The following is a 109,029-nucleotide window of genomic DNA, read 5'->3' on the forward strand; positions in this document are numbered from 1 at the left end:
GGCCGACTGCGAGCCCTCCAAGCCAGCCGCTGAAGACCGCCCACCAAACCAGCACCCCAAACAATCGGCCTCAGCCGCGTTTCGCAGAGGAATCCCCGAGGGGAGAAGGAAGCTCAGGCCGCCAGCCCCCGCTTCTCCAGCAGCGCATCCGGCGTCGGCAGGCGGCCGCGGAACAGCGTATAGGCCTCGGCCGGATCGCGCGTGTCGCCGGCCGAATAGATGTAGCGCTTGAGCTTGCCGGCGACCTCCGGGGCGAAGACGTCGCCCGCCTCGATGAAGGCGTTGAAGGCGTCGGCGTCCATCACCTCCGACCAGAGATAGCTGTAATAGCCGGCCGAATAGCCGTCGCCCGAGAAGACATGCGAGAAATGCGGCGTGCGATGGCGCATGGTTATCTCGCTGGGCATGCCGATCCGCGCCAGCTCCTTCGCCTCGAAGGCGAGCGGATCGACCTCAGCCGGCGCCTCCAGCGAGTGGAAGGCGAGATCGACCAGCGCCGATGAGGTATATTCCACCGTGGCGAAGCCCTGGTTGAAGGTCTGCGCCCGCTTGATCTTCTCGATCAGCGCATCGGGGATCGGCTCGCCGGTCTCGGCATGCAGGCAGAAGCGCTGCATAACCTCCTTCGTCAGGAACCAGTGCTCGTAGAGCTGCGAAGGCAGTTCGACGAAGTCGCGCGAGACCGAGGTGCCGGCGAGCGAGCCGTAATGCACGTCCGAGAGCAGGCCGTGCAGGGCGTGGCCGAACTCATGGAAGAGCGTGCGGGCGTCGTCGATCGAGAGCAGCGCCGGCTTGCTCTCGGCCGGCTTGGCGAAGTTGCAGACGTTGACGATGATCGGCCGGACCTCGCCGTCGAAATTGCGCTGGCCGCGATAGGCGCTCATCCAGGCGCCCGAGCGCTTCGAGGCGCGGGCGAAATAATCGCCGAGGAAGAGGCCGATGTGCCGGCCGGTGGCGGTCTCGCTCACCTCGAAGACACGCACGTCGGGATGGTAGCCCAGAAGCTCCGGCCGCTCGGTGAAGCTCAGCCCGAAGAGCTTGCCCGCCGTATCGAAGGCGGCGGCGATGATCCTGTCGAGCTGGAGATAGGGCTTCAGCACGGCCTCATCGAGCGCATAGGTCTTCTGCCGCACCTTCTCGGCATAGAAGCGCCAGTCGGACGGGCGGATCGGGGCGTTCTCGCCCTCGCTCTGGGCGAGCGCAGCGAGGTCCGCCGCTTCCTGCCCGGCGCGGGCGCGGGCCGGCTTCCAGACCAGTTCGAGCAGGTTGCGGACATTCTCCGGCGTCTTCGCCATCGAATCGTCGAGCTTGAAATGGGCGAAGGTGGCAAAGCCCAGCAGCTTGGCCTTCTCGGCGCGCAGGCTCACCATCTCGGCGACGATGGCGCGGTTGTCGGTCTCGCCGCCATTCTCGCCGCGCTTGCTCCAGGCGGTGAAGGCCTGCTCGCGCAGCTCGCGCCTTGTCGAGAAGGTCAGGAAGGGCTCGATGATCGAGCGCGCCAGCGTCACCGCGTGCTTGCCCTCCTGGCCGCGATCGGCCGCAGCGCGCGCCATCGCCGCGACGACGAAGGGTGGCAGGCCGTCGAGATCGGCCTCGTCCTCGATGATCAGCGCATAGCTCGCCTCGTCCTTGAGCAGGTTCTGGCCGAAGCTGGTGCCGAGGCCCGCCAGCCGCTCGTTGATCGCGGCGAGCCTCACCTTGGCCTCGCCCTCGAGCCTGGCGCCCGAGCGGATGAAGCCGCGATGCGTCCGCTCCAGCAAGCGAAGCTGCTCCTCGCTCAGCCCGAGGCTCTCGCGCGCCTCGAACACCGCATCGACGCGGGCGAAGAGCTCGTGATCCATCATGATCGCCGACCAGTGCCGCGACATTGCCGGCGACATCTCGCGCTCGATCGCCTGCAGCGCCTCGTTGGTGTCGGCCCCGGCGAGATTGTAGAACACGCCGCCGAGCCGGCTCATGCCGCGCGCCGAGCGCTCCAGCGCCTCGATCGTGTTGGCGAAGCTCGGAGCTGCTTTCTCGGCCTTGATCGCCTCGACCTCGGCCCGGTGCTGCTCCAGCGCCGCCGGATAAGCCTGCTTGATGTGCTCTGGCGTGATCTCAGCGAACGGCGGCAGGCCGAACGGCGTCTCCCAGGCGCGCCCGAACGGGTTGCCTTCAGGCAGGGGAAGGACTTCGGACGCGATCATGGGCTGGCCTTTCAGCATTGCTGCATCGATCAAATAGAGTGGTCGTCCCGGGCGGAGCGAAGCGAAGACCCGGGACCCATTCCTGAACCTCTCTTGGAAAGGCTCAGGAATGGGTCCCGGATCGGCGCGGCTTCGCCGCTTGTCCGGGACGACCGAGATCCAGGAGACGGATTACTCACCACCGAAGATATGGGTGAGATAGGGCATCATGAAGGGCGGCATGTCATAAGCCGCGCAATCGGCGAGATTGCGGACGATCACGATGTCGGACAACTCCGGCTCGTCCTGCTGCGCGATCCGCGCCAGCATCAATGCGCGGGCCTCTTCAGCCGGCAGGCCGACCCCGACCGGGCGCATGAAGGCGACGCGGCCGGGCACGATCACCGCCGTCCAGCGCTCCTCGACGGCAATCTCGTTCAGCGTCAGCCCGGTCTCCTCGCAGAGCTCGCGAGTGACGCTGCCGGCGAGGTCGAGCGTACCGTCCGGGCGCGCATCCTCCCGGTCGGGCGTGCCGGCGGCGAAATAGACCTTGCCGGGATTGGCGGTGTGGTCGCCCATGCGGCCGAGCAGGAAGGCGCCGTCAGCAGCCCGCAGCGCCGCCATGGCGAAGCCGTTGCGGATCGCCGGCTGCGGCAAGGAACTCTGAACGCCGAAATCGCGCCAGGCCAGAAAGGCGGCGTAATCGGCCTCGAAATAGCCGGCATGGAACACGCCGTCCTCGATCGCAGCGCGGTGCTGCAGCATGACGCGGCCGTTGAACATCGCCGGCTTGCCGGCGCTGATCGCAGCCCAATGCGCCGCGATCTCGTCAGCACGCTCGCGGGCGAAACCCCAGTCGAAAGTCTCGACCCGCGCCTCGACGCGATCGAGCGCGACGATCTCGCCATCGACGACGCCAGTCACAGCAGCACGCCCTCGCTCATCACCACCGCGGCGCCGCCGATCGTCGCAGAGGCGAGCGCGCCGCCCGCCACCGTCAGCGTCAGCTCGATCTGCGAGGGCCGGCCCATCTCGTAGCCCTGCTCGATGACGAAGCGATGCGTGCCATCGCCCGGCCGGTCGAACGCCATGATCGCGCCGGCGAAGGCGGCGACAGCCGAGCCGGTCGCCGGATCCTCGGTCACGCCGGCCTCCGGCCAGAACATCCGGGCATGATAGTGATGCCCTGCTTCCTCGGTTTCGCGGCAATAGACGAAGGCGTTACCGTTCGGTGCAGCCGCCATGACCTGCGCAAAGGTCCCGGCGACGCGCGCCTTTGCGATCGCCTCGCGGCCGGAAGCCGGCACCATCGTATAGGCGACACCGGCCGAAAAGGCGCTGGGGCGATGATCCTCGAAACCGAGATCGGCGGCCTCCAGCCCTAGCGCCTCCGCCAGCGCGACATCAGCGATAGGCTGCGCGATCTGCTCCGGCAGTTTCGGCAAGGTGAAGGTGGCACGGGCGCTGCGCGCATTGCCGAGCGCGATCACGCAGGGCACCAGCCCGACCTTCTCCTCCAGAACGAGCCGGTCCGCCGCCTGTCCCTCGGCGGCATCACGCAGCGCCAGCAGCACAGCGGTCCCGACCGTGGGATGGCCGGCGAAAGGCAGTTCCTGCCCGGGCGTGAAGATGCGGATCGCGGCGCGATGGGCCGGATTGGCCGGCGGCGCGACGAAGACGGTCTCGGACAGGTTGAACTCGCGCGCGATCGCCTGCATCGCCGCGCTGTCGAGCCCGTCGCTGTCGAGCACGATGGCGAGCGGATTGCCGGCATGCGGCCTGGTCGTGAACACGTCGAGCGTGACGAAGCGGCGGCTCATGCGGTCTCCTTCGGGATCGTCAGCTCGATCGTCAGCGGGCAATGGTCGGAGGCTTTCGGCCGGTCCCAGCCGACGCGCGGATAGCGGTCGCAGGTCAAAGCGAGCTTGGCCATCGACCGGTCGGCCTCGCGCGGGTCGAGCGGCACGCGATAGGGCAGCCCGCGCCGGATCATCTGCATCGCCGGGTTCGGATTGGCCGCGGCCAGCGCCGGCGAGAGCAGGATATGGTCGAGCGGCATATGGCTGTCGACCAGGCTCTGGCGCTCCTCCGACCAGTAGCGCCGAAAGTGAGTCCAGCGCTCATGCGGCGGCAGGCTCTCCATCGGATCGACGGCGAAATCATCCAGCAGCGGCTCGATGCCGCTGTCGCCCTCGTCGACAGGCGCGGCCAGCGGGCCGAGCCCGATGCGGTAGCCGTTGAGATCGCCGAGGATCGCCCAGTTCGCCTCGCGCCAGCCCGGCCCGAACCAGTCCTTGATGATCGTCTTCACCGCCAGCGCCTCGGCCCGGCGGATCGGCAAGGTCGCCTGCCTGCCATCATCGCGGCCATTGTTCATCGACTTGAAATGGCAGCCGAACAGGGCAAGCCGCCGGTCGCCGAAATCGAGCTCGACCGCCAGGCAATCGCGGGCGAAGACCTTGTCGCGCGGATTGATGCCGAAGGCGGCGATCTCGGGCGAGAACGTCTGCGCATCGGCAAAGCTCATGCCCTTATGGGAGCGCACCGTGACCTGCGGCGGCTTCACCAGATCGCGCCGCGCGGCGAAGCCGATGTCGATATTGCGCCGGTCATTGCCGTCGAGCAGCGTGAAATGGCCGTAGCGATGGTCGGCGATGCGGTGGACGTAATTGGCGAAGAAGGCCTGCAGGCTCGCCAGCGAGTCGACCTCCTGCAGCATCCAGAGATCGGCATTGGCCTCGGCGATAGCGAGCGCCGTCATCTGGCGCTTGTCGTCCTCGAGCGCGACGGCGAGCGAGCGCTCGACCGCGTCGCGCTCGTCGGCGCGCGGGAAATGGAACAGCGACATCGCCGCCGCCGTCTCGGTCCGCCCGCCGGGCTCGAAACGATGACGCGTCAGCAGGTTCTCGACATTGAAGGTGCCGAGGCGCAGCTTCATGCGCGTCAGACCGCTTCGGCTGCGAAGAGCTGCGAGGGCGTCACGAACTCGTCCTGCGCCGCCACGGTCAGGATCTCGCGCGAGCCCGCTTCCTTGGTCCGCTTCAGCAGCCCGTAGATCGAGGACGCCGCCTTGCCGAGCGCGCTCGCGGCTGAACCGTCGCGCAGGTAATGCACGAAGAACAGCGCCGCGATCGCATCGCCGGCACCATTGATGTTTATGTCGATCTTAGGCGTGCGCACGCGATAGGTGCCCTGCCCGTCCGCCGCCATCAGGTCGATCGAATCGCCAGGGGTCTCGTTGGTGATCAGCGAGGTCACCAGCACGACCCTCGGCCCGGCATCGCGCAGCGCCTCGACGGCGCGGTGTGCGTCGGCCAGCGTCCTGACCTCGACATCGGTGAGCAATTCCAGCTCGAACTGGTTCGGCGTGACGATGTCGGCCGCCGGCACCGCCTGCTCGCGCATGAATTCGGGGATGCCCGGCCGCACGAAGACGCCGCGGCCGACATCGCCGATCACCGGATCGCAGCAATACATCGCCTTGGGATTGGCCTCGCGCACCTTGGCCACCGCCGAGAGGATGGCGTGGCCGATATCGGCCGAGCCCATATAGCCGGAGAGCACGCCGTCGCATCTGGGAAGCACGCCGCGCTCGCCGATGCCCGCCATCAGCTCGTCGATGGTGGCGCCGTCGAAGACCTGCCCCTTCCAGGCGCCGTAGCCGGTATGGTTCGAGAACTGCACCGTGTGGATCGGCCAGACCTCGACGCCGAGGCGCTGCATCGGGAACACGGCCGAGGCATTGCCGACATGGCCATAGGCGACATGGGACTGGATCGAGAGGATGTTCATGAGCGGTAGGCCAGCCTTCGACGATATGAGGCGGCGAACCTAGCGGCTACGGCGTCGCAGGCAAATCGAAAGCGGTGATGACTGCGATGAAGAATCAGCTCAGTTCGCCGCCGCGGCGGTGATGCGCGCCACCCCCGCAGTGTCCGTGAACTGCGCCAGGCTGCGTACCTTGCCGTCCTCGAAGCTGAGCAAGTCGAGCGTCTGGAAGGTTTCGGTGCGGCCGGTCGGCACGAAGGTGACATCGGCGCGCCAGTGATAGGCGGCCCGATCGCCCTCGACCACGATATCGAGCGTCTCGAAATTCGAGAAGGTGAAGGCGCTGATGAACTCGGCCATCTGACCGCGCACCGCCACACAACCTTCCAGCGGCCGGCAAATCGCCTCGCGCTCCGCGGCTCCCATCAGCTGGAACCGGCAATCGGGATGGAAATAGTCTATCAACGCGTCGAGATCGCCTTTGACGCGCGCTGCATAGGCCTTCTCGATCAAGTCCTTGATGTCGGAGCGCTCAGCCATCTGACCTCTCCTAGCGTCAACCGGCGCAGCTTCGCGCCATAGCGGCTGCGAGTCCAGCAGGCAGTTCGGTTACGCTCGCATGGCAAGGGCGCCACTTTGCAGCGGCGCCCTTTTCCTTCGCAGCCTCCAGCCTGAGCCGGATTACGACCCCGCCGCCGCCTTCTTCGCAAACGAGTCGATGAAGGTCTTGCTCAGGTCGACATTCGAGTTGGTCAGCTCGGGGTCGAGCAGCTTGAGCGAGTCGTACATGCTCTTCATCGCGTCGGCGGTCGGGATGCCGGTGCGCGAATAGCTCTCCTGCGAGTTCTTCACCGCGGTCAGGTAGAGCGGCTTGTCGCCGAGATGGTATTCCGGCGGCACGAGGTCGGCGACATCCTGCGGCTTGGCCGTCTCCAGCCATTTCAGCGACTTCATCAGCGCGTTGACGAGCTTCTGCGTCGTCACCGGATTCTTCTCGGCGAAGTCGTTCTTGAGATAGAGCACCGCCGCCGGGTTCGAGCCGCCGAACAGCGCCTTGGTGCCGGCCTCCGTGCGGGTGTCGATCAGCGAGACGACATCGCCGTCCGATTCCAGCTTCGAGGTGACGGGGTCGAGGTGCGAGATCAGGTCGACCTGCTTCTGCTTGATCGCAGCGACCGCGCTGGCGCCAGCGCCGACGCCGATGATCGGGGCGTCGGTCGCCTTGAGGCCCGCCTTGACCATGGCGTATTGCGCCGTCAGCGCCGTCGAGGAACCGGGCGCGGTGACGCCGATCTTCAGGCCCTTGAAGTCGGCCGCCGACTTCACCTTGTCGGCGAGGTCCTTGCGCACCGCGATGGTGATCGCCGGGAAGCGCCCGAGCTCGATCACGGCGCGGATGTCCTGGCCCTTGGCCTGCATGCGGATGGTGTGCTCATAGGCGCCGGTGACGACGTCGACCGAGCCGCCGACGAGCGCCTGCAGCGACTTGGCGCCACCGCCGAAATCGTTGATCTCGACGTCGAGCCCCTGATCCTTGAAGAAGCCCTTCTTCTCCGCGACGGTCAGCGGGAGATAATAGAGCAGCTGCTTGCCACCGACGCCGAGCGTCAGCTTGGGCTTCTCGGCATTCTGGGCAATGGCCGGCGAAAGGCCCAAGGCCGTGGTGACAGCGAGCGCGGCAAGCGCTGCGCGGCGGGTGAGAAACATCGATTTTCCTCCGGTTGAACGATGACGCGCTTCGAAAAGGGCGCGATTTCGCAACGAAGATAGGCGCATTGCCGCGAGCGGGGCAAGCGCGGGCATGTCGCGGCGCAGCCCACCAGGCCCCGCCCGATCGCCACGGAAGCGACGGAAAAGATTCAGCGCTTGTTAAAGGCGGCCTTTCACACTGACTGGATGCGGTGACTTCCGACGACGGCTTTCGACCAGAACGGACGAAACAGGAGACGGTCATGGTGGACGCAGTAGCGGCCCGGACTGCGCCTTTCCCCCTTGACCTCCCACACGGCGCGCACTCGGCAAGCGTGCCCGCTCCGGACAGGACGAGCTCTTCGCCTGCCGCTGCGACGTCGCCAACGCCTGATCGCGACGACGCCGTCATCCTCGACCTCTCCGACCAGGCCCGCGCCGCCCTAGCCCAGGGCAGCGCGACTTCGCAGACGCCCGGGGCCGGCGTCGATGACGCGGCCGAGCCGAGCTGGGTCGAAAAGCGCGTCAAGCTGATGACGGAGTACACCGCGCTTCAGCAGGAGCTCGTCTGGCTCAGCGACCGCACGATGGCCCATGCGCTCGACGAGATGTTTCAGGGAGCCGCCGCCCCGCAGGGCGAGAGCAGCGCCGCGGATCAGCGGGAGCAGTTCGATCGCGACATGCAGCGGCGCGAGGAGCTGATGCCGCGCTATGCCGAGCTGATACGGATGCTCGGCGCCGCGCCGGGCCAGGATAGCGCGGACGGATCGCGCTAGAGCATTTTCGAGCGAAGTGGACACCGGTTCGTGCGAAGAAAATGCAATAAAACAAGGACCTAGAGCAATCGAAGAATTGCTGGAGTGCTCTAGCGGAAGATTCGGCTCGCATAGAGCGCGATGGCGAAGCAGGCGAGCGCGACGCCGAGCAGGATCCAGTTCGTTCCCGTCGGGTTTTCCAGAGCCGCGTTGGATGGGTCCTGCGGATCGTAATGCACCTCGACCGCCGCGCCGGCCGGATAGCGATCGACGATGCCCTGCGCGAGGCTCTCCGAGCCCGAGACTTCGAGGCCGAGCTTGACCTGCCGGCTGTGCAGGCGGTTGCCTTCGACCGTGTAGGCGAATTCGACGACGGGAAGATAGGTCGTGCGCGCCTTGCCGTTCTCGGTCGAGCGGCGTTGCTCGACGGTGCTGGAGACGACCTCCCCCGGTGTGATCGGCCAGGCATTGGCGCGGGCGAGATAACGCTTGTGCCCGACGAAGAACAGCAGCGCCGCGGCGCCGAACAGGCCGGCGAACAGCATCACCGGGACATCGGCATCCGGCATCCGCAGCTTGAGAGCGTCGGCCCCTTCGGTACCCACCCAATAGAGCCCCCAGACGAGCAGGACGACCACGAGCAGCGCGAGGCCGCAGCCCTTGAGGGCGCCCTTGGGCGCCTCGCGCTCCAGCACGCAGTCGCTGGGATCGGCCGGATCGTAGTAGACGGTCACGCTCGCACCGGCCGGATAGCGCGCCAATGCCACCTGCGCATGTTTGCCGCTGATGTCGCCGAGGCTGACGCGCGTGCCCTGATGCGTCACTCCGCCGACCGAGAAGGAATAGGTCACGGCGGGAACATTGACGACGGTGCCGATCTCGTTGCCTTCAGGCGGGCGCCGCACCCCCATCTGCGAGCGGATGATGCGCCCCGGCGCCTGCGCCCAGCTGCTGGCGCGGCGGACCTTGAGGCCGGCATTGAGGATCATCGCGGCGACCATCACCACCATCGGCAGTGCGATCAGCGCGATACTGCCCATGGTCGTTCCGGCCAAAGGCAATTTCTCCACCCAGCTCTCAGGCAACACCTCCGCGATCACGAAGATCAGCGCAAGCGAGGCGACGACGGCGATCACAGCCCAGGTCGGCGGCTCGCCTCTCGCCTCGGCCGCCTTCGCCGGAGAGACCTTGGGCTGCCAGGCCAGCCTGCCGCGCCAGCTCCTGTCGCCGCCGAGATAGGCGAGGAGTATCCGCTTCAGCGTCGCGGCATCGACCGTCTCGGCAGCGTCGAAGCGGGCCTTGCCCGAATGATAGGCCAGCCGGAACCGGCCCTTTTGCTCCAGCTCTGCTTCGACATAGCCATCGTCATCGGAGAGGGTGATGAACCAACCCGGATCATCGCCGCGCTGATCGATGGCGCGGGTGATGTCATCCCGCGTCGGATCGGCCGTGATGCGATCGCAGACATCGAGCTCCATGATCGCCCCCCGATGATGGACGGGCGAGCATGGCGCTGATCTGCGCACGGAATCAAGCGCAGCTTACGTTAGGTCGCCAAGACGCCCTGCCCACGCCGTCAGGGCATCGCCTGGCTCAGGAACGAGGCGACGCCCTGACGCTGCCGGTTGACGACGAGGTGGGTCACATCCGGGCGGGCATAGTGCCCGGCCTGGTCGAAATTCTGCCTTTCGCGCCGGATCTCGCGATGGTCGAGCGCCGCGACCAGAAGCTCCTCGCGTCCGGTCACAGGCTCGATCAGCCAGTTGCCGTCCGGCCCGGCGATGCCGGAACCGCCATCCGCCAGCATGTCGGGGCAGCTCGCCAGCATGGCTGCGGCAGGGCTGCCGGCCGGCACATCCTGCCGGCGCATCAGCCCCGATACCGCCAGCACATAGCTGCGCCCCTCGCGCGCCAGGAAGCGGGTGGTGCCTTCCGTGTTGCGAAGGTTCCCCGGCCAGAGCGCCACATGCAGGTTCTCGCCTTGCGCGTACAGAGCCGCCCGTGAGAGCGGCATCCAGTTTTCGAAGCAGTTCAGCCCACCGACGGTGAAGGAGCCGACGCGGTGCACCTGCAGGCCGTGCCCGTCTCCTGGCGCCCAGCTCAGCCGCTCTTCATAGGTCGGCATCAGCTTGCGGTGGACCGAGGCGATCTTTCCGTCCGCGCCGATGTGCACGCGGGAGCAGTAGACGCTGTGCCCGCCGCGATCGGCCGGGCGCTCGATGATCCCGAGCATCACGGCGATGCCACCTCGCGCCGCTGCGGCGCAAACCGCATCGAGATGGCCCGCCTCCACTTGCACCGCCTGGTCGAGATAATGAGCGTGGATCTCCTTCTGGAGCGGCGATTCGAAGCGCGCACCGTCGGTATGCTCGATCCAGAAGGGATAGCCCGGCACCAGCGCCTCCCCGAAGGCGACGAAGCCACAGCCGGCCTGCGCGGCGCGCTCGATCCAGGCAACGACCTTCGCGAGCGTGGCGTCGCGCTCGAGCCATATCGGGGCGATCTGGGCGAGGCCCACGGTCAGGCTGTCTGCAGCGTTGGTCATCGTCTCCCGATCCCGGTCTTGAGTGAGTTGCGGGGGCCGGGGTAAGGCTGGGCAACCAATCAGTCCAATTAATCGTCACGATGGCAGTAGATCATGCCAGCTAATGTCACTCTCGTGCAGTTGCGCTGCTTTGCCGGCGTCGTCGAGCATGGCGGCTTCACCATGGCGGCGGACCGCCTCTGTCTCACCCAATCGGCGGTGAGCCAGGCAGTCGCCGCGCTGGAAAGAGCCCTGAACACGCCCCTGCTTCTGCGCGGGCGCGACGGGCTGACGCTGACGGTTGCCGGCGAAGCCGCTTTGGTCGAGGCGCGGGCTGCGCTCGCTGCCGTCGCGCGCCTGAGCATCTGCGGTGGGCTTGCCGGCAGGTTGAGCGGCACCTTGCGGATCGGCGTGGTGCAGAGCGCGGGCGTCCGGCTGCTTCCGGGCTGGTTGCGCCGCCTGCGCGCCGAGCACCCCGGCATCGCGGTGACCTTGTACGAGGGGACCGATCCGGAGGTGACCGCCTGGATACAGGCCGGCGTCGTCGAGATCGGCATCACCAGCCGCACCCATCCGGAGCTGGCGGCGCGGCCGGTCTTCTCCGACGACTATCTCGTTGTCGTCCCTTGCGACCACGCCTTCGCGTCGCGTGCTTCGGTGTCGCTGAAGGCCCTGGACGGACAGCGCATGCTGGTCTCGGGCGGCGGCTGCGAGACCCTGATCCAGGAGTTGCTGGCCGCAGCGTCCAGCCATCCCGAGATCGCCTGTCTCGTTCGCGACAACACGACCCTGCTCAGCATGGTGCGCGAAGGGCTCGGCCTGACGATCATGCCAGAGCTCGCGCTCGACGACGGCAGCGGCATCGCCGCGCTCCGTCTCAGCCCAAATCTGCGCCGCACCCTGTACGCGGTCAGCCTGCCGGCCGAGACGCTACGCCCCGTCGTCACCGCTTTCCTGGCGTTGATCGAAAGCCATCCGGTCCCATGGCGGGCGGCCGAAGGCCGAAAGGCAGCGCTTGTCGGCTGAAGGCATCCTGCTCAGGTCGTGGTGGTCGAGCTCTGGCCCGGCCGCCAGACCAGAAGCCGGTTCTCGACCAGCGTCACGATCGAATCGATCAGGATCACGAAGATCGCCAGGATGAGCATGCCCGAGAACACGCCGGTGACGTCGAAGACGCTCTCGGCCTCGTGGATCTTGTAGCCGAGCCCGGCCGAGGACCCGAGATATTCGCCGACCACCGCGCCGACCAGCGCGAAACCGACCGAGGTGTGCAGGGACGAGAACATCCAGGTCAGCGCCGACGGCCAGTAGACATGGCGGAAGAGCTGGCGCTCGTTCATCCCCAGCATGCGGGCATTGGCGAGCACAGTCGGCGAGACCTCGCGCACGCCCTGGTAGACGTTGAAGAAGACGATGAAGAACACCAGGGTGAAGCCGAGCGCCACCTTAGACCAGATGCCGAGGCCGAACCAGAGCGCGAAGATCGGCGCCAGCACGACGCGCGGCAGGGCGTTCGCCGCCTTGATATAGGGATCGAACACCGCCGCCAGCAGTTCGTTCCGGGCGAAGGCGAAGCCGAAGAAGATGCCGGCGGCCGAGCCGATGACGAAGGCGAGCACGGTCTCGGTCAGGGTGATGCCGAGATGGTAATAGATATCGGTGCCGGTGAGCTGCTTCCAGGTCCGCGCCAGCACGTCGGCCGGCGTCGAGAAGAAGAACTGCGTCGTCTTGATGTCTCCGAACAGGCTGGTCGTCGTGACGACGTGCCAGATCGCCAGGAAGACGATCATGACGAGAATCTGGAGCGAGAGGAGCTTGATGCGGCTCATGACGCGGCTCCCTCGACCAGTTCCTTGCCCTCGCCCATGGCATAGGCCTTCTGCACCTCGATCCGGAGCGAGGCCCAGATGTCGCGATGGATCTCATGGAAGGCCTTCTCCAGCCTGATCTCGGCGATGTCGCGCGGCCGTGCCAGCGGCACATGATAGTCGGCGACGATGCCGGCAGCCGGGCCCGCCGTCATCACCACCACCCGGTCGGAGAGCGCGATCGCCTCCTCGAGATCGTGCGTGACGAAGATCAGGGCCTTGCGGTCCCGGCTCCAGAGGTCGAGCAGGAGATTGCCCATGATCTGCCGGGTCTGCGCGTCGAGCGGCCCAAAGGGCTCGTCCATCAAGAGGATCTCGGGATCGCGGATCAGCATCTGCGCGAGGGCCACGCGTTTGCGCTGGCCGCCAGAGAGCATGTGCGGATAGCGCTCGACGAAGGCGCGCAGGCCGACGCGCCCGAGCCAGTCGCGCGCCCGCTTGTCGGCCTCGGCATCGGAGACGCCCATCGGCTCCAGCGCGACCTTGACGTTGTCGAGCGCCGTCTTCCACGGCATCAGCGCGTCCTGCTGGAAGAGATAGCCGGCGCGGCGGTTCAGCCCCGAGAGCGGCTGGCCGAAGATCGCGACCTTGCCGGCCGACGGCGTCAGCAAACCGGCCGCAGCGTTGAGCAGGGTCGACTTGCCGCAGCCGGTCGGCCCGACCACCGAGACGAACTCGCCCGGCGCGACCGCAAGGTCGATGCCCTTCACCGCCTGGTAGCGGCTTCCGCCCTTGAGATGGAAGGTGATGTCGATGCCGGCGAGCCTGACCGCCGGCTGTTCTGCTGCCGCGCCCTTATCGCCGGGCGGGCTGACCTTGGACTCCATGGATATCCCGTCCCCTGCCGTCGCTAGTCTTCCGACGCGCGCGGCTTATTTCCGTTCGCCGCGACACTAGGCGATCGGATCGCGAAGGCAACCCGCCCGCAGCATCCCGTCCCGGCAGACTGCTGACTGCTAGCGAAAAGTCGACGCTTCTGCTCTATCGCTCCCGCTAGCGTTCGCTCGCGATCAGGAGAATCACCGGCCCATGCCCCCGCTTGAGCAATGGATGCACGAGCTCGTCGCGTTCATGCGCGTCAACCAGTACTGGGCCGCGCCGATCGTCTTCCTCATTGCCTTCGCCGAATGCGTCGCGATCCTGTCCTGGCTGGTGCCGGCGACGGTATTCTTCACGGCCTTCGGTGCGATCGCCGGCGCCTCAGGCCTCAACCTCGTGCCGCTCTCGCTCGCCGCGGCGCTCGGCGCCGCCTCCGGCTTCTGGATCTCGTATTGGGCCGGCCTGATTCTCGGCCCGCGCGTCGGCGATCACTGGCCATTGCGCAATAACCCGGCCCTGCTCCAGCGTGGCCATGACTTCTTCGAAAAATGGGGCGTGCTCGGCATTGCCATCGGCCACTTCTTCGGGCCGATCCGGGCGGTGATCGCGCTCGTCGCCGGCATCGTGAAGATGCCGTTCTGGCCCTTCCAGGTCGCGAACTTCGCGGCGTCCTTCGCCTGGGGCTTCGGCCTGATCTACGGCGCCGGGCGCTTCTCGGAATACATGATGCAGTTCACCGGCAAATAAGGCCCCGCCAATCGCGGCGAAAACCCGGCGAAGAGCATAACGCCAGCTGAACGCTCACCTCAGATCGCGTTCAGCCGCGCAGGCCGAAAGTCCGGTCATCGCGTCGAGACCGGGTGTCCCGGTTCGCAACCGGCGCGGCGGCACGGACGGCCCGGCATCCGCGCAGCTCAGCTTCCCCCCGGGCAGGACTTAAACAGGAGTCCACGCCATGACGATGTCCCGTTTCGCTATCGGCCTCGCCGCGCTCGCTCTCGCGGCCGGCCCGGCCCTCGCACAGACCGCGACCCAGCCGACGACACCGGCCAAGCCGGCCGCACCCGTGACCACCCCTGCTGCGCCCGCTGCCAAGCCCGCAGCACCCGCCGCGACCCAGGCCCAGGCCAAGAAGGTCAACATCAACACCGCCAGCGCCGCCGAGCTCGAGCAGCTCAAGGGCATCGGCGAAGCGCGCTCCAAGAAGATCATCGAGGAGCGCGCCAAGGCGAAGTTCAAGAATTTTGACGATCTGGTGAAGCGCAGCGTGCTGCCCTCCAATGTCGAGGCCGAGATCAAGGATCACGTCACCTTCTGATCCCGCTCCCAACAGACGAGCCGGCCGCTTCCGCGGCCGGCGCTTTTTGTGTCAGCTGTGTCAGCAGTTGAGCCTGCTCGCAGGCCAGTCATTCGGCCGCCCGCAGGAATATCACCCGGCCGCTTGTGGCGCTGTCGGCCCCTTGAGCGTTCCGTTCCGGTGGGGTCGATGCCCCTGCGCCAAAACCGCGTAGGACCTCGTCGACGCTTTCGCCGCCCGCCAGACCCCGCCGTTCCTCGGCGCGCAGCGAGATGATGCCGGTCGGGTCGCCGAAGAAGGGCGCGGCCGTCGCATCGCGCAGATCGCTGTCGCGCAAGCCGAGATCGCGCAGATCGCGCTCGCTCATCTCAGACAAGGTGCGATAATCGCGGCGCGACTGCAGCCAGTGGTCGATCGCGCCGAGAAGCCGGCCGAGCGTGTCGAACACTGCGAGCACAGGCTTGGCCGATCCGATGATGAAGCTGATCATGACCTGTCTCCGTCGTTGTGAGACGGAACAGGACACCCTTCGCCTGACAGCTGCTGTCAGAAGCTCCGGGGCTCGGTGACAGCTTCTGTCAGTGGCGAGCGAGCAGCCAGACGCAGTGGCCGATTTCCAAGCGAAAGCCGGTTCCGATCGGAGTTCGACCGGAACCGGCTCTCGAAACTGCGCGCTACAGCAGGCCGAGAACGACCATGATCAGCAGCGCGAACGAGGCGCCCAGCGCCAGATGCGCGACCTTGAACTGAAACCACTGGGACGCAGGCATCGATCGGATCGGTGTCATCATCGCCTCCATCTGTTCAGCTTGAATCAGCTTCGTCGGAAAATGTCTGTCGTCGGGATATGCCCGGCCGTGCTCAGCTCAGTAGGCCAACATTTCGGCAAGCCCCCAGCCGACAATCGCCAGCGCCAGTCCGGCGACTAGGACGATCAGCACAGGCCGGTCAAGAAAGCCCTGCCTTGCCTCCACCGGGGTCTCGACCGCCGGGTCGGCATCGGAATGGACATCCGCCCGCATCGGCGGGATCGGCTCGCCACCCTTCTCCGGAATGCGCGCCTCGCGCGTCCTGACGTCGTCTTGAACGCTCTGCATGACGGCCTCCATTCGGCTTCGGACCATCAGCCCCCGACGGCGCGCAGGAGCGCGCTCGCCAGCAGCGTGACGGCGAGAAATCCACCCAGCAACAAGACGGAGAGCTGGTCGTTCCATGATGCCGGCTTGGCGACATCGGCCAGCCCGTGACGGGCATGGCGCTGATGCAGCCGCTCGATCGCCCTGCGTTTCAGTTCCTCCTGGCCGGTCATCGCACGCTCCTGCATGTATTGACTGGAGCATCAACGCCTGCCGCCGAGTGCGGTTCCAGAGGCGGGTCTTTTCAACGCAAAACGGGCGCCCCTGCGAACGCCCGTTCCATTTATTCTCAAGCGGTTGCGCGCGTTTCCGGAATCAACCTCGCACGCCGTTGAATCGGCGTGCGACGTCCGGCACCCGCCTCAGTTCTTGGTCTTGTCGACCAGGGCCTTCGCCTTGATCCCAAAGGCCCGGCGGCAGCCGAGCCGTCGCAAAACAAGGAGCCGTGGATCAACCCTCAGTTCTTGCTCTTGTCGACCAGGGCCTTCGCCTTGATCCACGGCATCATGTCGCGCAGCTTGGCGCCGACTTCCTCGATCGGATGGGCGGCGTAGCGGGCGCGGGTCGCCTTGAACGAGGTTTGGTTGACCTTGTTCTCCAGCATCCAGTCGCGGGTGAACTTGCCCGACTGGATGTCGCTGAGCACGCGCTTCATCTCGGCCTTGGTCTCGGAGGTGATGATGCGCGGGCCGGTGACATACTCGCCATACTCGGCCGTATTCGAGATCGAGTAGTTCATGTTGGCGATGCCGCCCTCATAGATGAGGTCGACGATCAGCTTCACCTCGTGCAGGCACTCGAAATAGGCCATCTCGGGGGCGTAGCCGGCCTCGGTCAGCGTCTCGTAGCCAGCCTTGATCAGCTCGACCAGGCCGCCGCAGAGCACGACCTGCTCGCCGAACAGGTCGGTCTCGCACTCTTCCTTGAAGGTGGTCTCGATGATGCCGGCGCGGCCGCCGCCATTGGCCGAGGCGTAGGAGAGGCCGAGGTCATGGGCGTTGCCGGTCGCGTCCTGATGGATCGCGATCAGGGTCGGCACGCCGCCGCCGCGCTGATACTCGGAGCGGACGGTGTGGCCCGGGCCCTTCGGCGCGACCATCAGCACGTCGAGGTCCTTGCGCGGCTCGATCAGGTTGAAATGGACGTTGAGGCCGTGCGCGAACAGAAGGGCGGCGCCCTCCTTCATGTTGGCGTGCAGCTCGTCGCGATAGATGTCGCCCTGCAGCTCGTCGGGGGTCAGCATCATCATGATGTCGGAGACCTTGGCGGCCTCGGACGGGGTCATGACCTTGAAGCCGGCCTCTTCGGCCTTCTTGCGGGTGGCCGAGCCGGCCTTCAGCGCGATGATGACGTCCTTGACGCCGGAATCGCGCAGGTTGAGCGCATGGGCATGGCCCTGGCTGCCGTAGCCGACGATGCAGACCTTCTTGCCCTTGATCAGGTTGATGTCGGCGTCGCGATCGTAATAAACGCGCATTGGATGCGTCCTTCCTTGGGTTGATCTCTTGGCTTCAGGCTTTCGGTGCGGTGTTCGGCCGCCCGTGAAGATTGAGGAACTGGTCGGTGGCCCGGGCTGCGTCGCGCTGGATCTCGGCCTTGCCGGCGACGAGCGCGTCGCCCAGCAGCAGCCTGATCTGGACGTCGCGGCCGACCAGACCGAAAAAGGTCCGGAACGCCGTCTCGGCATCGTCGAAATCGAGCAGCCCCGCGGCGCGACCGGCTTCCAGAACCGGCTTCAAGCGCTCGCCAATGGCGAAACGCCCGTTAGCCAGCACGATGCCGCCGAGATTGCTCTTTCCCGAGGCAGCATGGCCGATCGCGGCGCGATTGAGCGCGATCGAGGTCTGGCTCGTGATCACGCTCAGCCAGTTCTCGGCGAAATCCCGCAGGCTCTTGCGCAGCGTCGCCGCATCGAGCGCCTGACGATCATAGTTGTCGGCTCGGACCTTCGAGGCCTGCCACTGCACGGTCGCGGTCAACAGGCCGTCGCGGTCGCCGAACCATTTGTACAGCGTCTCCTTCGAGCAGCTCGCCCGCCGCGCCACTGCGGTCATGGTGAGCTGGTCGCCCTGCTCCACCATCAGCGCGAGCACAGCGTCGAGCACGGCCTGCTGCCGCTCGCTCAGCGCTTCGCCTTGGCTATGGGTCGCAATGTCGCTCATCGATCCGGAGAGTACCGTACGTTACGGTTCTGGCATCTACCGCACGGCTTGCCGGGGCGCAAGGGTGTGCTGGAGAAATTTCATCGCATCTATGGCGCCGCCAGGGCACCTATATCTGGCGGTCTGGATTTTCGCGCGGACTTTGCACGCCTCGACCGTTGGCGGGCTGCGATAGACGGCAAGCCGGAATTTGGCTACGGTAGCGTGAGGTAATACCTCTTATTGGAGTGCAGGCACATGGCGGCAGTCACTTCGATCAAACTCGACGATGAGCTGAAAGGCCGCGTGCAGAACTTGGCCGCAGCGCGTCGCCGTACCTCGCATTGGATCATGCGCGAGGCGATCGCGCAGTATGTCGAGCGCGAGGAGAAGCGAGAAGCCCTGCGCCAGGACACCCTCAAGGCTTGGGAGGACTTCCAGGCGACCGGACTACATGCAACCGCCGAAGAGGTCGAGACATGGCTGTCGAGCTGGGGAACTGACAACGAGTTGCCTGCGCCCGAATGCCACGAGTAATTTTCGCCCCGGCCGCGATCCGCGACCTCGAACGGCTCCGAGCATTCTTGCGGCCCAAGAATCCGTCGGCTGCAAAACGAGCGGCCGAGGCGATCGTCCGGGGCGTCCAGGCGCTCGGCACGCATCCCCATATGGGCCGGCTCCTCGAAGACCTGTCCGAGGAACACCGGGAATGGATCATAGATTTCGGTGATAGCGGATATCTGGTCCGTTATCGTATCGACGAGCACGCCGTGACGATCCTTGCCGTGCGGCACCAAAAAGAAGCGGGATGTTGAAGGCCTTTTCCACGCGGAAATCCGGACAGCCCTCTATCTGCCCCGCGAGTGCCACCGAGCCGGAGCGACGAATGACCCAGCCTACCCCGCCAGCCGCCGCCGACGTCCTCGCCTTCTGGCGGCAGGCCGGTCCGGACAAATGGTTCGCCAAGGACGATGCCTTCGACGCCGAGATCGCCAGGCGCTTCCGGCCACTGTTCGATGCGGCCGCGCGCGGCGCGCTGTCGGATTGGGAGGAGACTCCGGAGGGCGTCTATGCGTTGCTGGTCCTGCTCGATCAGTTCCCGCGCAATCTCAATCGCGGCTCGGCCCATGCCTTCGCCGCCGACCCGCTGGCGCGCGAGGTCGCCGGGCACGCGATCGCGCGCGGCTTCGACGAGGTCTTCGAGAACCCGGAACGCCGCTTCCTCTATATGCCGTTCATGCACTCCGAGGATCTTGCGGACCAGGAACGCTGCGTCGCCTTGAGCAAGGCTTCGGGCGATGACGACTCGACCAAATACGCCATCATCCACCGCGACATCATCCGCGATTTCGGCCGCTTCCCGCATCGCAACGCCGTCCTCGGCCGAGAGAGCTCGGCCGAGGAGCAGCGCTTCCTCGAAGACGGCGGCTTCAGCGGTTGATCAGCCTTTGACCGCTTTCCGGTGAGCCTCGGCCAGCTCGGCCATGCTCTTGAAATGTAAGTCGACCTTCGGCTGGTTGGCGGGCACCTGCGTCGCTCCGCTGCCGGCCATGCCGAAGCGCCGGTCGATCCAGGCGCGCGCCAGCCCGGCCCGCTCGGCCGGGACATGGTCATGGAACAGGCTCTGCGCCGTGTGCAGCACTTGGCTCGCCTTGAGGCCGAGATCGGCGTCCAGATGCGCCAGCAGATGCGCGAAGTTGCGCGGGTCGGGCTTGTAGGAGCCGATATCCTCGGCGGTATGGATCGCATCGAAGGTCACGCCGAGCTTGCGGTTGCTGGCCGCGAAGCTCGTCCGATCGACATTGGAGAGGATGACGAGCCTGTAGTGCCGCTTGAGATAGGCGAGCGCCTCGGCGGAATCCGGGAAGGCCGGCCAATCCGGCACCGAGCCGCCGAAGCGCTCGTTGAGGTCAGCGTGGATATTGACGCCAAGCTCCTTGGCGAGGCGGGCATGGACGGCAGCGAGCAGCGTCGAATAGCGCAGCGACGGCCCGGCCTCCTCCAGTTCGCTCTCGATTTTGCCGAAGCGCGCCAGCGCCTCCTCGCGCTCGATCTGGAGTCGGCCGGCGCTGATCAGCGGCTGCAGCGCGTTCCAGATGCCGGTCTCCCAGTCGATCAGCGTGCCGTAGCAATCGAAGGTCAGAACCTTGAAATCGGTGAGTTTCATCGCAGGTGGTCCTCATGATGCGGAGTTGCATCGACCTTAGCGACCGCACCCACCGCCGTGATGAGGCGAAACTCCGAACGGTTTGACCGAAGCTGCGCTTATCGGCTCCGGCTCGCGGCGCGGAACTCCGACGGCGTCAGGCCGAAGCGCCGCCTGAACTGCCGGTTGAAGGACGAGGCGTTCTGGTAGCCGAGACCGTAGGCGATCTCCGAGACCGGCAGCGCCGTCTTGACCAGCAGCTCGGCGGCCTCGTCGAACAGCCGGGTCAGTTGCGCTTGCTTCGGCGACTGCCCCGTGGTTGCTCGGAACAACGCGTGGAACCGGCTCTGGCCGAGACCGGCCGTCCGCGCCATCTCCGCGACGCTCCCCGCCCCGCCATGGCTGGCGACGTCGACGACCCGGCCTTCCGCGCGCGACAATGGCCGGGGCGCGGCGGTCGGCTGGATCAGTTGCAGCCCCGCCATGGCCATCCGCGCAGCATCGCTCGGCCGGCAGGCCCCGGCTTCGACCTCGGCGCCGACCTGGCGGAACATCCGCCACAGCCAGGGCTCGACCCGCGTCAGCGATGGCACGAGGTCGCGCAGCAGCGCCGGCTCGGCCTCGCCGGCGAAAGCTCCCGCCTCGACATCGAGGATGAGCATGCTGCAATCGCTCGTCGGCTCGAAATCATGCTCGTGCTCGCGCGGGATGATCGCGACGCAGTTGCTCGACACGACGCTGCGATGCCCCTCGACATCGAGCCGCATCGCACCCTGCATCGGCAGCAGGACCTGGCTGTAGCCGTGGCGGTGGCGGTCGCGACCGCGATAGCTGCGGAGTTCGAGATGGATCGACATCATCCACTCATGCGCAAGAGGTCATGCCGCGCATTTGCCGCCGATCGGCGCAGGCGATCAAGAGCCCTCAGCCGCCGGCCGCCTGCTGCGCCACGAACCGTTGCAGGAAAATCGCCGCCACCGTCAGTACGAAACCGGCCCACCAGAGCGGCGAGCGCAGGCTCTTGCCCGATCCGAGCGGCTCGGCTTCGGCCTTGCCGGTCAGGCGCTGATAGATCGGCCAGGCGAAGCAGGCGAAGCCGATGGCGCCGAGGCCGAGCGAGATTTCATTCAGTCCGATCGTCACCGCTCCGCCCCCTCGCCGGCGAGCGCCGGTCGATCGCTTTCAGCAGCAATCGCCGGTTCCTTCAACCCCAGCCTTCGCAAGGGATCGCCGATCAGTCCCGACACCAGCAACGCCAGCATCCGGTCGATGCCCGGCAGCCGCGCCAATGGCGGCACCACGCGGTCGCGGATCAACGGCAACATGGCGCTGTCCGACTGGTAGAACGGCGTGAACATCCGGCTCGCCGCCTGATAGAGCCGCACATGCCAGCGGCGGAGCTGGGCATAGCGGCGCAGCGCGGCGTCGAGATCGACGGTATCATCGAGCGCCACCGCCAGCGCATAGGCGTCGAGCAGGGCCATGTTCGCCCCCTGCCCCAGTTGCGGGCTGGTCGAATGCGCGGCGTCGCCGATGAAGGCGATCCGCCGGCCACGAGGCAGCGGCAGCGTCTGGTGGCGATAGCTCGCGAAGGTCAGCTGCTCCGGCGCGACGATATGCGCGAGCAGCGGCGCGGCCGCCGGCCAGATCCGCTCGACCTCGGCTTTCCAGGCCGCTAGCCCGGCCTTGCACCAGGCATCGAGCGCATCCGCCTTCAGGCTCCAGAATAGCGCCGCCTGCGGCTCCGGCTCCTCGCCATGACGTCCGATTGGCAACACGCCGACCATCACGCTGGCGCGGCGATAGCGCTGTTCGAGCACGTGACGATCGAAGTCGGTCCCGGCGAGCGGGACATTGGCCCAGAGTGCGCCATAGCTGAGGGGCGTATGGGTCACCGGGCGAGCGGCATGGCCAAGCAGAGCTGAGCGGGTTCCTGACGCATCGACGACGAGATCGAACGGCCGCAGGCGGCGACCGCCCGCGGCGATCAACGAGACCTTGCCGCCAGCAGAGGCATCGACGTCGCTGACCTCGACCCCGGTCTCGATCGCGACAGTTCGCTTCTGCACGGAAGCGAACAGCGCCTCGAACAGCGCCGCGCGATGGATGCCGACGCCGAAGCGCTCGCGCTTCAGTGCGGCGTAGCGCACATCGAGCACCACCGAGTGTGTGGTGGCATTCAGACCGAACAACCGATCGATCCGGCTGCCAGTGGCGATCAGCGTACCGGCCAGGCCGAGTTCGTTCAGAACGGCGAGCCCGCTCGGCTGGAGGATCAGGCCGGAGCCGAGCGGCTGTGGCTCGTTGAAGCGCTCGACCAGCGTGACGGTGTGGCCAGCGCGTTCGAGCAGCAGCGCGGCCGCCAGCCCGGCGGTTCCGCACCCGATGATCGCGATCGAAAGGCTGCGACTCATGCCGCAACCAATCTAGCGAGCTACATCGCCTCCGGGCCGCGGCTCATCGCCGCGATGCCGGTGCGCGAGACTTCGGTCAGGCCGACCACGGTCATCAGCTTGATGAAGCGTTCGATCTCCTCGGTCGCGCCGGTGAGCTCGAAGACGAAGGAGGTCAGCGTCGCATCGAGCGTGCGCGCGCCGAAGGCCGCGGCGAGCCGCATCGCCTCGACGCGGTGGTCACCTTTGCCGACGACCTTGAGCAGGCAGAGCTCGCGCTCGATCGCCTCGCCCTGAAGGGTGAGATCGACGACGCGATGAACCGGCACCAGCCGGTCGAGATGCGCCTTGATCTGGTCGATCACGCTCGCCGTGCCGGAGGTGACGACGGTGATGCGCGAGAGATGCTTCTCGTGCTCGGTCTCCGAGACGGTGAGGCTCTCGATGTTGTAGCCGCGGCCGGAGAACAGGCCGGCGATGCGGGCGAGAACGCCCGGCTCGTTGTCGACGATCACCGCCAAAGTGTGGCGGGCGATCGGCTGCGCAGTCGGGGCGCTGGGATAGTGCGTCGTGTTCATGTCTGGGCTCGGCTTCGGCTGAGATTTGGACGGAAATCGGTGAGGACGGGCTCGTCGAGCTCGTCGACGGCTACGATCCAGGGCTCGGCCAGAGCGGCCTCGCGCCAGGCCTGGAAGCCAGCGGTGCCCTGTACCGCCTCGACATAGGCGGCGCTGACCGGATCGAGCGCGATCGAATAGGTGGTGAAGCGGGTCGCCACCGGCGCGAACATCGCATCGGCAGCGCTGAATTCCCCGAACAGGAAGTCGCCGCCCGCCCCGAAGCGCTGGCGCGCATCGCGCCAGATCTCGGTGATGCGGGCGATGTCGGCCGCGACCGCCTCGCCGCGATCGCGCGCCGGGTGGACCCAGGCGAGGTTCATCGGACAGGCGCCGCGCAAGGCGGTGAAGCTGGAGTGCATTTCGGCCGAGATCGAACGCGCCAGCGCCCGCGCCGGCTTGTCGCGCGGCCAGATCGGCAGCTCCGGATGGGCCTCGGCGATATATTCGATGATGGCGAGCGAATCCCAGACCGCGATCGCCCCGTCGACCAGCGAGGGCACCTTGCGGGCCGGCGTGTACTCGGCGACGGCGCGCTTCCAACCCGGATCGTCCATGGTCGGCCCGAACGGGATCAGCACTTCCTCGAACGGGATGCCGAACTGCTTGAGGACAAGCCAGGGCCGCAGCGACCAGGAGGAATGGGTCTTGTTGGCGATGATCAGCTTCATGGCGAGACGACCGTCAGCTCAGGAAAGGTATGCTTGGCATTGGTCAATAAGGCACGGTCGAAACTGGCAAACGCCGCAACCGGACAGGTAGCAAGATGGATGGCATCGCCGAAATCGAGGCCGTCTTCATAGGCGCCAAGGATGGCGTCCAGGCGCGCTCCATCCTCAAGTTCGATCGCGTCGGTTTCGCCGAGTACACGGAGCGCCTCGACAATCTGCGATTTCTTGAAACCGTAGACGGCGCGCAGCACCCACTCCGTTTCGAGCAGCACCGTGGATTGCACAAACCCCGATCGCTCCAGGATCAAGGCACGCGCACGCACGACCGCATCCGGATCGTCCTCCGTGATGAGACGCACGACGATGTTGGTATCGAGCGCGATCACCGGTCCAGGCCCGACTTCCGCTTCCAGCGCTCGGCCATGGCCTGGTCGATACCCCTCTGCATATCCTCAAGCGTCTTCGGCGGCCCGTCATAGGGCAGGCAGCCGATCAGATCGTCGATGGTGTAGCGCTTGCGCGGGCTCTTCGGCGCAAGGAAGACGCCGCCGTCGCGCGCCGTCACCTCGAACTCGGTGCCGGGCGCCCAGCGCCCCTGCTCGCGAATGCTCTTGGGCAAGATCACCTGCCCCTTGGTGGACAGACGCGTCGTCGCCATCACCACTCCCCAAAAGTAAGACGATGGTAAGATAACATCTCGCGCCGGCTTTCGCCACGGATCATCACGCCGCCTGCTCCATCGCCAGCGTGAAGTCGAGGGCAGCCTCGACATGCAGCGCCGTGGTGTCGAAGGCCGGGACATCGAAATCGGCCTGCGAGACGAGGAGCCCGATCTCGGTACAGCCGAGAATGACGCCATCGACGCCCTCCTCCCGCACTGCCCGCGCGACGATCTCGCGATAGCGCGCCTTCGAGGCCGGCAGGGCCACTCCGCGGCAGAGCTCCTCATAGATGATGCGGTGGACATCCGCCCGCTCCGCCTCGTCCGGCACCAGCGCCTCGACACCAAAGGCGGCGAGCCGGTCGCGGTAGAAGCGCTGCTCCATGGTGAAGCGCGTCGCCAGCAGCAGCGGGCGGCGCGCGCTCGTCTTGCGGATCGCCTTGGCGGTGACGTCGGCCAAGTGCAGGAAGGGCAGGTTCGTCGCCTGGGTGATGTGGTCGGCGAGCTTGTGCATGGTGTTGGTGGCGAGGACGATGCAGACCGCCCCGCCCTGCTCGAGCCGGCGCGCGCTCGACGCCATCGCCGCCCCGGCCCGGTCCCAGTCGCCCTTGGCCTGCATCTCGGCGATCGGCGAGAAGTCGACGGAGTGCAGCAGGACGTCGGCCGAGTGCAGCCCGCCCTGGCGCGACCGCACGCCCTCGTTCAGCAGCCGGTAATAGACCGCCGTCGATTCCCAGCTCATCCCGCCGATCAGGCCGATGGTCGCCATGTTGTCCCCCTGTTTCGAGGTCGTCATTCTCGGGCGAAGCGAAGCGCAGACCCGAGAATCTCCTGACGAAAAGGCGCCGGCCAGCGCCTCCTCCTGCTCGAGATGCTCGGGTCAAGCCCGAGCATGACGATGCCCGATCAAACGAGCTGCTTGCCCTTGGCGTCGATGATCTCGCCGGTATCGCCTTCGAAATCGGGCAGGATCATCTCGTTATGCGCCTTGCCCGACGGGATCATCGGGAAGCAGTTCTCTTCTTTCGCCACCAGGCAGTCGAAGATCACCGGACCGGGCGTCTCGATCATCTCCATGATGGCGCGGTCGAGATCGGCCGGGTCGGAGCAGCGGATGCCATGGCCGCCATAGGCCTCCGCCAGTTTGACGAAGTCCGGCAGCGAGGCCGAATAGCTCTCCGAATAGCGCCCGCCATGCAGCAGCTCCTGCCATTGGCGCACCATGCCCATGTACTCGTTGTTGAGGATGAAGATCTTGACCGGCAGCCGGTACTGAACCGCCGTCGACATCTCCTGCATGTTCATCAGGATCGAGGCCTCGCCGGCAACGTCGATGACGAGCGCCTTGGGGTGCTTCATCTGCACGCCGATCGCTGCTGGCAGGCCGTAGCCCATGGTGCCGAGGCCGCCCGAGGTCATCCAGCGGTTCGGCTCCTGGAAATGCAGATACTGCGCCGCCCACATCTGGTGCTGGCCGACCTCGGTCGTGATGTAGGTGTCGCGATCCTTGGTCAGCGCATAGAGCCGCTCCAGCGCATATTGCGGCTTGATGATCGTGTCCGAGCGCTTGTAGGCGAGGCTCTTGCGCGCCCGCCAGCCATCGATCTGCGTCCACCAGGCGGTGAGCGCGGTCTTGTCGATCTGCGGCGAGGTCTCGCGCCAGATCCGGACCATGTCCTCGAGCACATGCGCGCAATCGCCGACGATGCCGATATCGACCTTGACGTTCTTGTTGATCGAGGACGGGTCGATGTCGATGTGGATTTTCTTGGAGTGCGGCGAGAAGGCGTCGAGTCTCCCCGTGATCCGGTCGTCGAAGCGCGCGCCGATATTGATCATGACGTCGCAGTCATGCATGGCGAGGTTCGCCTCATAGGTGCCGTGCATGCCGAGCATGCCGAGCCACTGCCTGTCGGCGGCCGGGAAGGCGCCCAGCCCCATCAGCGTCGAGGTGACCGGATAGCCGGTCAGCCGCGCCAGCTCGCGCAGCAGCGACGAGGCATGCGGGCCGGCATTGATGACGCCGCCGCCGGTGTAGAACACCGGCTTCTTCGCCTTGGCGATCAGCTCGACCGCAGCCTTGATCTTGGTCAGGTCGCCCTTGACCGTGGGACGGTAGGTCTTGTGCTGGTTGTCGCGCGGGCGGCTATAGGCGCCGGTCGCGAACTGGACGTCCTTGGGGATGTCGACCACGACCGGGCCGGGCCGGCCATTGGCCGCGACGTAGAAGGCCTCGTGCAGGACACGCGGCAGGTCGGCGATGCTCTTCACCAGGTAGTTGTGCTTGGTGCAGGAGCGGGTGATGCCGACCGTGTCGCATTCCTGGAAGGCGTCCGAGCCGATCAGATGCGTCGGGACCTGGCCGGTGATGACGACCAGCGGGATCGAGTCGAGCAGCGCGTCGGTCAGGCCGGTGACGGCGTTTGTCGCGCCCGGCCCCGACGTGACGAGGACGCAGCCGACCTTGCCCGGCGCCGAGCGGGCATAGCCCTCGGCGGCATGGACGGCGCCCTGCTCGTGGCGGACGAGCACGTGCTTGACCCTGTCCTGCTGGAAGATCGCGTCGTAGATCGGCAGCACGGCGCCGCCGGGATAGCCGAAGAGATGCTCCACGCCCTGGTCCTGGAGGGCGCGAACGACCATCTCGGCGCCGGTCATCATCTCGCTCATAACGGTCTCCTGCGGAGGTCTGTCTGTCGGTGTCGGTCGGAAAAAGGCAATAAAAAAGGCCCTCGGAGGGGCCTGGGCGTGCGCTGGCGTCGGGGACGCCCGGTTGTTAAACCGGCCCCTACCAGCGCACCTCTACGATAATAAGCTTGCGCATGTCGCAGCCCTGTCGAAACGAAAGTTGCCGGACGCTAGACGAGCAGCGCCGCATGGTCAAGCGGGGATTGGAGCCGGCAAGCGAAGAGCGCCTGTCTGCCCTCCACCGTCATTCCGGACAAGCGCCGCAGGCGCGCAGCTCCGGAATCCATCGAAAGGCGCCAGAGCTCTGCGATGGATTCCGGCGCTCCGCTTCGCTACGGCCGGAATGACAGTGGAGTTTGAGCGGAAACGGTGGAGCTTCCTACCCGCCCCCGCAAGCCGCGAGGGCCGCATCGAGCGCAACCTCAGGCTCCACCGCCGTCCAACCTTCCATCTGATGGCGGAACCAGGTCATCTGCCGCTTGGCATAGGCGCGGGTATCGGCCTTGCCGCGCGCAACCGCCTCGTCCAGCGAGAGCCTGCCGTCGAGATAGGCGATCAGCCCCGGCACGCCATGGGCACGCATCACCGGCAGCAGCGGATCGAGCCGGCGCTCGCGCAGGGCCGCGACCTCGTCGAGCGCGCCTTGGCCCATCATCACATCGAAGCGGGCGTCGATCCTGGCCCGCACGAGCTCCCGCTCCGGCGCGAGGAAAAGCTTGAGTAGCTCCTGCCCCGCCAGTGGCCCCGGCCGCCGCGCCCCCTGGAACGTCGCCAGCGAACGTCCGGTCGCCTCGAGCACCTCCAGCGCCCGCATCACCCGCAGGCGGTCGCTCGGCCGCAGGCGCACCGCCATCTCCGGATCCCTGGCGGCGAGCTCGGCATGCAGCTCGCTTGTCTCGCACTGCTCCGCCCGAGCCCGGAAGGCGATGCGAACCTCATCCGGCACCGGCGGGATATCCGAGAGCCCCTCGGTCAGCGCCTTGAAATAGAGCCCCGTGCCGCCGACCAGCACCGGCAAGGCGCCCTGCCCCGCGAGCTCCTGCAGCAGCATTGTGACCTCGGTCGCATAGGCCGCAGCGGAATGGTTCACCGCGCCGTCGATATGCCCATAGAGCCGGTGCGGAACCTCGCCCATCTCCTCCGGCGTCGGCCGGGCGGTGATGACGTGGAGATCGCGATAGACCTGCATCGAGTCGGCATTGACCACGACGCCGCCGAACCGGCGGGCCAATTCGACCGCCAGCGCCGACTTGCCGCTAGCGGTCGGACCTGCGATGAGCACCGCGCTGTATCTCACCTGTTGCCCGGCTCCCTCATGATGCTCGTCGCCACCCTCGTCTCCGCCCATGGTCAGGCCCTGCTCGACGATGGCCTGCTCGCCCGCCTCAGCGCGGCCGCCTCCGCGGTGAAGGTCGAACACCTCGACGGCGAGATCGCGGCCGACCTCTTCGCGGAAGCCGGCGATGCGCGCAAGCTCGAAGCGGTCCTGCGTGAGGCGCTCGGCGGCGCTCCGGTCGACATCATCGTCCAGCCGGCCGCGACCCGCCGCAAGCGCCTGTTCCTCGCCGACATGGATTCGACCATGATCGGCCAGGAATGCATCGACGAGCTCGCCGCCTATGTCGGCCTGAAGGAGAAGGTCTCCGACATCACCGAGCGGGCCATGCGCGGCGAGCTCGAATTCGAGCCGGCGCTGCGCGAGCGCGTCGCCCTGCTGAAGGGGATCGCGCTCGGCGTCGTCGACGAGATCATCGCCAGGAGCATCACCCTGACGCCGGGCGGCAGCGCGCTGGTGCGGACCATGCGCGCCCATGGCGGCTATACCGCGCTGGTCTCCGGCGGCTTCACCGTCTTCACCGGCCCGATCAGCCAGACGATCGGCTTCGACGAACATCGCTCCAACATCCTGCTCAGCGAGGGCGCCCTGCTCTCCGGGCTCGTCGCCGAGCCGATCCTCGGCAAGCAGGCCAAGCTCGATGCGCTCGTAGAGTTGCGCGCCCGCTTCGGCTTGCCGGACGAGGCGACGCTCGCGGTCGGCGACGGCGCCAACGACCTCGCCATGCTGGGGCAAGCCGGGCTCGGCGTCGCCTATCGCGCCAAGCCGGCGGTCGCAGCCGCCGCCGACGCCCGCCTCGACCATGCCGATCTCACCGCTCTGCTCTATGCCCAGGGCTATCGCGGCGACGAGATCGTCAGGAACTGAGCCTCAGTCGACGATGAACAGCCGCGCTCCGTTCGGGGAGCGCGAGCGGTGCGGCTCGGCCTTGTCGGCAACCTGGTAGCTCATCCCGGCGCGCAGCCACATGACCCGGCCATCGGCCAGCGTGGTCTCCAGCTCGCCTTCGAGACAGAGCAGGATATGCCCCTTCTCGCACCAATGGTCCGAGACATAGCCGGGCGAGTAGTCGACCATCCTGACGCGGATCGGATTATCCGCCGGCCCGAAGCGGCGCGTGCGCCAGGTCGCCTGCCCTTGCTCTCCCGCGAAATATTCAGGCTCGACAGTCGACCAGTCGGTCGTGCCGAAGGGGATGTCGCTCATGCGCATGGACGGCCTCTCTGACGCGTATTCCGGAAACCTGCCGGAGCAGCCATCACGCGGCCAATGCAAAAAGCTGATGGCGACGATCAGCGGCAACAAAAAAGGCGGCCCGGAGGCCGCCTTTCCCTGATCCATCGTTGAAGAGGGTCAGCTCATCGTCACCGCGACGAAGCGGACTTCGCCCTGGGCGTTCGAGACCAGCAGCAGGGCCGACTTCTTGCCTTCCTTCTTCAGGGCATCGAGCCGCTTGGTGACATCCTCCGGCGAATTCACCGGCTCCTGGCCGACTTCGACCACGAGTTCGCCGACGAGGATGCGCTTGTCGGCGGCGTTGGAGTTGGCATCGACCTTGGTGATGACCACGCCCTTCAGCCCGTCCTTGATCGAGTACCGCTTGCGCAGGTCGTCGTTCTGGGCCGAAAACTCGAGGCCGAGCGCCGAGGCGGTCGCGGGCTTTGCGGCCTCGCCCGTGGGCTTGTTGGCCGAGGCCTGCTGAACTTTCTCGCCATCCTCGAGGCGGGCGAGCTTGACGGTCTTGCTCAGCTCCTTGCCCTTGCGCATGATCTGGATCGGCACGTCCTTGCCGACCTGGGTGCTGGCGACGATGCGCGGCAGCTCGCGCGAATCCTTGACGTCCTTGCCGTCGAACTTGACGATCACGTCGCCGATTTCGAGGCCGGCGGGCTTGGCCGGACCCTTCTCGTCGATGCCGGCGATCAGCGCGCCGCGCGCGGTGCCGAGGCCGAGCGCCTCCGCGGCGGCGTCATCGACATTCTGGATGCGCACGCCAAGCCAGCCGCGGCGGGTCTCGCCGAACTCGCGCAGCTGGTCGATGATGTTTGTCGCGAGCGAGGACGGCACGGCGAAGCCGATGCCGACCGAGCCACCGGTCGGTGACAGGATCGCGGTGTTGATGCCGATCACCTCGCCGCTCATGTTGAACAGCGGGCCGCCCGAATTGCCCTTGTTGATGGCCGCGTCGGTCTGGATGTAGGTGTCGTAGGGACCCTGGTTGATGTCGCGGTTGCGGGCCGAGACGATGCCCGACGAGACCGAGCCGCCGAGGCCGAACGGGTTGCCGATCGCCATCACGGGATCGCCGATCCGCATCTTGTCGGAATCGCCGAACTTGACGAAAGGCAGCGGCTTGTCGTGCTTCACGCGCAGCAGCGCGAGGTCGACCTTGGTGTCCTTGCCGACGACCTCGGCCTTGAGGCGCAGACCGTCGCTGAACACCACGGTGATCTCGTTGGCGTCGCCGATGACGTGGTTGTTGGTCACCACCAGGCCCGACGGATCGACCACGAAGCCGGAGCCTGCCGATTGCGACCGGCGCTGCTGCGGCGGCTGGTTCTGACCCTGCTCGCCGCCACGGCCGCGGCGGTTGAAGAATTCCTCGAACAGGTCGCCGAACGGCGTGTCGGGGCCGAGCTGCGGCAGCTGCGGCAGGTTGCGGCCGCGCGTCTCGCTGGTCGTCACCGCCGCGATGTTGACCACGGCCGGCATCACCCGCTCGGCGAGATCGGCCAGCGAGATCGTGGTGCCATGGGCCTGCGGCGTGGCCTGGACGTTGCCAGGCGCCGGCGTCGCCTGAGCGAAGGCGGGCACCGTCGCGAACGCCATGCCGGCAACTGTCGCGATGCGCGCCAGGCGGTAGGCGTGGGAATGTGTGAGTGCCATCGATGTCCTCATGATCATGAGATGTCGCGCCAAGTGGTCGGCCTTGACGGCATTGCAGCGCAGCCGGAATCCGAACGCAACTTAAGAACGCCAAAATGCGGCGGAAGGGCGACGCAAGATCGCGTCATAATGCCGTGATCGCCGCAGAGGACGCTTTCAGCTCCGGACCAGCCAGACCATGCCGACGCCGACGATCGCCGAGACGATACCGATCAGGCGCATCCGCTCGACCGGGGTCTCGGATGCGCTGCGCAGCGCCTCCTTGGCGATCTCCGGGATAGACGCGAAAAGCAGTCCCTCGATGGCGAAGACCAGGCCGAGCGCCGCGAGGAAATCTGTCATGCGCAGCGCTCGGTCATCATGTGGTCAGGGCTTCGGGGCCGCCGGCGTCGCCGGGGCCGCATCGGTCGCCGCTCCGGCACGCTTGCCGGACGGGTCGTTGAAGAAGCGGAAGAACGGCGAGTCGGGCGAGAGCAGCATGCGCGTATCGCCGGACTTCAGGCTCGCTTCATAGGCCTGCATCGAGCGGTAGAAGGCGAAGAACTCCGGATCCTTGCCGAAGCCCTCGGCGAAGATGCGGTTGCGCTCGCCTTCGCCTTGGCCGCGGATCTCGTCCGACTTCCGCTGCGCCTCGGCGACGATGATGATCGCCTCGCGATCGGCCCGCGCCCGGATCTCCTGCGACTGCTGACCGCCGAGCGCGCGCGCTTCCGCCGCCTCGCGCTGCCGTTCGGTCTGCATGCGCTGGAACACCGCCTGCGAGTTGGCCGCCGGCAGGTCGACACGACGCAGCCGAACGTCGACCACGGTCATGCCGAACCGGCCCGCCTCGCGGTTCACGTCGTCGCGGATGCGATTCATCAGCCGCGAGCGTTCGGTGCGGACCATCGCCGTGAAGGTCGCCTCGGCGAGGACCGAACGGACGTTGCCGTTGACGATCGAAGCCAGCTGCGAATTGGCGCGCGGGATGTTGTTGACCGCCTGGAAGAAGCGCAGCGGATCGGAAATCCGGTAGCGCGTGAAGGCGTCGACCACGAGCCGCTTCTGGTCGGACGCGATGATTTCCTGCGCCGGCAGATCAAGATCGAGGATGCGGTTGTCGAGGTAGGTGACCTGCTCGAACGGGGCCGGCAGCTTGAAATAGAGCCCCGGCTCGGTGACGACGCTGCGCACCGCGCCGAAGCGCAGCACGATCGCCGATTGGGTCTGCTGGACGACGAAGGTCGCGGCGTAGAAGACGATCGCGACAACGGCGATGACCGCCAGGACGGCGACGCGGAGGAAGCCGTTCATCGGGTCGCTCCCTGCTGCTGAGCCTGGCCCTGGGCCTGGTTCTGACCGGCCGGCCGGCGCTGCTGGTGCTGGCCGAGCTCACCGAGGGGCAGATAGGGCACGACGCCGCTGCCGTTGTTGTTCTGGTCGAGGATCACCTTGTCCATGCCGCCGAAGACGCGCTCCATGGTTTCGAGGAAGAGACGCTCGCGGGTTACGGCGGGCGCGTTCTTGTATTGCTCGTAGACCGAGTTGAAGCGGCTGATCTGGCCGAGCGCCTCGTTGACCGTCTGGTCCTTGAAGGCTTCGGCCGACTGGACGAGCTGGGCCGCCCGGCCGCGCGATTCCGGCACGACCTGGTTGGCATAGGTCTCGGCCTGGTTGCGCAGGCGCTCCTGGTCGGCGCGCGCCGCCTGGACGTCGCGGAAGGCGTCGATGACCTGCTGCGGCGGGTCGACCTTCTGCAGCTGCACCAGCCGAATCAGCACGCCGGCCCGATAGGTGTTCAGCGTGTCCTGCATCAGCTGGCGCACTTCGGTCTCGATCGCGGCGCGGTCGGTGGTCAGCACCGGCTGGATGTTGCGCCGGCCGATGACCTCGCGCACCGCGCTCTCGGCCACCGCCTTCACCGTGCCCGGCGGGTCCTGGATGTTGAAGACATAGGCCTCGGGCGCGCCCGGATCGATCTGCCACTGCACGATCACGTCGATGTCGACGATGTTCTCGTCGCCGGTCAGCATCAGGCTTTCCTCGCCGACATCGGTCTGGCGCGAGGTGCGCGCCGATTCGACGGTGCGGAAGCCGACCTCGGTGGTGATGACGTTGGTCACCTGCGGCTTGACCACGCTGCCGATCGGATAAGGCAGGTTGTAGTTCAGGCCCTGCGCGGTCTTGCCGACATATTTGCCGAAGATCAGGTTGAGACCGACCTCGTTGGGCCGCACCGTGTAGACGCCGGTGGCGAGCCAGACCAGCACCAGGCCGAGACCGACGAGCAGGAGCCCGCGCCCCCCGAGATTGCCGCCCGGCATGAAATTCTTGAGTCGGTCCTGTCCGCGCCGGATGATCTCCTCGAGATCGGGCGGAGTATTGCCGCCGGAAGGACCGCCGCCGCCCCAGGGACCGCCGCCATTGCCGCCGCCGCCGCGCTGGCCCCAGGGACCACCGCCTCCGCCGCCGCCACTGCCGCCGCTTCCACCGCTCTGGTTACTCCAAGGCATGCCTCAGCCGTTCCTCATTCTTTGCTTCGACCGTGCATAGCTGAACGGCAGAACGCTGTCAGCGCCATCCGGCGCAATGCGCGTTGAATTGGGCATCGGCCACGGATTCGTCAACGACGCAAGCTCCTTTGGTCGTAGACCCTTCGTCGCAGTTACCGATCCGATGGCTCAAGGAGCTTGCTCAGGTCGTATTTCGCAAAGGACGGGCGCGCTCGACCCACTCGCGCTGCTCGGGCGTGTCATTACCGCCCAAAGGTCGCTGCGGCGCTGCACGTTCAACCAGAAATCAGGGCTGGTGCCGCACATCCGCGCCAGAATCAGTGCCGTTGCCGCCGTCGCGGTCCTGCGGTCGCCGCACAGCTCGTTGACGTGCTTGCGCTGGACAGCCGTCGCTTCCGACGGTCGCCAGCTTGCGCCTAGTCGTCAGCATCGTCGTTTCCTCCGTCGATTCCCGGCGGCGACCGGTTGCGCCGATTGTGGCCGATCTTGCATTCGCAAGCCATCCGCCTTATGTAGGTACATACCTACATAGAGTTCAACCATGACGCGGATCACTCTTTCAAGCCGCGAGCTGAACCATGATGTCAGCAGCGCCAAGAAGGCTGCGCAGGAAGGCCCGGTCGTGATCACGGATCGGGGCAAGCCCTCGCATGTCCTGATGACCTATGGCGAATTCCAACGCTTGAGCGGCAAGCGCCGCAATCTTGTGGAAGCGCTCGCCATGCCCGGCCTGTCGGGTGTCGACTTCGATCCGCCGCGCGCCCAAATCGCGCCGCGCAAGATCGACCTGTCTTGAGCTATCTGCTCGATACCAACGTCGTCTCGGAACTCCGCAAGATCGGAGACGGCAAGGCGGACAGTCGCGTCCTGGCCTGGATCGCGGCCGAAGACGCAGCGCGCTTCTTCATCTCGGCCATCACGATCCTCGAATTGGAACGAGGCGTGCTCAGTGTCCAGCGCCGGGATGCCGCGCAAGGCGCACGCCTGCGGACCTGGCTCGACAATCATGTCCGTCCGGAATTCGCCGGGCGCATCCTACCCGTCACCGCCGAGATCGCCACGCGCTGCGCGCATCTCCATATTCCCGATCGGCGCAATGAGGTGGACGCGCTCATCGCCGCCACGGCGCTGGTCCATGATTTGACCGTGGTGACGCGTAATGTCCGGGATTTTGAGGGCGTTGGGGTCGTCGTTGTCGACCCTTGGCAAGGTTGACCGAGTCTCAGGACCGAATACTCAGTTCAGCCTGTCGAACGAAGCGAAACTGAACGCATGCTCGTCCTCCGGGCCCGCCGGATGCTCGCTGCGGGCGCTCTCGCGGAAAACCGAGCCATCGAAGGCCGGGAATACCGCATCGCCTTCCGGGGTGGCATGGACGAAGGTCAGCTCCAGCCGGTCGGCGAAGGGCATCGCCTGCGCATAGACCTCCCCGCCCCCCGCGACGATGACGGCGCGCGCGCCCATCGCCTGCCCCAGCCGCTGCGCCGTCTCAAGCGCCTGGTCGAGTGTCGGCACGACGTAGACGCCATCAGGCCCGAACTGCGGATCGCGCGACAGCACCACTGTCTGCCGTCCCGGCAGCGGCTTGCCGATCGACAGGAAGGTCTTGCGGCCCATGATGATCGGGCAGCCCATGGTCAGTTCGCGGAAGCGGCGCAGATCGGTCCGCAGCCGCCAGATCAGCTGGTTGTCGCGGCCGATCACGCCATTGTCGGCGATCGCAGCGATCAGGACGACGGGAAGCTTGCCCACCCGCTCAGCCCCCGACGGCGAGCTTGTGCAGCGCCGGCCCGTCGACCCGCTTCACCGTCCACTCGCTCTGCGCCACCGCGCCGATCGAGCGGTAGAACACCCGCGAGGGCTCGTTCCAGTTCAGCACCCACCAGGCGAAGCGCGACAGCCCTTCGTCGACGCAGCGCCTGGCGAGGCGCACCATCAGCGCCTTGCCGATGCCGCGGCCACGATGCTCGGGGCGGACATAGAGGTCTTCCAGCCAGATGCCGTGCCGGCCGGTGAAGGTCGAATAGGTGTAGAACCAGATCGCGAAGCCGGCGGGTTTCCCGTCCCATTCGGCGATGTCGCAGAACACCTTCGGCTCCGGGCCGAACAGGGCCGCCGCCATGTCGGCCTCATTGGCCTCGACCTCGTGCAGCAGCTTCTCGTATTCGGCGAGCTCGCGCACGAAGGAAAGCATTAGCCCGGCCTCGTCCGGCCGAGCGGGACGGATAGAGAGAGTCATACGGCGATCGGCGCCTTGATCGCCGGATGCGGGTCGTAGCCCTCGATCACGACATCCTCGAAGCGGAAATCCTCGAGCTTGCGCACCGCCTGATTGAGCCGAAGCGTCGGCAGCGCCCGCGGGGTCCGCGAGAGCTGCTCGCGCGTCTGGTCGAGATGGTTGAGGTAGAGATGCGTGTCGCCGAAGGAGTGGACGAAATCGCCGACGGCAAGGCCTGTCACCTGCGCGACCATATGGGTCAGCAGCGCGTAGCTCGCGATGTTGAAGGGCACGCCGAGGAAGACGTCGGCCGAGCGCTGGTAGAGCTGGCAGGACAGCCGCCCGTCGACGACGAAGAACTGGAACAGGCAATGGCACGGCGCCAGCGCCATCTTCGGGATATCGGCGGGATTCCAGGCCGAGACGATCAGCCGGCGCGAATCGGGATTGCGCCTGATCTCGTCGACCAGCCAGGCGATCTGGTCGATCGTTCCGCCGTCCGGAGCCGGCCAGGAGCGCCATTGCCTGCCATAGACCGGGCCGAGATCGCCGTTCGCATCGGCCCATTCGTCCCAGATGCTGACGCCGTTCTCCTGGAGATAGCGCACATTGGTGTCGCCGCGCAGGAACCAGATCAGCTCGTGGATGATCGATTTCAGATGCAGCTTCTTGGTCGTCACCAGCGGAAAGCCTTCCGACAGGTCGAAGCGCATCTGGTGGCCGAACAGGGCGAGCGTGCCGGTGCCGGTGCGGTCGTCCTTGCGGACGCCTTCGTCGAGGACGCGCTGCAGAAGAGCGTGATACTGGTGCATTGAATCCGAATTCGAATCTGAAAAGCCCGCGATATTAGCGCCATCCGCGCCGGCGCGCTCCCCGCCCGCCGCAGCTCTCAACCGCTTTTCACGCAGCCCTCGCGGCCGCGTCTCACGGCATCGAAATAAATCGTGATCGCCCGGCATATTGCAATGCCGAGGCGCCGCCCCAATGTGAATGCCCGATGAATAGAAGGGGCGCTTCGGGTCTGCGCTTGGAGCATCGGACGAAGGTGGCTTCCGGTTTGACGGAACGATCCGATGCTCCATCAAAAGCCCGGCTGATGAGGATCGTATCATGAGCAGACTATCCATGCTGGCCGCGTTGCTTCTGGCAGCGGGCCTGGCAGGGCATGCTTCGGCGTTGGCCTCGGCTGAAGCCAAGCCTCAGAACCCGGCGACCGCCACCGCGCCGAAGATCACGGAGTCCCAGGCGCGCTCGATCGCCTTCCGCCACGGCCTCGTCCATATCGAGGAGATCGCCCTCTCCGATTGGCGTTGGGAGATCGCCGGGCGCGCCCAGGGCGGCCTCGAGGTGACGCTCGATCTCAATGCCTATGACGGCACCGTGGTCGGCGGAGCGGCGGCGCCCTGATCGCATTTTCAGTGAAGACGGCACCAGGCCGCGGGATTTTTCCCGCGGCTTTTTTGCGCTTGCGCAGAAATTAGCCGGGGCGACCTCCTGCTCTCTTTCCCCGCGCGTTCGCAGCGCCTATATTCGGCTTGCCGCTCGCAAGGGCGGCTATGGTGATAAACGGACTTCGTAATAAGCCTTTCGGACCCGGGGGCGGTACCCGGCGCCTCCACCACAGCCCTGCGGCGCGAGCAGCGGGAACACTTGCAGCCTCGAGGCTGCAGGGCTGCGGCGGGGGCGAAATAGGATCGACGAGGGTGTAAAGGTTGTTCTTTTGCCCGGCATGGTTCCGCCGTTATCGGGCCGTTGCATAGTTGCCAACGACAACAATGCTCGGGTTGCTGTCGCCGCGTAAGCGGTGCTGGTTCCCAAACCAAAGCCCTTGCGCTTAGCCGCGTAAGGCGGGGCTCGGAGGCGCCTGGCAACAGAAGCCTCCACTTTTTTGCCCGGCTCAGGCGGCCGGCGCGGAGCAGCAGAGGAGGCCTTCCTTTGCATGAGAAGTGCTCTAAACTAATGGAATCGGTCACGTTTTTCGTTTCGGGGAGCTTCCCACCGGTCGCGGCGTGATCTAGAGGAGCGGAAACGGAACCCGGACCCGATGACCAAGGATATTCTCCGCTACGACCTGATGGTGCAGGACGCGCTCAAGGGCGTCGTCCGCAAGATCCTGTCCGAGGCGGGCCGCGACGGGCTCCCGGGCGAGCATCATTTCTACATCACCTTCCGGACCACCGCCCCGGGCGTGCGACTGTCGCAGCGTCTGCGCGAGAAGCATCCGGACGAGATGACTATCGTGCTCCAGCACCAGTTCTGGGACCTCAACGTCAGCGACCACGCCTTCGAGGTCGGCCTCTCCTTCTCCGGCGTGCCGGAGCGGCTGCTGATCCCCTATGACGCGATCACCACCTTCTTCGACCCGTCGGTCCAGTTCGGCCTGAAGTTCGAGACGCAGGACGCCGCCGGCGAAGCGCAGGCGAGCGAGCCCGCCGCCCCGGCGAAGACCCCGCGCGGCGCCGCCTCCGAGCCCAGCGTCGCCCCGGCCGCGCCGCTCGCCCTTCCGCCGAAGCCAGCGCAGAAGGCGCTGCCGGCGAAAGCGAAAGACGCTGCCGAGGCGGATGCCGAAGCCAAGCCGGCCGAAGCCGAGGAGGAAGGCGGCGCCCAGGTCGTCAGCCTCGACGCTTTCCGCAAGAAGACCTGAGACCTTAAGGACTCCCATCATGACCGGATTCCGCAGCGAGACCGATTCCTTCGGTCCGATCGACGTCGCCAACGACCGTTACTGGGCGGCGCAGACGCAACGCTCGCTGCAGAACTTCAAGATCGGCGGGCCGGCCGAGCGCATGCCGCTGCCGGTCGTGCATGCACTGGTCCTGGTCAAGAAGGCCGCCGCCACGGTCAATGCGCGGCTCGGCCTGCTCGACGGCAAGGTCGAGGCCGCGATCGTCCAGGCCGCCGACGAGGCGCTCGCCGGCAAGTTCGACGAGCATTTCCCGCTCGTCGTCTGGCAGACCGGCTCCGGCACCCAGTCGAACATGAACGTCAACGAGGTGCTGGCCAACCGCGCCAACGAGATCCTGGGCGCCGGACTCGGCAAGAAGAGCCCGGTCCACGCCAACGACCACGTCAACAAGGGCCAGTCCTCCAACGACAGCTTCCCGACCGCGATCCACATCGCCGCCGCGCTCGCCGTCGCGAATGAGCTCGTGCCTGCTCTGCGCCGGCTGAAGGACGCCTTCGACGCCAAGGCGAAGGCCTTCGCCGATCTCGTCAAGATCGGCCGCACCCATCTGCAGGACGCCACCCCGGTCACGCTCGGCCAGGAATTCTCCGGCTATGTCGCGCAGATCGAGCTCGGCATCGCCCGCATCGAGCAGACCCTGCCCGGCCTGCTGGCGCTCGCCCAGGGCGGCACCGCGGTCGGCACCGGCCTCAACGCCCATCTCGACTTCGCCAAGGCCTTCTCGGCCGAGGTCGCCAGGCTGACCGGCCTGCCCTTCCGCACCGCCGACAACCTGTTCGAGGCGCTCGCCAGCCATGGCGCCATCTCCTACAGCCATGGCGCGCTGACCGCGCTCGCCATGGATCTGTTCAAGATCGCCAACGACATCCGCTTGATGGGTTCGGGCCCGCGCTCCGGCCTCGGCGAGATCAGCCTGCCCGAGAACGAGCCGGGCTCCTCGATCATGCCGGGCAAGGTCAACCCGACCCAGGCCGAGGCGCTGACCATGGTCGCAACCCGCGTGCACGGCAACCAGGCGACCGTCGCCTTCGCCGCCAGCCAGGGCCATTTCGAGCTCAACGTCTTCAAGCCGGTGATCGCCCAGGCTTTTCTTCAGTCCGCGCGGCTCCTGGCGGACGCGGCCGACAGCTTCCGCACGAATTGCGTCGAGGGCATCGAGCCCAATCGCGAGCGTCTCACTGAGCTGCTCTCGCGCTCGCTGATGCTTGTGACCGCGCTTGCCCCGGCGATCGGCTATGACAAGGCCGCCGGCATCGCCAAGGCGGCCCATCACAACGGCACGACCCTGCGCGAGGAAGCGCTGAAGGCCGGCGTCGATGCCGAGCTGTTCGACAAGACCGTCGTCGCCGAAGAAATGCTCAGCCCGGGCTGATCATGGCCGAGATCGTCAATCTCCGCCGCGCCCGCAAGGCCCGTGACCGGGCGAGCGCCGAGGCGCAAGCCGAGCAGAACAGGATCGCGTTCGGCCGCACCAAGGCCGAGCGCAAGCTGAGCGAGGCGGAGAAAGCGCTGGCTGAGCGCCGCTTGGAAGGCCATCGCCTCTCCGACGATCCCGACGGCAAGGACAAGGCGTGAGCGGCGGACCATGAGCGGCCTGCGAAAACGCTCCCTCGCCATCGCCGGCCACCGCACCAGCGTCTCGCTCGAGGAACCCTTCTGGGAAGCGCTGAAGGAGATCGCGGCCGCCGAGAAGCGGCCGATCGCCAGCCTGGTGGTGGAGGTCGATTCCAGCCGCGGCGAGCTCAATCTCTCCTCGGCGCTGCGGCTGCGCGTGCTGGCGCATTATCGCGGGCGGACAGAGACCGCGAAGCTCATCCCTGCGGATTGACCAAAAGGCTGCGCGCCGTCTCGACCACGGCGCGCGTCAGATCCACCAGCCGCTCGGCCGCGACCCGGTTGACCTGCCAGAACAGGGGCGTGTCGAGCACCATCCCGGCCATGAGTTCGCAGAGCCGGCCGGCATCCAGATGCTCGCGCACCAGCAGCTCCGGATTGGCGCTCCAGCCGATGCCGAGCAGGCTCGCCTCGACGAAGCCCTGCGTCGACGGCACCCAGTGCACTGGGTGGGTGGGGCTCTCGCCGAAGGCAGCCTCCATCCACTGGCTCTGCAAGCGATCCTTCTGATTGAAGACCAGCGACGGCGCCTGTCCGAGCGCAGGCAATGTCACCCCATTGGTAAAATGGCGCGCCATGAAGCCCGGGCTTGCCGTCGCGAGATAGCGCAACGAGCCGAGCGGGATGACGCGGCAGCCCTGGATCGGCTTGTTCAGCGCGGTGACGGCAGCAAGCACCCGCCCCTGTCGCAACCAATCGGCCGTATGCTCCTGATCGTCGACGGCGATGTCGATGAGATGTGGGCTCCGCTCCGCGAACGCCGCCACGGCACGCAGGAACCAGGTTCCGAGGCTGTCGGCATTGGCGGCGACCCGCAAGGTGACGCGCTGTTGCGGCTGGTCCGGCTCGGCCAGCGCGGGCAGCCGCGTCATCAGCTCACCCTCCAGCAGGCCGACCTGCTCCATATGGCGACAGAGCCATTCTCCCCGCTCGGTCGCGGTGCAGGGTTGCCCCCGGATGATCAGCACGGTGCCAAGCCGCTCCTCGAGTTGCTTTACGCGCTGCGACACGGCCGACGGCGTGACGTTGAGCGCCTGCGCCGCCTTGTCGAAGCTGCCGGTCCTGACCACGAGCGAGACGGCCTGCAAGCCGGGATAATCGAGCATCGCATTAGCTCTGCTTAATCGGAGTAACGATATTTAACTACACTAAAGGAACCTCACCACCTAGGCAGAACGGCGAAACAGGATCGCCGCCAATGCCCCTCTCCGTCTATGTCACCGGCTTCACCATGGGCCTCAGCCTGATCGTAGCCATCGGCGCCCAGAACAGTTTCGTGCTGCGGCAGGGCCTCAGGAACGAGCATGTCTTCGCGGTCTGCCTCACCTGCGCGCTCTCGGATGCGGTGCTGATCCTGGCCGGCGTCGTCGGCCTGAGGCAGGCGACGGCGATGCTGCCAATGCTCGAGCCGGCCCTGCGCTATGGCGGCGCCGCCTTCCTGATCTGGTATGGCGCGCGCAGCCTGGTTTCGGCCCTGCGCTCCTCCGAGGCGCTGGCGGTCGGCACCGCCGGTGGCGCGACGCTCTCCGCCAGCCTCGTCACCTGCGCCGCGCTGACCTGGCTCAACCCGCATGTCTATCTCGACACGGTGCTGCTGATCGGCAGCATCGCCAGCCAGTTCCCCGGACAGGAACTGGTCTTCGCCGGTGGCGCGATGACGGCCTCGTTCCTGTTCTTCTTCGGGCTCGGCTATGGCGCCCGCTGGCTGCGCCCGCTCTTCGCCGATCCCAAATCCTGGCGGATTCTCGACGGCATCGTCGCCGCCACCATGTGGGCGATCGCGTTCAAATTGCTGCAAGGCGGCTGATCGGACAGAACAGAAAATCCTGCACAATCAGCAGTTTGCGAGAAAATATTGAATCAACGCCACACGTGTTTGATTCAGTTTCCCAGCATGTTGAATCAGTTCTGTAGCGGCGAGCGCGACAGCGGCCGCGGCACCGACTGGATGTCGAGCGGCGGCGGCAATGGCGGGGCCTCGCCACGCGGCCTGCCATATCCCGGCGGATCGCCCGGAATGTAGGAGGGTGGCGCGCCCTGCAGGATCATCGGCCCCGGCCGCCCCTCGATAGCGGCCCGGATCGCCGCCTGCCTGGCCCGCTCCTCGGCTTCGGCCCGGCGCCGCTCGTCCTCGGCCTTCCGCAATTCCTCCTGGCGCTTCGCGACTTCCGCCTTGCGCGCCTCCTCGGCGATGCGCGCTTCTTCCAGCCTGCGGGCGATCTCCGCCCTGCGCGCTTCCTCGGCCTGCCTTGCTTCCTCGGCGCGCCGTGCGATCTCGGCCTTGCGGGCTTCCTCGGCGAGCCTGGCCTCCTCGGCCTTGCGCGCTTCCTCCGCCCGTTTCTCCTCGGCGATGCGACGTTCCTCCTCCGCCTTCAGGAACTCGGCGAGCTTGCGCTCGTTTTCGCGGAGCTCGCGCTCGGCTCGCAGGCGGCGCACATGCATCGCCCGCTCGCGCTGATCGGCCTCGAAGGCCTCGACCCGCTCGATCTCGCGCGCCAGCGCCCGCGCCGCCACGACATTGGAGAGCGCCCCGACATCGGTCTCGCGACGCGGCGCCTCCAGCGGCCCGCGCCAGGCGACGCCGACCTGCGGCATCTGGTCCGGCCAGCCCTTCGGCGCGGCCCCGAGCGGACGCAGATTCAGGCGCAGATCGGTGGTCATCGCCCGCCAGTCGACCAGGCCGGTCGCATCGGCCCTGAGACCGGCACGCTCGACCGAGACGGGTGAAACCCGCAGCACGCCCGCCGCCTGGGTGAAGGGGATGGTGACGTCGCCGAGTGGCCAGCTCGCCTTCTCCAGTGCCTCGCCGATCCGGTCCTGCAGGCGCCCAGTCTCGCTTTCGGAGGCGTCATCACCCGTCGCGGCGATCACCTTGGAGATCGCCGCAGGGTCGAAGCGGGCCATGCCGGCGCCGGAGACGCTGATCGAGCCGGCGCCGCCGAGTGCCGCGATCAGCCGTGCCGGGCTCTCGCCCGAGCCGCCAGCCTCGAAGCTGCCCGACAGCTTGCCGGTCAGCGCTCCCTTGGTCAGTGTGGCAAGGTCGAGCCCGTTGAGGCCGAGCCTGCCGGTGATCTGCGCCAGCCCGCCCTCGCGGCGGGCGGTGAGCCGCCCGCTGACCTCGCCGCCGGCATGGTTGCCGCGCAGATTGTCGAGGACGAGCCCATCCGGCCCTGCTGTCAGGTCGAGCCGAGCCTTGGACAGGGCGATCTTGTCGGTCAGGTCAAGCCGCTCGGCGGCAAGGGCCAGCCTGATCTCCCCGAGCCCTGTCGCGCCCTGGAAGCGGCTCGGCGACCACTGGCTGCCAGCCACCGGCTGGGCCTGGCCGAGCACCGCCGTGAGCGCGGGCTGCAGGGCGAGATAGGGAAGATCGAGTCGCCCGCCGATCCCGTTTTCGGCCGAGAAGCTCAGCACGCCGCGCGCCGCCTTGCCGCCGGCATTGACGACGAGATCGTCGAGCCTGGCTTCTTCGCCGAAGCTGACACGCCCGGAGGCATCGAGAACGCCGTCCGGAACCAGCCGCGCCAGCCCGTCCGGCAGCACCTGGTCCGGCCCGTCGGCCTGCAGGCTGAGCCGCGCCCCGCCCCCGGCGCTCTCCAGAACCAGCATCAGCCCAGGACCGGCGAGCGAACCGACCGGACCGTTCGAGCCGAAGCCGAGCGACAGCTCGCCCGAGCCGCCGCGTGCCGGGCGCGGCAGGCCGAAGGCTGCAAAGGCACGGCGCCGGTCATCCAGCGAGAGCTTCACGTCGCCGCCGCTCCACTGCCCGGCGGCGTCGAGCTTGCCGTTGAGCGAGAGCCTCCCGGCCTGGGCCGAGCCCTCCGCCACGACGCTGGTCTCGCCATTGGACGCACGCGCCAGCTTGAAGCCGGCATCGATGCCGGCGAGCCCGTCCTCGATCCGCGGCAGTACGCGCCGGAAGCCTTCCGGCAGCAGCGGCCCGGCCAGCGCCGTCAGCGCGGCGAAGCGCGGCGCCCGCACCCGCCCGGCGATCTCGCCGCCGCCCGGCAACAGCGCGCCCTCGCCTTCGACCTTGACGCCGCCGAAACCGTCGACCGCCAGGCGGCTGAGGCGCCAATCGGCGCCCTGCCGGGCCAACGCGAGCCGGGCCGAGCCTGGCGGCGTCGCAAGATAGCGCAACCCGTTCAGGGTGAGATCGAGCGCAAGATCGCGCCGGCCCGCGAGCGCGTTCAGACTGTCGCCGGCCGGCAGGGTCGAAAGGTCGAGCCCATTCACCGTCAGCTTGGCATCGAGCCTGCTCGGCGTGATCGCGCCGGACCCTTCCAGCCGAGGACCAGAGCCCGCCCGCGCGGTCATGCGGGCGATCGCGAGGCGCTCACTGCTCCAGTCCAGCGTCGCCGTCCCGTCGAAGCTGCGCAGGGCGGCAAAGCTGTCGGCCAGCCCGGCCTCGACGCCGAGCCGCGCCAGCGCCAGCGCCGCCCGGCGGGCATCGGGTGCCTTCGCCTCGACCGTGCCGCGAAAGCCCTGGCCATCGAGCGCGCCACGCGCGTCGAGGACGGCGTTGGCGATCCTGACCGTGGCGCTGCCCGCCTCGATCCCGTCGCCATCAAGCTTGCCGCGCAGGGCAAAGCCGCTGAAGTCTTCGCCGCGCCAGACGATCTGGTCGAGATCGAGCGAGAGATCGACCGGCCCCGGCAATGCCTGCAGGGCACGCTGATAGCCCGGCCGCTGGGCGAGCGCTTCGCTCAGTGCGTCGGCATCGAGCCGGCGCGCCTTGAGCTGGATGCTGCCTTTGCTGTCAGCGGGATTGAATGAGCCCTCGCCTTCCAGCCGCGCCGCACCGCCGGCGATGTCGATGGCGAGACCGGAGAAGTCGAGGCGGCGGCTGTCGCCGGCGACCCGCCCAGCCAGGCTGACGGCCCCGCCCGGCGCCATCGTGAAACTGCCTTCGAGCCCGGGCCTGACACGCTGTTCCGCTCCGCCAAGGATCAGCGAACCGTCGAAACCGAATTGCGTCTGCTCGCCGATGAGCGACGCCTTGGTCCGCAATCGCCCGTCGGCCTCGATGGCGCCGGTCGCGAAGCGCAGGGACGAGCCGGCGATCTCGCCTTCGACGCGCCAGGGCCCATGCAGGGCAACGGCGGAGACATCGACCGAGATCGGCGCCAGCGTCTGCGCCGCTTTGCCGGGTTCGCGCCAGATCACGGCTGCACGGCGGATCGCCAGCCGATCGATCGCCGTCTCGCTCGGCAAGCCGGCGCCCTGACGGGCCGGCAGCGCGATGGCGCCGCTCTCGTCGGCGGTAAGGTTGAGCGTCAGCCCATCCGCCTCGGCTTCGACCAGCCTGAACTCGCCGCGCGCCAGCGGCGCCAGCGCGAGCTCGGCCGTCAACGTCTCGATCGTAGCGCTGCTCGTGCCACTTTCGCCCGAACCGAGGCGGACCTCGCCGAGCTTCAGCCGCGGCGATGGCAGCAGCCGCAGCCCGATCTCGCCGGCGACGCGCGTCTCCACGCCGAGCGCGGCGCTGATGCGTTGCTCGAAATGGGGCCTGTACTCGCGCCAGTCGACGAAGCCCGGCCCCAGCAGCGCGGCCAGCAACGCCGCGACGAGCAGCCCGGCCAGAAAGGTCAGGGCCTCACGCACGCTCTTGCATTGATCCTCAACATGTCGACGGCGCAATCATGCACGCAAGTCGCGGCAGGATCACGACATTCTTGCGAATGATCCCCGTCTGGAATGTCACAAGGCGATGATCTTGCCGGGATTGAGGATGTTCTGCGGGTCGAGCGCGCGCTTGATCAGCCGCATCGTGGCGAGCGCGGCCGGGCTGTGCTCGATCGCGAGGTACTTCATCTTCTTCTGGCCGACGCCGTGCTCGCCGGTGCAGGTGCCTTCCATGGCGAGCGCTCGCTTGACCAGCCGGTCGATGAAGGCCTCGCAGCGCGCAACCTCGTCGGGATCGGCGAGATCGACCAGCGGCTGCGTGTGAAAATTGCCGTCGCCGACATGGCCGACGATCGGCGCGATCAAGCCTGACGCCTCGATGTCGCGCTTGGTCTCGTCGACGCATTCGGCCAGCCGCGAGATCGGCACGCAGACATCGGTCGCGACCGATTCCGCCCCGGGACGCAGCGCGCGGGCCGCCCAATAGGCGTCGTGCCGCGCCTGCCACAGCTTCGAACGATCCTCCGGCCTGGTCGCCCAGTCGAACGGCCCGCCGCCGAATTCGGCCGCGATCTCGCCGAAGCGCTCGGCCTGCTCCTTCACTCCCTCCTCCGAGCCGTGGAACTCGACGAACAGCATCGTCGTCTCCGGCAGGCCGAGCTTGGAATGCAGGTTGACGCCGCGCATCATCACGTCGTCGACCAGCTCGATCCGCGCGATCGGCAGGCCCGATTGGATCGTCATGATCGTCGCGTCGCAGGCCGCCTTCACCGAAGGGAACGGGCAGACGCCGGCCGACATCGCCTCGGGGATTCCTTGCAGCTTCAGCGTCACCTCGGTGATGATGCCGAGCGTGCCTTCCGAGCCGACGATCAGGCGGGTGAGATCGTAGCCGGCCGAGGATTTGCGGGCCCGGCTCGCCGTCTTGACGATCGAGCCGTCGGCCATCACCGCGGTCAGCGCGATGACATTGTCCTTCATCGTGCCGTAGCGCACGGCGTTGGTTCCGGAGGCGCGCGTCGCCGCCATGCCGCCGATCGAGGCATCGGCGCCAGGATCGATCGGGAAGAACAGGCCCTGGTCACGCAGGTGCTCGTTGAGCTCCTTGCGGGTGATGCCGGGCTCGACGGTGCAGTCGAGATCCTCGGCATGGACCGCGACGACCCGCTTCATCTGCGACATGTCGATGCAGACGCCGCCGAAGGGCGCGTTGACATGGCCCTCCAGCGAGGTGCCGGTGCCGAAAGCGATGGCGGGAACCCCGTGCTTGGCGCACAATTTGACAATGGAGGCCACCTCTTCGGTGCTCTCAGGATAGACCACCGCATCCGGCGGCTGGTTCGGGATCCAGGTCAGGGTATGGCCGTGCTGCTGCCGGACCGCGAGGCTGGTGACGAGCCGGTTGCCGAACAGCGCCGCCAGCGCCTGCGTCAGCGCCGCAATGGCCTGCGGCGAAGGCGGCAGCTCTGCAACACGAGCAAGGGGGGCCTGAGACGCGGAAGCGGAAGAAGGCATTGTCATGGCTGGAGAACTTCGCCTAGTCTGGAATGGTTCGGCCCTGGAGTAGCGGCTTGTGTTGTTTTCACGCGCCGCGCCCGCGCCGGCAAGAGCCGGCGGTGCAGAGCCGCCTACGCATCGACGACAGACGGACCGAAAGGAGGAGCCGATGCCGGACGAAATTCGCACGCCCGCTTTGTTTTTTGCTCCCTTCGTCTCGTCCCCGATGCGGGTCGAGCCGCACTGGATCGACTATAACGGCCATCTCAACATGGCCTATTACCATGTGTTGTTCGATCGCGCAGTCGACGAGGTCTTCTCGCTGGTCGGCCTGAACCAGGACTATGTCGAGAGCCGTCACGCCTCCTTCTTCGCCGCCGAATGCCATGTGCTCTATAAGCGCGAGCTGACGGAGGGCGATCTCGTGCGGGTCACCGCGCAACTCATCGCCTTCGACGACAAGCGGCTGCACTACTATCTCGAGATGCGCCATGCCAGCGAAGGCTGGCTCGCCGCGACCTCCGAGAACCTATCGCTGCACGTCGACATGAACGATCGCAGGGTGACCCCCTTCCCGCCCGACATCCTCGCCAATCTCGCGATCATGAAGGCGGCGCATGCGCAGATGCCGCGCCCGGCCACGGTCGGCCGGATGATCGGCATGCCGCAGAAGAGCGCGATCACCCTCGGCGAGCCGGCGCCGGAAGCGGAACGCGAGACGGAGACGCGGCACTAGCTCCGGAATCGGAGCTAATCGTCGCCGTCCGGGATCTTCAGCCGGTGGCCGCAGGCCTTGCAGTGTACGGCGTCGGGCTCATGGCGCTGCAAGGCGCATTCCGGGCAGGAAAATGTCACCTTGTGCGGCCGGAACACCGCCTGCGCCAGTCGCACGAACAGCGAGATGCCGGTGATCATCACCACGATCGAGGTCAGCTTGCCGGCGATGCCCGGCAAGGTGATGTCGCCGAAGCCGGTCGTCGTCACCGTGGTGACGGTGAAATAGAGCGCCTCGACATAGCCCTCCAGCCCCGACCGGTTCATGAAGAAGAAGGTGTAGACGAAGCCGGTGACGACGAAGAGGAAGGTCGCGAGGTTGATCAGCGCCCGCGCCACGTCCTCCCAGTCGCGATAGCGCGTCTGCCGCAATTGCGCCCAGAGCTGGCCGCGCTGCGACAACGACCAGAGCCTTAAGATTCGCAGGAAGCCGAAATTCTCCAGCCATTGCGGCGCCAGCAGCGTCGCCAGGATGAAGAGGTCGAGCAGCATGGTCGGCTGGCGCAGCAGCCGCAGCATGTTCGAGGAGGCGAGGAAGCGCGCCGCGATCTCGGCGGCGACGATGAGCGCGACGGCATAGTCGAGCCAGAGGAATTCCGGCCGGTCGCGCAGCATCGGCGTTGCGATGAAGAAGCCGATGATCAGAAGATCGACGATCAGCGTCGCGAACTGGAAGCGCAGCGCCGCCGGGGTGCGGCCGTGATAGAGTTGGCGCAGGCGGTCGCGCAGCCCGGATCGTCCAGTGCTGCTGTCGTCGGGATCGGCGGCGGCGCTCATGGTGCTGGCGTAGCAGCGCAGCAGCGACGGCGTCCAGTCCTGGCGCTCAAGCCGGCCGGATCGCGACCGCCTGCACGCTGTAACCGCCGAACAGCCGAGTCGTGCTGCCGATCGTCCCGGTCTCGGCGCAGAGATCGGTCACGACTGCATCGAGATCCCGGCGCGGCGTGACATGGAACAGCGCCAGCCAGCGATTCAGCACCGCTCTGAACGGCCCCGGCAGATGCGCCTGGTCGCCGAAATCGACGATGTGCAGCGCGCCGCCCGGTGCAACGACGGCGAGCCCCTGTGCCAGCGCCTCGCGCCAGGGCGGGATCATCGAGAGCGCATAGGAAATCACCACTCGCTCGAAGCCGGCGCGGCCGAATAGTGCCTGCGAATCGAAATCCGTCGCATCCGCCTGCGCCAGGACGATCCGCTCGGACAGCCCCGCCTTCGCCACCTGCTCGCGGGCGGTGCGCAGCATCTCCTCGGAAACGTCGAGGCCGTAGCAGCGTGCGTGCGGATAAGCCTGCGCGATCTTGATCAGATTCCGGCCCGTGCCACAGCCGACCTCGAGCACTGCCCCGCCCGGCGGCGGCTTCAGCTCGGCAATCAGCCCGTCGCGGCCAAGCAGGTAGAATTTGCGGGTCGCATCGTAGATGTGCCGCTGGAAGCGGTACATCCGGTCCATCAGGCCGGCGGCATCCGCCCTGCCCTCCGCCGCGCTCACGCAGCCGCTCCACGGACATAGAGGTGGAAGGCGCCGTAGATCGAGGAGCGATCACGCGCCCCGAGCTCGCGGCTGCGCTCCTCCTGGTACTGCCATTGCGACAGGATCGCCTCCGGCACGCGGCCCGGCAGCAGGCGCTCGTCGGCGGCGGTGCGGAAGATCACCCGGGCACCCGGGGCGGCACTGCGGGTGATCTGCGCCCACAAGGCCGTCAAATCGGCATCGTTCATCCAGTCCTGCGCATCGAGCAGCACGAAGCCATTGCAGCTCTCGGCCGGCTGCTTCTCGAGGAAGGCGGTGATCGCGCTCTGATGATAGGAGACACGCCCGGCGCGCGCCTTCACCGCCTCGAAATGGCCGCGTTCCAGATAGGGCGGCACCGCAGCATCCGGCTCCGGCCCATAGCCGCGGCCGAAGGCCTGCCAGGCGAAATAGTTGGTCTTGAGGTCGAAGCCGCAGGCGAGCCGCTCCAGCCGGTGGCGCAGCACGGCGCGGATGCCGGCATCGCCGTCGGCGGCGAGCGCCTTGTACTGTGCCGGCGGGATCCCGAGGCCGTAGAGCGAGGCCGGCTGGCGGACCAGCCAGCGCACCAGCTTCTTGTCGAAGACCGGCGCCAGATGCCGGTCGAACAGCGCCCGCTGCTCCTCCATCGTCTTGGCTTTCAGCATCACTCTGGGGTCGAAGCCGAGCCGGCGGGCTACGAAATGCCCGGTGCCGATGAAGCGGCCGAGCAGGCCGTAGCGGTAGAAGTTGCGGGCGAAGACCTCGATGCGACGGCGGCCGGCAAGGTTGCGGCCCTCCCAATAGGCGCGGCTAACGGCATCGAGCCGCGGCGCGATCAGGCGGTCATAGGTCTCGACATTGGCCTTCGACTGCGCCTGCCCGAAGAAGCGGCGGAAGACCGCGTGATCGTCGATCTCGGCCAGCGCGGCGAGCTTAAGATGGCCCAGCGCGATATGGGCGCCGTTGAGGTCGATCGCGCTGATCTTCGCCGGGTCGGCGGTGAGATAGGACAGGATGTTGCAGGACCCGGAGGCGATCGCGACGAGGTGGTCGCTGGGCTGCAGCGCCAGCGCCGCCATGTCGACGACCGGGTCCTCCCAGATCTGAGGATAGACCAGCCCGGAGAAGGCGAGCGTGAACATCCGCTCCAGCACGCCGGCGCGCGACAGGGGCTTGCTGCGATGGACGGCGGTGTTGAGGCCGAGATTCGTCGTGCGCTTCACCGCGCGGATCGTCTGCGTCACGAGAGCCTCGTTTCCGCCCATTGCGATGGCGAGCCGACTAGAGGAGTCGCGTGACGGTTGGGTGACGCGGCGGGCAGCCGGAGAAGCGAGCGATCATTGCCGAACACGAACGTGAAGCACTCCATGTTGCGGAGGGCTGAAATCAGGAAGACAAATCCCCATATCACGCGCGACAATCGAACAAGAGCGCACGGAAAGGAGCCTCGCATGGGCCTGATGGACATGTTCGCCAAAACGGGAAAGCCGGCAGAGCGTGAATTCCCCTTCCAGCTCAGCGACGCCGAATGGCGCCGGAAGCTGACGCCGGAGCAGTACCAGGTGCTGCGCGGCCACGGCACCGAGCGGGCTGGCTCCTGCGCGCTGAATTTCGAGAAGCGCGCCGGCACCTTCTCTTGCGTCGGCTGCGGCCAGCCTCTGTTCAAGTCGCACAAGAAGTTCGAGAGCGGCACCGGCTGGCCGAGCTTCGACCAGCCGCTGGAGGGCGCGGTCGAGGAGAGCGAGGACTACAGCTACGGCATGCACCGGGTCGAGGTACATTGCGCCAATTGCGGCGGCCATCTCGGCCACGTCTTCCCCGACGGCCCGCCGCCGACCGGCCTGCGCTACTGCATCAACGGCGTGGCGATGGATTTCGCGCCGGACGTCTGACGGGCATCAGCGCTTCGCCTCCCTGCGCCTGTCGATCAAGTCCCGGACACGCTGTGCGAAGATCTCCATCTCGAACGGCTTGGTCATGATGTGCATGCCCGGTTCGAGATGGCCATGGTTGAGCACCGCGTTCTCGGCATAGCCGGTGACGAACAGCACTTCGAGGCCGGGACGGCGCTGGCGCGCCGCGTCGGCGAGCTGGCGGCCGTTCATGCCCCTCGGCAGCCCGACATCGGTCACGAGCAGATCGATCGGCTGCTTGCTGTCGATGATCCTCATCGCCGAAGGACCGTCATCCGCCTCGATCACGGCGTAGCCCAGCTCTTCAAGCTGCTCGACGACGAGCATTCTGACCAAAGGCTCGTCGTCGACGACCAGGATGGTTTCTCCCCCGGCCGCCGGCGCGGGCACTACGGAATCCGTGGCGGCTTCGCCGGCTTCGACGACCTCGCCCATATGGCGCGGCAGGTAGATGCAGATCATCGTGCCCTTGCCGGGCTCCGAATAGATCCGTGCCGCACCGCCCGACTGGCCGGCGAAGCCGTAAACCATTGATAGGCCAAGTCCGGTGCCTTGCCCGATCGGCTTGGTCGTGAAGAACGGATCGAAGGCGCGCTCGACCACCTCCGCCGCCATGCCCGTACCGGTGTCGGAGACGCAGAGCGAGACGTACTGACCCGGCTTCAGGTCTCGCGCCTTTGCCGCCCGCTCGTCCATCCAGCGATTGGAGGTCTCGATCGTCAGCCGGCCCCCATCCGGCATGGCGTCGCGCGAATTGATGCAGAGATTGAGCAGCGCGTTCTCGAGCTGGCCGGCATCTGCGAACACTGTCCACAGGCCCGCGGCGCCGACCGCCTCAATCGCGATCGTCGGGCCGACGCTGCGCGCGATCAGATCGAGCATGCCGTTGACCAGCGTATTCACATTGACCGGCCTGGGGTCGAGCGTCTGGCGCCGTGAAAAGGCGAGTAGCCGCTCGGTCAGGCTGGCGGCCCGCCGGACCGCGCTTTTTGCGCCCGTCAGGAAACGCTCGACGTCCGCGATCCGGCCCTGCGCGATCCGCGCCTGGGCCATTTCGAGGCTGCCGCCGATGCCGGCGAGAATGTTGTTGAAGTCGTGGGCGATGCCCCCGGTGAGCTGGCCGACGGCCTCCATTTTCTGGCTCTGGCGCAGAGCCTCTTCGGCCTTCATCAGTTCGGCCGAGCGCTTTTCGACTTCCTGCTCCAGCGTCGCATTGAGCTCGGCCAATGCGATCTCGGCTTTGCGGCGGGCGGTGATGTCCTGGAAGATGACAGCGACCTGCCTGCGGCTCGGCGGATCGATCCGGACTGCGGCAAGATCGAGGTAGCGGCCGGTCGCGACGAGCTCCTGCTGGAAGCGGATCGGCTCGCCGGTGCGCAGCACCGCCCCATAGCGCGCGACCCAGGCGTCCGCCTCGTCCGGCACCATCTCGCGCAGTTTCTGGCCGACGACATTGGGGATGCCGGCGTGGCGCTCATAGGCGGCATTGGCCTGGATGTGGACATAGTCGCTGTCCGGGCCATGTGGCCCGTCGAAGAACTCGATGATGCAGAATCCTTCATCGATGGCGTCGAACAAACCCCTGTACAGCGCCTCGCTCTCGCGCCGCGCCCGTTCCGCCAGGGTTCGCTCGGTGACATCGGCCCCCTCGATGAAGATCGCGTTGACCTTGCCATCGCTGTCGCGGAGCGGCTGGTAGACGAAATCGAGGAAGCGCTCCTGCGTCGGCCCGCCGGGCTCGGCCTGGATCACAAAGCGCGCGCCGTTCGCGGCATAGGGCACGCCGGTGCGATAGACGTCGTCGAGGATGCCCACGACACCCTGCGCAACGGCGTCCGGCAGCGCCTCCGCCACGGTGCGGCCGACGACCTCGCGATCGCCGATCAATCTGAGATAGCTCGGATTGGCGAGATCAAAACGGTGTTCTGGCCCGCGCAGCAGCGCCATGAAGGTCGGCGCCTGCTCGAACATCTGCGTCAGAATGGGGGCGATGAGGCCGGCGTCGCTGTGCACGTCGATCGTTCCGCAAATGTCGGGGCAGGGATGCTCCGACACGACAGAATGCGCGGCGGCGGCAGCTGGTTCCTTCGCACGCGGGCGCAATCGAGGAAAGGTCGATCTGTCCGCCTCCGTCAGACCTCCGGCACCGCCCTTCTGGCCAGCGTCACCGCATCGACCGCCAGCGGCAGGTCGCCGAACTGCCCGGACCAGTGCCCGCCGAGCCGCGTCGCGACGAAGGCGTCCGCCACCGCATGCGGCGCATGGCGGATCAGCAGCGCACCCTGCAGCATCAGCGCCAGACGCTCGGTCAGCAGCCGGGCCTGGCCTTCATGCCGGATGAGATCTTGCAAATCGTTCTCCAGCGCCTGCAGCGCCGCGTCATAGCGCCGGTCCTGCCCGGAGACCGCGTGCAGTTCCGCTCGCAGCGCCTGCAGCGAGCCCGGCTCGCGCTCGAGCGAGCGCAACACGTCGAGGCAGATGACGTTGCCCGAGCCTTCCCAGACCGAGTTGAGCGGCGCCTCGCGATAATGCCGCGCCATCGGGTTCTCCTCGATGAAGCCGTTGCCGCCATGGCATTCGAGCGCCTCGACGACGACCGCCGGCGTGCGCTTCGCCACCCAGTATTTCGCCAGCGGCGCGCCGATCCGAGCCAGCAGCTTCTCGCTCTCGGACTGCTCCTGCCGGTCGACCGCGGCGAAGAGCCGGAAGGCGAGCCAGGCCGCGGCCTCCGCCTCGATCGCGAGATCGGCGAGGACGTTCTGCATGATCGGCTGGTCGATCAAGAGGCGCTGGAAGGCGGTGCGGTGCTGGGCGTGATGGCCGGCGAGCATCACCGCCTGACGCATCAGGCCGGCCGAAGCCGCAGCGATATCGAGCCGGGTATTGTGGTTCATCGACAGGCTGGTGCGCAGACCTCGGCCGGGATCGCCGAGCATATGGCCGATCGCACCGCGGAATTCGACCTCGGAGGAGGCGTTCGAGCGGTTGCCGCATTTGTCCTTGAGGCGCTGGATCGCGATCCCGTTGCGCTCGCCATCCTGCCGCCAGCCCGGCACGACGAAGCAGGAGATGCCCTCCTCATGGCGCGCCAGCGTCAGGAAGACGTCGGAATGCGGCACCGAGAAGAACCATTTGCTCCCATGCAGCGAATAGGTGCCGTCGCGATTGTCATAGGCGATGGTCTGGGTCTGGCGCAGATCCGAGCCGCCCTGCGTCTCGGTCATCGCCATGCCGACGGTCGCGCCCGCCTTGCCGGCGGCGGGTCCCTGGCTCTTGTCGTAGCTCTTCGAGGAGATTAGCGCGCCCCATTCCGCCCAGCGCGCCCGGTCCTGCTTCAGCACCGGGATCGCCGAATAGGTCATCGAGATCGGGCAGCAGATGCCGCTCTCGCAGCCATACCAGAGATATTGCAGGGCGGCCCGCGCCACCTGCGCCCCCGGCCCCGGCCTGTTCCAGGCGAGCGCATGCGTCTCCTGCCCGATGGCGCGGGCCATCAGCGCGTGCCAGGCCGGGTGGAACTCGATCTGGTCGATGCGATTGCCGAAGCGGTCATGGCTGCGCAGTTCCGGCCCGTGCCGGTTGGCGAGCCGCGCCATCTCGATCGTCTCGGCCGCGCCCACCGTCCGCCCGGCCTCGTGCAAACGCTCATCGGCCCAGCCGGCATCGAAGGCCGCGATCGCCGCCTTCAGCACGGGATCGGCGGCATAGGCGTCGTAATCGGCCAGCGGCGGCACCTGGTTGGTGACATGGTGGGCCTGCCCCGGCGCTGATCCTGCTGACGGCATCGGTCGCTCCTGCGATCTAGACTCTCTCAGCCCTCATCCTGAGGAGCCATTTCGTCAGAAATGGCGTCTCGAAGGATGCTTCAGATGCCTTCCGAACCTCCTAGAGCATCCTTCGAGACGCGGGCTGAAGCCCGCTCCTCAGGATGAGGGCTCAGGAAATCGGGCGATCATGCTGCCGTCCACATCCTGATCCAGCAATCCCCCGCGCGACACCCTATATTGACCGCAGAACGAATCACGATCGAGCAGCGTCAACTTGTCCGATAGCACCACCTCCGCCCCCCTGCCCCGTCCCGGCGGCCTCGCATCGCGCGCGGCCGCGCAGCCGGCAGCCGGCTATCTGCAGGGGCTCAACCCGGAGCAGCGCCAGGCGGTCGAGGCGACCGACGGCCCCGTGCTGGTGCTGGCCGGCGCCGGCACCGGCAAGACCCGCGTCCTCACGACCCGCATCGCCCATCTGATCGCGACCGGCCGCGCCTATCCCTCGCAGATCCTCTCGGTGACCTTCACCAACAAGGCGGCGCGCGAGATGAAGGAGCGCGTCGCGAACCTCGTCGGCCCGGTCGCCGAGGGCATGCCCTGGCTCGGCACCTTCCACTCGATCTCGGCCAAGCTCCTGCGCCGCCATGCCGAATTGGTCGATCTGCGCTCCGATTTCACCATCCTCGACACCGACGACCAGATTCGCCTGATGAAGCAGGTGATCCAGGCGGAGGGGATCGACGAGAAGCGCTGGCCCGGCCGGATGCTGGCCGGCTTCATCGATAGCTGGAAGAACCGTGGGCTCGCGCCCAAGGACGTGCCGCCGGGCGAAGCCGGCGTCTTCGCCTCCGGCAAGGGCGGCAAGCTCTACGCCGCCTATCAGGAGCGCCTGAAGACGCTGAACGCCGTCGATTTCGGCGACCTGCTGCTGCACTGCCTGACGCTGTTCCGCGAGCATCCGGAATTGCTGGCGAGCTATCACGAGCGCTTCCGCTACATCCTCGTCGACGAGTACCAGGATACCAACGTCGCCCAGTATCTCTGGCTGCGCCTTTTGGCGCAGGGCCGGCGCAACATCGCCTGCGTCGGCGACGACGACCAGTCGATCTATGGCTGGCGCGGCGCCGAGGTCGACAACATCCTGCGCTTCGAACACGATTTTCCGGGTGCGACCGTGGTCCGGCTCGAGCGCAATTACCGCTCCACCGGCCATATCCTCGCCACCGCCGCCAAGCTGATCGCCCGCAACGAGGGCCGCCTCGGCAAGACCCTGCGCACAGAGGACGAGGCCGGCGAGAAGGTCACCATCACCGGCGCCTGGGACAGCCAGGAGGAGGCCCGCCTGATCTCGGACGAGATCGAGGCGATGCAGTCGAGGGGCGAGAACCTCTCCGAAGTCGCGATCCTCGTCCGCATCTCCGCCCAGATGCGCGAGATGGAGGAGCGGCTCATCCATGTCGGCGTGCCCTATCGCGTCATCGGCGGCCCGCGCTTCTACGAGCGCGCCGAGATCCGCGACGCCATGGCTTATCTGCGCTGCGTGGTGAGCCCGACCGACGACCTCGCCTTCGAGCGCATCGTCAACGTGCCCAAGCGCGGCCTCGGCGACGCCACCATCCAGCTCCTGCACAACCATGCGCGCGCCACCGGCTTCTCGCTGATGCAATCGGCACGGGCGGTGGTCGAGACCGAGGAACTGAAGCCCAAGGCCCGCACCGCCTTGCGCGAGCTGGTCGAGGCCTTCGCCCGCTGGCAGGCCAAGGCCGAGGCGATGCCGCAGGGCGAGCTCGCCGAGCTTGTGCTGGAAGAGAGCGGCTACACCGAAATGTGGCAGAAGGACCGCTCGGCCGACGCCGCCGGGCGCCTCGAGAACCTCAAGGAGCTGGTGCGCTCGCTCGACGAGTTCCCGGACCTGCCTTCCTTCCTCGAGCACGTCTCGCTGGTGATGGATGCCGATAGCGGCGATGGCGGAGCCCGCGTCTCGATCATGACGCTGCATGCCGCCAAGGGGCTGGAGTTCGACACCGTCTTCCTGCCCGGCTGGGAGGAAGGGCTGTTCCCGAGCCAGCGCGCCCTCGACGAGAACGGCCGCGCCGGGCTGGAGGAGGAGCGCCGCCTCGCCCATGTCGGCCTGACCCGGGCCCGCAAGCGCCTCAAGCTCTATTTCGCCTCGAACCGCCGCATCCACGGTCTCTGGCAGTCGAGCTTGCCGTCGCGCTTCATCGATGAACTGCCGGAGGACCATGTCGAGGTCGTCCAGGCGCCCACGGCCTACGGCCAGGGCGGCTACGGCGCATCGCGCTTCGAGCGCATGGAAAGCTTCGGCTCATCCTACCAGACGCCGGGCTGGCAGCGCGCCCAGGAGAACAAGGCGAAGTTCAACTCGGGCGGAGGCTCCGGCTTCTCCGACGCCGGCCAGCGTGGCTTCGGTTCAGGCCGCCAGCGCGGCCCGATGCTGATCGAGGGCGAGCTGACGGCGAAATCGACGGGAAGCTCCGCTTATGATCCCGGCGCCCGCGTCTTCCACGTCAAGTTCGGCCCCGGCTCGGTCGCCAGCGTCGACGGCAACAAGCTGACGGTGGATTTCGACAAGGCCGGTCGGAAGATGGTGCTAGACTCATTCGTTCAGAAGGCGGTGTAGGTAAGGTCGAATGGGTCATTCTGATCGCACAAAACAAAATAAGAAATATCAATAACTTAGCAGATAAAGCAATTTATTCACAGCGAATCAGTGCTCACGCCACATGATGCAGCGCATAAAATATCAATATTTTCAAATGGTTAGAGAGATACCCCTTTCACTATTCGATTTGTTCGGAGCCAACCTAGCTTACCTATAAATAGATAGGTGCTTTTTGATTCGTTCGAGGCACCTATGCTCAACAACAGCAGCGACCTCATTCGCCGCCTCGAACGCGAGGGCTGGGAATGCGTGCGCATCGCCGGCTCGCACCATGTCTTCAAAAAGCCCGGCGTCCATGACAATATCTCGGTGCCGCATCCGAAGAAGGCGCTCGGACCCGGTCTCGTGCTGAAGATTTACAAACAGGCAGGCTGGCCGCGCGATTGAGATGACCCACTACGTCGCCATCATCGAGGACGCCGGTCCCGACCACGCCGTCGGCGTCTGGTTTCCGGATCTGCCCGGCTGCTTCTCGGCCGGCGATACGCTGGACGAGGCCATGGCGAATGCGCCCGAGGCGCTCGCGCTCTGGATCGAGTCGATGGTCGAGGACGGCAAGACGATCCCGCGCGCTCGCGCACCCAGTGAATTGAAGGCCGATCCCGAGACGGCAGCCGATATGGCGGCTCATACCATAGCGCTCATTCCAGCACCGAGCCTCGCCTTCCAGCCAGCGGCGGAATAGGCGCCAGAACCTCGCCGTCATGCTCGCCCTTGTGGCGAGCATCCACGTCTTGAACACCGCGACGCCCGAACGAAGACGTGGATGGTCGGGACAAGCCCGACCATGACGGGAAGGGCTGCATTTGAGGCGCGAAAGAGGCACCTACCCCTCCTCCCGCTCGCGAAAGGCCCGCCGCGCCGCCGAGACCTCGGCGTGATAGGTCTCCGCCCAGGTCCAGACGCCGCAGAAGGCCGCGCTGAGCTCGCGGCCGAGCTCGGTCAGCGTGTAGTCGACATGCGGCGGGATCACCGGGTGGACGGTGCGGACCACCAGCCCGTCGCGCTCCATCTCGCGCAGCGTCTTGGTCAGCATCTTCTGGCTGATGCCGCCCACGATCCGCCCGCATTCGGTGAAGCGCAACGTGCCGTGCTCCTCCAGCGCCTCCAGCACCAGCATCGTCCATTTGTCGGCCACCTGCGCGATCACCTGGCGCACCAGCGATTCCACCGCCTTCGAGACCGGCGGGATCTCCTCGCTGCGCTTGTGCATCGCGGCCATCGCCTCGCGGATCGCATGCATGCCGACACTCTCCTTCTGGTGCGTATCGAACCTTTGGGCGCCTTCTTTCGATTGAAGAGTATCGACGCCAGCTGATGTCTCGCAACCAGGAAAGGGATTTGCGATGAACATCACCGGCAACACCATCCTCATCACCGGCGGCGGCTCCGGCATCGGCCGGGCACTGGCCGACGCCCTGCACAAGGCCGGCAACCAGGTCGTCATCGCCGGCCGGCGCGAGGCGCTGCTCCATGAGGTGACCTCGGCCAATCCGGGCATGGAAGCCCTCCTGCTCGACATCCAGGATAAGGACGATGTCGCGGCCTTCGCCAGGCAGGCGGTCGAGAGCTTTCCGGCGCTCAACGTCGTCGTCCACAATGCCGGCATCATGCGCAGCGAGGCCGTGGCGACCGGCGATTTCCTGGCTACCGCCGAGGAGACGATCGCGACCAACCTGCTCGGGCCGATCCGCCTCACCGCCGCCCTGCTGCCGCATCTGCTGAAGCAGGAGCGCGCGGCGATCCTGACCGTCTCCTCCGGCCTCGCCTTCGTGCCGCTGGCGACGACGCCGACCTATAGCGCCAGCAAGGCCGCGATCCATTCCTGGTCGATGGCGCTGCGCGAGCAGCTCAAGGCGACCCCGGTCGAGGTCGTCGAGATCGCGCCGCCCTATGTGCAGACCGAACTGCTCGGTCCGCAGCAGGCGGTCGATCCCGCGGCGATGCCGCTGGCCGAGTTCACCAGCGAAGTGATGGCGCTGCTCGAAAGCGCTCCGGTCTCCGGCGAGATCATCGTCGAGCGCTGCAAGCCGCTGCGCTTCGCCGCCGAGAACGGCCAGGTCGCCGCGATATTCGCCCAGCTCGCGGCGCAGCACGGCTGAACGCCGGCCACCAACTGCCGGCACAGGCGAAGCAATCCAGAGCCTCTTCGATGCCCCGCGATTGCTTCGCCGTTCGGCGACCTGCTATTCCGCCTCGTGGCAACAGACACAAAGCTTGTTGCCATCCGGATCGCGAAAATAGGCGCCGTAATAGTTGGGATGGTAGTGGGGCCGCAGGCCGGGCGGACCCTCGCAGCTTCCGCCGCGCGCCAGCGCAGTCGAATGGCAGCGATCGACGCTCGCACGGTCATCAGCCAGAAGGGCGATCATCTGGCCGTTGCCGGCACTCGCAGCCGCTCCGTCGAAGGGGGCCGACAGGATGAAGAGCGGCCGGCCGCCGGCCTGCTGCTGCCAGGCGGCCCAGGGCTTCTCGCGATCGCAGAAGCGCAGCCTGTGGCCAAGCTCGGCGAACAGCGCCTCGTAGAAGCCGAAGGCCGGTTCGAACGCATTAGTTCCGACGCTGACATGCGACAACATAGCTGACCTTCCCTGACGGCAAAAAAGTCAGCTTAGGCGAGATCATGTCCCAGCCAAGCAGGTTGCGTCACGGTGCATGACATCGGCCTCGCCCCCTGCTAAGCCGCGGCCATGCGCGAAGGCCTCCTCCCATCGACGGTCGCGACCGTCCTCGAACTCGAAACCAGCGGCGACAAGGCGCGTGCCTTGACCGAGCTCCTGGGCGAGGTCTTCGACCCCACGGAGACCGCCGTCTCCGCATTCGAAGTCGAGAGCGGCGTCACCACCCTGTCGCTGAATGCGCCCTGGAAGGTCGAGATCTATTTCGCTGTTCATCCCCACGAGGAGGCGGTGCGCGACATGCTTCGCCCCATCGTCGGTGACAGCATCGATGCCACCCCCTTCACCACGGTCAATCAGAAGGATTGGGTCGCGGCCAGCCTGGAGGGCCTGCAGCCAGTGCGCGCCGGCCGCGTCCTCGTCCATGGCTCGCATGACCGCGACGCGGTGAAGGTCAACGATGTCGCGATCGAGATCGCAGCGGCACTCGCCTTCGGCACCGGCCATCACGGCACCACTGCCGGCTGCCTGCTGGCGCTCGACGCCGAACTGAAGAAGCGCCGGCCGCGCAACGCCATCGATGTCGGCACCGGTACGGGCATCCTCGCGCTCGCGCTCGCCAAGCAGGTCAAGCGCAAGGTCGTCGCCGGCGATATCGACGCGATCGCGGTCGAGGTCTCCGCCAGCAATGCCAGGATCAATCACGCCCCGCAGGCGCTCGACCTCTATGTCGCGCCCGGCTTGCGCCACGCCAAGGCGAGCAGGCCACGCCATTTCGACCTGATTTTCGCCAACATCCTCGCCGGCCCGCTACGCAAGCTCGCTCCGGCGATCGCCCGCGCCCTCTCCGATGACGGCACGGTGATCCTGTCAGGGCTGCTGGAGATGGACGTCGCCGGCGTGGTCTCGGCCTATCGCCATCAGGGGCTGGCGCTGGCGAAGCGCTCCTCGCGCGAGGGCTGGGCGACCCTGGTTATGAAAAGAGGCGGCGCAGCCGCCAGGCCACGCCGCCCCTACTAGGCCCTACGCTTCGAGCGACCGGCGGCGAATGTCGCCGCCATAGCGCTCAGAAGCCGAGATGGCCGTACTTCTCTTCGGCCTGCGCCTGCATGGCGCGGGCATCGTGCCAGACCGCCGCAGCGAACTTGGCGCTGTCGACGATGGCGTCATAAGCATGCTTGATGATGGCGATCATGATGTCGGTTCCTTGTCAGTTGCGCGCGGCGCGGATCGCGGCCTGCGGCGATTGAAGATCAGCGGTTGAAGGGCAGCTCGGCGTCGTCTTTCAGCGTCGTCTGCGGGAAGCCGCCGAGCACCAGCTCGCTCTCGCGCACCAGATAGCTGTGGGCGCGCAGCTCGCGCAGGGCTGAACGGCGGCGGCTCTCGATCAGCGCGGCGTAGAAGCGCTGCCAGAAGCCCTGGCCGGCGGTCTTGGTCTCGGTCGCCTCGGCGCGGGTCGCGGCCGGAAGGACGTCGGTCGAATTCAGCACATAGGTCATAGGGTCTCTCCTCAGATCACGAAGGACAGTCCCGGTCGCTTCCTCGTTCTCTTATGCGACTAAAGTGGGCCGTCTTCGCACCTGCGAGAAGATATGTTCGCATATGCTCAATATGCACAGAGCGCATAACGAAAACAGAAATCCGTTAAGGAGTGCGCATGTCGCATAGCTCTGAGGCAAATAGCTCAAATGCTAGCCATCCCGCGCCTGCGGCGGAAGCAGGGGCCAAACGGCAGTTTTGCACTGGCCTTTCGCCTGCGCGGAGGCGAGCATGCCGCAAATCCAGCTTGCCGAGCCCGACATGACCGATTCCAAGACCGCCTGCCGCTTCCAGTCCTTCTCCGAGCCGAGCGATCCCTCGCAGGTCGCCCCGCGCGTCGCCGCCTTGCGCGCCGCCCTCGCCAAGCAGGGGCTCGACGGCTTCATCGTCCCGCGTGCCGACGAGCACCAGGGCGAGTACGTCCCGGCCCACATGGCGCGCCTTGCCTGGCTGACCGGCTTCACCGGCTCGGCCGGCCATGCCGTCGTGCTCGCCGACAAGGCGGCGCTGATCGTCGATGGCCGCTATCGCCTTCAGTCGGCCGCACAGACCGACACCAGCGTCGTGACGCCGACGAAGATGGAAGAGACTCCGCTCGACAAATGGGTCGAGGCCAATTTGCCGGCCGGCGGCAAGCTCGGTTACGACCCCTGGCTCCACACCGTCGACGGCGTCGCCAAGCTGGAGAAAGCCGTCTCGGCGGCTGGCGGCATGCTCGTGCCGGTGACGCCGAACCCGGTCGATGCGCTCTGGAGCGACCGCCCGGCCCCGCCGACCGCGCCGATCAAGGCCCATCCGGCCGCCTATGCCGGCGAGAGCAGTGCCGACAAGCTCGCCCGCATCCAGCAAGAGCTCGCCAAGGCCAAGGTCGACGCGCTCGTGCTGTCAGATCCGCATGCGCTGGCCTGGACCTTCAACATCCGGGGCGGCGATGTCGAGCACACGCCGCTGCCGCTCGGCTACGCGATCGTACCGCGCGAGGGCCGACCGACCGTCTTCCTGGCTCCGGAGAAGATCACCAACGAGGCCGGCGACGCCATCGGCGCACTCGGCGAGATCGCCCCGCCGCAGGCGCTGGAGCAGCAGCTCAAGGCGCTCGGCGCCGCCAAGGCCAAGGTCCGGCTCGATTCCAGCACGGCCGCCTCGGCACTCGCCACGCTGATCCAGGATGCCGGCGGCACGCCCGAAGCCGGCACCGACCCGATCGCGCTGATGAAGGCGCGCAAGAACGAGGCAGAGCTGAACGGCAGCCGCCGGGCTCATTTGCGCGACGGCGCGGCCATCGTCCGCTTCCTGTCCTGGCTGGCGCGTGAGGCGCCCAAGGGCGGCCTGACCGAGATCGACGCCGTCGCGGCACTGGAGGCCGAGCGCCTGAAGACCGGCGAACTGCGCGACGTCTCCTTCACAACCATCGCCGGCGCCGGCCCGAACGCGGCGCTGCCGCATTACCGCGTCACCGAATCCAGCAACCGCAAGATCGAGCCCGGCATCTTCCTGGTCGATTCCGGCGGGCAATATGAGGACGGCACGACCGACATCACCCGCACGCTTGTCGTCGGCGAGCCGAGCGCCGAGATGCGCGATCGCTATACCCGCGTGCTCAAGGGCCATCTCGCCATCTCGCGCGCCATCTTCCCAAAAGGCACCTCTGGCGCCCAGCTCGACGCCTTCGCCCGCGCCCCGCTCTGGCAGGCCGGGCTCGATTTCGACCACGGCACCGGCCACGGCGTCGGCAGCTATCTCTCGGTGCATGAGGGGCCGCAGCGGCTCTCCAAGCTCGGCACCACCCCGCTCGAACCCGGCATGATCCTCTCGAACGAGCCCGGCTACTACAAGGAAGGCGCCTACGGCATCCGCATCGAGAACCTGATCGTGGTCGAGGAGCGCCAGATTCCCGGCGCCGAGCGCACCATGTACGGCTTCGAGACGGTGACCTGGTGCCCCTATGAGCGCGCGCTGATAGATGTCTCGCTGCTCGACGAGGTCGAGCTCGCCTGGATCAACGCCTATCACGCGCAAGTCTGGAGCAATCTCGCCCCGCTGGTCGAGGGCGAGGCCAAGGCCTGGCTGGAGCAGGCGTGCTTGCCGCTGTGAGAAGATGAGGCGCGGGATCCCCTCTCCTGGAAGGAGAGGGGTAGGGGTGAGGTGTTTGAACCGGAAACGTTAGCCTGAACCCAACAACTGCGCGGCGAGCGCTCGTGGAACTGGGTGGAGGGCCTACACCTCACCCTGCCCTCTCCTTCCAGGAGAGGGTTCCCCGCGCTCTTCATTGCGGCCGGTTACCCCCACAAATCAGTCGACAGGTACTTCAGTCCGGAATCACAGACGATCACGGCAATCGTCTTGCCCGCCTCCCCCTCGCGCAGCAGCTGAACCGCCGCCGCGACATTCGCCCCGGCCGAGAAACCGCCGAAAATCCCCTCATGCCGCGCCAGCAGCCGCGTCGTCTCGCGCGCCTCCTCGCCCGTCACCTGCAGATAGCCGTCGACCGGCACATCGCTGAGGAAGGCGAGATCGGCCATCGCATAGCCACCACCCTGGATCGGATGATCAGGCCTGGTCACTGCCTCGCCCGCCGCCGCAGCGGCGCCGGCCGGCTCAACGACATGGCAGCGCACGGCCGGGCTGCGCTCCTTCAGCGCTTTGGTCACCCCGGCATAGCTGCCGCCCGAGCCGATGAAGTCGACGAAGGCGTCGATCGTCCCGCCGCTCTGCTGCCAGAGCTCCGGCCCGGTGGTGCGGTAATGCGCCAGCCAATTGCCGTCGCGGTGGAACTGGTCGGCGCGGAAGGCGCCGCGCTCCCTTGTGATCCGCTTGGCCTCGCGGTCGACGAGTTCGAGATCGCCGCCCGAGACCTGCCCCGGCACCGAGCCGGGCAGCTGGTCGACCAGCACGACCTCGGCTCCGAGCGCCCGCATCATCCGGGCGCGCTCCTCCGAGTTGCCCTTCGACATCACCGCGATGAAGGGATAGCCCCGGATTCCGCAGACGATCGCGAGCCCTGTGCCCATATTGCCGGAGGTCAGCTCGACCACGGTCTGGCCGGGCTTCAGCACTCCCGACGCTTCCGCCTCCTCGATGATGCCGAGCGCGGCCCGGTCCTTCTTCGAAAAGCCGGGATTGAGATAGTCGAGCTTGGCGAGGATCGTCCCGTTCACGCCGAGATGCCGCGTCAGCCGGTCGAGCCGGACCAGCGGCGTCTCGCCGATCGCCTCGACGACAGAATCCATCACTCGGCGCATGCGTGTCCTCCCGGCCGGCTTCAGGCCACCATGCGCAAGGCAACCACGGTCGCGACGCCGACGGCAACCACGCCGAGCAGCGGCAGCCGCGTTGCCGCAAGGCCGCAGACCAGCGCCGCCACCGTCTCCGGCCAGCCGGACGCCAGCGCGCTCGGCGCGATCACCGCGATCAGCACGGCCGGCGGGATCGCATCGAAGGCGGCCTGCGCCCGCGGCGACAAATTGAGCCGGCCGACGAGCGCCAGACCGGCGATGCGCGTGAGATAGGTCACCAGCGCCATGCCGAGGAAGGCGGCGAGATTGATCGGGTCGAGGCTCATTCGGCCGGGCTTTCGATGGCTTTCCCGGCGAGGTCACCGGCGGCGATCCAGGCAGCGGCGAGGCCACAGAGCGCTCCCGCCAGCACATGCCAGGGCGGCCCGGCGAGCTTGTAGGCCAGCGCCGAGGCGATGCCGGCCGCAGCCACAGTCCAGGCCGTGACGCGGCCCTTCCAGAAGGCGGCGGTCAGCGCGATGAACAAGGCGGTGAAGGCGAAATCGGCGCCATAGCGCTTGGGATCGCCGAGCGCGGCGCCGATGATCGCGCCGGTCGTCGAGGTCGTCAGCCAGCCGAGGACGAAGGGCACGATCATGGCGAACCAATAGGCCGGCGTGACCGGATGGCTGCGCGCCCGCTTCTCGGCCAGCGCCCAGTTCTCGTCGGCCATGTAATAGAGCCCGCCGAAGAGCTGCGCGGTCGAGAAGCCCTTGAGCTTCGGCGCGATCGAGGCGCTCATCAGGATGTGGCGGGCATTGATCAGCGCCGTCGAGAACACCAGCGCCAGGATCGGCGCAGGGTGCGTCCAGAGCTCGACCGCGGCGAACTGCGCCCCGCCGGCGAAGACCAGCACGCTCATCAGGAAGACCTCGAACGGCGACAGCCCCTTGCCGGCGGCGAGTGCGCCGAAGAGCAGGCCGATCGGCACGGCGGCGAGCGCCGCCGGCCAGATGTCATTGAGCCCGGCCCGGGCTTCGTCTTTCCAGCTCATCGTCTTGTCCATCAGCCGTGATGGGCGGCGCGGAAGACGCCCGGCGTCACGCCGAGCCTCGCCTTGAAGGCGCGGGTCAGATGCGCCTGGTCGCAGAACCCGGTGGCGGCCGCGACCGCGCCGGGGGATTCGCCGCGCCGCAGCCGCTCGCGGGCACGGCGGATGCGGACATCGACGAGATAGGCATGCGGCGTCAGCCCGGTCTCGCGCCGGAAGGCCCGGATCAGGTGGTGTCGCGGCAGGCCGGAGCGCTGCGTCAGGTCGGCCAGCGACAGGTCCTCGTCATAGCGCTGCTCGAGCAATTCTCTGGCCTGCGCGATCGGCCCGCGCTCGCGCCCGATCTCACGGATTGAGAGATCGGCATGGCGCGACAGGCACCAGCCATAGGCGCGCAGCAGGCCCTCCTCACCGGCGAGACCGTCGCCGCCCTCCTCCAGCGCCCGATGCGCTTCGCAGAACAGGGCCGAGCCCTCCGGGTCCTGCACGGTCGGCTCAGGGAAGAAGGGCGTGCCGATCGTCTCGTCGCCGGTCAGCGAGATCGCCACCTCGCGCATCAGCTCGATCGTCGGATAGGTCATCCGGTAGCGATAGCCGCCCTCGCTCGGCGCGCCGTCATGGACATCGAGCGGGTGGTTGAAGACGAGGTCGCCGGTGCGGGCGAAGAGCGTGCGACCCCGCGCGTGCCAGAGCTCGCAGCCCGAAAGGATCGTGCCGACCGCATAGGTCTCGTGGGCGTGCGGCGAATAGGTATGAGTCGAGAACCGTGCCGACAGGCATTCCAGCCCGGAGAAGCGCGCCGCCGTGAAGAGGCGGGCATGCTCACCCTCCCGGAGCGGCATCTCCAGCAATGCATCGCCTTGGCTGATCAGATCCATGGCGCAAGATAAAGCGAAAGCGCGCGCGCATGTCTTGAAGAAAAGTGATGGCGACGATCACGCGACCGTCGCCATTTAGCAGGGTCAGGGCCGCGGCGGCTCCTTGCCGGCGACGAGAACCAGCAGCGCGCCGGCGAGCGTCGCCGCCGCCATGTAACCGATCGGGCCGAGGCCGCCGACATGGTTGACCAAAAGGCCGCCCAGCACCGCGCCGCCGGCGATCGCGACCAGGAACGCCGCCGTCACCAGCCCGCTCACCGATTCGGCATGGTCGGCCGCGACGCGCATCATCCAGGTCTGGAAGCCGACCGGCGCGAAACCGAAGGCGAAGCCCCAGAGCGCGACCGCGATCCCCGCCACGATCGGCGAGGCGCCGAACTGGAGCATGACCAGACCCAGGATGCCGATCGCCAGTGCGAACGAGACGATCGCGAGCTTGACGCCGCGCCCAGCCACCGCGCCGCCGGCAAAGTTGCCGACGACATTGCCGAGGCCATAGCCGAGCAGCACGATGGTGATCGCGGTGACGCCGAGCTGCGGCGCATGCTCGAGGAAGGGCCGGATATAGGTGAAGCCGGTGAATTGCCCGGAGATGATGACGAGCACCGAGATCAGCATCAGCCGGATGCTCGGGCGCGACAACAGCACCCCCAGCGTGCCCAGCCGTGGCGCCGCCTGCGGCGGCAAGGACGGCATCGTCGCCAACAACGCCAGCAGGGCGACGCCGGCAAGCCCAGCCGAGAGCCCGAAGACCATGCGCCAGCCGATCAGGGAATCGAGATAGGCGCCGAGCGGTCCGCCGGCGATGAAGGCGGCTGAGACGCCGGCCGAGATCAGCGCCAGCGCCCGCGGCACCGACTGCGCCGGCACCAGCCGCAGCGTCAGCGCCGGCGCCATCGACCAGAAGCCGCCAAGCGCAAGGCCGAGCAGGAAGCGCGCCGCCAGCAGCATTGCAAAGCCGTTGGCCAGCGCCGTGACCAGGCTCGACAAGGCGAGCAGTGACAAGAGCGACCAGAGCACCAGCCGCCTGTCGAAGCGGCTGGTGACGATCGGCGTGAAGATCGCCGCGGCGACGCCGACCAGCGAGGTCACCGTGACGGTCTGTCCGGCGGCGCCGACGCTGATCGAAAGATCGGCAGCGATCGAGGTTAGGACGCTGGCGGGCAGGAACTCGGCGCTGACCAGCGCGAACACGCCCATGGAGAGGGCGAAGACCGCCGGCCAGGCGGCCATGTGCTCTTCGGGCACGACGCCGACGAGCTCGGCATCGGCTGTGGCTGACAAGGAATCCGACATCGGATGCTCCAAAAGGATCGGAGAAGTTCGGACACCGGAGTTAGGCGTGACCGGCTGGAGCTTCCATGCTAGAAAACCCGCTATGCTTGACCAATCGTCCAGAAGATCGGGACCGGATCCGCTGACGGAGATGCTGCGCGGCCTCCGGCTCGAAGGCGTAGATTACGCTCGCTACCAGATGACGACGCCCTGGTGCCTGCTGTTCCCGGCCCAGCCGGCGGCGCGCCTGCACTTCATGGCCGAGCGGGGCTGCTGGCTGCGCACGCCCGAGGGCGAATGGTGCCGGCTCGAACAGGGCGACGCCGTGCTGATGCCGCGCGGCGTCGAGCATGCGCTCGCCAGCGAGCCCGGCCTCCCGGCGACACCGAACGGCCACTGCGCCTTCCAGCATTGCTGCGGCGAGATCGCCGAGGCGCGCGGCGGCGGCTCCGGAGAAGCCGACGGCGAAGCGACCTTGTTCTTCAGCGCCAGCCTCTGCTTCAACGTCGACGCCCAGCATCCGATGTTGCGGATGATGCCGGAGCTGATGTGGGTGCATGAAATGGCAGTGGCCGAGCCGGCCATTCCCGCCTTGCTGACCACCATGGCCTGCGAACTCGCGCTCGATCGCGTCGGCGCCGGCGGCATCCTGACCCGCCTCGCCGATGTCGTCGCCGCCGCCCTGATCCGCTCCTGGGTCGAGCGCGGCTGCGGCACGGCCACCGGCTGGGTGGCCGCCGCGCGCGACCCCGATATCGGCCGTGTCCTCGCCGCGATCCATCTCAGCCCGAGCGAGAACTGGACGGTCGATGCGCTCGCCAGGGTGATGCACGCCTCGCGCTCCGCCTTTGCCGAGCGCTTCGCCAGCGTCGTCGGCGAGACGCCGGCCCGCTACGTCCTGCAGGTCCAGATGCACCAAGCCAGGCAATGGCTGGAGCGCGACAATCTCCGGATCACCGCCGTCGCCCGCCGCCTCGGCTACGATTCGGAGGCGTCCTTCAGCCGCGCCTTCAAGCGGGTGATCGGCAAGCCGCCAAGCCATTTCCGCAATACCGAGCCGCCGATCCGCGCGACGCGGCCGGTCGACGCCTCCCCTGCCGGCAGCGCCTCGGGGCGCCTTGCCGACCACAATCCGCCAAGCGTTCGACGGGACGACCATGAGCATCCGCCAGCAATTGATTGAACGCTTCTTTCGCTATGCCGCGGTTTCCAGCCAGAGCGACATCAAGGCCACGACGCTGCCGAGCACGCCGGGCCAGCAGCGCCTCGCCGAGCTCCTGGCCGACGAATTGCGCGGGCTCGGCCTCGACGATGTCGAGATCGACGATCGCGCCACCGTCACGGCAGTGAAGCGCGGCACCGTGCCGGATGCGCCCAGGATCGGCTTCATCGCCCATCTCGACACCTTCGATGCCGGCCTCTCGCCCGATATCCGCCCGCAGCTCCTGCGCTTCGAAGGCGAGGATCTCTGCCTCAACCGCGACCGGGACATCTGGCTGCGCGTCGCTGAGCATCCGCAACTTCGCGACTGGCAGGGCGCCGAGATCATTACCAGCGACGGCACCAGCGTGCTCGGCGCCGACAACAAGGCGGCGATCACGGTGATCATGACCCTGCTCGCCAATCTGCGCCCGCAGGACCAGCATGGCGACATCGCCGTCGCCTTCGTCCCGGACGAGGAGATCGGCCTGCGCGGCGCCAAGGTCCTCGACCTCGCCCGCTTCCCTTGCGACTTCGCCTATACGATCGACTGCTGCGAGCTCGGCGAAGTCGTGATCGAGAACTTCAACGCGGCGAGCGCCGAGATCACGCTGACCGGCGTCAGCACCCATCCGATGTCGGCCAAGGGCGTGCTGGTGAACCCGTTGCTGATGGCGCAGGACTTCATCAGCCGCTTCGATCGCGCCGAGACGCCTGAGCACACCGAAGGCCGCGAGGGCTATGTCTGGTTCAACGCCATCACGGCCAATGCGAGCGAGGCGAGGTTAGGGGCGCTGATCCGCGATTTCGACAGGCAGAGCTTCGAGGCGCGCAAGCGCCGGATCGAGGAGGTCGCGGCCGAGATCGCCGCGCTCTATCCGACCGGCCGCGTCGAGTGCGTCGTCAGCGACACCTACGGCAACATCCACGACAGTCTCGGCGACGACCAGCGCCCGGTCGAACTGCTCTTCAGCGCGCTGGAGCGCTTGCAGATCCGGAAGAAGCAGATCCCGATGCGCGGCGGCACCGACGGCGCGGCGCTCTCGGCCCGCGGCCTGCCGACGCCGAACTTCTTCACCGGCGCCTATAATTTCCACTCGCGCTACGAGTTCCTTCCCGTTCCGGCCTTCGAGAAGTCCTATGAGGTGGCGCGGATGATCTGCACGCTGGCGGCAGGGCGGGGTTAGGCGGCCATTTCCCGTCATGGTCGGGCTTGTCCCGACCATCCACGTCTTCACTTCGCTGGTAGCCTGCGGTGTCCAAGACGTGGATGCTCGCCACAAGGGCGAGCATGACGGTGAGCCTACCCCCCGACCAGCTCGAACCAGCCGGCTTCGTCGATCACCTTGACGCCGTGCTTGGCGGCATCCTTGAGCTTCGAGCCGGCACCCGGCCCCGCCACCAGCAAATCGGTCTTCGACGAGACCGAGCCGGCGACCTTGGCACCCAGCCGCTCGGCCATCGCTTTGGCCTCGTCGCGGGTCATGCGCTCCAGCGCGCCGGTGAAAACGACGATCTGACCGGCGACCGGGCTGGACGAGGCCACCGCCTCCAGCGGCTGCGGCGTCACTTCCGCCAGCAGCCGGGCGAGCATCTGCTGGTTGTGCTCTTCGGCGAAGAACTGCAGCAGCGCCTCGACCACGGTCGGACCAACGCCGTCGATCGCATCGAGCGCCGCCCGCTCCTCGCTCCCGGGGTTCTCGGCGGCGAGGCAGGCGGCCTGCAGCGCCTCGAACGAGCCGTAATGGCGTGCCAGCAAACGCGCATTGGTCTCGCCGATATGGCGGATGCCGAGCCCGAAGATGAAGCGGTTGAGCGGGGGCTTGCGCCGGTCGTCGATCGCCTCGAACAGCTTCTTGGTGCTGGTCGCGCCGAAGCCTTCCTTGTCCTTGAGCTTCTTCAGGTTCGCCGCATCGCGCTGCGCCAGCGTGAAGATGTCGGCCGGCTCCTTCACCGGCAGGTCGGGATCGGCGTGGAAGAACTCGATCTGCTTGTCGCCGAGCCCGTCGATATCGAGCGCGTCGCGCGAGACGAAATGCTTGAGACGCTCGACCGCCTGCGCCTCGCAGATCAGCCCGCCGGTGCAGCGGCGCACCGCATCCTCCTTGCCCGAGCGCGGATTGTGCTCGCGCACCGCATCACTGCCGCAGACCGGGCAGGTCGTCGGGAAGACGTAAGGCTGCGCGTCGGCCGGGCGCTTGGCGAGGTCGACCGCCTCGACGCGCGGAATCACGTCGCCGGCGCGCTTCACCGTCACGGTGTCTCCGATGCGGATGTCGCTGCCGTCGCGGATCGGCAGCCCCTTGGAATCGAAGCCGCGGATATAGTCCTCATTGTGCAGCGTCGCATTGGTGACGACGACGCCACCGACCGTCACCGGCTTCAGCCGCGCCACCGGCGAGAGCGCGCCGGTGCGGCCGACCTGGATGTCGATCGCCTCGAGCACGGTGGTCGCGAGCTCGGCCGGGAACTTGTGCGCGATCGCCCAGCGCGGCGCCCGCGCGACAAAGCCGAGACGGGCCTGCAAGGCGAGATCGTCGACCTTGTAGACCACGCCGTCGATGTCGTAGCCGAGGCTCGCGCGCTGGGCTTCGATCAGCCGGTAGCGCTCCAGCATCGCCTCGACGCTGTCGCAGCGAACCATCAGCGGGTTGGTCCTGAAGCCCCAGCGCGCGAAGGCCTCGACCACGCCGAACTGCGTCGCCGCCGGCAGCACCGGCATCTCGCCCCAGGCATAGGCGAAGAAGCGTAGCGGCCGCGAGGCAGTGATCGAGACGTCGAGCTGGCGCAGCGAGCCCGCGGCGGCGTTGCGCGGATTCGCGAATTCGCGCTCTTGCCTGTCACGCTGGCGCTGGTTGATCGCGGCGAAGTCGGCATGGCCGAGATAGATCTCGCCGCGCACCTCGGCGATGTCAGGCACGTCCTTGCCCTTCAGCCGGTGCGGGATCTCGGAAATGGTGCGGGCGTTCGCCGTGACGTCCTCGCCCTCCTCGCCGTCGCCGCGCGTCGCGGCGCTGACCAACTCGCCAGCCTCATAGCGCAGCGAGAGCGAGAGGCCGTCGATCTTCGGCTCGGCCGTGAAGGCGATCGGCTGGTCGTCCTTGCGGCCGAGGAAGGTGCGTACGCGGGTGACGAAATCGGCGATGTCCTCGTCGGCGAAGGCATTGTTGAGCGAGAGCATCGGCACGCGATGCCGGATCTTGGCGAACTTGCCCGAGGGCCTTGCGCCGACCTTGTCGGAGAGCGCCTCTGCGCCTTTCAGCTCGGGGAAAGCGCTTTCCAGTGCCGTCAGGCGGCGGAACTTCGCGTCGAAGGTCGCGTCGTCCATGATCGGCGCGCTGTCGCTGTGATAGGCCTCGTTCGCCGCGGCGATCTCGGGCGCCAGCACCTGATGTTCGGCACGGGCGGCTTCGGGAGTCAGATCTTCGACGGGGGCGGGAACAGTGTCGGCCATGGCGCAGTTCTAGTTGAGGCGGGGTATCCTGCGAAGCGCCTGTTTCACGATTTGAGTACGCCGATTTGTGGCAGGAGCGCGCCGGGTGTAGGCTTCCCTCGCTGAAATGGATGCTCGACGCCTCGCAGGTCTTGACCGGAGGATCGCGTCAGGACCGCCAGGCGAACCGGGCCGCAACCGGGAAGAACGCCATGGCCGATACCCATATCCATCATCCCCCGATGGCGGCGAACGATGCTGCGCCTGCCGATGCCCTGCCCGTCAACGAGATCGGCATCGCCGACATCAAGGACGCGCTCAGGCAGGGCTATGCCGACTTCCTGGCGCAGCCGAGCCACCTGCTCTTCATCGCGCTGATCTACCCCATCGCCGGCATCCTGCTGGCCCGCCTGACGGTGAGCTACAACATCTTTCCACTGCTGTTCCCGCTGGCTTCGGGCTTCGCCCTGCTCGGCCCGTTCGCGGCGATCGGCCTCTATGAGATCAGCCGCCGCCGCGAGCTCGGCATGGATACCTCCTGGAAGCATGCGCTCGACGTCGTGCATTCGCCCGGAATCGGCCAGATCGCGACGCTCGGCGCGCTCCTGATGGGCGTCTTCCTTGCCTGGCTGTTCAGCGCCTGGATCATCTATCGCTGGCTGATGGGCGATGTCCCGCTCGACTCCTTCGAGGGCTTCATGACGCCGCTGCTGACCACGGCGAACGGCTGGACGATGATCATCCTCGGCAATTCGCTCGGGCTGCTCTTCGCCATCCTGGTGTTTTCGATGACGGTGATCTCCTTCCCGCTGATGCTCGACCGGCATGTCAGCATGGCGACCGCGGTGAAGACCTCGATGGCTGCCGTCGAGAAGAGCCCGCGCGGCATGCTGTACTGGGCCTTGACGATCACGGTCCTGCTGGTGCTCGGCTCGCTGCCGGTGCTGGTCGGCCTGATCATCGTCATGCCGGTGCTCGGTCATGCCAGCTGGCACCTCTACCGCAAGGTCGTGCCGCGGTAGGCGCTGCCATCTCCTCTCCGTCATGGTCGGGCTTGTCCCGACCATCCACGTCTTCCTTCCTGCAATGCGGTGTTCAAGACGTGGATGCTCGCCACAAGGGCGAGCATGACGGCGTGCTGCCCCTCAATGCTGATCGACCGACACCTCGCGCGTCAGCCCGCGCCGGACCAGCCCGACCGCGAGCAGCACCGGCAACGACGCGATCAACCCCATCGCCGAGAGCTTGCCCCACAAGGTCTCGTCCTCGTTGATCAGCGTCGCGATGAAGGCCGGCAGGGTGAACTTCGACGGCGTCTGGATGAAGAGCAGCGCGAACAGGAACTCGTTCCAGCTCATGATCGCGACGAAGACCGCCGTCGCGACCAGCCCCGGCATCAGCAGCGGCACGACGATCTCCAGCAGCCGCCTGATGAAACCGGCGCCGTCGAGCATCGCCGCCTCCTCGAAGGAATAGGGCACGTCGCGGACGAAGCCGAGCAGCATCCAGATCGCGAAGGGCAGCGCCAGGATCTGGTTGGCGAGGATCAGCCCGAGATGGGTGTCGAGCAGGCCGAGCGCCCGCAGAACCTGGTAGAGCGGGATGGCGAGCGCGATCGGCGGCGCCAGCTTGATCACCAGCACGAAGCCGAGGAAGACGATGTCGAAGCGCTTCGGCAGCTCGAAGCGCGCCAGCGCATAGGCCGCCGGCAGTCCGGCCAGCAGCGACAGGCCGACCGTGCCGAGCGCCACCACGACGCTGTTGAGTCCGAGCCGCCACATCCCGCCGTCGAGAAGCACGCGGTAATGCGCCAACGTCGGCTCCTGCGGCCAGAGCGCGATCGAGGTCGAGACATATTCAGCCGGCGGCTTGAACGAGGTCGCGACCATCCAGACCAGCGGGATCAGCGACAGCGCGCAAAGGCCGAAGGCGGCGATGATCCGGATCATCGGCCAGCCTCTTTGAGCAGCGAGGCCGCATAGACGACGGCAAGCAGCCCGGCGACGACGATCATCACCACCGCGGCGGCCGACGCCAGGCCGATGTCGAAGAAGCGGAAGCCCTGCCGGTAGACGAACATCGAGACCGTCTCGGTCGCCTGCCCCGGCCCGCCGCCGGTCATCGCATAGACCTTGTCGAACAGCTTGAAACTGTCGACCGAGCGCAGCAGCGCCGCGACGAAGAGATAGGGCGCGAGCAGCGGCAGCGTCATGTCGCGGAAGCGCCGCCACGGCCCGGCGCCATCGACCCGGGCGGCCTCGTAGACATCCTGCGGAATCAGGCGCAGACCCGCGAAGATGATCAGGAAGGCGAAGGGCGCAGTCTGCCAGAGATCGACGAGCACGATCGACCAGAGCGCGAGATTGGGATCGAACAGCCAGGGCACGCCGGGCAGCCCTACCGTGCGCAGGAGATTGTTGAGGAAGCCGAGATCGAAATGGAACCAGGCCCGCCAGATCGCGGTCACCACCATGGTCGCGAGCACGAAGGGCGCGAGCAGGAGTGTCATGATCAGCGTGCGGCCGGGAAAGGCGCGGTCGAGCAGCAGCGCGAGGCCCAGGCCGGCGGCGACCTCCAGCACGGTCGACACCACCGTGAACAGTACGGTGTTGGTCACCGCCTGCCGGAAGAAGCGGCTGTCCCAGAGTTCGCGGAAATTCTCGAGGCCGACGAATTTGGCGTTCTCGAAGCCGTAATCGGTGGCGAACAGGGAAAGCGCCAGCGTCCGCCCGAGCGGATAGAGCGTCAGCCCGGCGAAGATCAGGAGCGCCGGCGTCAGCAGGAGCCAGGGCAGCAGGCGGCGGGAAGCGGTCATTACATCCAGACGGAAAGCGGGCCGTCTCGCAAGGAGGCGGCCCGCATTGGGATCAGCGCGACAGGGCGCGGGCGATCTGGGCGTTGGCTTCGCTCAGCGCCTGCTTGGGCTGCATCTGGCCGATCAGCGCGAGCTGGAGATAGTCGCCGAGAATGGTCTCGACGCGGGCCCACTGGCTGATGCGCGGGCGGGCCTGGGCGACGTTCAGCGCCTCGAGCTGCGCCGGGTACCAGCGATACTTGGCGACGAGGTCCTTGTCGTTGAACAGCGCGGCGAGCGTGGGCGGATTGCCGGTCTCGAGCGCGATCAGCTTCTGGTTTTCAGGGCTCGTGACGAAGCGGATGAAGTCGGCGGCGCGCGCCTTGTTCGGCGAATCCGCAGGAATGGCGAGCAGCCAGGCGCCAAGCATCGGCGCCGGCCCCTTGACCTCGCCCGGGGTGGCGACGACCTCGACCTGGTTCGCGACCTTCGAGGCGTTGCCGTCGAGCGTGCCGGCCCAGGACGACCACATCTCGACCGCGATCGCGGCGCGGCCCTGCTGGATCGCGTCGCGCAATTCGGTGGCGTTGTAGGTCTCGACGCCCTTCGGCGCGAGCGCCTTGAAGGAGAGGAATTGGGTCAGCGCCTTTTCGGCTGCGGGCGTGTCGAGCACGGCCTTGCCGTCGGCGCTCACCACGTCGCCGCCATGCGCCCACAGCACCGGCAGGAAGGAGGTGACGATCGGGTTGCCCTTGATGCCGCGGAAGACCAGGCCGGAGACGCCCTGCTCCTTGTCCTGGATCACCTGCGCCGCCTTGACGACATCGCTCCAGGTCTTGGGCCGCTCGAAGCCGTGCTTGGCGAGCAGGTCCTTGCGATAGGCGAACATGGCGATGTTGCCGACGAAGGGCGCGGCATAGAGCTTGCCGTCGTGCTTGGAGACATCCAGCGCCGACTTGACGAACTCACCCGGCAGGCCGCCGACGGTGCCGAGATCGGTGAGCCAGCCGCGCGCCATGAACTCCGGTGCCCAGATGTCGTCGAGCATGGCGACGTCGGTCGCAGCGGTCTTCTCGCGCGCGCCGACCGCGAGGCGCTCATAGAGCGGGCCGCCGCCGAGCTCGAGCCGCTCGATCTTCACGTTCGGATTCTTGGCCTGGTAGAGCTCGACCATCTTGGCCAGCGCCGGCGCGAAGCCGGCATCGCGCCCGGCGATCACCAGCCGGTCCTGCGCGGCGGCGGGCAGAACGAGCCCGGCCAACATCAACACGGCGCCGAGCGCCTTACCCATCGTCCTCATCGCGATCCCCCGTCCGGGTCTCTGCCCGGCCGGGCATTGTGGGAGCGGATGGCTGGCGAGTGCAACAGCTATGCGACGATTTTGGAACAATCCCGCGCGGCAACGCGTTCGACTGGTGCTGCGGCACAGCCGCACCGATCATCGGCCGTTGCGACGCGATGGCAGTGCAACCGGAGGGGGCTCCACCATGAACAACATCATCTATATCGTCGGCCTGGTCGTCGTCGTCCTCGCGATCCTGTCCTTCCTCGGGCTGCGTTGATCGCAGCCGCTTGCCCGACGCTGCTCCAGCCCATCATGCTCGCCCTTGTGGCGAGCATCCACGTCTTGAACACCACATTGTATCTGGGAAGACGGGGATGGTCGGGACAAGCCCGACCATGACGATGAGTCGTAGATTCAGCTTATTTCAGCGCTCGTCGCGACGCGGCTTCTTCGCACCGAACGGCTTCTTGCCAGCGAAAGGCTTCTTTGCTCCGAACGGTTTCTTCTCGCCAAAGCTCTTACCCGCAGGCCGACCCTCGCCGGCGCCGGGACGCTCGCCGCCATGGGGCGCGCCAAAGGGCTTCTTGCCACCCTCGAACTTGCCGCCCTTGAACTTGCCGGCGAACGGCTTGCCGCCAGGCTCGCCTTTCTTGTCGAAGGAGGGGCGCTCCGGCCGCAGGATCGCGGTTTCCTCGTAGACAGGCTCGCGGTCGCGCCGTGTCGGATCGTAGGGCTTGGCGCCGAACGGCTTGCGCTTGCCCTCATAGGGCTTTCGCTCGCTCGAACGCTCCTCGCGGGCCGGATGGGCGCCGCGCGGCGCATGGCTCGCCTTCTCGCCGAATGGCTTGGCCGCCCGGCGTTCGCCCTCGCCGGCGACCTGCTCGATCGTGATCCGATCGCGATCGGGCACGCGCGTCAGCTCGGCGAAGCGCTCGGCGACATCGGCATCGATCTCGACCTTGGTTTCGCGATCGAAGATGCGGATCGCGCCGACCTCGTCGCGAGTGATCTGGCCGCGCCGGCAGATCATCGGCAGCAGCTTGCGCGGATCGGCGCCGTCCTTGCGGCCGGTGCTCAGGCGGAACCAGACGGTCTCGCCGCGGGGCCCGGAACGCTCGCCGCGTTCGCGATCACCGGGCGTGCGCTTCTGCGCATAATCCTCGGTGCTGCGGGCCGGCCGGCGCTCCTCATGGCCGAAATTGGGATCGCCGACCTCCTCGGTCGCCGGCAGGCGCGAGCGATAGACGCGCACCAGCGCCGCGGCGAGCTCCTCGGCAGAGCGCCCGGCAAGCAGCGCGCCGATCATGCCGGCATCGTCCTCGCCCGCCTCGCCCGAGAGCAGCGGGTCCTGCAGCATGCGCTCCTGGTCGAGCGCGCGGATCTCGTCCTGCGTCGGCGCGGCGGCCCATTCGGCCTCGGCACCCGCTCCAGCCAGCAGCATCTGCGCCTTGCGCCGGCGCGAGGGCGGCACCAGCAGCGCGCTGATGCCCTTCTTGCCGGCCCGGCCGGTGCGGCCGCTGCGATGCTGCATCACCTCTGGATCGTTCGGCAGCTCGGCATGGATGACCAGCGTCAGCCCCGGCAGGTCGATGCCGCGCGCCGCGACGTCGGTCGCGACGCAGATGCGCGCGCGCCCGTCGCGCAGCGCCTGCAGCGCCGAATTGCGCTCGCTCTGGCTTAGCTCGCCCGAAAGCGAGACGGCGGCGAAACCACGCTCCAGCAGCGCCGCTTCGAGGTGGCGAACGGCATTGCGGGTATTGCAGAACACCAGCGCGCAGGGCGCGTCGTAGAAGCGCAGCAGGTTGACGACGGCGAGCTCGCTCTCGCGCGGATAGACGCGGATAGCGCGGTATTCGATGTCGGCATGGCCGCCCACGGTGCCGGCGACCTCGATGCGCAGCGCATCGCGCTGATAGCTCTTGGCGAGCGCGATGATCGCCTTCGGCAGCGTCGCCGAGAACAGCAGGCTGCGACGCTCTTCCGGCGCGGCCTGCAGGATGAATTCGAGATCGTCGCGGAAGCCGAGATCGAGCATCTCGTCGGCCTCGTCGAGCACCACCGCCTTCAGGGCCGAGAGGTCGATCTGGCGGCGTTCGAGATGATCGCGCAGACGTCCGGGCGTGCCGACCACGATGTGAGCGCCCTCGGCCAGCAGCATTGCCTCGCGGCGCGGGTCCATGCCGCCGACGCAGGCGACGATGCGGGCCTTCGCCTCGCCATAGAGCCAGGCGAGCTCGCGCTGGACCTGCAAGGCGAGCTCGCGCGTTGGCGCGACGATCAGCGCCAGCGGCAGTCCGGCGCGCGGCAGGATTTCGGCCTCGCCGATCAGGTCGGCGCCGAGGGCGAGCCCATAGGCCACCGTCTTGCCCGAGCCGGTCTGCGACGAGACCAGCAGGTCGCGGCCGGCGGCCGCCTCTTCCAGCACGGCGGCCTGGACGGGGGTCGGCTCGCTATAGTTGCGGTCGGCGAGCGCCCGCGCGAGCGGCGCGCTCGTGGAGATGAAGGACATCGATGTCAGGCCTTAAAGCGGGGCTGGCGGGTCGGCAGCACGCAGAACGAGGGGCGGCGCCGGACGCGGCACCGCGATATTGCGCTGCACATAAAGGAAAACGCGGAAAAAGGGAATGCAGCATCGGCCGATCGCGTATGCGGCAGCGGAGACCGGGCATGCCACCCGCTCCGTTGCCCGCAGCGAGAGCCGCGTGATCTAAGCAGGCATCACCGGAGTGGAGATCGACGGATATGAGCGAGACCTGGCGGCGTTTCGGTTCCTACGACGTGCTCATCCTGGACGATGGCGTCTTCGAAGCGCCGCTCGACGTCCTGATCCATGCCGAAGGCGAAGCCGCCCGAGACGAGGCCGTGGCGCGCTGGGGCAAACCGAAGGTCAGCATCCCCGTTAACTGCTTCGCCTTGAAAGGCGCAGACGGGATCACCCTGGTCGATGCCGGCACCGGCCCATCCTGGGGCGAGGCGATGGGCCACGCGCCCGCCGCCATGGCCAAGGCGGGCATTGCTCCCGAGCAGGTCGAGCGTGTGCTGATCACGCATCTCCATGGCGACCATGCGCTCGGCCTGTTCGATGGCGATCGCGCCCGTTTTCCAGAAGCGGAGATCGTCGTACCCGAGGCCGATTTCGCTTTCTTCGGCGACGAGGCCAAGCGCGCGCAGACACCGCAGAACCGGCAGGGCGGCTTTGCCGTCACGGCGGCGGTGAAGAAGCACTATGCCGGCCGCATCCATTCCGCCCCGGTCGGCAGGGTGCGGCCCGGCATCACGCTGATCCCGCTGCCCGGCCACACCGCCGGCCATGGTGGCTATCTGATCGAAGGCGACGCCCCCCTACTGCTCTGGGGCGACGCGCTGCATCTCTCCGACCTGCAGGCCGCCGATCCCGACATCGGTTTCGTCTACGATTTCGACGCTGCCGCCGCCCGCGCCTCGCGCCGCACCATCCTCGAACGCGCGGCGCACGAAGGCTGGATTGTATCCGGCGGCCATATCGAGGGCTTCAGGCGCGTCGTCGAGAGTGACGCGGGGTACGAACTAATTCCGGCCTGATCGGCTAGCCGCGTATTCCGGCCGCATCGAGCAGCTTGCCGGCCGCTGCCCGCGCCTCCTCGGTGATCGAGGCGCCGGCGAGCATGCGGGCGATCTCCTCGCGACGCGTTCCGTCCTGCAAGGGCGAGACGCGGGTGACGGTGCGCTCGTCGGCGCCCTGCCCGCCATCGGCCGATTTGGCAATCAGGAAATGCTGGCCGGCCTTGGCCGCGACCTGCGGCGCATGCGTCACCGAGATCACCTGCACCCGCGCCGCCAATCGCGCCAGCCGTTCGCCGATCGCATCCGCGACCGCGCCGCCGACGCCGGTGTCGATCTCGTCGAAGACCAGGGTCGGGGCCGAGCCGCGCTCGGCCAGCACCACCTTCAACGCCAGCATGAAGCGTGAGAGCTCGCCGCCCGAGGCGACCTTCATCATCGGCCCGGGCCGTGTGCCCGGATTGGTCTCGACCCAGAACTCGACGCGGTCGAGCCCCTCCGGCCCGCGCGCATCGGGATCGCTGTCGATTTGCGTGATGAACCGCGCCCGCTCCAGCTTGAGCGGCGGCAGCTCCGCCTTCACCGCGGCGTCGAGCGCCGAAGCGGCGCGGATGCGCCCGGCCGAGAGCGCCGTCGCCAGCGTGACATAGGCCGCCTCGGCCTCGGCGAGCTCGGCTTCCAGCCGCTTCAGCGAGCCTTCGCTCTCATCGAGCGCAGCGAGATCGGCCGCCATGGTCTCGGCGAGTGCCGGCAGCGCATCGACAGGCACGTCGAACTTGCGCGCCGCGGCGCGCAGCGCGAACAGCCGCTCCTCGACGCGCTCCAGCAGGCGCGGATCGAATTCGGCAGCCCGCACCGCCGCCTGCAGGGTTTCGCCGGCCTCCTCCAGCGCGACCACCGCCGTGGTCAGCGCGGCGATCGACGGATCGACCAGCTCCGGTGCCTGGCTCGCGCGTCGCTCCAGCCGGCGCAGCACGCCGGACAAAGCAGCGACCGGCGACGCGTTGCCGCCGACCGCCTCGAACGCCTCGATGATGTCGCGCGCCACCTTCTCGGCCGACATCATGCCCTGGCGCTTGGCGGCGAGCGCCTCTTCCTCACCGGGCTCGGGCGCGAGCTTGCCGAGCTCGGCCACGGCATGGCGCAGGAAATCGGCCTCCTTGCGCGCGGTCTCGACCCGGATGCGCTGGCTCTGCAGGGCCTGTCGCGCCTTCTTCAGCGTCTCGCTGGCGCGGGCGACCTCGACCGCCTGCTCGGTCAATTCGCCGAATCCGTCGAGGATGGTGCGATGCTGGGCCGGGTCGGTCAGCGCGCGGTCGTCATGCTGGCCGTGGATTTCGACGAGCGCCGCGCCGATCATGCGCAGGATCTGGACGCTGACCGGCTGGTCGTTGACGAAGGCGCGTGTGCGCCCGTCGGCATATTGCACGCGGCGCAGGATCAGGTCGCCGTCGGTGTCGATCTCCTGCGCCTGGGCAAGCGCCCGCGCCGGATGCGACATCGGCAGATCGAAAACGGCGCTGACCTGCCCTTGCGTCTCGCCATGGCGCACCAATCCGCCATCGCCGCGGGAGCCCAGCGCCAGCGCAAAACCATCGAGCAGGATCGACTTGCCGGCGCCGGTCTCGCCGGTCAGCACGCTGAGACCGTCCTCGAAACCCAGGTCGAGCCGGTCGATCAGAACGATGTCGCGGATCGAGAGCTGAGCGAGCATGCAACTCAGTTCCCTTGTGCCGGCAGGAGATGACCTCGCCGGGGCACCAGCAGACCGACTTAGAGACGGCCGAGACCGGTCAACCCGACGACGGCGCGCGTGAAGCCGTTGAAGGCGCGGCTGATATAGGAGCCGCGATCCTCGCGTGGCTGCAGGCCGCCGCTCTCCAGGAGCGTATAGGCGTCCTTGTACCAGGGGCTGTCAGGGAAGTTGTGGCCGAGCACCGCGGCGGCGGTCTGCGCCTCGTTGGTGATGCCGAGCGCCATATAGGCCTCGGTCAGGCGCATCAGCGCCTCCTCGACATGGCGCGTGGTCTGATACTTGGTGATGACGTCACGGAAACGACCGACGGCGCCGGTGTAATTGCGCTTCTCGAGATAGAAGCGGCCGACATTCATCTCCTTGCCGGCGAGCTGGTCGCGCGCGACCAGCATCTTCTCGCGCACGTCGATGACGTATTCCGACTTCGGATAGCGGTCGAGCAGCTCCTGCATCGCGCGCAGCGCCTGGTCGGTGCGCTCCTGGTCGCGCGTCGCGTCCGGGATCTGGTTGTAATAGGACATCGCCAGGATGTACTGCGCGTAGGCCGCATCCGGGCTCGCCGGGTTCTGCGCCAGGAAGCGCTTCGAGGCGGTGATCGCGTCGTCGTATTTGGCCGCCTCGTAATTGGCGTAGGCGGCCATGATCAGGCCGCGCTTCGAATAGGGCGAGAACGGCGCCTGCTTGTCGATTTCCTCGAACTTCTTGTTCGCGCCCTCGGTGTCGCCGTTCTGCAGACGGGCGAGGCCCTCATTGTAGAGCTTGTCGGCCGGAACCTCGGGCAGCACCTCGGGCTTGTAGGTCTCGGGCCGGTCGAACGGGTTGAGCGCGCTCATCGTGTCGCAGCCGCCGAGCGCCGCCGCGAGGGCGAAGGCCAGCGCGAGGCGCTTGCCGCCGCTGGTCGATTCGCCGGAGTTGAATGTCTTCAGCCGCATGACGCTCACTTCATCCGTCCTTGTGACGCCCTTCGAAAGAGCGCGCGAAATGGCTTTATCCCAGAAGCAGCCTTTTCGCCAAGCGTGACGGGCGCTTCATGCAGTGCAATCGCCGTTTCCAACAGGAAGCGGGCGAATGCAAGGCGTGGCGTCGCGTAATACCCTGCTTAGAGCGTCTCAGTGCAGATCGGGCGCGAGAGCGGCAGGCACCGGACCGGCCGCCATCTGCACTGCGTGGTGGGCGTAGACCGGCTGAGCCTCGACGATCGCGTAGTTCGCGCGGTCGGCGAACAGGGCCTCTAGGATGCGAACGTTCATGCGATGACCGCCGCAATAGGAGCGGAACTCGCCGAGAATCGGATAACCGGCCAGCGCGAGATCGCCTACCGCGTCGAGGACCTTGTGCCGCACGAACTCGTCGGCGTAGCGCAGGCCTTCGGGGTTGATCACCTTGTCGTCGCCGATCGCGACGGTGTTGTCGAGCGAGGCGCCGAGCGCAAAGCCCGCCTTCCAGAGCTGCTCGACGTCGCGCATGAAGCCGAAGGTGCGGGCGCGGGAAATCTCGCGGGCATAAGCCTCGGGATCGAGGTCGAAGATCTTGCGCTGGCGGCCGATCGCCTTGGTGTCGAAGTCGATCTCGACATCGAGACGGAAACCGCTCTCCGACGGCGCCAGCTCGGCGAAGGCGCGGCCATGCTCGATCCGCACCGGACGCAGGACCTTGAGGTAGCGGCGGGTCGCGCCGAGCGCGACCAGACCGGTCGATTCGATCGCGGCGACGAACTCGGCGGCGCTGCCGTCCATGATCGGCATTTCCGGACCATCGATCTCGATCAGCACATTGTCGAGGCCGAGGCCGGCGCAGGCCGACATCAGATGCTCGATCGTGGCGACCGAACCGGAGGCCTGGTCGCCGATCACCGTGCACAGCTCGGTGGCGCTGACCTTGTTGTGACGCGCGTGGATCAGCTGCTCATGGCCGCCTTCGAGGCCCTTGCGCAGGAAGACGACGCCGGAATTCGCAGTGGACGGCCGCAGGGTCAGGCAGGCGGGAGCCCCGGAATGAACGCCGATGCCTTGCAGGGTCACGGGCGAGCGAAGGGTCGTCTGCCGTTCAGCCATCATACTCAGTATCCGTCTCGAGCGCGACGATCCTCGGGTCGGCGCCTTGCGGCGCAACCTGTTCGACGATCGACGCGGTTCCCTGATTTGTAGCGAACTCGGGATTAATCCCGAATCCCCTTACTCGGTGATGCGCTGCAAGATACGCGCAGGCGCATTGGCTTCAAAATCACGCTTTCTTTCGCTCTGTAACAGAGGTTATAGAGCCAGAAAATCTTAACCATCTGCTTGATGTATATGGTTTTTCAGACGTAAAAAAAGGCCCGGCGGAGCGATCCGCCGGGCCTTTTGTTTAAAGCGGTCGAGCCGAGCCGGAAAGCTCAGTTCGACTGCCGGCGAAGGAAGGCCGGGATCTCGAGCTGGTCTTCTTCCGAGGTGCGCGCCGGCGCGGTGCGGCCGAGCTGGTCGAGCTGGCCCTGAGCCGGCCGGGTCACCGGCGCCGGCGGGCGGCGCATGAACTCGGCATGGGCAGCGCTGGGGCCGGCGGCCGGGGCCGGCGGAGCCTGACGCGGGGCCGGAGCCGGCGGCGCCATCGGCACCTCGTGCTCGTCCTCCTTGCGGCCGAAGCCGACCGAGGCGAGGCGCTGCATCAGCGACATCCGCTTCTGCTCGACAGAAGCCGGTGCCGGGGCAGGCACCGCGCCGCGGCTCTGCGCGATCTGGTGCTGGGCCGGCAGCGGCAGGTCCTCGACGCGCGGCATGCGGGTCGGACGGATCACGGCGCGCTCGGGCATCGGCGGGATGAAGCTGTCCTCGTGATGCGGCTGCGAGGTCTCGGGCATCGGCGCCTCGACGACCGGCGGGGCGACCATGGCCGGGCGCGGCTGGGCCGGCTCGATGCGGACATCGGCGGCGAAGCTCGGGGCCGGAGCCGGCGCGGGAGCGCGAACCGGCTCGGGAGCCACATATTCGGCCACGGGAGCCGGCATCGGCGCAGGCGCAGGAGCAGCGGAAGTGCGGACGTTCGGGACGGCCGAGCGCAGCCGCGCCTCCGCCTTCAGCCGCTCGGCGACCTCGGCGATACGGGCCTCGGTCGGGTCGACCTCGTTCTGGGCGCTGATCGGCTTGTCGATGCCGGTGGCGACGACCGAGACACGCATCGTGCCTTCCAGCGCCTCGTCGAAGGTGGCGCCGACGATGATGTTGGCCTCGGAGTCGACCTCCTCGCGGATGCGGGTAGCGGCCTCGTCGACCTCGTAGAGCTTCATGTCGCGCCCGCCGGTGATCGAGATCAGCAGGCCGCGCGCGCCCTTCATCGAGACGTCGTCGAGCAGCGGATTGTTGATCGCGGCCTGGGCGGCCGAGAGCGCCCGCTTCTCGCCCTGGGCCTCGCCGGTGCCCATCATCGCCTTGCCCATGCCGCGCATCACGGCGCGCACGTCGGCGAAGTCGAGGTTGATAAGGCCGGGGCGGACCATCAGGTCGGTGATGCAGGCGACGCCGGAATAGAGCACCTGGTCGGCCATGCCGAAGGCGTCGGCGAAGCCGGTGTTCTCGTTGGCGACACGGAACAGGTTCTGGTTCGGGATGACGATCAGCGTGTCGACGGCTTCGTTGAGCTCGCCGATGCCGGCTTCCGCCATGCGCATGCGGCGCTGGCCCTCGAACTGGAACGGCTTGGTGACGACGCCGACGGTGAGGATGCCCATGTCGCGGGCGACGCGGGCGATCGCGGGGGCAGCGCCGGTGCCGGTACCGCCGCCCATGCCGGCGGTGATGAAGACCATGTGGGCGCCGGCGAGATGATCACGGATCTCGTCGATCACCTCTTCGGCCGCCGCGCGGCCGACTTCCGGCTGCGAGCCGGCGCCGAGCCCCTCGGTCACCTGGAGACCCATCTGGATGATGCGCGGGGCGCGGGCGAGAGCGAGCGCTTGCGCGTCGGTGTTGGCGCAGACGAAGTCGACCCCGTCGAGACCGGCCTCAATCATGTTGTTCACGGCATTGCCGCCGGCGCCGCCGACACCGAACACGGTGATCCGGGGCTTCAGTTCCCGGATGTCCGGGGCTTGCAGGTTCATCGCCATGATTGCCTCTTTCACTGTCTTGTCCGGCTCCTGGCGGGCCGTCCCGTCTTCCACGCCAGGGGCCTTAAGCCCCGCTCTGCTCGTACTCACCCCGGCCCGCAGCGGCCTTTCGGCGCCGCGGCCCGCAACACTCAGAAGCTCTCGCGCAGCCAGCGGCCGACGCGGGAGAAGTAGCCGTCGTGCGCATGGGCGAAGAAGGACGCCCCCGCCCGCGGCTCGAAATGCTCGACATGCGCGACCTGCGGATAGACCAGCAGGCCCACCGCCGCCGCGAAGGACGGGCCCTTGCCCGCTTCCGGCAAACCCTTGATCCCGAGCGGACGGCCGGTGCGGACCTGGCCGCCGAGCACGCGCCGCGCCACTTCCGGCATGCCGGTGAGCTGGCAGGCGCCGCCGGTCAGGACGACGCGCCGCCCGGCCTCGGCCTGGAAACCGGCCGCCTTCAGCCGGTCGCGCACCAGTTCGAGGATCTCCTCGACGCGCGGCTTGATGATCCGGACCAGATGCGACTTCGACAGATGGTTCGGCATGTCGCGCTCGTCGTCGTCGACCTGCGGCACCGCGATCATGTCGCGCTCGTCGGAGGGGCTGGCGATCGCCGAGCCGTGCAGCGTCTTCAGCCGCTCGGCGGCGGAGACGCGGGTCGAGAGCCCGCGCGCCACGTCCATGGTGATGTGGTTGCCGCCGACCGCGATCGCGTCGGCGTGGGTCAGGTGCCCGCCGGAGAAGACGCCGAGCGAGGTGGTGCCGCCGCCCATGTCGACCACGACGACGCCCATCTCGGCCTCGTCGTCGACCAGGACGGAGAGGCCCGCCGCATAGGGGCTCGCGACCACCGCCTCGACCTCGAGATGGCAGCGCTCGACCGCGAGCATGACGTTGCGCGCCGCCGCCGCTTCCGCCGCGACGACATGCATGTCGACCGAGAGCGAGCCGCCGATCAGGCCGCGCGGATCGAGCACGCCAGGCGAGCCGTCGAGCGCGTAGCCGGTCGGCAGCGCATGCAGCACCGCCTTGCCCGGCCGGATCGCATGGGTCGCAGCAGCCGCAAGCACCCGCTTCACGTCGGAATCCCCGACCGAGCCGCCGCGCAGATCGACGCTGGCCTGGTAGTGCTGCGAGTTCAGCCTGCCGCCGGTCAGGTTGACGATCACCGACTGGACCTCGACCTTGGCCATGCGTTCGGCCGCGTCGACCGCGGCGCGGATGGCGCGTTCGGCGCTTTCCAGATCGATGATCGCGCCACCCTTCAGGCCGAGAGAGCGCTGATGGCCGATGCCGATGATGCGTGCGACATGGGTGCGCCCGCGCAGCCGCTCATTCGCCTCGGCCGGGTTCAGCTCGGCGATCAGGCAGACGACCTTGCTCGTGCCGATGTCCAGAATCGACAAGGTCGCGCTCTTGCGCGACGAGAGCGGACGCATCCGCGGGGTCAGGCCTTGCGAGGTCAAGCTCATGCCTCGCCGCCCTTCTTCTTGGTCTTGCTCTTGAGCTGCTCGGCGCGCGTGGCCGCGGCCTCTTCGGTCAGGCGCATGGTGACGCGGTCCGGCTGGCGCATGTCGATGGCGATCAGATCCTTCTCGCTGATTCGGAAGTCCTGTTCGAGGCTGGCCAGGCGCTTCAGCGCAGCGCCCGCACCCTGCTCCGGCAGCCTGATATCGGCACCGGTGTCGAGCTTGAGGTTCCAGCGCCGGCCGGCGACGAGGCTGCCGGCGCGGATGCGCGAGGCGAAGGAACCGGCCTCGCCAAGCAGCGCGAGATAGTCCTTTGCCTTGAGATTGGCGTCGGGCCCGACGACCAGCGGCAGATAGGCGAAGCGGCCATCGTCCATCTTGTCGATCACCGTGCCGTCCTGGGCGATCAGGAAGAGCTCGCCCTTGACCTGCCAGAGCGCATAGGGCTCGCGCTCGGTGAGATTGATCGTGATCTCGCCCGGATAGAGCTTGCGGACCGAGGCCTCGCGGATCATCGGCGTCGCTTCGAGCCGCTTGCGCGCCTCGTCGGCATCGAAGAAGGCGAGCGAGATCTTGGGATCGATGCCGGCGGCGACCAGGACCTCGATCTCGGAGAGACCGCTGAGGCCCGAGATGGTGATGCGATCGATGCCGAGCCCGACGGCTCGGGCGAGCGCGTGCCTGGGCTCGCCATAGGTCTCGCGGAAATTCTCGTAGTGGCCGCCGAGGACGGCGCCGGTCGTGCCCACGAGCACCAGGAAGCCGATCGCCAGGAAGGAGCCGAGCCCGCCCGGCAGCCGCTCGGCCAGCGGTACCGCGACGGCGCTGCGGCGCGAGCCGCGGAACCAGCGGCGCGAGCGCTCGCCGACGAGGAGCTGCGGCCCCGTCACGCGCATCGGCAGGTTGGACCCGGTGAACACCGGTTCCACCTTCACCGATTCAAGGAGGCGTCCTCGACGATCCATTTGACGAGCTCACCGAAGTTCATGCCCGCATGGGCGGCTAATTCAGGCACAAGGCTGGTTTCAGTCATGCCGGGCTGCGTGTTGACCTCCAGCCAGACGAGCGTGTCGCTCTCGTCGTCGTAGCGGAAGTCTGAACGGCTGACGCCGCGGCACCCGATTGCTTGATGCGCCGTTAACGCACACTCTTCGATTTGGCGGTAAAGATTCGGTAAAATTTGCGCCGGGCAGATGTGGATTGAACCGCCTTTGGCATATTTGGCGTCGTAGTCGTAGAACTCGCCCGTCGCCGCCCGAATCTCCGTTACCCCCAAGGACTTGCCGTCCATCACCGCGCAGGTCAGCTCGCGCCCGGCGATGAAGGTTTCGGCCAGCATGGTCTCGCCGCAGGGCCAGTCCGGCCGGGCGATCTCCTGGGGCGGATGCTCGCGGCCTTTCTTAACGATCACCACCCCGACGGAGGAGCCTTCGTCGATCGGCTTGATCACATAGGGCGGCGGCAGGACGTGGCGCTTGGCCGCCTCGAAGCGCGAGACGGTGACGCCCTTCGCCACCGGCACGCCGGCAGCCGCGACGACCATCTTGGCCTTGTCCTTGCGGATGGCGAGCGAGGAGGCGAGCACGCCGGAATGGGTATAGGGGACGCCGAGGATCTCGAGCACGCCTTGGATCGTGCCGTCCTCGCCGAATCGGCCGTGCAGGGCATTGAAGGCGACGTCGGGCTTCAGCGTCCCCAGCACCTGCGCGACGTCGCGGCCGACCTCGACGCGCGTGACGCGATAGCCGACGCCTTCCAGCGCCCGAGCACAGGCCGCGCCGCTGCTGAGGCTGACCTCACGCTCGACGGACCACCCGCCCATCAGCACTGCGACATGCTTGCTCATCAAGGTTCCTGACACCGAACTCCTGGGTCCGAACCTGATCCGAGATGGTTAACGGCGCGTTAACGATGCGCCCTGCCGGTTAATGACGAGCCGGCTGTTGCACGCCGGACTCACTCCCCTTCGCCGGCCGCGACCTTGGCCAGAAGCGCCTTGAGCTGCTCATGCTCAGCCGGGCTGAGCGCCGAAATCAGCGCCGCTTCCGTCGCCACATGCGAGACCACCAGCCGCTCGATCAGCGCGAAGCCCTCGGGCGTGAGCACGATGCGCAGGCTGCGCCGATCCGCGGGGTCGGCCTGCCGTGCGATCAGCCCGCGCTTCTCCAGCCGGTCGAGCCGATTCGTCATCGCCGAGGTCGAGAGCATCATGTCCTTGGCGAGCTCTGACGGTGTCAGCGAGCCGCCGCGCTCGCCCTGGCGACGCAGGGTCATCAGCACGTCGAAGCCGGCGAAGTCGAGATCCTCGCCGACGAGATTGCGTCCCACACCGAGGCGCACTCGCTCGGCCGCCCGCCAGATCGCGCCGCAGACCGCCATCGGGCTGGGGTCGATATCCGGCCGCGCCCGACGCCATTGCGTGAGAATCGAATCGAGCGGCCCGCCCTGCCCTTCTCCAGCTTGACTCATGGAAATCCCACGCCTAATTACCCTTCATCAAATAATTCGACATCAAATTATCAGACACCAAACAAACCATAGCAGCCGGCCGACGCCGCTGCAAACCGGGCACGAGCAAGACGATGACGGACAGAACCGCTGCATTCCCCATCGACCCGATCTTCATCGAGCGCTGGTCGCCCCGCGCTTTCCATCCGGAGCCGATGCCTTCGGAGGCGCTGCTGACCATCCTGGAAGCCGCCCGCTGGGCTCCGTCAGCCTACAACGTGCAGCCTTGGCGCTTCCTGTACGCCCGGCGCGACGATGCGCACTGGCCGCGCTTCGTCTCGCTGCTCGACAGCTTCAACCAGAGCTGGGCCGGATCGGCCTCGGCGCTCGTCTTCCTGCTGTCGGATACAGGATCGGACGACGCCGCCCAGCAGCCGCAGGCCTCGCCGATCCACAGCTTCGACACCGGCGCGGCCTGGTCGCACATCGCCCTGCAGGCGGTGCGGCTCGGCTACCACGCCCATGCGATGGCCGGCATCGAGTTCGAGGCCGCCCGCGAGGCGCTCGCGGTGCCACCCCGGTTCCGCATCGAGATCGCCGTCGCACTCGGTCGCCGAGCCGATCCCGAGACACTGCCGCCGCAGCTGCGCGAGCGCGAATGGCCGAGCCCGCGGCGTCCGCTGGTGGAAACCGCCTTCCCCGGCTCCTTCCCGGCCTGAGCGCCGGCCCCGCCTCTCTCGAAAGGACACGGCCATGGCCGATTCCAAGACCCGCATCCTGCTCGCGACGATCCTGGCGCCCATCCTCTGGGGCACGACCTATGTCGTCTTCACCCAGACGCTCCCAGTCGAGCATCCACTGCTGGTCGGGGCGCTGCGCGCGCTGCCAGCCGGCATCCTCCTGATGCTGCTCGGCCCCGGCCTGCCGCCGCGCGACAAGCTGCTGCCGCTCGCCATCATCGGCTTCGCCAATATCGGCCTGTTCTTCGGCATGCTCTTCCTCAGCGCCTCGCGCTTGCCGGGCGGCCTCGCTGCCACTCTGGGCTCGATGCAGCCGCTGATCGTCGCCTTCCTCGCCTGGCCGCTGCTGCTGCGCCGGCCGGGTCTCGGCCAGGTGCTCGCCGCCCTCGCCGGCACGGTCGGCGTCGGCCTCCTGGTGATCGACGATACGGTGAAGCTCGACGCGATCGGCGTTGCCGCAGCGCTCGTCGGCGCCGCCTCGATGGCGACCGGCACCGTGCTGATCGAGCGCTGGGGCAAGGTCGGAACGCCGCTGGCGCTCGCCGCCTGGCAGCTCACCCTCGGCGGCTTGCTGCTCCTGCCGGTCGCGCTCGCGGTCGAGGGCCTGCCGCCCATGCCGACCGTCCGTAACCTCGTCGGACTGAGCTATCTCGTGGTGATCGGCACCGCCTTCGCCTATTGGCTCTGGGTGCGCGGCATCGCCACGATCGGCACGGGCGTCGCATTCCTGAGCCTGCTCAGCCCGCTGGTCGCAACCTTCCTCGGCGCCGCCCTGCTCAATGAATGGTTCAACACCCAGCAATGGCTCGGCATCGCCATCATCTTCGGCTCGACCGTCGCCGGCATCATGCTGTCACGGCGCAAGGCTGGCGGCGCGCCGGCGCCGGTCAGGCCGCAACACCAAAGCGCTTGATCTCCCAGTGCAGCTCATAGCCTGAGTTGTCCTTGACCCGGCGGCGGACCTCCTCGCCAAGCCCCTCGATGTCGGCGGCGGTCGCGCCGCCGGTGTTGATCAGGAAGTTGCAGTGCATCTCGGAGACCTGCGCGCCGCCGACGCGCAGGCCGCGGCAGCCGGCGGCATCGATCAATTGCCAGGCCTTGCCGCCGTCCGGGTTCTTGAAAGTCGAGCCGCCGGTGCGCTCCTTGATCGGCTGCGCCGCCTCGCGCGCCGAGGTCACCCGCTCCATCTCGGCGAGGATCGCGGCCTGGTCGCCCGGCCGGCCCTGGAACAGCGCCGAGGTGAAGATCATGTCGCTGGGCGCAGTCGAGTTGCGGTAGCTGAACCCCATATCGGCATGCGAGAATGTCACGATCTCGCCCTTGCGGGTGACGCCGCGGGCCTCGACCAGAACGTCGGTGGTCTCGCCACCATGTGCGCCGGCATTCATGCGCAGCGCCCCGCCGATGCAGCCGGGGATGCCGCGATAGAAGGCGAGTCCGTCGAGCGAGGCATCGGCGGCAGCCCGCGCCACCTTCACGTCTGGAACGGCGGTACCAGCCCGCAGCCGGTCGCCCTCTTCAAGGGCGATCTCGCCGAAAGCCTTGCCGGCGAGACGGATGACGACGCCGGGAATGCCGCCATCGCGCACGATCAGGTTCGAGCCGAGCCCGACCACGGTGACCGGAATCTCGGCTGGCAGCTTGCCGAGCAGATAGGAAAGATCGGCCTCGTCAGCCGGGGTGAACAGAATTTGCGCCGGCCCGCCGACGCGGAACCAGGTCAGCCCCGCCATCTCCTGATTGGCGAGTAAGCGCCCGCGGAGATCTGGAGCGGCGGCGCGGATGTCGGAGGTGATGTCTTGGAAAGGCATGAGCTTACCCGCGCGTCTCCTTCTCCCCTCGGGGGAGAAGGTGGCCCGGCGAAGCCGGGTCGGATGAGGGCCGCCCGGCGAGGCCGACATGTTCGGCGATCTCGCGCAGGACGAATTCGAGGTTTCCTAGAACCCGCTCGTTGGGAAAGCGCAAGACCTGATAGCCCTCGCTCCGCAGAAAGGCATCGCGGCGCCGATCCCGCTCGCGCGCTTCATCAGTTTCATGGGGCTCGCCGTCGAGCTCGACGATCAGCCGACCCTCGAAACAGCAGAAATCCGCGATGAACGGCCCGATCGCCATCTGGCGCTTGAACTTGAGGCCAGCGAAGCGGCGGCCACGCACCGCCTGCCAAAAGATCGCTTCAGCGCGCGTCGGCTCGCGGCGCTGGCCGCGGGCGAAAGAGAGAGTACCGGTCGCGTTCTTGCGCTCCACGGCCGGCCCTCATCCGTCAGCGCTTCGCGCTGCCACCTTCTCCCCCGAGGGGAGAAGGAAGAGAAGCCAACTCCCCAGGCAGCGCATAAGCCCATTGCGTGATGTTCCCCGCTCCGAGGCAGACCACGTAGTCGCCCGGCCCGGCGAGCTCGGCGACCATGCCGGCGAGCTTGTCGGAGGATTCCAGCGGCAGCGCGTGGCGATGGCCACGCGCCTTGATCGCCGCGACCAGCGAATCGCGATCGATACCGGCAATAGGCTGTTCGCCGGCCGCGTAGACATCGGCGATGATCACCGTGTCGGCGTCGTTGAAGCAGGCGGCGAAGTCGGCGAACAGGCTCGCCAGGCGGCTGTAGCGATGCGGCTGCATAACCGCGATCACCTTGCCCTTGGTCGAGGCTCGGGCCGCCTTGAGCACCGCGGCGATCTCGACCGGGTGGTGGCCGTAATCGTCGAAGATCAGCGCGCCGTTCCACTCGCCGGTCTTGGTGAAGCGGCGCTTCACCCCGCCGAAGCCGGCGAGCGCGGCACGGATCTGCTCGACCGGCACGCCAAGATCATAGGCGACGGCGATGGCGGCGGTGGCGTTGAGCGCGTTGTGATGGCCAGGCATCGGCATGACGAGGTCGCGCACCACCTCGTCGCGGCCGGTCTTGCGGTCGCGGATGAGGAGGGTGAACTTCGCCTGCCCGCCGGAGAGATCGATGTCGATCAGACGGAAATCGGCCTGCGGGTTCTCGCCATAGGTGACGACGCGGCGGTCCTCGATCTGGCCGACCAGGCCCTGCACCGTCGGGTGGTCGATGCACATCACCGCGAAGCCATAGAACGGCAGGTTCTCGACGAAGGAACGGAACGCAGCCTTGATCGCGTCGAAAGTGCCGAAATGGTCGAGATGCTCCGGATCGATATTGGTGATGATCGCGACGTCGGCCGGCAATTTCAGGAAGGTGCCGTCGGATTCGTCGGCCTCGACCACCATCCAGTCGCTCTCGCCCATGCGGGCATTGGTGCCGTAGGCGTTGATGATGCCGCCATTGATCACGGTCGGGTCGAGCCCGCCCTTCTCGAGCAGGGTCGCGACGAGCGAGGTCGTCGTCGTCTTGCCATGCGTGCCGGCAATGGCGACGCAGCTCTTCAGCCGCATCAGCTCGGCCAGCATCTCGGCGCGGCGCACCACGGGCAGGCGCTTTTCGCGCGCCGCCATCAGCTCCGGGTTGTCGCGCTTGATCGCAGTCGAGACCACGACGACCTCGGCCTCGCCGATATTCTCGGCCTTGTGCCCGACGAAGGTCCTGATGCCCTTTTCGGCCAGGCGCTTGACGTTGGCGCCATCGGAGGCGTCCGAGCCCTGCACCTCGTAGCCGAGATTGTGCAGGACTTCGGCGATGCCGGACATGCCGATGCCGCCGATGCCGACGAAATGGATGGAGCCGAGCTTCGGCGGCAGCTTCATGATGGATACGTCCTGAAAGGTTCAGCCTTGGGCGGTCTGCAGCACGAGCCGCGCCAGGCGGTCGGCCGCATCCGGTATGCCCGCGCTCTTGGCCGCCTGAGCCATCGCCGTCAAGCGGTGAGGTTCGGCCAGCAGCGTGGAAAGCTCGGCGGCGAGCCGCCTGGGCGAGAAATCATTCTGCAGGATCATCATCGCCCCGCCGGCCCCGGCGAGCACGCCGGCATTGGCGGCCTGGTCCTGGTCGAGCGAGCCCGGCAGCGGCACCAGCAGCGAGGGCCGGCCGATCACCGTGAGCTCGGCGATGGTCGAGGCGCCCGAGCGCGCCACCACCAGATGCGACGCTGCCATGCGCGCCGGCAGATCCTTGAAGAAGGGCGCGAGCTCGAACTTGATGCCGAGCGAGGAATAGATCTTCCTGACGCGTTCATCATCCTCGGACCGCGCCTGCTGGACGATCGAGAGACGGCTGCGCTCCTCGGCCGAAAGCAGCTGGATGGCCGGCGGCACGATGTCGGCCATTACCCGCGCACCCTGGCTGCCGCCGAAGACGAGCAGGTTCAGCCACCCTTCGGGCTCGGCATAGGGCGCGGTCGCCTCGATCACCGCCGGCCGCACGGGATTGCCGACCTGCGTGCACTTGGCCGCCTGTTCCGGCGTCAGCCCGCCGACCTCGCTAAAGCCGGTGGCGATCGCCTTGACCCGGCTGGCGAGGAAGCGATTGGCCCGGCCGATCACGGCGTTCTGCTCGTGCAGAAGCGTCGGTACGCCCATCAGCGCCGCGGCGAAGACTGGCGGCACTGTCGGATAGCCACCGAAGCCGACGACGATGGCAGGCCTGAGTTGCTTGATCGCCTGCCGCGCCGCCAGACCGCCGCGCAACAGCACGAAGGCCGCCTTCGCCATCGCCACCGGCGACTTGCCCGAGGGCGTCGCCGCCGGCACGGCATGGATCGATTCCGCCGGGAAGTTGCCGGCGTATTCGGCAGCGCGGGTGTCGGTGATCAGCGCGACCCTGGCGCCGGCGCGGTGCAAGGCGTGGCTCAGCGCCTCGGCCGGAAAGAGGTGCCCGCCCGTGCCGCCGGCGGCGAGCACGACGAGCGGCGCCTGCGCTCCTGCGCTCACGAGCGGCGCTCCGGCTTGCCGAAGCTCTCGGCTCGCGGCCGTTTGCGCGTCAGCGCCAGGAGGAAGCCGGTGCCGAGCGCCAGCGAGATCAGCGAGGAGCCGCCATAGGAGATGAACGGCAGGGTCATGCCCTTGGCCGGCATCATGTGCAGGTTCACCATCATGTTGATCGCGGCCTGGATGCCGAACAGCAGAGCAAGGCCGGTGACGCCGAGGCGCACGAACGGATCCTCGGCCCGCTGCGCCACGAACAGCGCCCTGAGCACGATGAGCGCGAAGAGCAGCACCAGCACCATGCAGACGACGATGCCGAACTCTTCGGCCGTCACCGCGAAGATGAAGTCGGTATGGGCGTCGGGCAGGATGCGCTTGACCGTGCCCTCGCCCGGGCCCTTCCCGAACCAGCCGCCCTGGGCGAAGCTCTCCAGCGCCGTGTCGACCTGGAAGGTGTCGCCCGAGCCCTTGTCCATGAAGCGCTCGATGCGGGCGCGCACATGCGGCACGAGCTCATAGGCGATGAAGAGGCCGACGGCGCCGATGCCGCCGAGCCCCAGGACCCAGAACCAGTGCAGGCCGGCGACGAAGAACAGCCCGGCCCAGACAAGCGTGACCAGGATGGTCTGGCCGAAATCGGGCTGGAGCACGAGCGGCACGATGGTGATCGGCAGCAGCAGGAAGGCGAGGATCGTGCCCGGCAGATCGGGCCGGCGATGGCCTTCGGCGAAGGCCCAGGCGGCGAGCACGACGAAGGCGGGCTTGAGGAATTCGGAGGGCTGGACCGAGCCGAGCGGGCCGAGCGTCAGCCAGCGTTTGGCTCCCTTCACCTCGACGCCGAAATAGAGGGTGCCGACCACGCCGGCGAGCGACAGGACGAAGACGATCAGCGCGATGCGGCGCACCTGGCGCGGCGCCAGCAGCGATGTCGAGAGGAAGATCGCCAGCGCGACCAGGAGATAGACCACCTGGCGATTGACGAAATGGAAGGTCGACAGGCCCAGCCGCTCGGCGACCGGCGGGCCGCCGGCCATCAGCAGCACGACGCCGGAGACCATCAGCACCACCAGCGTCGTCAGGATGACGCGGTCGATCGACCACCACCAGCGGCCGCTCAGGCTCGGTTCTGCGCGCGAGACCATCGTGTACAAGGCTCCGTACGGACGGGCAGATCGAAGGCACCCGCTCCGGCGAATCACTCTGTCAATGAATGGTTAACCGATTGATTCCGAGTCGAGCTTTGCCCCACGCAAAGCTCTCTCGTCCCGGACGACCAAAGGGAGAGCCGGACCCATTCCGGAACCTCGCCGATAACAGTTCAGGAATGGATCCGGATCTCCGCTTCGCTCCGTCCGGGATGACCAGGCGTCGGGCAGCGACAATCAGGCCGAACCGGGCACCGCCTCGAACCCCGGCAACGCCTTGACCAGCGCCCTGAACGCATCGCCGCGCACCTCGAAATTCGGGAACTGGTCGTAGGAGGCGCAGGCCGGCGAGAGCAGTACCGCAATCTCGCCGGTCCCCGGCTGCGCCAGCGCCGCCTTGGTCGCAGCCGCGACCGCGACGTCGAGCGTGCCGCTGCGCTCGTAAGTGACACGGCCGTCATCGTCGAAGGTCGCGGCGAGGAGATCGCTCGCCGCGCCGATCAGATAGGCGCGGGCGATATTCGGGAAATAGCGCCGCAGCGACTCGATCCCGCCTTCCTTGGCCTTGCCGCCGAGTATCCAGAAGATCTGGCGGAAGGAGGTCAGCGCCTTCTCGGTCGAGTCCGCGTTCGTCGCCTTGGAATCGTTGATGAAGACGACGCGGCCGATGCGGCCGAGCTCCTCCATCCGGTGCTTCAAGCCGGGATAGCTCTTGAAGCCTGCGGCGATCTCCTCCGCCGGGAGACCCAGCGCCGCGCAGGCGGCGAAGGCCGCCGCCGCGTTCTGGGCGTTGTGGCTGCCGCGGAGGGAACCGATGCCGGCGAGATTGGCGACGACCCTCGGCTTGCCGTCCCTGACCTCGACGATGCGCGTATCGAGCTGATCGGCATTGGCGGTGACGCCGGCAAAGACGCCTTCGTCGAGCGGCTGCTCGCCGCTGATCTTGACCAGGGGCTTGCCCGACGCGGCGCGCCGGCGCGCCATCTGCTTCGACGGCTCGTCGTCGACGCCGATCACGGCGATGTCGGAGGCGGCGACCAGCCGCTCCTTGATCGCGCCATAGGCCTCGAAGGTGCCATGCCGGTCGAGATGATCCGGCGTCAGGTTCATCTGGATGCCGACGCTCGGCTTGATCGACGGCGCGAGATCGATCTGAAAGGTCGAGCACTCCACCACATGGATGCGGTTGTCGGCCGGCGGCTCCAGCGCCAGCACGGCGGTGCCGATATTGCCGCCCATCTGGACGTCGCGGCCAGCAGCCTGCAGCACATGCGCGATCAGCGCCGTGGTCGTCGACTTGCCATTGGTGCCGGTGATGCAGACCACCGGCGCGGCGGGCGCGATCCTTGCCCGCTCCAGAAAGAACAGTTCGATGTCGCCGATCACCGGGACATTCGCGGCCTTGGCCTTATCGACCGTCCAGTGCGGCGCCGGATGGGTCAGCGGCACGCCGGGCGAGAGCACGAAGGCGGCAAAGCCCGACCAGTCGGCGGTCGCGAGATCGACGACGGAGAGCCCTTCAGCCGCCGCCTTGTCGCGGCTCGCCTGATTATCGTCCCAGCAGGCGACCTTGGCTCCACCAGCGACAAGCGAGCGCGCAGTTACCAGGCCCGAGCCGCCGAGGCCGAACAAAGCGAGCGTCTTGCCCGCGAAGACTGTGACCGGTGTCATGATGTTCTCGCTTTCATGAGCCAGCGCACGCGCTCTTTGTCATTCCGGGGCGCGCCGCAGGCGCGAACCCGGAACCCACGACCGGATGAGATATCAGATGCCCAGTCGCGGGCACCTCGCCCAGTCGTGGGCTCCGGGTTCTTCGCTGCGCGAAGCCCCGGAATGACAAGGGTAGGTCCGACCAAGAACGATCCGACAGATGGCAATACCGCCTCAACGCAGCTTCAGCGTGGCGAGGCCGACCAGCGCCAGCACCACCGAAATGATCCAGAAGCGGATCACCACCTGCGGCTCGGTCCAGCCCAGCTTCTCGAAATGATGGTGGATCGGCGCCATCAGGAAGACGCGCTTGCCGGTGCGCTTGAACACCGCGACCTGGATGATCACCGAGAGCGCCTCGACCACGAACAGGCCGCCGACGATGGCGAGCACGATCTCGTGCTTGATCGCGACCGCGATGGTGCCGAGCATGCCGCCGAGACCGAGCGAGCCGGTGTCGCCCATGAAAATCTGGGCCGGCGGCGCGTTGAACCAGAGGAAGCCGAGCCCCGCCCCCATCATCGCGCCGCAGATCACGGCGAGCTCGCCGACACCGGGCACATGGTGGATCTGTAGGTAGTTGGCGAAGATGGCGTTACCCGCGAGATAGGCGATGAAGCCGAAGGTGCCGGCCGCGATCATCACCGGGACGATGGCGAGCCCGTCGAGCCCGTCGGTCAGGTTCACCGAATTGCCGGCGCCGACCACGACGAAGGCCGTGACCAGCGGGAACAGGATGCCGAGCGGGATCATCCATTCCTTCAGGAACGGCAGCGCGAAGCCGCTGGCGATCGCCGGCGGGCTGACCTGCATGATCGCGGTGCAGGCGGCGAGCGCGATGACGATCTCGAGGCCGAGGCGCGCCTTGCTGGAGAAGCCCTTGTGCGACTGCTTGGTCACCTTGAGGAAGTCGTCATAGAAGCCGATCGCGCCGTAGGTCGCGGTGACGCCCAGCACGATCCAGACGTAAGGATTGCGCAGGTTGCCCCAGAGCAGCGTCGCGACGAATAGCCCGGTCAGGATCATCAGGCCGCCCATGGTCGGCGTGCCGCGCTTGGCGAGATGCGATTCCGGCCCGTCGGTTCGGATCGGCTGGCCCTTGCCCTGCTTGATCCTGAGCCAGGAGATCGCCGCCGGCCCGAAGAAGAAGACGAAGAGCAGCGCCGTCGCGGTCGCCCCGCCGGCGCGGAAGGTGATGTAGCGGAAGACGTTGAGGACCGGGAACGATCCCGCGAACTCGGCGAGCCAGACCAGCATCGAATTCTGTTCCTTACTCAGTCGTCGGCCTGGACGACCGGGAAGCGAGCCGTCATCGCCTTGACGATCGGCCCCATGCGCGTACCGAGCGAGCCCTTCACCGTGACGACGTCGCCGGCGCGGACCGCATCGAGCACATAAGGCTCGAGGCTGCTCGCCTGAGCGGCATAAGCGCCGCGGCGGTGCGAAGGCAAGGCGTCGTACAGAGATCTCATCAGCGGGCCACAGGCGAAGACGAGGTCGATGCCGTTGCCGGTGACCGCGTCGGCGAGGCCCTTGTGCAGCTCCGGCGCGGTTTCGCCGAGCTCCAGCATGTCGCCGAGCACGGCGATGCGCCGTCCTCTCCCCGCAACCGGCATCCGCCCGAGATTCTCGATCGCCGCCCGCATCGAGGCCGGGTTGCCGTTATAGCTCTCGTCGATCAGCGTGAACGGACCGGCCGGCGCATGCAGGACCTGCCGCGCGCCACGGCCGGATGGAGGTACCAGATCGCCAAGCGCCAATGCGGCGAGGGCGAGATCGGCGCCGAGCGCCTCGGCCGCCGCCAACACGGCGAGCGAATTGAGCACGATGTGCTTGCCCGGACTGCCGAGCTTGTAGGTCACCGCCCGCCCCATGACATTGGCTTCGGCGGTCGAGACATCAGGCTTCAAGGAGCAGCCGAGCAGCCGCACATCGGCCGCCTCGCTCTCGCCGAACGAGATGACGCGCCCTGCCCCGGCGGCGAGCGCCAGTTCGCGCAAGAGGCCGGTCTGCGGGATGTCGGCGTTGATGATCGCGGTCCCGCCCGCCTTCAACCCGTTGAAGATCGCCGCCTTCTCGCGGGCGATCCCCTCCAGCGACTCGAAGGCGGCCAGATGCACTGGCTGGATCGTGGTGATCACGGCGACATCGGGCTGGACCATCTTCGCCAGCGGCAGGATCTCGCCCGGCGCATTCATGCCGATCTCGTAGACGCCGTAGCGGACATCGCGCGGCGTCCGGGTCAGCGTCAGCGGCACGCCCCAATGGTTGTTGTAGGAGGCGACCGGCGCATGCGTCTTGCCCTGGCGCGAGAGCACGAGGCGCAACGCCTCCTTGGTCCCGGTCTTGCCGACCGAGCCGGTGACCGCGACGACCCTGGCGGAGAGTTCCGCCCGGCGGGCCATGCCGGCCTTTTCCATGCCACGAAGCACATTGGGGACGATGGCGAGCGGCGCATCCCCCGGGAAGGCGACGGCATGCGCCTCGTCGACCACGGCGAGCGCCGCGCCCTTGTCGAGCGCCGCCGCGACGAAGTCATGGCCGTTGCGCGCCTCGCCGGTGATCGCGAAGAAGGCGTCACCCGGCTCCAGCGTGCGCGTATCGATCGAGGCGCCGGTCACCGCGGCCGGCACAGGCCCTTGCGAACGGGCGCCCATCGCCTCGATCAGGCGCGCGCCGATCCATAGCGGTTCGGTGGTCATCCCCGTCTTCCCCCAGCCAATGCCGCGATCGCCTCGCGAACCACGTCGTGATCCGAGAACGGCAAGGTCCGATCGCCGATGATCTGGCCGCTTTCATGGCCTTTTCCGGCGACAACAAGGACATCCCCAGGCTGCAGCATCGTGACACCGGCCATGATCGCCTCGGCCCGATCGCCGATTTCCCTGAGGCGCTCCGGTGCCGCCGCCAGCACCTCGGCGCGGATCGCCGCCGGGTTCTCGCTGCGCGGATTGTCGTCGGTGACGATGGCGATGTCGGCGCCATCCGCGGCGATCTTGCCCATCAGCGGGCGCTTGCCGCGGTCGCGATCGCCGCCGCAGCCGAAGACGCAGATCAGCCGGCCGCTGGCATAGGGCTGCAAGGTCTTCAGCACCGCCGCCAGCGCATCGGGCTTGTGGGCGTAGTCGACGACGACGAGCCCGCCATTGTGCTCAGCCACACGATCGAGCCGACCCGGAACCCCCTTGAGGCTGGCGATAGCAGCCACGCTGGCCAGCGGGTCCTCGCCGGTCGCGATCGCGAGCCCGGCGGCGACGAGCGCGTTCCCGGCCATGTAGTCGCCGACCATCGGCAGCACGACCTCGGTCGTGGCGCCATCAACCGCGACCGTCAGGCGCTGCGAGAAGCCCTCGCGGGCCACATCGAGCAGCTTGAGACGATCGCCGCCCCGACCGATGCCGATCACCGGATGCCCGCCATTTCGTGCGGCCGCCTCGGCCCTGTCGGCATAAGGCTCGTCGCGATTGATCACCACCGGCGCGACAGCCGGCAGCAGCTCCCAGAGCCGCAGCTTGGCCGAAAGATAGTCTTCGACACTCGGATGGTAGTCGAGATGGTCGCGGCCGAGATTGAGGAAGGCGCCGGCCGCGAGCCTGACGCCGTCGAGCCGGCGCTGGTCGAGCCCGTGCGAGGAGGCTTCCATTGACAGATGCGTGACGCCGTCGCCCGCCATCCGGTCGAGCGAAGCGTGCAGCGAGAGCGGGTCCGGCGTGGTCAGCGAGCCGTAATCGGCCCCGTCTTCGGTGACGATGCCGATCGTGCCGACGCTCGCCGCCTTGCGCCCGAGCGCCTTGAAGATCTGGCGGGTGAACTCGGCGACCGAGGACTTGCCGCTGGTGCCGGTGACGGCGACGACCGTGCCGGGCTGGCCCGGATGCACCTTGGCTGCGGCCAACGCCAAGGCGAGCCGCGGGTCCTCGACCTGCGCATAGGCGATCTCGCCGGGCAGTTCGGCGGGACGCTCCCTGCTCGCAACGATCGCGACCGCGCCACGCTGGACCGCATCGCTGATGAAGCGCGCGCCGTCGGCCTTCGAGCCGGCGAGCGCGACGAAGGCGTGACCGGCAGACACCTTGCGGCTGTCGAAGGCTACGCCCGTGATATGGCGCTCGCCTGCGTCGGCGAAGGCTCCTGGGAAGAGTTGTTCGAGGCTGAAGCCGGTGTCAGTCACAAGCGCAATCCTTGCCGGGTGCGAAAACCCGCGCGTCATTCTCGGGCGAAGCGAAGCGTAGACCCGAGAATCTCATGCAGGATCAAGCTCCTTTCCGTCCAGAGATGCTCGGGTCAAGCCCGAGCATGACGCCCTCCGCCCTATCGCGAGCCCCAAGCCCCGAGCTTAGCCATCAGCGGGAACGGCGACGGCGGCGGCTCGAAGCGCGGCGCCATGCCGAGGATCGGCGCCGCCCGCTCGATCACCTTGCCGGTGGTCTTGCCGGCATTCCAGGCCGCGGTCGAATAGCCGCCGCTCTCGGCATAGCCCTTCGGCTCGTCATAGATCGCGAGGAAGACATAACGCGGCTTGTCCGAGGGCGCGATCGCCGTGAAGGTGGTGAAGTTCTTGTTCTTGGCGTAGCGGCCGTTGATGACCTTCTCGGCCGTGCCGGTCTTGCCGCCGACGAAATAGCCGGGGATGTTCGCGAACCGGGCCGAGCCCTTCTCGCCGTTGATGCGCATGATGTAGCGCATCGCCTCCGAGGTCTCCGGCTTGATCACGCGGATCGCGTTCTTCTTGGCCTCCTCCTCGGAACGCTTCAGGAAGGTCGGCGTGATCAGGTAGCCGCCATTGACCAGCGCGCCGACAGCCGCCAGCGCCTGGAGCGGCGCCACCGCGAGGCCGTGTCCGAAGGCGATGGTCGCCGTGTTGATCTCGCCCCAGCGCCCGGGGACGATCGGCGCAGCGCTCTCCGGCAGCTCGGTGGTCATGCGGTCGAGCTGCATCATCTTCTTCAGGAACGCCTTGTGGCCCTCGACGCCGACCGAGAGCGCCATCTTGATCGAGCCCATATTGGACGAATGCAGGAACACCTCCGGCACCGTCAGCGTGCGGCCGGTGCCGTGGTATTCCTTGATGACCTGGCGGCCGAAGCGCATCATGCCGCCGGCGGTCGAATAGGTCGAATTGATGGTCGCCTTGCCGGAGTCGAGCGCCATCGCGATGGTCAGGGCCTTGAAGGTCGAGCCCATCTCGTAGACGCCGACATTCATCCGGTTGATGCGGTCCTTCTCCAGCGCGTCGACCGGATTGCCGGGGTCGAAATCGGGCAGCGAGACCAGCGCGATCATCTCGCCGGTGTTGACGTCCATGATGGCGCCGGCCGCCGCGATCGCCCGGTATTTCTCGATGCCCTTGACCAGCTCGTCGCGCAGCAGATGCTGGACGCGCATGTCGATCGAGAGCTGCACCGGCTTGAGGTCGGAGGCCTGCACGGTAAAGCCCGCCCCGTTCAGGTCCTGCAACCCTTGCGAGTCGATGTATTTCTCGATGCCGGCGATGCCGACATTGTCGACATTGGCGAAGCCGAGCACATGCGCCGCGACATTGCCGTTCGGGTAGACGCGCTTGTTCTCCGGCACGAAGCCGACGCCGGGAATGCCGAGCCGGTGGACCTCGGCCTGCTGGCGCGGCGTGATCTCGCGCTTGACCCAGACGAAGCCCTTCTTGGTGCTGAGCTTGTCGCGCAGCTCCTTGGCGTTGAGGTCGGGCAGGACCGCGGTCAGGAGCTCGGTCGCCTCGTCCTTGTCGAGGATGTTGCGCGGCTCGGCGAAGACCGAGACGGTACGGATGTCGGTCGCGAGCTGGATGCCGTTGCGGTCGAGGATGTCGGGGCGCGCCGCCGAGATCGCGTTCGAGGTGGCGCGGCGCAGGCCGACCTGGTCGCCGGGGAAGGCGCCGAGCATGACGAGCCGGGCAATGATCGCCAGGAACAAGCCGCTGAAGCCGAGGATGACGAGCCCGACACGCGGTTCGCTCTTCTCGCCGCTCATCCGGAAGACGTCGCGCAGCCAGTCGGTCCGGAAGCGCCATTTGCGCTTCACGGCCTCGGGCTTTTCGACCGTGGGGGCGATGATCTCTGGCGCCGCGGCCTGCGGATTGACCTCCTGGCTCATGGGCGGGCTCCCGGCGTCGTCGCGGTGTTGCTCTTGCGGTCGCGCGGGGTCTCGGTCGGCAGGCCGAGGCCGAGATCCTCGAGCTTGCGGCCGATCGAATCCACCTTGGGACCGCGATTGGGAATATCGGACAGACGCACGATCTGCGCCGTCGTCAGCGGCTGCAGGTCGAGATGCTTGTCGGCCAGCGCCTGCAGCCGCTCCGGGCGATTGAGGAACTGCCATTCGGCCTTCAGCACCGCGATGGCGTCGCGCTCGCGCTGGGCCTTGGCCTTCAGCTTCTGCAGCTGCTCGGCCTGCAGCGTCGTCTCGTATTTGATCGAATAGGCATAGAGCGCCGAGGAGACCAGCGCGCCGATCGCGACGACATGCAAGAGCTTGATCACGCTCAGCTCCTCCGGCGGGTTTGCGGCGCGGGCACGACGGCGAGCCCGACCAGATCAGGATCCGGAGCGCGCGGCGGCGCCTCGGTGCGTTCGGCGGCGCGCAATTTGGCCGAGCGGGCGCGGGGATTGGCCCGCGTCTCGGCCTCGGACGGCGCGACCGGCCCCTTGGTGACCAGGCTGAACGTCGCCTGTGGCGCAGCCGTCGCGGGAGCGTGGCGCGAACCGCCAGGCGCCCTGCCCGAGCGCTCGGCGAAGAACTGCTTGACGATCCGGTCTTCGAGCGAATGGAAGGTGACGACGGAGAGCCGCCCGCCCGGCGCGAGCACCGCCTCGGCGCCGTGCAGCGCCCGCACCAGCTCGCAGAGCTCGTCGTTCACCGCGATGCGCAGGCCCTGAAAAGTCCGCGTCGCCGGATGCGCCCCGCCAGGCTCGCCGCGGACGATGCCGGCGACGAGATCGGCGAGCTGCTTGGTCGTGGTGATCGGCGCCTTGCGCCTCGCCTCGACGATGGCGCGCGCCACGGCACGCGAGCGCCGTTCCTCGCCATAGTGGTAGATGATGTTGGCGAGCACGCCCTCATCGGCTTCGTTGACGAGCTCGGCGGCGCTCTGCCCGCCCGCCTCCATGCGCATGTCGAGCGGCCCGTCGAAGCGGAAGGAAAAGCCGCGCTGCGCCTGGTCGAGCTGCATCGAGGACACCCCGATATCGAGCACGACCCCGTCGAGCGGCGTCATCCTGAAGCGCTCGGCTTCCTCGGCCAGGGCGCCGAAGCGGGCTTGCGCCAAAGTCAGCCGCCCGCCCATCGCTGCGACCAGACCGGCCCCGCCGGCGATCGCGCTCGGGTCGCGGTCGAGCGCGAGCAGCGTCGCCTTCGGCTCGCGCTCCAGCAGCGCGCGCGAATAACCACCGGCGCCGAAGGTGCCGTCGAGATAGCGCCCACCAGCCTTCAGGGCGAGCGCGTCGAGCGCCTCTTCCATCAGCACCGGGATATGCGGTTCACTGGTCATGCCGGCCTCGCGCCCAGTATGCGCCGGACGTCGCGCAGCTTCGCCCTGGCCTCCTCGAGATGCGCCTTGAAGCGCTCGGGCTCCCAGATCTGGAATTTGTGGCCCTGCCCGACGAAGGTGACGGTATCGCCGATGCCGGCATGCGCCTTCAGCGTCTCGCTCAGCATGATCCGCCCTTCCGGATCGACCTTCAACACCTCGGACGTGCCGTTCAGCGCCGTCGAGAGCGACTCCCATTCCTCCGAGAAGGGCGAGAAGCGCGACAGGATCTCGTCGATCGTCGCCCGCAGCGCATGGCCGCCGCAGTCGAGACTGAATTGATCGAGCGCCGGATAGACGTAGAGCCCCTCGTAGCCATCCTTCGCCAGCACGGCCCGGAACGGAGCCGGGATCGAGACCCGCCCCTTGGCATCGAGCCTGTTGGTGAAATGGGAGACGAAGCGGTCCGTCAACGCCGCCTCCGGGTCGGGCTTCCAATCGCGCATCGAGAGCGCGAGACGAACCGGCAGATGCCGGCGATCGATACTCCCGTCGATCCCGACATGGCGGGGCCGTCAGCCAGAATCCGCGCGGCACACGGGCCCTGACTTGGTGCTTGCCTGTCGGTCTCGACGGGATGATTTGGGATAGCATGGGACAATATGGGCGTCAACGGATCCAACGCTGCGGACGCGGGTCTGCCCGAGCCTGCGACCATCACAGCCCGTTAAGGTTAACTATCCGTAAAGACGAGGATTTTTGGCACGCGAACGTCAGCGCACAGCGCCTCTTCGGCAGCCTAGCCGGATCAGGCCGAATGGAAATATTTTTAGGGGCGGCCACCCTGCCCCGCCGAGTTCAGTCCTCGACTGTCGCGCGGCGCAGCAGCGCCTCGCGGAGAGCCTGGACGTCGCCGAGGAGACGCCCCGGCGGAACGCCGCTGTCCTTGACCGCGCAGGGCACCGGATTGGGTGCGCTGCCTGCTTTTTCGCGCAGGTGGTGACCGGCCTCGCTCAGCTCGACCAGCACCTGCCGCTCATCCTCGCGGCCGCGCTTGCGCAGGATCAGGCCGTTGCCTTCCAGGCGCTTCAGCAGCGGCGTCAGCGTACCGGAATCGAGCCCGAGCCGGTCGCCGATTGCCTTGACGCTCTGGCCGTCCTGCTCCCACAGCACCAGCATGACCAGATATTGCGGGTAGGTCAGCCCGAGCTCGGCCAGGAACGGCCGATAGGCCCGGTTGAAGGCATGGGCAGCCGAATAGACCGCAAAGCAGATCTGCTCGTCGAGCCCGCGCACCGGTGTCGCCTTCGCGTCCTTCGTCATCGCCTTGCCGCTTGTTGCCCGCATCATCGTTCCTTGGACAGGCAGACCGATCCGATCGGATTGGAACAACCCTCCCAGGAAACAGGCTCACCTGCGATGGAACCAAGATACTCTCTCTTCGCACCGAACACCGCCCCGTTCACGGAAATGTGAATTGCAGACAATTCAATTGTGCACAATGTAATAAGCATCAACCACGGCGGATGGACCGCCAGACAAGGAGAGCTGTCATGAAGATCCTCTACACCGCCCATGGTTCCGCCACCGGCGGCCGCGAAGGCCAGGCTGCGACCGACACCGGCAACGTCAAGCTCGTGCTGAACACGCCGAAGGAGCTCGGCGGCGGCGGCGGCGACGGCACCAATCCCGAGCAGCTCTTCGCCATGGGCTATTCCGCCTGCTTCCTCGGCGCGCTGAAATTCGCCGCCGGCAAGGAAGGCGTGAAGATCCCGGATGACGCCCGCGTCAGCGCCGATGTCGGCATCGGCCCCCGCGACGACGGCAAGGGTTTCGGCATCGCCGCCAAGCTGACGATCTCGGCGCCCGGCATCGACAAGGCCAAGCTCGAGGACCTCGTCCAGAAGGCCCATATCGTCTGCCCGTATTCCGATGCGACTCGGGGCAATATCGACGTCCAGCTGACGGTTGCAGCCTGACGCTGCGCCACCCATCTCAGCCTCACGGCCGGGCATTCCTCCGGCCGTGAGACGATTTGGCCTGCCACGGAGCGGGCCTCGTTTCCGGAAGCGTCAACCTCAAAGCCTCTGGAACATCCCCATGATTGATCGTCGCCATTTCCTCGCAGCGGCCGCGGCCACTGCGCTCGCGCCTGCCCTGCCGGCGCATGCTCGCGCTCCTCAGACCGGCGCGCAGGTGCCGGGCATCTATCGCCGCAAGCTCGGCGAGCTCGAGATCACCGCGATCCTCGAC

Annotated in this window: 113 protein-coding genes, 1 other RNA gene and 1 pseudogene (1 of these 115 only partly in view); 35 read left to right on the forward strand and 80 right to left on the reverse strand. The window is 67.3% G+C overall.

Annotated features, from left to right (window positions below; genetic code table 11):
* Window positions 1-113: 113 nt before the first annotated feature.
* From BMZ69_RS21640 to BMZ69_RS21670, 7 genes are all read right to left on the reverse strand, one after another.
* Window positions 114-2,186: a M3 family metallopeptidase gene (locus BMZ69_RS21640; RefSeq protein WP_092160895.1), complete on the reverse strand. Its 2,073-nt coding sequence runs from the start codon at window positions 2,184-2,186 to the stop codon at window positions 114-116.
* 171 nt (window positions 2,187-2,357) lie between these two features.
* Window positions 2,358-3,089, reverse strand: coding sequence for an NUDIX hydrolase (locus BMZ69_RS21645; protein WP_244543468.1), 732 nt, complete (start codon window positions 3,087-3,089; stop codon window positions 2,358-2,360).
* A complete protein-coding gene (locus BMZ69_RS21650) occupies window positions 3,086-3,985 on the reverse strand; it encodes a PhzF family phenazine biosynthesis protein (RefSeq protein ID WP_092160668.1) in 900 nt (299 codons plus the stop codon). Before BMZ69_RS21650 ends, BMZ69_RS21645 begins: the two co-directional genes overlap by 4 nt.
* Window positions 3,982-5,103, reverse strand: a complete 1,122-nt coding sequence (locus BMZ69_RS21655; protein ID WP_092160670.1) for an endonuclease/exonuclease/phosphatase family protein — start codon at window positions 5,101-5,103, stop codon at window positions 3,982-3,984. The genes BMZ69_RS21650 and BMZ69_RS21655 overlap by 4 nt, the downstream gene beginning before the upstream one ends.
* A gap of 5 nt (window positions 5,104-5,108) precedes the next feature.
* On the reverse strand, window positions 5,109-5,957 hold the full coding sequence (gene pdxY / locus BMZ69_RS21660) for a pyridoxal kinase PdxY (RefSeq protein WP_092160672.1): 849 nt from the start codon (window positions 5,955-5,957) through the stop codon (window positions 5,109-5,111).
* 99 nt (window positions 5,958-6,056) lie between these two features.
* Window positions 6,057-6,473 carry a nuclear transport factor 2 family protein gene (locus BMZ69_RS21665; protein ID WP_092160673.1) on the reverse strand — a complete coding sequence of 139 codons (417 nt, stop codon included), beginning with the start codon at window positions 6,471-6,473 and terminating at the stop codon, window positions 6,057-6,059.
* A gap of 141 nt (window positions 6,474-6,614) precedes the next feature.
* The gene (locus BMZ69_RS21670) at window positions 6,615-7,640 is read right to left on the reverse strand and encodes an ABC transporter substrate-binding protein (RefSeq protein ID WP_092160674.1); all 1,026 of its coding nucleotides are present in this window, start codon (window positions 7,638-7,640) and stop codon (window positions 6,615-6,617) included.
* A 194-nt stretch (window positions 7,641-7,834) separates the two neighbouring features.
* Between BMZ69_RS21670 and BMZ69_RS21675 the strand changes: the two genes are divergently transcribed.
* Window positions 7,835-8,398 (forward strand): hypothetical protein, encoded by a 564-nt coding sequence (locus BMZ69_RS21675; RefSeq protein WP_139219140.1) that lies wholly within the window; start codon window positions 7,835-7,837, stop codon window positions 8,396-8,398.
* An 89-nt stretch (window positions 8,399-8,487) separates the two neighbouring features.
* Here BMZ69_RS21675 and BMZ69_RS21680 read toward each other — a convergent pair whose 3' ends face one another.
* The gene (locus BMZ69_RS21680) at window positions 8,488-9,855 is read right to left on the reverse strand and encodes a DUF3592 domain-containing protein (protein ID WP_092160676.1); all 1,368 of its coding nucleotides are present in this window, start codon (window positions 9,853-9,855) and stop codon (window positions 8,488-8,490) included.
* A gap of 98 nt (window positions 9,856-9,953) precedes the next feature.
* Window positions 9,954-10,922 carry a carbon-nitrogen hydrolase family protein gene (locus tag BMZ69_RS21685; RefSeq protein ID WP_092160677.1) on the reverse strand — a complete coding sequence of 323 codons (969 nt, stop codon included), beginning with the start codon at window positions 10,920-10,922 and terminating at the stop codon, window positions 9,954-9,956.
* A gap of 93 nt (window positions 10,923-11,015) precedes the next feature.
* On the opposite strand from BMZ69_RS21685, the gene BMZ69_RS21690 reads away from it, so the two are divergent.
* Window positions 11,016-11,927 (forward strand): LysR family transcriptional regulator, encoded by a 912-nt coding sequence (locus tag BMZ69_RS21690; protein ID WP_092160678.1) that lies wholly within the window; start codon window positions 11,016-11,018, stop codon window positions 11,925-11,927.
* A gap of 11 nt (window positions 11,928-11,938) precedes the next feature.
* Here the strand turns inward: BMZ69_RS21690 and BMZ69_RS21695 are convergent, their stop codons facing one another.
* Both BMZ69_RS21695 and BMZ69_RS21700 read right to left on the reverse strand, forming a co-directional pair.
* Complete coding sequence (locus BMZ69_RS21695; RefSeq protein WP_092160679.1) at window positions 11,939-12,730, reverse strand: ABC transporter permease; 792 nt, start codon at window positions 12,728-12,730, stop codon at window positions 11,939-11,941.
* Window positions 12,727-13,596: an ABC transporter ATP-binding protein gene (locus BMZ69_RS21700; protein ID WP_092160680.1), complete on the reverse strand. Its 870-nt coding sequence runs from the start codon at window positions 13,594-13,596 to the stop codon at window positions 12,727-12,729. Before BMZ69_RS21700 ends, BMZ69_RS21695 begins: the two co-directional genes overlap by 4 nt.
* 202 nt (window positions 13,597-13,798) lie before the next feature.
* Here BMZ69_RS21700 and BMZ69_RS21705 point away from each other — a divergent pair, with 202 nt between their 5' ends.
* Together BMZ69_RS21705 and BMZ69_RS21710 are read left to right on the forward strand one after the other, a co-directional pair.
* Window positions 13,799-14,335: a DedA family protein gene (locus BMZ69_RS21705; protein WP_210188068.1), complete on the forward strand. Its 537-nt coding sequence runs from the start codon at window positions 13,799-13,801 to the stop codon at window positions 14,333-14,335.
* 208 nt (window positions 14,336-14,543) lie between these two features.
* Window positions 14,544-14,906 carry a ComEA family DNA-binding protein gene (locus tag BMZ69_RS21710; protein WP_092160683.1) on the forward strand — a complete coding sequence of 121 codons (363 nt, stop codon included), beginning with the start codon at window positions 14,544-14,546 and terminating at the stop codon, window positions 14,904-14,906.
* Between the two features lie 88 nt (window positions 14,907-14,994).
* Here BMZ69_RS21710 and BMZ69_RS21715 read toward each other — a convergent pair whose 3' ends face one another.
* The 5 genes from BMZ69_RS21715 to BMZ69_RS21735 all read right to left on the reverse strand — a co-directional run bounded on the left by BMZ69_RS21715 (window position 14,995) and on the right by BMZ69_RS21735 (window position 18,183).
* Window positions 14,995-15,375 (reverse strand): DUF1127 domain-containing protein, encoded by a 381-nt coding sequence (locus BMZ69_RS21715; protein ID WP_092160685.1) that lies wholly within the window; start codon window positions 15,373-15,375, stop codon window positions 14,995-14,997.
* Window positions 15,376-15,751: 376 nt separating this feature from the next.
* Entirely contained in the window at window positions 15,752-15,982 is a 231-nt protein-coding gene (locus BMZ69_RS21720; protein ID WP_139219142.1) for a hypothetical protein, read from the reverse strand.
* Window positions 15,983-16,008: 26 nt separating this feature from the next.
* Window positions 16,009-16,194 (reverse strand): hypothetical protein, encoded by a 186-nt coding sequence (locus BMZ69_RS21725; RefSeq protein ID WP_139219144.1) that lies wholly within the window; start codon window positions 16,192-16,194, stop codon window positions 16,009-16,011.
* 284 nt (window positions 16,195-16,478) lie between these two features.
* Window positions 16,479-17,498 carry a ketol-acid reductoisomerase gene (gene ilvC, locus BMZ69_RS21730; RefSeq protein ID WP_092160688.1) on the reverse strand — a complete coding sequence of 340 codons (1,020 nt, stop codon included), beginning with the start codon at window positions 17,496-17,498 and terminating at the stop codon, window positions 16,479-16,481.
* Window positions 17,499-17,532: 34 nt separating this feature from the next.
* Window positions 17,533-18,183: a TetR/AcrR family transcriptional regulator gene (locus BMZ69_RS21735; RefSeq protein ID WP_092160690.1), complete on the reverse strand. Its 651-nt coding sequence runs from the start codon at window positions 18,181-18,183 to the stop codon at window positions 17,533-17,535.
* A gap of 237 nt (window positions 18,184-18,420) precedes the next feature.
* Between BMZ69_RS21735 and BMZ69_RS21740 the strand changes: the two genes are divergently transcribed.
* The 3 genes from BMZ69_RS21740 to BMZ69_RS21750 all read left to right on the forward strand — a co-directional run bounded on the left by BMZ69_RS21740 (window position 18,421) and on the right by BMZ69_RS21750 (window position 19,603).
* Window positions 18,421-18,699, forward strand: a complete 279-nt coding sequence (locus BMZ69_RS21740) for a CopG family ribbon-helix-helix protein (protein WP_092160691.1) — start codon at window positions 18,421-18,423, stop codon at window positions 18,697-18,699.
* 47 nt (window positions 18,700-18,746) lie between these two features.
* Window positions 18,747-18,977 carry a type II toxin-antitoxin system RelE/ParE family toxin gene (locus BMZ69_RS21745; RefSeq protein WP_244543469.1) on the forward strand — a complete coding sequence of 77 codons (231 nt, stop codon included), beginning with the start codon at window positions 18,747-18,749 and terminating at the stop codon, window positions 18,975-18,977.
* Between the two features lie 71 nt (window positions 18,978-19,048).
* Window positions 19,049-19,603, forward strand: coding sequence for a DUF924 family protein (locus tag BMZ69_RS21750; RefSeq protein ID WP_092160693.1), 555 nt, complete (start codon window positions 19,049-19,051; stop codon window positions 19,601-19,603).
* Here the strand turns inward: BMZ69_RS21750 and BMZ69_RS21755 are convergent, their stop codons facing one another.
* The 11 genes from BMZ69_RS21755 to miaA all read right to left on the reverse strand — a co-directional run bounded on the left by BMZ69_RS21755 (window position 19,604) and on the right by miaA (window position 28,686).
* On the reverse strand, window positions 19,604-20,329 hold the full coding sequence (locus tag BMZ69_RS21755; protein ID WP_092160694.1) for a haloacid dehalogenase type II: 726 nt from the start codon (window positions 20,327-20,329) through the stop codon (window positions 19,604-19,606).
* Between the two features lie 98 nt (window positions 20,330-20,427).
* Window positions 20,428-21,165 (reverse strand): helix-turn-helix domain-containing protein, encoded by a 738-nt coding sequence (locus tag BMZ69_RS21760; protein ID WP_092160897.1) that lies wholly within the window; start codon window positions 21,163-21,165, stop codon window positions 20,428-20,430.
* Between the two features lie 67 nt (window positions 21,166-21,232).
* Window positions 21,233-21,451 carry a hypothetical protein gene (locus BMZ69_RS21765; RefSeq protein ID WP_092160695.1) on the reverse strand — a complete coding sequence of 73 codons (219 nt, stop codon included), beginning with the start codon at window positions 21,449-21,451 and terminating at the stop codon, window positions 21,233-21,235.
* Window positions 21,448-22,722, reverse strand: coding sequence for an FAD-dependent oxidoreductase (locus BMZ69_RS21770; RefSeq protein WP_092160696.1), 1,275 nt, complete (start codon window positions 22,720-22,722; stop codon window positions 21,448-21,450). The genes BMZ69_RS21765 and BMZ69_RS21770 overlap by 4 nt, the downstream gene beginning before the upstream one ends.
* A 20-nt stretch (window positions 22,723-22,742) precedes the next feature.
* Window positions 22,743-23,279, reverse strand: a complete 537-nt coding sequence (gene ilvN / locus BMZ69_RS21775) for an acetolactate synthase small subunit (RefSeq protein ID WP_092160697.1) — start codon at window positions 23,277-23,279, stop codon at window positions 22,743-22,745.
* A complete protein-coding gene (locus tag BMZ69_RS21780) occupies window positions 23,276-23,989 on the reverse strand; it encodes a glutathione S-transferase family protein (protein ID WP_092160698.1) in 714 nt (237 codons plus the stop codon). Before BMZ69_RS21780 ends, ilvN begins: the two co-directional genes overlap by 4 nt.
* On the reverse strand, window positions 23,986-24,375 hold the full coding sequence (locus BMZ69_RS21785) for a type II toxin-antitoxin system VapC family toxin (protein WP_175506924.1): 390 nt from the start codon (window positions 24,373-24,375) through the stop codon (window positions 23,986-23,988). The genes BMZ69_RS21780 and BMZ69_RS21785 overlap by 4 nt, the downstream gene beginning before the upstream one ends.
* Window positions 24,372-24,647 (reverse strand): AbrB/MazE/SpoVT family DNA-binding domain-containing protein, encoded by a 276-nt coding sequence (locus BMZ69_RS21790; protein WP_092160898.1) that lies wholly within the window; start codon window positions 24,645-24,647, stop codon window positions 24,372-24,374. Before BMZ69_RS21790 ends, BMZ69_RS21785 begins: the two co-directional genes overlap by 4 nt.
* A 64-nt stretch (window positions 24,648-24,711) precedes the next feature.
* Entirely contained in the window at window positions 24,712-25,419 is a 708-nt protein-coding gene (locus BMZ69_RS21795; RefSeq protein ID WP_092160700.1) for an aspartate/glutamate racemase family protein, read from the reverse strand.
* A gap of 137 nt (window positions 25,420-25,556) precedes the next feature.
* Window positions 25,557-27,320, reverse strand: a complete 1,764-nt coding sequence (locus BMZ69_RS21800) for an acetolactate synthase 3 large subunit (protein WP_092160702.1) — start codon at window positions 27,318-27,320, stop codon at window positions 25,557-25,559.
* A 397-nt stretch (window positions 27,321-27,717) separates the two neighbouring features.
* Window positions 27,718-28,686 (reverse strand): tRNA (adenosine(37)-N6)-dimethylallyltransferase MiaA, encoded by a 969-nt coding sequence (gene miaA, locus BMZ69_RS21805; protein ID WP_092160704.1) that lies wholly within the window; start codon window positions 28,684-28,686, stop codon window positions 27,718-27,720.
* On the opposite strand from miaA, the gene serB reads away from it, so the two are divergent.
* On the forward strand, window positions 28,654-29,541 hold the full coding sequence (serB, locus tag BMZ69_RS21810; RefSeq protein ID WP_092160706.1) for a phosphoserine phosphatase SerB: 888 nt from the start codon (window positions 28,654-28,656) through the stop codon (window positions 29,539-29,541). The genes miaA and serB overlap by 33 nt on opposite strands.
* Before the next feature lie 3 nt (window positions 29,542-29,544).
* On the opposite strand, the gene BMZ69_RS21815 is transcribed toward serB, so the two are convergent.
* A complete protein-coding gene (locus BMZ69_RS21815; protein ID WP_092160899.1) occupies window positions 29,545-29,886 on the reverse strand; it encodes a DHCW motif cupin fold protein in 342 nt (113 codons plus the stop codon).
* On the opposite strand from BMZ69_RS21815, the gene BMZ69_RS32410 reads away from it, so the two are divergent.
* Entirely contained in the window at window positions 29,879-30,010 is a 132-nt protein-coding gene (locus tag BMZ69_RS32410; RefSeq protein WP_280142124.1) for a hypothetical protein, read from the forward strand. The two genes, BMZ69_RS21815 and BMZ69_RS32410, sit on opposite strands and share 8 nt — an antisense overlap.
* A 17-nt stretch (window positions 30,011-30,027) precedes the next feature.
* On the opposite strand, the gene BMZ69_RS21820 is transcribed toward BMZ69_RS32410, so the two are convergent.
* The 5 genes and pseudogenes from BMZ69_RS21820 to BMZ69_RS21840 all read right to left on the reverse strand — a co-directional run bounded on the left by BMZ69_RS21820 (window position 30,028) and on the right by BMZ69_RS21840 (window position 34,482).
* The gene (locus BMZ69_RS21820; protein ID WP_244543470.1) at window positions 30,028-31,560 is read right to left on the reverse strand and encodes a DegQ family serine endoprotease; all 1,533 of its coding nucleotides are present in this window, start codon (window positions 31,558-31,560) and stop codon (window positions 30,028-30,030) included.
* 156 nt (window positions 31,561-31,716) lie between these two features.
* Complete coding sequence (locus BMZ69_RS21825) at window positions 31,717-31,902, reverse strand: DUF2065 domain-containing protein (RefSeq protein ID WP_092160708.1); 186 nt, start codon at window positions 31,900-31,902, stop codon at window positions 31,717-31,719.
* 24 nt (window positions 31,903-31,926) lie between these two features.
* Window positions 31,927-32,853 carry a protease modulator HflC gene (locus BMZ69_RS21830; RefSeq protein ID WP_092160710.1) on the reverse strand — a complete coding sequence of 309 codons (927 nt, stop codon included), beginning with the start codon at window positions 32,851-32,853 and terminating at the stop codon, window positions 31,927-31,929.
* A complete protein-coding gene (gene hflK, locus BMZ69_RS21835) occupies window positions 32,850-34,052 on the reverse strand; it encodes an FtsH protease activity modulator HflK (protein ID WP_092160712.1) in 1,203 nt (400 codons plus the stop codon). Before hflK ends, BMZ69_RS21830 begins: the two co-directional genes overlap by 4 nt.
* Before the next feature lie 181 nt (window positions 34,053-34,233).
* Window positions 34,234-34,482, reverse strand: a pseudogene (locus tag BMZ69_RS21840) (HigA family addiction module antitoxin).
* Window positions 34,483-34,593: 111 nt separating this feature from the next.
* Between BMZ69_RS21840 and BMZ69_RS21845 the strand changes: the two are divergent.
* Window positions 34,594-34,848 carry a type II toxin-antitoxin system Phd/YefM family antitoxin gene (locus tag BMZ69_RS21845; protein ID WP_092160714.1) on the forward strand — a complete coding sequence of 85 codons (255 nt, stop codon included), beginning with the start codon at window positions 34,594-34,596 and terminating at the stop codon, window positions 34,846-34,848.
* Window positions 34,845-35,267: a type II toxin-antitoxin system VapC family toxin gene (locus tag BMZ69_RS21850; RefSeq protein ID WP_092160716.1), complete on the forward strand. Its 423-nt coding sequence runs from the start codon at window positions 34,845-34,847 to the stop codon at window positions 35,265-35,267. Before BMZ69_RS21845 ends, BMZ69_RS21850 begins: the two co-directional genes overlap by 4 nt.
* Before the next feature lie 21 nt (window positions 35,268-35,288).
* Here the strand turns inward: BMZ69_RS21850 and BMZ69_RS21855 are convergent, their stop codons facing one another.
* The 3 genes from BMZ69_RS21855 to BMZ69_RS21865 are packed head-to-tail and all read right to left on the reverse strand — an operon-like array spanning window position 35,289 to window position 37,082.
* Window positions 35,289-35,804 carry a dihydrofolate reductase gene (locus BMZ69_RS21855; protein WP_092160718.1) on the reverse strand — a complete coding sequence of 172 codons (516 nt, stop codon included), beginning with the start codon at window positions 35,802-35,804 and terminating at the stop codon, window positions 35,289-35,291.
* Between the two features lie 4 nt (window positions 35,805-35,808).
* Window positions 35,809-36,291 carry a GNAT family N-acetyltransferase gene (locus BMZ69_RS21860; protein WP_092160720.1) on the reverse strand — a complete coding sequence of 161 codons (483 nt, stop codon included), beginning with the start codon at window positions 36,289-36,291 and terminating at the stop codon, window positions 35,809-35,811.
* Window positions 36,288-37,082 carry a thymidylate synthase gene (locus tag BMZ69_RS21865; RefSeq protein WP_092160722.1) on the reverse strand — a complete coding sequence of 265 codons (795 nt, stop codon included), beginning with the start codon at window positions 37,080-37,082 and terminating at the stop codon, window positions 36,288-36,290. The genes BMZ69_RS21860 and BMZ69_RS21865 overlap by 4 nt, the downstream gene beginning before the upstream one ends.
* Before the next feature lie 298 nt (window positions 37,083-37,380).
* Between BMZ69_RS21865 and BMZ69_RS21870 the strand changes: the two genes are divergently transcribed.
* The 6 genes from BMZ69_RS21870 to BMZ69_RS21895 all read left to right on the forward strand — a co-directional run bounded on the left by BMZ69_RS21870 (window position 37,381) and on the right by BMZ69_RS21895 (window position 40,784).
* Window positions 37,381-37,677, forward strand: coding sequence for a PepSY domain-containing protein (locus tag BMZ69_RS21870; protein WP_092160724.1), 297 nt, complete (start codon window positions 37,381-37,383; stop codon window positions 37,675-37,677).
* Between the two features lie 91 nt (window positions 37,678-37,768).
* Window positions 37,769-38,155: a transfer-messenger RNA gene (gene ssrA, locus BMZ69_RS21875) on the forward strand.
* A gap of 159 nt (window positions 38,156-38,314) precedes the next feature.
* Window positions 38,315-38,914: an SspB family protein gene (locus BMZ69_RS21880; protein WP_092160726.1), complete on the forward strand. Its 600-nt coding sequence runs from the start codon at window positions 38,315-38,317 to the stop codon at window positions 38,912-38,914.
* Between the two features lie 19 nt (window positions 38,915-38,933).
* Window positions 38,934-40,328, forward strand: coding sequence for a class II fumarate hydratase (fumC, locus tag BMZ69_RS21885; RefSeq protein ID WP_092160727.1), 1,395 nt, complete (start codon window positions 38,934-38,936; stop codon window positions 40,326-40,328).
* Window positions 40,329-40,330: 2 nt separating this feature from the next.
* The gene (locus BMZ69_RS21890; RefSeq protein ID WP_092160729.1) at window positions 40,331-40,531 is read left to right on the forward strand and encodes a DUF4169 family protein; all 201 of its coding nucleotides are present in this window, start codon (window positions 40,331-40,333) and stop codon (window positions 40,529-40,531) included.
* Window positions 40,532-40,541: 10 nt separating this feature from the next.
* Complete coding sequence (locus BMZ69_RS21895) at window positions 40,542-40,784, forward strand: ribbon-helix-helix domain-containing protein (protein WP_092160731.1); 243 nt, start codon at window positions 40,542-40,544, stop codon at window positions 40,782-40,784.
* Here BMZ69_RS21895 and BMZ69_RS21900 read toward each other — a convergent pair.
* Window positions 40,768-41,676, reverse strand: a complete 909-nt coding sequence (locus BMZ69_RS21900; RefSeq protein WP_092160733.1) for a LysR family transcriptional regulator ArgP — start codon at window positions 41,674-41,676, stop codon at window positions 40,768-40,770. The two genes, BMZ69_RS21895 and BMZ69_RS21900, sit on opposite strands and share 17 nt — an antisense overlap.
* Before the next feature lie 92 nt (window positions 41,677-41,768).
* Between BMZ69_RS21900 and BMZ69_RS21905 the strand changes: the two genes are divergently transcribed.
* Window positions 41,769-42,377: a LysE/ArgO family amino acid transporter gene (locus tag BMZ69_RS21905; protein WP_092160735.1), complete on the forward strand. Its 609-nt coding sequence runs from the start codon at window positions 41,769-41,771 to the stop codon at window positions 42,375-42,377.
* A gap of 95 nt (window positions 42,378-42,472) precedes the next feature.
* On the opposite strand, the gene BMZ69_RS21910 is transcribed toward BMZ69_RS21905, so the two are convergent.
* The gene (locus BMZ69_RS21910; protein WP_175506925.1) at window positions 42,473-46,171 is read right to left on the reverse strand and encodes an AsmA family protein; all 3,699 of its coding nucleotides are present in this window, start codon (window positions 46,169-46,171) and stop codon (window positions 42,473-42,475) included.
* A gap of 96 nt (window positions 46,172-46,267) precedes the next feature.
* Window positions 46,268-47,707, reverse strand: a complete 1,440-nt coding sequence (locus BMZ69_RS21915; RefSeq protein WP_210188070.1) for an FAD-linked oxidase C-terminal domain-containing protein — start codon at window positions 47,705-47,707, stop codon at window positions 46,268-46,270.
* A 151-nt stretch (window positions 47,708-47,858) separates the two neighbouring features.
* On the opposite strand from BMZ69_RS21915, the gene BMZ69_RS21920 reads away from it, so the two are divergent.
* The gene (locus tag BMZ69_RS21920) at window positions 47,859-48,425 is read left to right on the forward strand and encodes a thioesterase family protein (RefSeq protein ID WP_092160741.1); all 567 of its coding nucleotides are present in this window, start codon (window positions 47,859-47,861) and stop codon (window positions 48,423-48,425) included.
* A 14-nt stretch (window positions 48,426-48,439) separates the two neighbouring features.
* Here the strand turns inward: BMZ69_RS21920 and BMZ69_RS21925 are convergent, their stop codons facing one another.
* Genes BMZ69_RS21925 through BMZ69_RS21935 form a run of 3 tightly spaced genes read right to left on the reverse strand, consistent with a single transcriptional unit; the run spans window position 48,440 to window position 51,199 of the window.
* Window positions 48,440-49,240 (reverse strand): ion channel, encoded by an 801-nt coding sequence (locus BMZ69_RS21925; protein WP_092160743.1) that lies wholly within the window; start codon window positions 49,238-49,240, stop codon window positions 48,440-48,442.
* Between the two features lie 46 nt (window positions 49,241-49,286).
* On the reverse strand, window positions 49,287-49,904 hold the full coding sequence (locus BMZ69_RS21930) for a class I SAM-dependent methyltransferase (protein WP_092160902.1): 618 nt from the start codon (window positions 49,902-49,904) through the stop codon (window positions 49,287-49,289).
* A 44-nt stretch (window positions 49,905-49,948) separates the two neighbouring features.
* Window positions 49,949-51,199 (reverse strand): BtaA family protein, encoded by a 1,251-nt coding sequence (locus BMZ69_RS21935; RefSeq protein WP_092160903.1) that lies wholly within the window; start codon window positions 51,197-51,199, stop codon window positions 49,949-49,951.
* Window positions 51,200-51,415: 216 nt separating this feature from the next.
* On the opposite strand from BMZ69_RS21935, the gene msrB reads away from it, so the two are divergent.
* Entirely contained in the window at window positions 51,416-51,847 is a 432-nt protein-coding gene (msrB, locus tag BMZ69_RS21940; protein ID WP_244543477.1) for a peptide-methionine (R)-S-oxide reductase MsrB, read from the forward strand.
* 6 nt (window positions 51,848-51,853) lie between these two features.
* On the opposite strand, the gene BMZ69_RS21945 is transcribed toward msrB, so the two are convergent.
* Window positions 51,854-53,881, reverse strand: a complete 2,028-nt coding sequence (locus BMZ69_RS21945; RefSeq protein WP_244543471.1) for a PAS domain-containing protein — start codon at window positions 53,879-53,881, stop codon at window positions 51,854-51,856.
* Window positions 53,882-54,000: 119 nt separating this feature from the next.
* Complete coding sequence (locus BMZ69_RS21950; protein ID WP_092160745.1) at window positions 54,001-55,653, reverse strand: acyl-CoA dehydrogenase family protein; 1,653 nt, start codon at window positions 55,651-55,653, stop codon at window positions 54,001-54,003.
* A gap of 283 nt (window positions 55,654-55,936) precedes the next feature.
* On the opposite strand from BMZ69_RS21950, the gene BMZ69_RS21955 reads away from it, so the two are divergent.
* The 3 genes from BMZ69_RS21955 (at window position 55,937) to BMZ69_RS21965 (ending at window position 59,003) form a co-directional block, all read left to right on the forward strand.
* Window positions 55,937-58,276 carry a UvrD-helicase domain-containing protein gene (locus tag BMZ69_RS21955; RefSeq protein ID WP_244543478.1) on the forward strand — a complete coding sequence of 780 codons (2,340 nt, stop codon included), beginning with the start codon at window positions 55,937-55,939 and terminating at the stop codon, window positions 58,274-58,276.
* Window positions 58,277-58,510: 234 nt separating this feature from the next.
* Window positions 58,511-58,705 carry a type II toxin-antitoxin system HicA family toxin gene (locus tag BMZ69_RS21960; protein WP_092160749.1) on the forward strand — a complete coding sequence of 65 codons (195 nt, stop codon included), beginning with the start codon at window positions 58,511-58,513 and terminating at the stop codon, window positions 58,703-58,705.
* A gap of 1 nt (window position 58,706) precedes the next feature.
* Entirely contained in the window at window positions 58,707-59,003 is a 297-nt protein-coding gene (locus BMZ69_RS21965; RefSeq protein WP_092160751.1) for a type II toxin-antitoxin system HicB family antitoxin, read from the forward strand.
* A 141-nt stretch (window positions 59,004-59,144) separates the two neighbouring features.
* Here the strand turns inward: BMZ69_RS21965 and BMZ69_RS21970 are convergent, their stop codons facing one another.
* Window positions 59,145-59,540, reverse strand: a complete 396-nt coding sequence (locus BMZ69_RS21970; RefSeq protein WP_244543479.1) for a winged helix-turn-helix transcriptional regulator — start codon at window positions 59,538-59,540, stop codon at window positions 59,145-59,147.
* Window positions 59,541-59,664: 124 nt separating this feature from the next.
* Here BMZ69_RS21970 and BMZ69_RS21975 point away from each other — a divergent pair, with 124 nt between their 5' ends.
* Window positions 59,665-60,420 carry an SDR family oxidoreductase gene (locus BMZ69_RS21975; RefSeq protein WP_092160753.1) on the forward strand — a complete coding sequence of 252 codons (756 nt, stop codon included), beginning with the start codon at window positions 59,665-59,667 and terminating at the stop codon, window positions 60,418-60,420.
* 84 nt (window positions 60,421-60,504) lie between these two features.
* Here the strand turns inward: BMZ69_RS21975 and BMZ69_RS21980 are convergent, their stop codons facing one another.
* Window positions 60,505-60,897 carry a VOC family protein gene (locus tag BMZ69_RS21980; RefSeq protein ID WP_092160755.1) on the reverse strand — a complete coding sequence of 131 codons (393 nt, stop codon included), beginning with the start codon at window positions 60,895-60,897 and terminating at the stop codon, window positions 60,505-60,507.
* 111 nt (window positions 60,898-61,008) lie between these two features.
* Here BMZ69_RS21980 and BMZ69_RS21985 point away from each other — a divergent pair, with 111 nt between their 5' ends.
* Window positions 61,009-61,956 carry a 50S ribosomal protein L11 methyltransferase gene (locus BMZ69_RS21985; RefSeq protein ID WP_092160757.1) on the forward strand — a complete coding sequence of 316 codons (948 nt, stop codon included), beginning with the start codon at window positions 61,009-61,011 and terminating at the stop codon, window positions 61,954-61,956.
* Between the two features lie 46 nt (window positions 61,957-62,002).
* Here the strand turns inward: BMZ69_RS21985 and BMZ69_RS32415 are convergent, their stop codons facing one another.
* Both BMZ69_RS32415 and BMZ69_RS21990 read right to left on the reverse strand, forming a co-directional pair.
* Window positions 62,003-62,131, reverse strand: a complete 129-nt coding sequence (locus tag BMZ69_RS32415) for a hypothetical protein (protein ID WP_280142125.1) — start codon at window positions 62,129-62,131, stop codon at window positions 62,003-62,005.
* A 58-nt stretch (window positions 62,132-62,189) separates the two neighbouring features.
* A complete protein-coding gene (locus BMZ69_RS21990) occupies window positions 62,190-62,435 on the reverse strand; it encodes a hypothetical protein (protein ID WP_092160762.1) in 246 nt (81 codons plus the stop codon).
* 271 nt (window positions 62,436-62,706) lie between these two features.
* Here BMZ69_RS21990 and BMZ69_RS21995 point away from each other — a divergent pair, with 271 nt between their 5' ends.
* Entirely contained in the window at window positions 62,707-64,569 is a 1,863-nt protein-coding gene (locus BMZ69_RS21995; RefSeq protein ID WP_244543472.1) for an aminopeptidase P family protein, read from the forward strand.
* 185 nt (window positions 64,570-64,754) lie between these two features.
* Here the strand turns inward: BMZ69_RS21995 and BMZ69_RS22000 are convergent, their stop codons facing one another.
* The 5 genes from BMZ69_RS22000 to BMZ69_RS22020 form a co-directional block, all read right to left on the reverse strand.
* Window positions 64,755-65,717, reverse strand: a complete 963-nt coding sequence (locus BMZ69_RS22000) for a PLP-dependent cysteine synthase family protein (protein ID WP_092160776.1) — start codon at window positions 65,715-65,717, stop codon at window positions 64,755-64,757.
* A 20-nt stretch (window positions 65,718-65,737) separates the two neighbouring features.
* A complete protein-coding gene (locus BMZ69_RS22005; protein WP_092160778.1) occupies window positions 65,738-66,037 on the reverse strand; it encodes an AzlD family protein in 300 nt (99 codons plus the stop codon).
* The gene (locus BMZ69_RS22010) at window positions 66,034-66,744 is read right to left on the reverse strand and encodes an AzlC family ABC transporter permease (protein ID WP_244543473.1); all 711 of its coding nucleotides are present in this window, start codon (window positions 66,742-66,744) and stop codon (window positions 66,034-66,036) included. The genes BMZ69_RS22005 and BMZ69_RS22010 overlap by 4 nt, the downstream gene beginning before the upstream one ends.
* Before the next feature lie 11 nt (window positions 66,745-66,755).
* The gene (locus BMZ69_RS22015; protein ID WP_092160781.1) at window positions 66,756-67,619 is read right to left on the reverse strand and encodes an AraC family transcriptional regulator; all 864 of its coding nucleotides are present in this window, start codon (window positions 67,617-67,619) and stop codon (window positions 66,756-66,758) included.
* 84 nt (window positions 67,620-67,703) lie between these two features.
* The gene (locus BMZ69_RS22020) at window positions 67,704-68,915 is read right to left on the reverse strand and encodes an MFS transporter (protein ID WP_092160783.1); all 1,212 of its coding nucleotides are present in this window, start codon (window positions 68,913-68,915) and stop codon (window positions 67,704-67,706) included.
* An 82-nt stretch (window positions 68,916-68,997) separates the two neighbouring features.
* Between BMZ69_RS22020 and BMZ69_RS22025 the strand changes: the two genes are divergently transcribed.
* The gene (locus BMZ69_RS22025; protein ID WP_092160785.1) at window positions 68,998-70,077 is read left to right on the forward strand and encodes an AraC family transcriptional regulator; all 1,080 of its coding nucleotides are present in this window, start codon (window positions 68,998-69,000) and stop codon (window positions 70,075-70,077) included.
* On the forward strand, window positions 70,052-71,281 hold the full coding sequence (gene pepT / locus BMZ69_RS22030; protein ID WP_092160787.1) for a peptidase T: 1,230 nt from the start codon (window positions 70,052-70,054) through the stop codon (window positions 71,279-71,281). Before BMZ69_RS22025 ends, pepT begins: the two co-directional genes overlap by 26 nt.
* Before the next feature lie 116 nt (window positions 71,282-71,397).
* On the opposite strand, the gene ligA is transcribed toward pepT, so the two are convergent.
* Window positions 71,398-73,548 (reverse strand): NAD-dependent DNA ligase LigA, encoded by a 2,151-nt coding sequence (ligA, locus tag BMZ69_RS22035; protein WP_092160789.1) that lies wholly within the window; start codon window positions 73,546-73,548, stop codon window positions 71,398-71,400.
* 191 nt (window positions 73,549-73,739) lie between these two features.
* Between ligA and BMZ69_RS22040 the strand changes: the two genes are divergently transcribed.
* A complete protein-coding gene (locus tag BMZ69_RS22040; protein ID WP_092160909.1) occupies window positions 73,740-74,549 on the forward strand; it encodes a DUF2189 domain-containing protein in 810 nt (269 codons plus the stop codon).
* A gap of 123 nt (window positions 74,550-74,672) precedes the next feature.
* Here the strand turns inward: BMZ69_RS22040 and BMZ69_RS22045 are convergent, their stop codons facing one another.
* From BMZ69_RS22045 to BMZ69_RS22055, 3 genes are read right to left on the reverse strand one after another with little or no spacing between them, the layout of a single operon-like run.
* Window positions 74,673-75,476 (reverse strand): carbohydrate ABC transporter permease, encoded by an 804-nt coding sequence (locus tag BMZ69_RS22045; RefSeq protein ID WP_092160791.1) that lies wholly within the window; start codon window positions 75,474-75,476, stop codon window positions 74,673-74,675.
* A complete protein-coding gene (locus BMZ69_RS22050) occupies window positions 75,473-76,342 on the reverse strand; it encodes a carbohydrate ABC transporter permease (protein ID WP_092160793.1) in 870 nt (289 codons plus the stop codon). The genes BMZ69_RS22045 and BMZ69_RS22050 overlap by 4 nt, the downstream gene beginning before the upstream one ends.
* Before the next feature lie 52 nt (window positions 76,343-76,394).
* Window positions 76,395-77,621, reverse strand: coding sequence for an ABC transporter substrate-binding protein (locus BMZ69_RS22055; RefSeq protein ID WP_092160796.1), 1,227 nt, complete (start codon window positions 77,619-77,621; stop codon window positions 76,395-76,397).
* 115 nt (window positions 77,622-77,736) lie between these two features.
* On the opposite strand from BMZ69_RS22055, the gene BMZ69_RS31720 reads away from it, so the two are divergent.
* Entirely contained in the window at window positions 77,737-77,883 is a 147-nt protein-coding gene (locus BMZ69_RS31720; protein ID WP_175506923.1) for a hypothetical protein, read from the forward strand.
* A 147-nt stretch (window positions 77,884-78,030) separates the two neighbouring features.
* Here BMZ69_RS31720 and BMZ69_RS22060 read toward each other — a convergent pair whose 3' ends face one another.
* On the reverse strand, window positions 78,031-80,115 hold the full coding sequence (locus tag BMZ69_RS22060; RefSeq protein WP_092160797.1) for a DEAD/DEAH box helicase: 2,085 nt from the start codon (window positions 80,113-80,115) through the stop codon (window positions 78,031-78,033).
* A 233-nt stretch (window positions 80,116-80,348) separates the two neighbouring features.
* Here BMZ69_RS22060 and BMZ69_RS22065 point away from each other — a divergent pair, with 233 nt between their 5' ends.
* The gene (locus tag BMZ69_RS22065; RefSeq protein WP_092160798.1) at window positions 80,349-81,167 is read left to right on the forward strand and encodes an AidB family quorum-quenching N-acyl homoserine lactonase; all 819 of its coding nucleotides are present in this window, start codon (window positions 80,349-80,351) and stop codon (window positions 81,165-81,167) included.
* Between the two features lie 4 nt (window positions 81,168-81,171).
* Here the strand turns inward: BMZ69_RS22065 and recN are convergent, their stop codons facing one another.
* The 8 genes from recN to BMZ69_RS22105 all read right to left on the reverse strand — a co-directional run bounded on the left by recN (window position 81,172) and on the right by BMZ69_RS22105 (window position 90,906).
* Complete coding sequence (gene recN, locus BMZ69_RS22070; protein ID WP_092160815.1) at window positions 81,172-82,860, reverse strand: DNA repair protein RecN; 1,689 nt, start codon at window positions 82,858-82,860, stop codon at window positions 81,172-81,174.
* Between the two features lie 59 nt (window positions 82,861-82,919).
* Entirely contained in the window at window positions 82,920-83,834 is a 915-nt protein-coding gene (locus BMZ69_RS22075; RefSeq protein ID WP_092160820.1) for an outer membrane protein assembly factor BamD, read from the reverse strand.
* 177 nt (window positions 83,835-84,011) lie between these two features.
* Complete coding sequence (lpxC, locus tag BMZ69_RS22080) at window positions 84,012-84,959, reverse strand: UDP-3-O-acyl-N-acetylglucosamine deacetylase (RefSeq protein WP_092160822.1); 948 nt, start codon at window positions 84,957-84,959, stop codon at window positions 84,012-84,014.
* A gap of 317 nt (window positions 84,960-85,276) precedes the next feature.
* Complete coding sequence (ftsZ, locus tag BMZ69_RS22085; RefSeq protein WP_092160824.1) at window positions 85,277-86,983, reverse strand: cell division protein FtsZ; 1,707 nt, start codon at window positions 86,981-86,983, stop codon at window positions 85,277-85,279.
* Between the two features lie 131 nt (window positions 86,984-87,114).
* Window positions 87,115-88,440 carry a cell division protein FtsA gene (gene ftsA / locus BMZ69_RS22090; RefSeq protein ID WP_092160825.1) on the reverse strand — a complete coding sequence of 442 codons (1,326 nt, stop codon included), beginning with the start codon at window positions 88,438-88,440 and terminating at the stop codon, window positions 87,115-87,117.
* The gene (locus tag BMZ69_RS22095) at window positions 88,437-89,357 is read right to left on the reverse strand and encodes a cell division protein FtsQ/DivIB (RefSeq protein WP_244543474.1); all 921 of its coding nucleotides are present in this window, start codon (window positions 89,355-89,357) and stop codon (window positions 88,437-88,439) included. Before BMZ69_RS22095 ends, ftsA begins: the two co-directional genes overlap by 4 nt.
* Before the next feature lie 11 nt (window positions 89,358-89,368).
* Window positions 89,369-90,283: a D-alanine--D-alanine ligase gene (locus BMZ69_RS22100; protein ID WP_092160827.1), complete on the reverse strand. Its 915-nt coding sequence runs from the start codon at window positions 90,281-90,283 to the stop codon at window positions 89,369-89,371.
* 110 nt (window positions 90,284-90,393) lie between these two features.
* Window positions 90,394-90,906: a MarR family winged helix-turn-helix transcriptional regulator gene (locus BMZ69_RS22105; protein ID WP_092160828.1), complete on the reverse strand. Its 513-nt coding sequence runs from the start codon at window positions 90,904-90,906 to the stop codon at window positions 90,394-90,396.
* 113 nt (window positions 90,907-91,019) lie between these two features.
* Between BMZ69_RS22105 and BMZ69_RS22110 the strand changes: the two genes are divergently transcribed.
* On the forward strand, window positions 91,020-91,604 hold the full coding sequence (locus BMZ69_RS22110) for a nitroreductase family protein (RefSeq protein WP_092160829.1): 585 nt from the start codon (window positions 91,020-91,022) through the stop codon (window positions 91,602-91,604).
* 34 nt (window positions 91,605-91,638) lie between these two features.
* Window positions 91,639-92,538, forward strand: a complete 900-nt coding sequence (locus BMZ69_RS22115; RefSeq protein WP_092160831.1) for a DMT family transporter — start codon at window positions 91,639-91,641, stop codon at window positions 92,536-92,538.
* Here the strand turns inward: BMZ69_RS22115 and murB are convergent.
* The 14 genes from murB to BMZ69_RS22185 form a co-directional block, all read right to left on the reverse strand.
* A complete protein-coding gene (murB, locus tag BMZ69_RS22120) occupies window positions 92,513-93,436 on the reverse strand; it encodes a UDP-N-acetylmuramate dehydrogenase (protein ID WP_092160833.1) in 924 nt (307 codons plus the stop codon). The genes BMZ69_RS22115 and murB overlap by 26 nt on opposite strands.
* Window positions 93,437-93,440: 4 nt before the next feature.
* Window positions 93,441-93,869, reverse strand: a complete 429-nt coding sequence (locus BMZ69_RS22125) for an endonuclease domain-containing protein (RefSeq protein ID WP_092160835.1) — start codon at window positions 93,867-93,869, stop codon at window positions 93,441-93,443.
* 16 nt (window positions 93,870-93,885) lie between these two features.
* Complete coding sequence (murC, locus tag BMZ69_RS22130) at window positions 93,886-95,325, reverse strand: UDP-N-acetylmuramate--L-alanine ligase (RefSeq protein ID WP_092160837.1); 1,440 nt, start codon at window positions 95,323-95,325, stop codon at window positions 93,886-93,888.
* 21 nt (window positions 95,326-95,346) lie between these two features.
* A complete protein-coding gene (gene murG / locus BMZ69_RS22135; RefSeq protein ID WP_092160839.1) occupies window positions 95,347-96,447 on the reverse strand; it encodes an undecaprenyldiphospho-muramoylpentapeptide beta-N-acetylglucosaminyltransferase in 1,101 nt (366 codons plus the stop codon).
* Complete coding sequence (locus tag BMZ69_RS22140; protein WP_092160841.1) at window positions 96,444-97,583, reverse strand: FtsW/RodA/SpoVE family cell cycle protein; 1,140 nt, start codon at window positions 97,581-97,583, stop codon at window positions 96,444-96,446. Before BMZ69_RS22140 ends, murG begins: the two co-directional genes overlap by 4 nt.
* A 240-nt stretch (window positions 97,584-97,823) precedes the next feature.
* Entirely contained in the window at window positions 97,824-99,257 is a 1,434-nt protein-coding gene (gene murD, locus BMZ69_RS22145) for a UDP-N-acetylmuramoyl-L-alanine--D-glutamate ligase (RefSeq protein WP_092160843.1), read from the reverse strand.
* 213 nt (window positions 99,258-99,470) lie between these two features.
* Entirely contained in the window at window positions 99,471-100,553 is a 1,083-nt protein-coding gene (gene mraY, locus BMZ69_RS22150; RefSeq protein WP_092160845.1) for a phospho-N-acetylmuramoyl-pentapeptide-transferase, read from the reverse strand.
* Between the two features lie 17 nt (window positions 100,554-100,570).
* Window positions 100,571-101,998, reverse strand: a complete 1,428-nt coding sequence (locus tag BMZ69_RS22155; RefSeq protein ID WP_092160847.1) for a UDP-N-acetylmuramoylalanyl-D-glutamyl-2,6-diaminopimelate--D-alanyl-D-alanine ligase — start codon at window positions 101,996-101,998, stop codon at window positions 100,571-100,573.
* Complete coding sequence (locus BMZ69_RS22160) at window positions 101,995-103,467, reverse strand: UDP-N-acetylmuramoyl-L-alanyl-D-glutamate--2,6-diaminopimelate ligase (RefSeq protein ID WP_280142126.1); 1,473 nt, start codon at window positions 103,465-103,467, stop codon at window positions 101,995-101,997. The genes BMZ69_RS22155 and BMZ69_RS22160 overlap by 4 nt, the downstream gene beginning before the upstream one ends.
* A gap of 140 nt (window positions 103,468-103,607) precedes the next feature.
* A complete protein-coding gene (locus BMZ69_RS22165) occupies window positions 103,608-105,404 on the reverse strand; it encodes a peptidoglycan D,D-transpeptidase FtsI family protein (RefSeq protein WP_092160851.1) in 1,797 nt (598 codons plus the stop codon).
* Window positions 105,401-105,790, reverse strand: coding sequence for a cell division protein FtsL (locus BMZ69_RS22170; RefSeq protein WP_092160854.1), 390 nt, complete (start codon window positions 105,788-105,790; stop codon window positions 105,401-105,403). The genes BMZ69_RS22165 and BMZ69_RS22170 overlap by 4 nt, the downstream gene beginning before the upstream one ends.
* Window positions 105,791-105,792: 2 nt before the next feature.
* Entirely contained in the window at window positions 105,793-106,797 is a 1,005-nt protein-coding gene (gene rsmH, locus BMZ69_RS22175) for a 16S rRNA (cytosine(1402)-N(4))-methyltransferase RsmH (RefSeq protein ID WP_092160856.1), read from the reverse strand.
* Window positions 106,794-107,249 (reverse strand): division/cell wall cluster transcriptional repressor MraZ, encoded by a 456-nt coding sequence (locus BMZ69_RS22180; RefSeq protein WP_244543475.1) that lies wholly within the window; start codon window positions 107,247-107,249, stop codon window positions 106,794-106,796. The genes rsmH and BMZ69_RS22180 overlap by 4 nt, the downstream gene beginning before the upstream one ends.
* A gap of 385 nt (window positions 107,250-107,634) precedes the next feature.
* Window positions 107,635-108,099, reverse strand: a complete 465-nt coding sequence (locus tag BMZ69_RS22185) for a MarR family winged helix-turn-helix transcriptional regulator (RefSeq protein ID WP_092160911.1) — start codon at window positions 108,097-108,099, stop codon at window positions 107,635-107,637.
* A gap of 230 nt (window positions 108,100-108,329) precedes the next feature.
* Between BMZ69_RS22185 and BMZ69_RS22190 the strand changes: the two genes are divergently transcribed.
* Window positions 108,330-108,755 (forward strand): organic hydroperoxide resistance protein, encoded by a 426-nt coding sequence (locus BMZ69_RS22190; protein ID WP_092160861.1) that lies wholly within the window; start codon window positions 108,330-108,332, stop codon window positions 108,753-108,755.
* 121 nt (window positions 108,756-108,876) lie between these two features.
* Window positions 108,877-109,029 carry the start of an MBL fold metallo-hydrolase gene (locus BMZ69_RS22195; RefSeq protein ID WP_092160862.1) on the forward strand. It continues 801 nt past the right edge of the window, so 153 of the gene's 954 nt are visible here — the first part of the coding sequence; the start codon lies at window positions 108,877-108,879; its stop codon lies beyond the right edge, outside the window.

Origin of the sequence: Allobosea sp. CRIB-10 (assembly GCF_900112185.1) — a bacterium.
In the GTDB taxonomy this organism is placed as follows: Bacteria; Pseudomonadota; Alphaproteobacteria; order Rhizobiales; family Beijerinckiaceae; genus Allobosea.

Excerpts from the sequence above, each read along its gene's own strand:
- BMZ69_RS21640 (WP_092160895.1), bottom strand. The coding sequence starts at position 2,186 with ATGATCGCGTCCGAAGTCCTTCCCCTGCCTGAAGGCAACCCGTTCGGG.
- BMZ69_RS21650 (WP_092160668.1), bottom strand. The coding sequence starts at position 3,985 with ATGAGCCGCCGCTTCGTCACGCTCGACGTGTTCACGACCAGGCCGCAT.
- BMZ69_RS21655 (WP_092160670.1), bottom strand. The coding sequence starts at position 5,103 with ATGAAGCTGCGCCTCGGCACCTTCAATGTCGAGAACCTGCTGACGCGT.
- pdxY (WP_092160672.1), bottom strand. The coding sequence starts at position 5,957 with ATGAACATCCTCTCGATCCAGTCCCATGTCGCCTATGGCCATGTCGGC.
- BMZ69_RS21665 (WP_092160673.1), bottom strand. The coding sequence starts at position 6,473 with ATGGCTGAGCGCTCCGACATCAAGGACTTGATCGAGAAGGCCTATGCA.
- BMZ69_RS21670 (WP_092160674.1), bottom strand. The coding sequence starts at position 7,640 with ATGTTTCTCACCCGCCGCGCAGCGCTTGCCGCGCTCGCTGTCACCACG.
- BMZ69_RS21680 (WP_092160676.1), bottom strand. The coding sequence starts at position 9,855 with ATGGAGCTCGATGTCTGCGATCGCATCACGGCCGATCCGACGCGGGAT.
- BMZ69_RS21685 (WP_092160677.1), bottom strand. The coding sequence starts at position 10,922 with ATGACCAACGCTGCAGACAGCCTGACCGTGGGCCTCGCCCAGATCGCC.
- BMZ69_RS21690 (WP_092160678.1), top strand. The coding sequence starts at position 11,016 with ATGCCAGCTAATGTCACTCTCGTGCAGTTGCGCTGCTTTGCCGGCGTC.
- BMZ69_RS21695 (WP_092160679.1), bottom strand. The coding sequence starts at position 12,730 with ATGAGCCGCATCAAGCTCCTCTCGCTCCAGATTCTCGTCATGATCGTC.
- BMZ69_RS21700 (WP_092160680.1), bottom strand. The coding sequence starts at position 13,596 with ATGGAGTCCAAGGTCAGCCCGCCCGGCGATAAGGGCGCGGCAGCAGAA.
- BMZ69_RS21705 (WP_210188068.1), top strand. The coding sequence starts at position 13,799 with ATGCCCCCGCTTGAGCAATGGATGCACGAGCTCGTCGCGTTCATGCGC.
- BMZ69_RS21710 (WP_092160683.1), top strand. The coding sequence starts at position 14,544 with ATGACGATGTCCCGTTTCGCTATCGGCCTCGCCGCGCTCGCTCTCGCG.
- BMZ69_RS21715 (WP_092160685.1), bottom strand. The coding sequence starts at position 15,375 with ATGATCAGCTTCATCATCGGATCGGCCAAGCCTGTGCTCGCAGTGTTC.
- BMZ69_RS21720 (WP_139219142.1), bottom strand. The coding sequence starts at position 15,982 with ATGCAGAGCGTTCAAGACGACGTCAGGACGCGCGAGGCGCGCATTCCG.
- BMZ69_RS21725 (WP_139219144.1), bottom strand. The coding sequence starts at position 16,194 with ATGACCGGCCAGGAGGAACTGAAACGCAGGGCGATCGAGCGGCTGCAT.
- ilvC (WP_092160688.1), bottom strand. The coding sequence starts at position 17,498 with ATGCGCGTTTATTACGATCGCGACGCCGACATCAACCTGATCAAGGGC.
- BMZ69_RS21735 (WP_092160690.1), bottom strand. The coding sequence starts at position 18,183 with ATGAGCGACATTGCGACCCATAGCCAAGGCGAAGCGCTGAGCGAGCGG.
- BMZ69_RS21740 (WP_092160691.1), top strand. The coding sequence starts at position 18,421 with ATGGCGGCAGTCACTTCGATCAAACTCGACGATGAGCTGAAAGGCCGC.
- BMZ69_RS21750 (WP_092160693.1), top strand. The coding sequence starts at position 19,049 with ATGACCCAGCCTACCCCGCCAGCCGCCGCCGACGTCCTCGCCTTCTGG.
- BMZ69_RS21755 (WP_092160694.1), bottom strand. The coding sequence starts at position 20,329 with ATGAAACTCACCGATTTCAAGGTTCTGACCTTCGATTGCTACGGCACG.
- BMZ69_RS21760 (WP_092160897.1), bottom strand. The coding sequence starts at position 21,165 with ATGTCGATCCATCTCGAACTCCGCAGCTATCGCGGTCGCGACCGCCAC.
- BMZ69_RS21770 (WP_092160696.1), bottom strand. The coding sequence starts at position 22,722 with ATGAGTCGCAGCCTTTCGATCGCGATCATCGGGTGCGGAACCGCCGGG.
- ilvN (WP_092160697.1), bottom strand. The coding sequence starts at position 23,279 with ATGAACACGACGCACTATCCCAGCGCCCCGACTGCGCAGCCGATCGCC.
- BMZ69_RS21780 (WP_092160698.1), bottom strand. The coding sequence starts at position 23,989 with ATGAAGCTGATCATCGCCAACAAGACCCATTCCTCCTGGTCGCTGCGG.
- BMZ69_RS21790 (WP_092160898.1), bottom strand. The coding sequence starts at position 24,647 with ATGGCGACGACGCGTCTGTCCACCAAGGGGCAGGTGATCTTGCCCAAG.
- BMZ69_RS21795 (WP_092160700.1), bottom strand. The coding sequence starts at position 25,419 with ATGGCGACCATCGGCCTGATCGGCGGGATGAGCTGGGAATCGACGGCG.
- BMZ69_RS21800 (WP_092160702.1), bottom strand. The coding sequence starts at position 27,320 with ATGAGCGAGATGATGACCGGCGCCGAGATGGTCGTTCGCGCCCTCCAG.
- serB (WP_092160706.1), top strand. The coding sequence starts at position 28,654 with ATGATGCTCGTCGCCACCCTCGTCTCCGCCCATGGTCAGGCCCTGCTC.
- miaA (WP_092160704.1), bottom strand. The coding sequence starts at position 28,686 with ATGGGCGGAGACGAGGGTGGCGACGAGCATCATGAGGGAGCCGGGCAA.
- BMZ69_RS32410 (WP_280142124.1), top strand. The coding sequence starts at position 29,879 with ATGCGCATGGACGGCCTCTCTGACGCGTATTCCGGAAACCTGCCGGAG.
- BMZ69_RS21815 (WP_092160899.1), bottom strand. The coding sequence starts at position 29,886 with ATGCGCATGAGCGACATCCCCTTCGGCACGACCGACTGGTCGACTGTC.
- BMZ69_RS21820 (WP_244543470.1), bottom strand. The coding sequence starts at position 31,560 with ATGGCACTCACACATTCCCACGCCTACCGCCTGGCGCGCATCGCGACA.
- BMZ69_RS21825 (WP_092160708.1), bottom strand. The coding sequence starts at position 31,902 with ATGACAGATTTCCTCGCGGCGCTCGGCCTGGTCTTCGCCATCGAGGGA.
- BMZ69_RS21830 (WP_092160710.1), bottom strand. The coding sequence starts at position 32,853 with ATGAACGGCTTCCTCCGCGTCGCCGTCCTGGCGGTCATCGCCGTTGTC.
- hflK (WP_092160712.1), bottom strand. The coding sequence starts at position 34,052 with ATGCCTTGGAGTAACCAGAGCGGTGGAAGCGGCGGCAGTGGCGGCGGC.
- BMZ69_RS21845 (WP_092160714.1), top strand. The coding sequence starts at position 34,594 with ATGACGCGGATCACTCTTTCAAGCCGCGAGCTGAACCATGATGTCAGC.
- BMZ69_RS21860 (WP_092160720.1), bottom strand. The coding sequence starts at position 36,291 with ATGACTCTCTCTATCCGTCCCGCTCGGCCGGACGAGGCCGGGCTAATG.
- BMZ69_RS21865 (WP_092160722.1), bottom strand. The coding sequence starts at position 37,082 with ATGCACCAGTATCACGCTCTTCTGCAGCGCGTCCTCGACGAAGGCGTC.
- BMZ69_RS21870 (WP_092160724.1), top strand. The coding sequence starts at position 37,381 with ATGAGCAGACTATCCATGCTGGCCGCGTTGCTTCTGGCAGCGGGCCTG.
- BMZ69_RS21880 (WP_092160726.1), top strand. The coding sequence starts at position 38,315 with ATGACCAAGGATATTCTCCGCTACGACCTGATGGTGCAGGACGCGCTC.
- fumC (WP_092160727.1), top strand. The coding sequence starts at position 38,934 with ATGACCGGATTCCGCAGCGAGACCGATTCCTTCGGTCCGATCGACGTC.
- BMZ69_RS21890 (WP_092160729.1), top strand. The coding sequence starts at position 40,331 with ATGGCCGAGATCGTCAATCTCCGCCGCGCCCGCAAGGCCCGTGACCGG.
- BMZ69_RS21895 (WP_092160731.1), top strand. The coding sequence starts at position 40,542 with ATGAGCGGCCTGCGAAAACGCTCCCTCGCCATCGCCGGCCACCGCACC.
- BMZ69_RS21900 (WP_092160733.1), bottom strand. The coding sequence starts at position 41,676 with ATGCTCGATTATCCCGGCTTGCAGGCCGTCTCGCTCGTGGTCAGGACC.
- BMZ69_RS21905 (WP_092160735.1), top strand. The coding sequence starts at position 41,769 with ATGCCCCTCTCCGTCTATGTCACCGGCTTCACCATGGGCCTCAGCCTG.
- BMZ69_RS21915 (WP_210188070.1), bottom strand. The coding sequence starts at position 47,707 with ATGCCTTCTTCCGCTTCCGCGTCTCAGGCCCCCCTTGCTCGTGTTGCA.
- BMZ69_RS21920 (WP_092160741.1), top strand. The coding sequence starts at position 47,859 with ATGCCGGACGAAATTCGCACGCCCGCTTTGTTTTTTGCTCCCTTCGTC.
- BMZ69_RS21925 (WP_092160743.1), bottom strand. The coding sequence starts at position 49,240 with ATGAGCGCCGCCGCCGATCCCGACGACAGCAGCACTGGACGATCCGGG.
- BMZ69_RS21930 (WP_092160902.1), bottom strand. The coding sequence starts at position 49,904 with ATGTACCGCTTCCAGCGGCACATCTACGATGCGACCCGCAAATTCTAC.
- msrB (WP_244543477.1), top strand. The coding sequence starts at position 51,416 with ATGGACATGTTCGCCAAAACGGGAAAGCCGGCAGAGCGTGAATTCCCC.
- BMZ69_RS21950 (WP_092160745.1), bottom strand. The coding sequence starts at position 55,653 with ATGCCGTCAGCAGGATCAGCGCCGGGGCAGGCCCACCATGTCACCAAC.
- BMZ69_RS21960 (WP_092160749.1), top strand. The coding sequence starts at position 58,511 with ATGCTCAACAACAGCAGCGACCTCATTCGCCGCCTCGAACGCGAGGGC.
- BMZ69_RS21965 (WP_092160751.1), top strand. The coding sequence starts at position 58,707 with ATGACCCACTACGTCGCCATCATCGAGGACGCCGGTCCCGACCACGCC.
- BMZ69_RS21970 (WP_244543479.1), bottom strand. The coding sequence starts at position 59,540 with ATGGCCGCGATGCACAAGCGCAGCGAGGAGATCCCGCCGGTCTCGAAG.
- BMZ69_RS21975 (WP_092160753.1), top strand. The coding sequence starts at position 59,665 with ATGAACATCACCGGCAACACCATCCTCATCACCGGCGGCGGCTCCGGC.
- BMZ69_RS21980 (WP_092160755.1), bottom strand. The coding sequence starts at position 60,897 with ATGTTGTCGCATGTCAGCGTCGGAACTAATGCGTTCGAACCGGCCTTC.
- BMZ69_RS21985 (WP_092160757.1), top strand. The coding sequence starts at position 61,009 with ATGCGCGAAGGCCTCCTCCCATCGACGGTCGCGACCGTCCTCGAACTC.
- BMZ69_RS32415 (WP_280142125.1), bottom strand. The coding sequence starts at position 62,131 with ATGATCGCCATCATCAAGCATGCTTATGACGCCATCGTCGACAGCGCC.
- BMZ69_RS21990 (WP_092160762.1), bottom strand. The coding sequence starts at position 62,435 with ATGACCTATGTGCTGAATTCGACCGACGTCCTTCCGGCCGCGACCCGC.
- BMZ69_RS21995 (WP_244543472.1), top strand. The coding sequence starts at position 62,707 with ATGCCGCAAATCCAGCTTGCCGAGCCCGACATGACCGATTCCAAGACC.
- BMZ69_RS22000 (WP_092160776.1), bottom strand. The coding sequence starts at position 65,717 with ATGCGCCGAGTGATGGATTCTGTCGTCGAGGCGATCGGCGAGACGCCG.
- BMZ69_RS22005 (WP_092160778.1), bottom strand. The coding sequence starts at position 66,037 with ATGAGCCTCGACCCGATCAATCTCGCCGCCTTCCTCGGCATGGCGCTG.
- BMZ69_RS22010 (WP_244543473.1), bottom strand. The coding sequence starts at position 66,744 with ATGAGCTGGAAAGACGAAGCCCGGGCCGGGCTCAATGACATCTGGCCG.
- BMZ69_RS22015 (WP_092160781.1), bottom strand. The coding sequence starts at position 67,619 with ATGGATCTGATCAGCCAAGGCGATGCATTGCTGGAGATGCCGCTCCGG.
- BMZ69_RS22020 (WP_092160783.1), bottom strand. The coding sequence starts at position 68,915 with ATGTCGGATTCCTTGTCAGCCACAGCCGATGCCGAGCTCGTCGGCGTC.
- BMZ69_RS22025 (WP_092160785.1), top strand. The coding sequence starts at position 68,998 with ATGCTTGACCAATCGTCCAGAAGATCGGGACCGGATCCGCTGACGGAG.
- pepT (WP_092160787.1), top strand. The coding sequence starts at position 70,052 with ATGAGCATCCGCCAGCAATTGATTGAACGCTTCTTTCGCTATGCCGCG.
- ligA (WP_092160789.1), bottom strand. The coding sequence starts at position 73,548 with ATGGCCGACACTGTTCCCGCCCCCGTCGAAGATCTGACTCCCGAAGCC.
- BMZ69_RS22040 (WP_092160909.1), top strand. The coding sequence starts at position 73,740 with ATGGCCGATACCCATATCCATCATCCCCCGATGGCGGCGAACGATGCT.
- BMZ69_RS22045 (WP_092160791.1), bottom strand. The coding sequence starts at position 75,476 with ATGATCCGGATCATCGCCGCCTTCGGCCTTTGCGCGCTGTCGCTGATC.
- BMZ69_RS22050 (WP_092160793.1), bottom strand. The coding sequence starts at position 76,342 with ATGACCGCTTCCCGCCGCCTGCTGCCCTGGCTCCTGCTGACGCCGGCG.
- BMZ69_RS22055 (WP_092160796.1), bottom strand. The coding sequence starts at position 77,621 with ATGAGGACGATGGGTAAGGCGCTCGGCGCCGTGTTGATGTTGGCCGGG.
- BMZ69_RS22060 (WP_092160797.1), bottom strand. The coding sequence starts at position 80,115 with ATGTCCTTCATCTCCACGAGCGCGCCGCTCGCGCGGGCGCTCGCCGAC.
- BMZ69_RS22065 (WP_092160798.1), top strand. The coding sequence starts at position 80,349 with ATGAGCGAGACCTGGCGGCGTTTCGGTTCCTACGACGTGCTCATCCTG.
- recN (WP_092160815.1), bottom strand. The coding sequence starts at position 82,860 with ATGCTCGCTCAGCTCTCGATCCGCGACATCGTTCTGATCGACCGGCTC.
- BMZ69_RS22075 (WP_092160820.1), bottom strand. The coding sequence starts at position 83,834 with ATGCGGCTGAAGACATTCAACTCCGGCGAATCGACCAGCGGCGGCAAG.
- lpxC (WP_092160822.1), bottom strand. The coding sequence starts at position 84,959 with ATGATGGCTGAACGGCAGACGACCCTTCGCTCGCCCGTGACCCTGCAA.
- ftsZ (WP_092160824.1), bottom strand. The coding sequence starts at position 86,983 with ATGGCGATGAACCTGCAAGCCCCGGACATCCGGGAACTGAAGCCCCGG.
- ftsA (WP_092160825.1), bottom strand. The coding sequence starts at position 88,440 with ATGAGCTTGACCTCGCAAGGCCTGACCCCGCGGATGCGTCCGCTCTCG.
- BMZ69_RS22100 (WP_092160827.1), bottom strand. The coding sequence starts at position 90,283 with ATGAGCAAGCATGTCGCAGTGCTGATGGGCGGGTGGTCCGTCGAGCGT.
- BMZ69_RS22105 (WP_092160828.1), bottom strand. The coding sequence starts at position 90,906 with ATGAGTCAAGCTGGAGAAGGGCAGGGCGGGCCGCTCGATTCGATTCTC.
- BMZ69_RS22110 (WP_092160829.1), top strand. The coding sequence starts at position 91,020 with ATGACGGACAGAACCGCTGCATTCCCCATCGACCCGATCTTCATCGAG.
- BMZ69_RS22115 (WP_092160831.1), top strand. The coding sequence starts at position 91,639 with ATGGCCGATTCCAAGACCCGCATCCTGCTCGCGACGATCCTGGCGCCC.
- murB (WP_092160833.1), bottom strand. The coding sequence starts at position 93,436 with ATGCCTTTCCAAGACATCACCTCCGACATCCGCGCCGCCGCTCCAGAT.
- murC (WP_092160837.1), bottom strand. The coding sequence starts at position 95,325 with ATGAAGCTGCCGCCGAAGCTCGGCTCCATCCATTTCGTCGGCATCGGC.
- BMZ69_RS22140 (WP_092160841.1), bottom strand. The coding sequence starts at position 97,583 with ATGGTCTCGCGCGCAGAACCGAGCCTGAGCGGCCGCTGGTGGTGGTCG.
- murD (WP_092160843.1), bottom strand. The coding sequence starts at position 99,257 with ATGACACCGGTCACAGTCTTCGCGGGCAAGACGCTCGCTTTGTTCGGC.
- mraY (WP_092160845.1), bottom strand. The coding sequence starts at position 100,553 with ATGCTGGTCTGGCTCGCCGAGTTCGCGGGATCGTTCCCGGTCCTCAAC.
- BMZ69_RS22155 (WP_092160847.1), bottom strand. The coding sequence starts at position 101,998 with ATGACCACCGAACCGCTATGGATCGGCGCGCGCCTGATCGAGGCGATG.
- BMZ69_RS22165 (WP_092160851.1), bottom strand. The coding sequence starts at position 105,404 with ATGAGCCAGGAGGTCAATCCGCAGGCCGCGGCGCCAGAGATCATCGCC.
- rsmH (WP_092160856.1), bottom strand. The coding sequence starts at position 106,797 with ATGACCAGTGAACCGCATATCCCGGTGCTGATGGAAGAGGCGCTCGAC.
- BMZ69_RS22185 (WP_092160911.1), bottom strand. The coding sequence starts at position 108,099 with ATGACGAAGGACGCGAAGGCGACACCGGTGCGCGGGCTCGACGAGCAG.
- BMZ69_RS22190 (WP_092160861.1), top strand. The coding sequence starts at position 108,330 with ATGAAGATCCTCTACACCGCCCATGGTTCCGCCACCGGCGGCCGCGAA.